A 110,816-nucleotide genomic window follows, 5' to 3' on the forward strand; every position below is an offset into this window, starting at 1 on the left:
TGCCAAGGGCGTGCGCTTTGCACCGGGCGGCATCCGCAAGGGCGCGGCGGGATTCGACATCTGCTTCCTGCATCCGAAGGCGAATGAGGAATTCCCGATTGCGGGAGAGGGCGTGTTGATCGAACTCGTCCAGGCGCCGGCGGAAGTGGTTGCAGCGTTCAGCGCGTTGCAATCAGCCCCAGCGGGCTAAACCCCTTCGTGGAACACCACGGAACCGGCTTCGCCCGGCCGTCGGTGTTGCCCCGGTGAGGGGGTGAGAGTCGCGCACGAAGTGCGCAGCGACCTGGGGGAGAGCGAAATCTCAGGCGTTCGTCACCTTCCGAATCGGCGGCTTCACATCCGAACGTTGCGGCGGCAGCATCGCCTGGTGCTCCCGCGCCGGGTTCAGGATGATCGAAGTCGCCGTCTCCGTCAGCAGGCAGAACTTCGTGACCACCGCATCGAGGTGCGCCACGTCGATCACAGCGATCTCCAGTACCCAACTGTCGTCGCCGGTGACGTTGTAGGCATTGATGCATTCGGGCGTCTGCTGCACCAGCTTGACGACGCGTGCGTACTCCGCACGCCCGACGCGAATGATCGCGCGGATGCCATAGCCCAGCTTCGACAGATCCACCGTCGCGCGATAGCCGCTGATCACGCCGCAGGCTTCGAGCTTGCGCACGCGCTCCGTCACGGCGGGCTGGCTCAGGTGCACGCGGCGGCCGAGTTCGGCCATGGTCAGGCGTGCATCGGCCTGGAGTTCGGCCAGGATGCGGGTGTCGTAGGCATCCAATGTGGGGTTCAAGGTCGTATCCATGAATCTCCTTTGAATCCACGGCATTCTGGCTGAAACACCGTCAATGGCACATGGTTTCGTGTGCTCGACCTTCATAGCATTGGAGGCATATCCTCCTCGCATTGGATCGAATCGGATGCCCGCCTTGAACTCACTCTCGCCCGTCGACAAGTTGGGGCCCACGGCCGCACGCGCCGGCCTGCCGCCCCTGCTGTTGCTGTGCCTCGCCGCCACCTGGCTGGTCTGGGGCTCGACCTACCTCGCGATCAAGTACGCGCTGCTGAGCTTTGCGCCCTTCCTGCAGATGGGCACGCGCTTCCTGGTTGCAGGTGCCTTGCTCGCCGCGTGGATGCGCTGGCGTGGTGTGGCCTGGCCGACGCGCCTGCAGTGGCGCAACGCACTGGTCATCGGCGGCCTCATGCTTGGTGGCGGCATGGGCGGAACGGCATTCGCCGAAGTCTCGGTGGGCTCCGGGCTGGTCGTGGCCTTCATTGCCGTCGTCCCGCTCATGATCGCGCTGCTCAACCTGTTCTGGGGCGTGGTCCCTCGCAAGCTCGAAGCCGTCGGGATCGCGTTGGGACTGGCCGGCGTACTGTTGCTAACCCAGGGCAACGGGTTCCAGGCCTCGCCGTCCGGCCTGTTGGCCATCGCCACGGCTTGCATTTGCTGGTCCGTCGGCAGCGTGCTGAGCCAGCGAACCTTGCCACTTGCAGATGGCGCCATGGGCTTTGCGAGCGAAATGATCTGCGGCGGCGTCGTGCTGATGTTGCTGTCGGCCTTGCATGGCGAATCCTTCGCCTGGCCGCCACAGCCGCTCGCAGTCGCGGCCTGGCTCTACCTCGTGGTGTTCGGCTCGCTGATCGCGTTCAACGCCTACATGGTCCTGCTGGCCCGTGCGCCGGCAGCGCTGGCCTCAAGCTATACCTTCGTCAATCCGGTCATCGCGATGCTGCTGGGCGTGCTGATCGCGGGCGAGACGGTCACACCTTACGAGTGGGGCGCCGTCACGGTGGTGCTGTCGGGCGTGCTCTTGCTGCTGTGGAAGCCTCGGGCTTGAACGCTCAGACGCTTGGCCGGCGCCAGAAGGCAAGCATCGCAGCCAATGCCCACATCCCCGCTGCACAGCCGCGATTGAGCCGTTGCAGGCTGCGCTTCGACAGCCAGCGCACAGCCTGCGTGCCGGCGGCCGCATAGGCCAACATCACGCAGGTGTCGAGCGCCACGAAGATCGCGCCGAGCACCATGTACTGGTGCGCCTGCGGCTGAGCGGTATCGATGAACTGCGGCAGGAAGGCCGCGAAGAACAGCACTGCCTTCGGGTTCGACAAGGCTACCGCCAGGCTGCGCAGCAGGGCGCGCCCGCCTTGTGGCGACTCGCCCTGCTCGGCCAGCGCTGCCTGCACGTCCGGCGGCGGCGTGCGCCACATCTTCACGCCGAGCCACACGAGGTAGAGCACCCCGGCCACCCGCAGCGCGTTGAACAGCAATTCCGACGCCGCCATCAGCGAGCCCAGCCCCAAGGCAACCGCGGAAATCACCGTGATGCTGCCCATCGAAGCCCCCGCGATGCCCCAGCCCGCGCGCCGCATGCCGCCCGAGATGCCGTTCGACAGCGCCAGCAGCATGGTTGGCCCTGGCGTGACCGCGAGCAGCAAGGAGGTGAGGATGAAGAGCAGCAGAGTGTCGGTGGTCATGGCTTTTTCGTGGTGGTGCGTGCGGCGGCGGCACGCGCACGTGCCAGGGCCGCTTCGACGATGGCGCGCTTGCGGTCTACGGGAGGCACAGGCACTTCGGCAGGTTCAGTCAGATCTTGCGGCCCACGCGCCGGGCGATGCGTGGCGTGGAGCGAATAGCGCTTCAGCGCCTCATCGGCCTGGCGTTGCGACCAGGCCTGCCAGCCGCTGCGCCCCGGCGTCACGTCCTCGAGCGAGATGCAGTCCACCGGGCACACCGGAATGCACAACTCGCAGCCTGTGCAATGCGGCTCGATGACAGTGTGCATGCGCTTGTGCATGCCGAGGATGGCATCGGTCGGGCAGGCGTCCAGGCACAGCGTGCAGCCGATGCACCAGGCCTCGTCGATCACCGCCATGCGCCGTGGCCCCTCGACGCCGAACTCCACCCCAAGCGGGCGCGGCGGTTTCCCCGTGATGGCGGCCAGCCGTTCGATGCCTTCGGCGCCGCCCGGCGGGCATTGGTGGATGCCGGCCTCGCCACTGGCGACCGCCTCGGCATAGCCCGCGCAATCGGGGTAGCCGCAACGCGTGCACTGCGTCTGCGGCAGTGCGGCGTGGATGCGCACTGCCAGCGGCGTCATGTCAACCCGAGGGACGGAAGAATCAGCGCGCGGCGCGCCGCGTCTTCGCAGGTGCCGCCGCGGCCTTGCGCACTGCCTTCGCGGGCGCTGCCGCCTTGCGCACAGACTTCGCGGCCGCTTGCGCCACGCGCTTCTTCGGCGCACGGATGGTGTCTTCGGCAGTGATGCGCGTCGTCGAACCCGCACGCTTCTGCGGCTCATCGTGCGCCGCAATGAACGCCGCGGCCTTCGGATACACGAGGTCGCGCCAGCGGCGACCGCTGAAGATGCCGTAGTGGCCCGCGCCCTTGACTTCGTAGTGCTCCTGGTGCGCCGCCGGAACGCCGGTGCAGAGCGCATGCGCCGCCTTGGTCTGGCCCGAGCCGGAGATGTCGTCCAGTTCGCCTTCCACGGTCAGCAGCGCGGTCTTGCGGATGTCCTGCGGCCGCACGCGCTCGATCTCGCCTTGCGGGTTCTTCACGTCCCAGGTGCCGTTGACCAGGCCGAACTCCTGGAACACCGTGCGGATGGTCTCGAGGTAGTAGTCCGCATCCATGTCCAGCACGGCGTTGTACTCGTCGTAGAACTTGCGGTGCGCCTCGGCGCTCGCATCGTCGCCCTTGATCAGGTCCTTGAAGTAGTCATAGTGGCTGCTGGCATGGCGGTCCGGGTTCATCGCGACGAATCCGGTGTGCTGCAGGAAGCCCGGATACACGCGCCGGCCTTCGCCAGGGAAGCCCTGCGGCACGCGGTAAATCACGTTGTTCTCGAACCATTCGAAGCTCTTGTTCGTCGCGAGGTTGTTGACCGCGGTTGGCGATTTGCGCGCGTCGATCGGGCCGCCCATCATGGTCATCGTGAGCGGCGTCTGTTCACCACGGCTCGCCATCAGCGAGACGGCCGCCAGCACGGGCACCGTCGGCTGGCACACGCTGACCACGTGGCAGTTGCCGTACTCGGACTGCAGCCGACGGATGAACTCCTGCACGTAGTTGACGTAGTCGTCCAGGTGGAACTCGCCTTCCGACAAGGGCACGGTGCGCGCGTTCTTCCAATCCGTGATGTAGACCTTGTGGCCCTGCAACAGGGTGCGCACGGTGTCGCGCAACAGGGTCGAGTAGTGGCCCGAGAGCGGCGCCACCACCAGCACCACCGGCTGTGCCTTCAACGTGTGCAAGGTGTGCGGGTCGTCGGTGAAGCGCTTGAAGCGGCGCAACTGGCAGAAGGGCTTGTCGAGCTCGATGACCTCCTGGATCACGACCTCGTCGCCCTCGACCATCACGCTCTTGATGTTGAACTCCGGCTTTTCGTAGTCCTTGCCCAGTCGATAGAGCAGGTCATAGCCGGCCGCCATGCGCTGCGCCATCGGGAGCTGGCCCCAGACGGCGCCCGGCGCATAGAGCTTGGAGGCGGCTTGCGCGAAGTCCGAAAACGGCTCCATCAAGGAGCGTTGAGCTTCGTAAAGCTGGTAGAGCATCATGGGCACCCTGTTATGTAAATGTTGCAGTGCAATGTATCAGCGCGCGCCACGATGCGTGTAGGGTGGAACCTACAAAATGTGACTGTTTAGATCACCTGCGCGACACATCTGCACACATATTCGATGTTCTTGCTGTTCAGCGCCGCCACGCACATGCGGCCGGTGTCCGTGCCATAGACGCCGAATTCATTGCGCAGGCGCACCATCTGGTCCTTGCTGAGGCCGGAGTAGCTGAACATGCCGATCTGCGTCGTGATGAAGCTCATGTCCTGCTTCACGCCGGCAGCCTTGAGTCCATCGACGAACTTCTGGCGCATCGCCTTGATGCGCACGCGCATTTCGGCCAGTTCAGCCTCCCAGACCGCGCGGCGGGCCGGGTCGTTCAGCACGGCAGCGACCACGGCGCCGCCGTGGATCGGCGGGTTGCTGTAGTTGGTGCGGATCGCGATCTTGAGTTGCGACAGCACGCGCGCCGCTTCTTCCTTGTTCTCGCACAGCACCGACAGGGCGCCGACGCGCTCGCCGTACAGGCTGAAGCTCTTGGAGAAGGAGGTCGACACGAAGAAGGTCAGGCCGGCCTCGACGAACTTGCCGATCACCGCGCCGTCCTCGGCAATGCCGTTGCCAAAGCCCTGGTAGGCCATGTCGAGGAAAGGCGTGAGGTTGCGGGCCTTCGCCGCGGCGATCACCTGGTCCCACTGTGCAGCGGTGATGTCGTAGCCGGTCGGGTTGTGGCAGCAGGCGTGCAGTACGACGATGGTGCCCGGGGCAGCAGCGTTCAGCGCGGCCAGCATGCCGTCGAAGTTGATGCCGCGCGTGGCCGCGTCGTAGTAGGGGTAGCTCTCGACCGGGAAGCCGGCGTTGGTGAACAGCGCGCGGTGGTTTTCCCAGCTCGGATCGCTGATCAACACGGTGGCGTTGGGGCTCAGCTTCTTCAGGAAGTCGGCGCCGACCTTGAGGCCGCCGGTGCCGCCGATGGCCTGGATGGTGGCCACGCGGCCAGATTTGACCGGCTCGCTGTCCGCGCCGAAGACCAGGCCCTTGACCGCGTTGTCATAGGCCACGATGCCGTCGATCGGCAGGTAGCCGCGCGCCGTCGGCGCCTTCATCATGTCGGCTTCCGCGTCTTTCACGCAGTTGAGCAGGGGAAGCTTGCCGTTGTCGTCGTAATAGACGCCGACGCCCAGGTTGACCTTGTTGGGATTGCTGTCGGCGGCGAATTGCTCGTTGAGGCCCAGGATCGGGTCGCGCGGCGCCATTTCGACGGCGGTGAACAGTGACATGGAGAAAAGTCCTTCGGATGAAATTCGATGCAACCCGGTGTCGCCCAGGTTTGCGCAGATGCTCGCGGCCCGCACGCCTGCACGAGGGCGGCGTACTCGGTTAGCCTAGCGAGTTCGCTTGAATTTTACCGACCGGACCGCATTTCTCCCGAACCCCATGCCTGAAATCTCCGAAGTCATCCCCGAACAGCAACATGCCGAGCCTGTCGGCCCCGTGAAAGCGGGCGAGTTCGTCAGGTTTCCAGGGTCGCCTTTCGAGCTGTTCCAGCCCTATCCGCCGGCGGGCGACCAGCCCACCGCCATCGAAGGCCTGGTGACGGGCGTGCAGGACGGCGAGGTGTTCCAGACGCTGCTCGGCGTCACCGGCTCGGGCAAGACATTCACCATGGCCAACGTGATCGCCCGGCTGGGCCGCCCGGCGATCGTGTTCGCGCCCAACAAGACGCTGGCCGCGCAGCTCTACAGCGAGTTCCGCGAGTTCTTCCCGCACAACGCGATCGAGTACTTCGTCAGCTACTACGACTACTACCAGCCCGAAGCCTACGTCCCACAGCGCGACCTGTTCATCGAGAAGGACTCGTCGATCAACGAGCACATCGAGCAGATGCGCCTGTCGGCCACGAAAAGCGTGCTGGAGCGGCGCGACACGGTGATCGTGGCCACGGTGAGCGCCATCTACGGCATCGGCACGCCGGAGGACTACACGCAGATGCGTTTCATCATGCGGGTGGGCGACAAGATCGGCCAGCGCGACGTGATCGGGCGGCTGATCCGCATGCAGTACACGCGCAACGAGCAGGACTTTGCGCGCGGCACCTTTCGCGTTCGCGGCGACACCATCGACATCTTCCCGGCCGAGCACAGCGAGCTCGCCATCCGCATCGAGCTCTTCGACGACGAGATCGAGACGCTGCAACTGTTCGACCCGCTCACCGGCCGCATTCGCCAGAAGATCCCGCGCTTCACGGTCTATCCGTCGAGCCACTACGTGACGCCGCGCGACAAGGTCATGACCGCGGTCGAGACGATCAAGATCGAGCTGGCCGGCCGGCTCAAGGAACTGGTCGGCGCCGGCAAGCTGGTCGAGGCGCAGCGCCTGGAGCAGCGCACGCGTTTCGACCTGGAAATGCTCGCCGAGATCGGCCACTGCAAGGGCATCGAGAACTATTCGCGCCATCTCTCGGGCGCGGCGCCCGGCGATCCGCCCGCGACGCTGACTGATTACCTGCCGAAGGACGCGCTGATGTTCCTCGACGAGAGCCACCAGATGATCGGCCAGCTCGGCGGCATGTACAACGGCGACCGCGCGCGCAAGACCACGCTGGTCGAGTACGGCTTCCGCCTGCCGTCGGCGCTGGACAACCGGCCGCTCAAGTTCGACGAATTCGAAACGCGCATGCGGCAGGCGATCTTCGTCTCGGCCACGCCCGCGCAGTACGAGAAGGACCATGCTGGCAACGTCGTCGAGCAACTGGTGCGCCCCACCGGCCTGATCGACCCGGAGGTCGAAGTCCGCCCCGCCACGCACCAGGTCGACGACGTGCTCGGCGAGATCCGCCTGCGCGTCGAGAAGAACGAACGCGTGCTGATCACCACGCTGACCAAGCGCATGGCCGAACAGCTCACCGACTACCTGAGCGACAACGGCGTCAAGGTGCGCTATCTGCACAGCGACATCGACACGGTGGAACGCGTTGAAATCCTGCGCGACCTGCGCCTGGGCAGCTTCGACGTGCTGGTCGGCATCAACCTGCTGCGGGAAGGCCTGGACATCCCGGAGGTCTCGCTGGTGGCCATCCTCGATGCCGACAAGGAAGGCTTCCTGCGCGCCGAGCGCTCGCTGATCCAGACCATCGGCCGGGCTGCCCGCAACCTGAACGGCAAGGCGATCCTCTACGCCGACAAGATGACCGACTCGATGAAGAAGGCCATCGACGAGACCGAGCGCCGCCGCGCCCGGCAGATCGCCCACAACGAGGCCAACGGCATCACGCCGCGCAGCATCGTCAAGCAGGTGCGCGACCTGATCGACGGCGTCTACAGCGAGAAGAGCGGCAAGGAAGCCGAGAAGCTCGAGCTGCAGCGCGCCAAGGTCGAGGACATGAGCGAGAAGGACGTTTCGCGCGAGATCAAGCGGCTGGAAAAGCTCATGCTGGAGCACGCCCGCAACCTCGAATTCGAGAAGGCTGCCCGCGTGCGCGACCAGTTGGCGCTGTTGCGCGAACAAGCTTTCGGCGCCCGCGGCAGCGACAACATCGCTGTGCTGACGCCAGGCGATTCGCGCGCCTGAAGAACCGTCACACCGGCGAATCGGGGTTTACCCGAGCGAGCCGGAGGGCTTTCTGGTATAGTTGACAGAAATAGTCAACAACAACGAACTCCAGATGAAGGGCCGGCTCCAACCAGATGGCAACACCAATGGTTTCGAGTCGGGCAGGGCGGAGACGATGTGGCCGAGCCTACCCGCACGGTGTCCATTCAACGGTAAGCACACAAGGAGCTTGCGATGCGCCTCACAACCAAAGGCCGTTTTGCGGTCACCGCGATGATCGACCTGGCCTTGCGCCAGAACACCGGTCCGGTCACGCTGGCTGCGATCAGCCAGCGCCAACAGATTTCGCTGTCCTACCTGGAACAGCTCTTCGGCAAGCTGCGTCGCCATGAACTCGTGGAATCCACGCGTGGCCCCGGCGGCGGCTACTCGCTGGGCCGCAAGGCCTCCGAGATCACGGTCGCCGACATCATCGTGTCGGTCGACGAACCCATCGACGCGACCCAGTGCGGCGGCAAGGAAAACTGCCTCGGCGAAGCCGGCCGCTGCATGACGCACGAGCTGTGGGCCTCGCTGAACCAGCGCATGGTCGAGTTCCTGGACTCTGTCACGCTGCAGAAGCTGGTCGACGACCAACTCGCCAAGGGCGTGCAGGTCGAGAACAAGCCGGTCGTGAAGCGCGCGATCTCGCCGCAGCCGGTGGTCAAGCCGATCCGCGTCAACGCACCGAATTCGGTGTTCGCCCTCGGCAACGTCTTCGCCAAATCCTGATGATCCGGCCGGCGCCCGCGGGTGCCGGCATCCTCGAATTCACCCCTCTTCCATCCTTCGCCAGCCCAAGCCAGCCATGGACGCTACGCCCCATTTCCCGATCTACCTTGACTACGGCGCCACCACGCCGGTGGACCCGCGCGTCGTCGACGCGATGATCCCCTGGCTGCGCGAACATTTCGGCAACCCCGCATCCCGCAGCCACGCCTGGGGCTGGGAAGCCGAGGAAGCGGTCGAGAAGGCCCGCGGCGAAGTCGCCGACCTGATCGGCGCCGACCCGCGCGAGATCGTCTGGACCTCCGGCGCCACCGAGTCCAATAACCTCGCGCTCAAGGGCGCGGCGCACTTCTACAAGGGCAAGGGCAAGCACCTGATCACGGTGAAGACCGAGCACAAGGCCGTGCTTGACACCATGCGCGAGTTGGAGCGCCAGGGCTTTGAAGTGACTTATCTCGACGTCGAGGACAACGGCCTGCTCGATCTGGACAAGTTCAAGGCGGCGATCCGCCCCGACACGATTCTGGCCAGCGTCATGTTCGTGAACAACGAGATCGGCGTCATCCAGGACCTGGTCGCGCTGGGCAATGCCTGCCGCGAAAAGGGCGTGATCTTTCACGTCGACGCCGCGCAGGCCACCGGCAAGGTCCACATCGACATGGCCAAGCTGCCGATCGACCTGATGAGCCTGGCCTCGCACAAGACCTACGGCCCCAAGGGCATCGGCGCGCTGTACGTGCGCCGCAAGCCGCGCGTGCGACTGGAAGCGCAGATGCACGGTGGCGGCCATGAGCGCGGCATGCGTTCGGGCACGCTGCCCACGCACCAGATCGTCGGCATGGGCGAGGCCTTCCGCCTTGCCAAGCTTGAGATGGACGAGGACATCGCCAAGGCGGCCAAGCTGCAAAAGCGCCTGCTGGACGGCCTGAAGGACGTGGAACAGGTGTTCATCAATGGCGACCTGGAACACCGCGTGCCGCACAACCTGAACATGAGCTTCAACTATGTCGAAGGCGAGTCGCTGATCATGGGCATCAAGGGCCTGGCGGTGTCGTCGGGCTCGGCCTGCACTTCGGCGAGCCTGGAGCCCAGCTACGTGTTGCGCGCCCTCGGCCGCAGCGACGAGCTGGCCCACAGCAGCCTGCGCATGACCATCGGCCGCTTCACGACCGAGGAAGAGATCGACTACGCGATCTCCACCATCAAGCACAACGTGGCGAAGCTGCGCGAACTCAGCCCCTTGTGGGAAATGTTCCAGGACGGCATCGACATCAGCACGATCCAGTGGGCTGCCCACTGAGACTGAAACTGACCGAACAAGACGCAAAGAGGTAACCCCATGGCATATTCATCCAAGGTCATCGACCACTATGAAAACCCGCGCAACGTCGGCTCCTTCGAAAAGGGTGACGACACGGTAGGCACCGGCATGGTCGGCGCGCCGGCTTGCGGCGACGTCATGAAGCTGCAGATCAAGGTCAACGCCGAGACCGGCGTGATCGAGGATGCACGCTTCAAGACCTACGGCTGCGGCTCGGCCATCGCCTCGTCCTCGCTCGTGACCGAATGGGTCAAGGGCAAGACGCTGGACGAGGCGGCGGCGCTGAAGAACGCCCAGATCGCCGAGGAACTGGCGCTGCCGCCGGTGAAGATCCACTGCTCGATCCTGGCGGAAGACGCGATCAAGGCAGCCGTCAACGACTACAAGGCAAAGCACGGCGCGGCCGTGGCCGCGACGGAAGCGACGCACTGAAATGGCCGTAACGCTCACTGAAGCAGCCGCGCGCCATGTCACCCGCTATCTCGGTAAACGGGGCAAGGGTGTGGGGGTTCGGCTGGGCGTCAAGACCACGGGCTGCTCGGGCTTGGCCTACAAGCTCGAGTACGTGGACGAACTGGCGCCGGAGGATGTCGTTTTCGAGGATCGCGGCGTGAAGGTGCTGGTGGATCCGAAGAGCCTGGCGTACATCGACGGCACGCAGCTCGACTTCGTGCGCGAAGGGTTGAATGAAGGTTTCAAGTTCCTGAATCCGAACGAACGCGACCGTTGCGGCTGCGGAGAGAGCTTCCGGATCTGATGTCCCGGCTCTCGGAGCCAACGGCCGCCAACATGTCATGTGCTGGCGGTTTTTTATTGCCATGAACCTCAACGACACCGATTTCCAACTGTTCGACGTGCCTGCCACGTTCGCGCAGGACCGTGCCAGGCTGGACGCGCGCTGGAAGGAACTCCAGCGCGAGGCGCACCCCGATCGCTTCGCCGCCCAGGGCGCCGCCGCGCAGCGCGTGGCGATGCAATGGTCGGTGCGCATCAACGAGGCCTACCAGCGGCTGAAGGACCCCATCAAGCGGGCGAGCTATCTTTGCTCCCTGAACGGCTCGCCGATCGATGCCGAAAAGAACACCGCCATGCCGCCGGACTTCCTGATGCAGCAGATGGAATGGCGCGAGGAACTCGACGAGGTCCACGACGAAGCCGGCGCCGACAAGTTGCGCGACGAGGTGGACGCCAGCCGGGTGCGCGCGCTGTCTTCGCTCGACTGGCTGATCGACGAGAAGGGCGACTATCCCGAAGCGGCCCGGCAGGTCAGAGCCCTCATGTTCATAGAGCGCTTCGCCGAGGACATCGATGCCAAGTCGGCACAGTGGGGACAATAGACACATGAACCGCGCCCACACCCACAATTTCACGCATTTGCTGCCCCGCAGGCGGGAGGCCTGATGGCACTGCTCCAGATTTCAGAACCGGGCCAGGCGCCGGACCCGCATCAACGCCGCATTGCGGTCGGCATCGACCTGGGTACGACGCATTCGCTCGTGGCCTCGATCCGCAACGGCGTGGCCGAATGCCTTCCTGATGCCGAGGGCCGCGTGCTGCTCCCGTCGGCCGTGCGCTACCTCGACCGCGAACGCCGCCAGATCGGCTTCGACGCACTGGCCGCGCGCTCCGACGACCCGGGCAACACGATCACCTCCGCCAAGCGCCTGATGGGCCGCGGCATGGCGGACATCGTCAACCGCCACGCAATGCCCTACACGCTGGTGGACGAGGGCGGCATGGTCAAGCTGGACACCGTCGCCGGCGTGAAGTCGCCGGTGGAGATCAGCGCCGAGATCCTGGCCACCTTGCGCTATCGCGCCGAGGACAGCTTCGACGACGACCTCTACGGCGTCGTCATCACCGTGCCGGCCTACTTCGACGAAGGCCAGCGACAGGCCACCAAGGATGCGGCCGAACTGGCCGGCTTGAACGTGCTGCGCCTCATCAGCGAGCCGACCGCCGCCGCGATCGCCTATGGCCTGGACAACGCCAGCGAAGGCGCCTACGCGGTTTACGACCTCGGTGGTGGCACCTTCGACATCTCTATCCTGCGGCTCACGCAGGGCGTGTTCGAGGTGATTGCCACGGGCGGCGACTCCGCGCTGGGTGGCGACGACTACGACCACGCGCTGGCCGATCACGTGCTTGCCTCGACTGGCCTGACGGTTGATACCGCCGCGGACAAGGCAGCCCTTTTGATCGCAGCGCGTGCGGCCAAGGAGGCGTTGACGAGCGCCGAATCGGTCAACTTCCACGCTGGCTTGTCGGTCGGGACCATCAACCAGCGCCTGACGCGCGAGCAGTTCGACGAAGCGACCAAGCCGCTCACCGACCGCACGGTGGCCGCCGTCCGCAAGACGCTGCGCGACGCCAAGCTCAAGCCGGACGACTTGAAGGGCGTCGTGCTGGTCGGCGGCGCCACGCGCATGCCGCAGATCCGCCGCGCGATGGCGACCTTCTTCGGTCGCGAGCCGCTCACCAACCTCAATCCGGACGAAGTCGTGGCACTCGGCGCCGCGATCCAGGCGAACCAGTTGGCTGGCAACGGCGGCTCCGGTGACCTGCTGCTGCTCGACGTGATCCCGCTGTCCCTCGGCATCGAGACGATGGGCGGCCTGGTCGAGCGCATCGTGCCGCGCAACCAGACCATCCCTACCGCGATGGCGCAGGACTTCACCACCTATCAGGACGGCCAGACCGCGCTGGCGCTGCATGTGGTGCAAGGCGAGCGCGACCTGGTGGCCGACTGCCGCAGCCTCGCGCGCTTCGAACTGCGCGGCATCCCGCCGATGGCCGCTGGCGCCGCCCGCATACGCGTGACCTTCACCGTCGATGCCGATGGCCTGCTCAGCGTGGGCGCGAAGGAGCAGGGCAGTGGCGTGGAAGCGCATGTCACGGTCAAGCCGTCGTATGGCCTGTCGGACGATCAGATCGCGAAGATGCTGCAAGAAAGCTTCACGACCGCCGCCGCCGACATGCAGGCCCGCGCGCTGGTCGAGGCCCGCGTCGATGCGGACCGCATGCTGCTCGCCACGCAAAGCGCACTCGACGCCGATGGCGACCTGCTCGACGCCGACGAACGCGCCGCCATCGAATCGCTGATGACTGCACTGCGCGAAGCACGCGGCGCCGAAGAAGCGGCCGTTGTCGAAGCCGCCACCAAGGCCCTCGCCGACGGCACCGAAGCCTTTGCCGCGCAGCGCATGAACCAGGGCATTGCGCGCGCGCTGTCGGGCCGCAAGCTCGAGTCTCTCTAGAAAAAACGAATGCCCACGATCAAGATCCTTCCCCACGCCGAGTACTGTCCGCAGGGCGCCGAAATCAGCGCGCCCACCGGCACCTCGATCTGCGAGGCTTTGCTCGACCACAAGATCAACATCGAGCATGCCTGCGACATGAGCTGCGCCTGCACCACCTGCCACGTGATCGTGCGACAGGGCCTCAACTCGCTCAACGAAGCCGACGAAGCCGAAGAAGACCTGCTCGATCGCGCCTGGGGCCTCGAGCCGCAATCGCGCCTGAGCTGCCAGGCCATCCTCGCGCAGCAGGACGTGACCATCGAGATTCCGAAGTACTCGATCAACCACGCCAAGGAAAACCACTGATGCGCCGCGGCAAGGATCCAGCATGACCCGCCAGATCGTCCTCGACACCGAAACCACCGGCCTGTCCGCCGAGAACGGCGACCGCGTGATCGAACTCGGCTGCGTCGAGCTGTACGCGCGCAAGCTCACCGGCAACGACCTGCACATCTACTTCAACCCCGAGCGCGAGAGCCATGAAGACGCGCTCAAGGTGCACGGCCTGACGACCGACTTCCTGCGCGACAAGCCCAAGTTCGGCACGCTCGCGAAGGACGTGGTCGAGTACCTGCGCGGCGCCGAGCTGATCATCCACAACGCGGCCTTCGACGTCGGCTTCCTCAACAAGGAACTCGAGCTGGCCGGCCTGCCGCCCCTGCACACCTTCGTCAGCGAAGTCACCGACACGCTGGCCATGGCCAAGCAGTTGTACCCCGGCAAGCGCAACTCGCTCGACGCGCTGTGCGATCGCTACGGCGTGGACCGCTCCAACCGCACGTTCCACGGCGCGAAGCTGGACGCGCAACTGCTCGCCGACGTCTACATCAACCTCACCCGCGGCCAGGATGCGCTGCTGATCGACGTGGGCCAGGACGAGCCCGAGATCGGCACGGTCGTCGCGATCGACCTGAGCCAGTTCACCTTGCCGGTGCTGATGGCGGGCGAGCAGGAACTCGCCGCGCACGAGGCCGCGTTGCTGCAACTCGACAAGGCCAGCAACGGGCGCACGCTGTTTCGCCAGGTCACTGAAAATTCTGTGGCATAATCTGAGGCTCCGCTGCAAACGGCGGAGCAAATCTGGCGGTGCCAACAACCCACGCGGTTGCACAGGTTCCGATCAGGGCGGTTAGCTCAGGGGTAGAGCACAGCATTCACACTGCTGGGGTCGGAGGTTCGAAGCCTCCACCGCCCACCAAATTCCTTCTTGCACAAGCACATGATGTCGGCCCAGGCCGACGTCTCGTTACGCCTGCTCGCCATGCGCGCCCGAATGGGTTCACACTACCGCGCATTGAAGGAGACGCGTCATGGTCCCATCCTCTCACCTGGCCACAGCCACCGCGCCGGACCCGCCCGACATGCCGGTCGAACCGGACGAAGGCCCCGTCGCACCCACACCCGATCCCTCCGAGCCCGACGCGCCGCAAAAGGTCTAGTTCCTCGCTTGCCCGCGTGGTTAAGCTCGGGCGATGGATGAATTTGATTGCGCCGTCATCGGCGCCGGAGTGGTCGGCTTGGCCGTGGCGCGTGAACTGGCGCTGGCGGGTCGCGAAGTCATCGTGCTGGAGAGCGAGGGTGCCGTCGGCACCGGCACCAGTTCGCGCAACAGCGAGGTGATCCACGCCGGCATCTACTACCCCAAGGGCTCCCTCAAGGCGCGGCTGTGCGTCGAGGGGAAGTGGCTGTTGTACGAATACCTCCAGGCGCGCGGCCTGCCGTTCAAGCGATGCGGCAAGCTCATCGTCGCAACCTCGAGAGCGCAGGTCGGTGAACTGGAGGCCATCCGCGCAAAGGCTGCCGCAAATGGTGTCGACGATCTCGAATGGCTCGATGCCGATGCCGTGCGCGAGATGGAGCCGAAGCTGCACTGCCTGGCCGCGCTCCATTCCCCGAGCACGGGCATCGTCGACAGCCACGCGCTGATGTTGAGCTTGCAGGGCGAACTCGAAAACGCGGGCGGCGTCGTGGCGCTCAAGTCGCCCGTGGACCGCGCCGATTGCCGCGATGGTGCGATCGTCCTCCAGGCCGCGGACGGCACGCAGTTGCGCTGCCGCAGCGTGGTCAATGCAGCGGGTCTCGGGGCCCCGGCGCTCGCGCGGCGCTTCGAAGGCCTGGACCCGGGCCTCGTGCCGACGCCGTATTTCGCCAAGGGTAACTACTTCACGCTCGCCGGCCGCGCACCCTTCAGCCGGCTCATCTACCCCGTGCCCGAAGCCGCCGGACTCGGCGTCCACCTGACACTCGACCTCGGCGGGCAGGCGAAGTTCGGACCCGACGTGCAGTGGGTCGAGTCTCCGGACGACCTCGTCGTCGACCCCGCGCGCGGCGATGCCTTCTACGCGGAAGTCCGGCGCTACTGGCCGGAACTGCCTGACGGCGCCTTGCTCCCGGGCTATGCCGGCATGCGCCCCAAGATCTCCGGCCCGGGCCAGCCCCCCGCCGATTTCATGATCCAAGGCCCCGAGGACCAAGGCGTGGCCGGCCTGGTCAACCTTTTCGGCATCGAATCGCCCGGCCTCACCAGCAGTTTGGCGATCGCGCGACACGTGGCCCGGCTGCTTGCGAAAGTATGAGTTTCAGCGCGCCAAAGGACATGCACGCATGTACCATGAGCCGGCACGCCACTTGCAGGCGTGAAGTGGCCGGCGCGGTGCCGGCCCACCATCTACTGGAGGGAAGATATACAAATGACTGCATCCACCCAAAATCTGGAAGCGGCAGCCAACGCTGTCGCTGAAGATCTGGCCAACGACGTGCGCGGCGTGCTGGCCAGCAAGGAACTCGATTCCGTTCCTCACATCAAGGCGCTGCGCCAGCGCGTCGACGCCAAGCTGGCGATTGCCCGCGAACTGGCCCAGGAAAAGACCAAGCTGGCCGCCAAGAAGGCGCGTGAAGCCGCCGGTTCGGCCAACGCCTACGCACATGACGAACCCTGGCAGATCGCCGGTGCCGCACTGGCGGTGGGCATCCTGGTGGGCCTGCTGCTTGGTCGCCGCGACTGATGCCGCCACGCTTCACACCCCGCAGCATCGACCCGTGCACTTGATTCGCAGACCTGGAGTCTGCCCATGAAACTGCTGTCCCTGTTCGGGCTCGACGCCCGGATACGCGGGCTGCGCATCGCGGCCAGCGAGGGCGCCCTGGCGGCGGAAGACCGCGTTCAACTCCTGCGCACGGCGTGGGAGGAGGAAAAGCAGCGCTACAAGCAGATGCTCCTGCTGGTGATCGCGGTGCTGGGACTGACGACGGTGGCCGTGGCCTTGCTCTCGGTTGCGATCGTCGTGCACTTCTGGGACACCCCCAATCGCATCGCCGCCGCCTGGTCGGTGGCCGCGTTGTGGATCGTGCTCTGGGTGATCGCCATGGTGAAGCTGATGCAGGCCATGAATGGCGCAAGGACCGTGGTCGCCGAGACGCGCCGCGAGTTCGAGCGGGACTGGGAATGGGCGCGACATCGCTTCGGCCTCGACCGCCACGATGGCGAGGAGCGGCCGGAACGACCGGCCACCCGCGAGGAATTGCTGGCGCGCATCGAGCGGCAACGCCTGCGCATCATGACGCTCGAAGCGCCGGACCCGGAGCCTGCTCCGGGCGCCTTGCCGGACGAGTCCGCCGGCGCCGCCGCGCTGCGCATCGCGCGGGAACATCCGGTGGCCACGGGCGTGGCAGCGGCGGCCGTCGTGGCTGTGCTGGGGCCGCGTCGGTTGATTCGCTGGGGTGCGGTTATAGCGCCAATCGTCTGGCGAATGCGCTGACCCTTCAGCCGCGCTTGAGCGCGCTGGCGGCCTCGCGCACGAGCCCTGGGCCGCGATAGATCAGGCCGGTGTAGATCTGCACCACGTCGGCACCGGCGGCGATCTTGGCCTTGGCGTCGGCCGCGCTCATGACACCGCCGACACCGATGATGGGGAATGCCTTGCCGAGCGCGCCGCGCAATTGGGCGATGACGCGATTGCTGGCTTCGCGCACCGGCGCGCCGGAGAGGCCGCCGGCTTCATTCGCATGCGGGAGACCCGCCACGGCTTCACGGGACAGCGTCGTGTTGGTGGCGATGACGCCATCCATGCCGTGACGTTTCAAGGTAGCAGCGATCACCGACACCTGCGATTCATCAAGGTCCGGCGCGATCTTCACGAACATCGGCACCTGCCGCCCCTGTTGTGCCGCCAGCGACTTGCGACGCTCCGCGAGCGTACCCAGCAGCGAATCGAGCGCCTCGTCGCTCTGCAGCGTGCGCAGGTTGGCCGTGTTTGGGCTGGAGATATTGATCGTCACGTAGTCGGCGTGCGGGTAGACGCCTTCGAGGCATTGCAGGTAGTCGTCGGTCGCGCGCTCGATGGGCGTGGCGGCGTTCTTGCCAATGTTGAGGCCCAGCAGCATCGGTGCCTTCCCGCCGGCGTTCTTGCGAAAGCGGGCGCGCTGCACATTGGCGAGGAAGGCATCGAGCCCGTCGTTGTTGAAGCCCAGGCGGTTGATCAGCGCGTCGCGCTGCGGCAAGCGGAACATGCGTGGCTTCGGATTGCCGGGCTGGGCCTTGGGCGTGACGGTGCCGACCTCGACGAAGCCGAAGCCCATGGAGGCGAATCCGTCGATGCAGCGGGCGTTCTTGTCGAGTCCCGCGGCCAGGCCGACCTTGTTGGGGAATTTCAGGCCCGCCAGCGTGACCGGATCCTCGACGCGCGACCCGCCATAGACGCAGGCCAGCGGCGTGTTCTGCGTGCGCTCCAGGCCGGCGATCGTGAGTTCATGGGCGTGTTCGGGATCGAGGCCGAACAGGAAGGGGCGCGCGAAGGCGTAGGGGAGCATCAGGGACATCGGATAATTCTCGGCTTCAGACACTCAGGATTTTCCCCGATGAATGCATCCACCCCGGCGCCTTTGACCCAGGACGAACTCAAGACCCTGGTTGGCCAGGCCGCGCTCCAGTATGTGGTGCCCGGCGAAATCGTCGGCGTGGGCACTGGGTCCACGGTGAACAAGTTCATCGATGCGCTCGGCACCATCAAGGATCGGATCCGTGGCGCGGTGTCAAGTTCGGTGGCCTCGACCGAGCGCCTGCGAGCCTTGGGCATCGAGGTGTTCGACAGCAACGAGGTGGACGAACTGTCGGTCTACATTGACGGCGCGGACGAGATCGACGGCCGCGGCTACATGGTCAAGGGCGGTGGCGCGGCGCTCACGCGCGAGAAGATCGTCGCGGCCCAGTCGCGCCGCTTCATCTGCATCGCGGACGTGTCGAAGCGCGTCGAGGTGCTGGGGGCGTTTCCGCTGCCGGTGGAAGTGATCCCGATGGCCGCGCGGCGCGTGATGCGGCAGTTCGAGAAGCTGGGCGGCATGGCGCAGGTGCGCGAGCGCGACGGCCTGCCACTGGTGACCGACAACGGGCAGCACATCGTCGACGTGACCGGCCTGAAGATCCGCGATCCGCTGGCGTTCGAGAGCGAGATCAGCCAGTGGCCCGGCGTGGTCACGGTGGGTGTGTTCGCGCACCAGAAGGCCGACGTGTGCCTGCTGGGCACGCCGACGGGCGTGGAGACGCTCAAGTTCGATTGAGTTCGAAGTCGAAGTGGCTTGCCGCTTCGACGGCATCCGCCGCGACGGAGGATGCCAGCCGCGAAGCCTAGAACTTGATGCCGGCAGGGTTGCCTGGATTGGGCCCTGAGATGGCGGCGGGCACCGGCGGTGGCGCAGCGGGGGCAGTGGCGGTCGCAGGGGCACGAGCTGCCGGCGCCGGCGCTTCCTTGACCGCGACCAGCGGCTGCGCGGGCGGCCTCGCGTAACCGGCACTCAACTGGTTGCTCTTGGGGTAGCCCGCCGCATCGAGGTACTGCGACCATTCGATGTCGGAGTAGCCCTTGAGTTGCTGCGTGCCAATGCTTACCACCGGCAGCGTGTTCTGGCCGCTCAGGCGCTGCAACGCCGCCACATCCTCGTTCGACTTGACCGTGCGTTCGCTGAAAGGCACACCGCGTGTTGTCAGCATCGCGCGCGCCGCATTGCAGGGCTGGCATTCATCGCCGGTGTAGAGCGTGACGGGGTAGCGCTGGACCACCTGGCGCAGCTCGTAGGGCAGGGCGCTGGCGCTCGGATCAGGCATCTCGTTCACCGTGCCACCGCGCGGCGTCGCGGGCTGCGCGGCCCGCGACGAGGGCTGGTCCGTATAGGTCACGACCCCATTCTTGTCGACCTGGCGATAGACCTGCGCCATCGTGCTGCCGGCCATCAAGAGTGACAGGAGCGCGAGGTAGCGGCCGTTGAGAGGTGAAGAAAAGCGCATCGGGAACTCCGGGTCATCGACTGTCAATGGGGCCGAGTATCCGTCAGGGTTCAGGCCGCGTGCGACTCGGCCATGCCCTGATGTCGCAACAGCGCATCAAGTTGCGGCTCGCGGCCGCGGAAGGCCTTGAAGGACTCCATCGCGCTGCGGCTGCCGCCGGCTTCGAGGATGGCTTGGCGGTACTTGCGGCCGGTCTCGATGCTGGGCTCGCCGTTGGCACCGGCCGTTTCCTCGAAGGCGGCATAGGCGTCGGCGCTCAGCACCTCGGCCCACTTGTAGCTGTAGTAGCCGGCCGCGTAGCCGCCCGAGAAGATGTGGCTGAAGGTGTTGGGTGTGCGGCTGAATTCCGGCGAGGGCATGACGGCCACTTCGGCGCGCACCTGGCCCAGCAGCGCGAGGACGTCGCCGGGTTGGGCGGTGGCAGCGTCGTAGCTGGTGTGGAGCAGCATGTCGAACAGCGAGAACTCGATCTGTCGCAGCGTCTGCAGGCCGCTCTGGTAGTTCTTGGCGGCGGTCATCTTGTCGAACAGGGCGCGCGGCAGCGGCTCGCCGGTGTCGACGTGGGCGGTCATATGCTTCAGCACGTCCCATTCCCAGCAGAAGTTCTCCATGAACTGGCTCGGCAACTCGACCGCATCCCATTCGACGCCGCTGATGCCGGACACATCGCGCTCGTTGATCTGCGTGAGCATGTGGTGCAGGCCGTGGCCGAACTCGTGGAACAGCGTGGTCACGTCATCATGGGTAAGCAGCGGCGGCTTGCCGTCGACGCCGTCGGCGAAATTGCAGACCAGTTGCGCGACCGGCGTCTGCAGGGCGCCGGTGTCGGGGCGCAGCCAGCGGGCGCGCACGTCGTCCATCCAGGCGCCGCCTCGCTTGCCGGCGCGCGCGGACGGGTCAAGGTAGAACTGGCCGACCTTCTGCGCGCCTTGCGGGGTCTGGCGCTCGATGCGATAGAACTCGACGCTCGGGTGCCACACCGGTGCGTCGTCGCGGCGGATGTTCACTTCGAACAAGGTCTCGACGATCTTGAACAGACCGGCCATGACCTTCGGCGCGGTGAAGTACTGCTTGACCTCCTGCTCGCTGAAGGAATAGCGCGCTTCCTTGAGCTTCTCGCCGATGTAGCTCCAGTCCCAGGGCTGTGGGTCGGCCAGGCCGAGCGATTCGGCGGCGAAGGCGCGCAGGTCGGCCAGATCGCGCTCGCCGTAGGGGCGGGCCTTGGCGGCGAGGTCGCGCAGGAACTGGATGACCTGCTCCGGGGATTCGGCCATCTTCGGCACCACCGAGAGCTCGCCGAAGTTCTTGTAGCCGAGCAGGCGGGCCTCCTCCTGGCGCAGTTCGAGGATCTCGCGGATCAGCGCGGTGTTGTCGAGTTCGGGCGGGCCGAATTCGCTGGCCCGCGTGACGTAAGCGCGGTAGAGCGTCTGGCGCAGCGCGCTGCTTTTGGCGAACTGCATCACCGGCAGGTAGCAGGGCATCTTCAGGGTGAGCCTGTAGCCGGGCTTGCCCTCGGCTTCCGCGGCTGCGCGAGCCGTGCTGATGACGTCCTCGGGCACACCTTCAAGCTCCGGCAATTCGGCGTAGTAGGAGAAGGCGTCGGTTGCGTCGAGTGCGTTCTCGCTGAACTTCTGGCTCAGCTCGGCCTGCCGTTCCTGGATCGCCGCGAAGCGCTCCTTGGCCGCTCCCTGCAATTCCGCACCGCCGAGGACGAAGTTGCGCACCGCGTACTTGTGGGCCTGGCGCTGCTCGGCATTGAGCGTGGCCACATCGACGGCCTTGTACTTGGCATACATGCGCTCGTCGGAGCCGAGTTGGGTCCAGAAGGCGGTGACGCGCGGCATGGCCTCGTTGTAGGCGGCGCGCAGCGTGGGCGTGTCGGCGACCGCGTTGAGATGGCCGACCGCGCCCCAGGCCCGGCTGAAGCGCTCGGTGGACACGTCCAGCACCTTGGCGATCGCCGTCCACTCCGCGGGGAATTCCGGTGCGGTCACGGTCTGCAGCGCGGTCTCGGCATCGGCCAGCAGCACGTCGACGGCGGGCGCCACATCCTCGGGTTTGATCTTGTCGAACAGGGGGAGGTCGGTGAAATCGAGGAGAGGATTGGTCATGGTCTGGTTGAGATGGCGGGCGGACTGGGCAAGTTCAAGTGTGCCGTTGTTTGGGCCGGAAGCTTCACCCCGCCGGCCTTATCGGGTTATTGCCGTGGGGGCTCTGGTCGCGGGCGCGCGGAACCTCACGCCGCGTTTTCGGCCGCTTCCAGCGTGTTGACCAGCAGCATTGCGCGCGTCATCGGTCCGACGCCACCCGGCACTGGCGTGATCCAGCTGGCCAACTCGCGCACGCCTTCGAAGTCGACGTCGCCGCAGAGCTTGCCTTCGTCGTTGCGGTTCATGCCGACGTCGATGACCACCGCGCCGGGCTTGACCATGTCAGCCGTGAGCACGTTGCGCTTGCCGACTGCCGCGACGATCACGTCTGCCTGCAAGGTCATGGCCCTGAGGTCGGCGGTCGCGCTGTGGCAGATGGTGACGGTGGCGCTCTGGGCAAGCAGCATCATCGCCATCGGCTTGCCGACGATGTTGCTGCGGCCGATGACCACCGCATGCTTGCCGCGAAGCGAGTAGCCGATGGATTCGAGCATCTTCATGCAGCCGTACGGCGTGCAGGGCCAGAAGCCGCGCGCGCCGGTCATCAGCGCACCGGCGCTCTGGATGTGGAAGCCGTCGACGTCCTTGGCCGGGGAGATCGTCTCGATGACCTTCTGGCTGTCCATGTGCTTCGGCAGCGGAAGTTGAACGAGGATGCCGTGCACCTTCGGGTCCTCGTTGAGGGCGCAGATGCGGGCCAGCAGCTCGGCCTCGGTCATCGTGGCCGGATAGCGCTCCAGCGTGGCCTCCAGGCCGGTCTCGGTGCTGTCGTTGACCTTGTGCTTCGTATAGACCTGGCTGGCCGGGTCTTCACCCACGAGGATGATGGAAAGCGCTGGCGTGATGCCGCGTGCGCGCAGGGCCTGGGTGCGGCCGGCGACTTCGGCGCGGATGGTCTTGGCAAGTGCGTTGCCGTCGATGAGTTGTGCAGTCATGGGCGGTGATTCTCCAAGTAAAAGCGCCCGTTCACGCGAAGCGTGACGGGCGCTGTGGATTTCAGTGAAAGATCGAATTCGTGATCAGTTCTTCGGGGCGTTCTGCCCCAGCGCGATCTTCAACAGGTCGGCGACCGTGTTGGCATTGAGCTTTTCCATGATGTTGGCGCGGTGCGCCTCCACCGTCTTGATGCTGATGCCGAGGTCGTCGGCGATCTGCTTGTTGAGGCGGCCGGCAACGATGCGCTCCAGCACCTGGGCTTCGCGGCCGGTCAGCTTGGACAGCAGCGCGTCGCGGCTGGCGGATTGCTGGTGCTGGGCGAAGGCGCCGCGAGCGTGTTCGAGCATGCGCTCGACCAGCGTGACGAGTTCCTCGTCGTTGAAGGGCTTCTGGATGAAGTCCATCGCGCCCTTCTTCATGGAGTCGACGGCCATGGGCACGTCGCCGTGGCCGGTGATGACCACGATCGGCAGGGGCGAGCGGCGCTCGATCAGCCGGTCCTGCAACTCCAGCCCGGTCATGCCGCCCATGCGGATGTCGACGATCAGGCACGCGACTTCGCGCGGGTCATAGCGGGAGAGGAAAGATTCAGCCGAATCGAAACAGCGAACCCGATAGTCCTTGCCTTCCAGCAGCCATTGCAGCGAATCTCGCACTGCTTCGTCGTCATCGACAACGTAGACCGTGCCCTTCTTGGGAATCAAACTCATGCCGTTACCTTTGTCTCATCACTTGCAATGGGGTCTATCGCGTCAAACACCGGAATCCAGAAGGAAAAACGGCAGCCAACCACTTGTGAGAGATTGTAAATGTTCTCTGCCTGCATCCGTCCACGGTGCGATTCCACAATGGTCCGGCACAAATTGAGCCCGATGCCCATTCCTTCCGGTTTGGTCGAAAAGAATGCTTCATAGAGCCGGTCCATGACTTCCGGCGCCAGGCCCATGCCGGTGTCCTGCACCGAAAACTCGACGGCGTTCTGACCGTCGACCACCCTCGGAACCACCCGCAACTCTACGCTGCGCCGCGCCAGCGGCCGATTGGCCACGTCGATGGACTCCGCCGCGTTCTTCAGCAGGTTGACCAGCACCTGTTCGATGAGGATCGGATCGACCCGCAGGATCGGCAGGCGCGCCGCGACGTAGTGGTTGAGCCGCACATTGCGTCGACGCAATTCGATGCCTGCAAGTTCCACCGCTTCGCTGACCATCGTGCTGGCCTCGGCCGGCGTGCGGTTGGGCTCGCTGCGCTTCACGAAGGAGCGGATGCGCTGGATGATCTGGCCGGCGCGCTGGGCCTGCTTGGAGGTCTTGTCCAGCGCGGCCAGCAGCGAGTCGGCATCGATGGCCTGGCCCTTGATGCGTGAGGCCATGCCGTTGCAATAGTTGTTGATGGCGGTGAGCGGCTGCGTCAGTTCGTGCGCGACGCTGGAAGCCATCTCGCCCATGGTGATCAGGCGGCTTGCCGCTTGGGCGCGGTCGGCTTGCGCCGCAGACAAATCTTCCGCATCCCGGCGTTGCGTGATGTCGGTCGCGATCACCATCTGTGCCAGCCGGCCATCGACCCAGGTCAGGTAGCGCGAGCGCACTTCCAGCCACTTGCCGAGGTCGGGCACGAAGATCTCGTTGTTGCCGGGCTGGGCGGCAGTGAGCGTGTCGATCGGCAGGCCGGCATAGGGGTCGACGTCGTCCAGGCCGTCATCGTGCGCCTGCGAGGCGGGCACGCCCGCCTGCGCCACCATGTCGAGATGGCCAATCGTGTTGGAGCCGAACCAGCTGCGGTACAGCTTGTTGGCGAACAGCAGTTCCTTGCTGCCGAGCGGCGCCACCGACACCGAGGCATCCAGCGCCTCCAGCACGATGGTGAAGCGCTCATGCGATGCCGACAACTGCTCGCGGATGCGGGTGGGCTCGGTGATGTCGGTCATCGAGGTCATCCAGCCGGTCTGGTGGCCGCGCGCGTCGATCAGCGGCGAGACGTACAGCCGAGCATCGAACACGCTGCCATTGCGGCGCTTGACCCGGACCTGGAAGCCGCCGGGCAAGGCGCGGCCGTGCAGTTCTTCTTCGAGCCGCTCGTTCATCACCTCGCGGTCGGATTCGAGCCAGTAGGGGAAAGGTGGCGTCTGGCCGACCAGTTCGGCTTCGCTCCAGCCGGTCATGGCGCAGAAGGCGGCGTTGACGTAGGTGATGCGGCCTTCCAGGTCCAGCACGCGCATGCCGGTGAGCATGGAGTTTTCCATCGCGCGGCGGAAGTTGGTTTCGGCAACCAATGCCTGCTGCGCCTGCAGGCGCCGGCGCGTGTGGCGCCAGGTGCCGATCAGCATCCAGCTCGTGAGCACGCTGAGCGCGCCGACCAGCCAGAACAGGCCGTTGCCGACGAAGCCCTGCGAGGTGCGATAGGCCTGCGCGCGCAGCAGCAGGCCATTGCCGACGGGCGACACCGGCACCTCGTATTCGTTGGTGTGTTCGTTCCACGGCAGCACGCGCGTGCCGGCCTCGCGCGGGTTGACGGTGTTGCCGGCGATGAGGCCGTTCTTGGCGTCGAGCAGCGACACCGCGTAGCGCGCGGCCACCTCGGGCGGGATGCCGTAGCGCAGCAGGCCGTCGATCGAGAACTCACCCATCAGCACGCCGGCGAACAGGCCCTGGTCGAACAGCGGAATGTGGAGCTGAAGCAGGCTGGGCGGGTCGTGGCCTGCGACGGGTTGCGAATACACCGGCTGGCGCAGTTCGCGGGAGAGGGCGTAGTTGGTTTCGATGTCGCCGGGCCGCAGCACTTCGCCAACGGGGTGTTGTTGCGAGGGATGCACGCTGGGCGCAGCGTACTCGGCCTTCACGCGGCGGCGGTCGTCGATCCAGGTGACGGCCTGCAACTCCGGGAACTGGCTCACGAGCGACTCGACGCGACTCGTGAACTCGGCGGAATCGATCTCGCGGTTGGAGGCGTCGCGCGCCACGCGCATCAGTTGCTCCTGCCGCTCGAGCAGTCGCAGGCGGAGGCGCTGCTGGGCGTATTCGACGTCGCGCTTGACGGACTCCTGTTCACGTTCGAGCTCTTCCGCGCGCAGGTACCAGAAGGCGGAAACGATGGCGGCCAGGAAGAGCAGCACCGCCGCAAGCGGGGCCAGCATGGCGACCGCGTCCTGCAGCACAGGCGTCTGGCGTCGCCACCACCGGCGCCACCATGAAAGGGGCGACGAACTGGCAACGTGGCGCGCTGCTTCGACGGAGGACGTGAATGGCATTGCCCCCGAGTGTATGGGAACCCCCTGTTTGGACCCTGGAACGAGCTTGACACTCGCGCATGGAATGTCACGCACCGAAACTTGAAATCTCATAATATAAAATCATCAAGCACCATTTGAAATTACACAAATGTTGTGCGAAACTTCCTGCCATCGCAAACACGGCGGTAAATTGGCTGCCATCCACCACCCAGGAGACAAAAATGTCGGCAAGTCCCGAGAATCTTTTTGGCTCGGCCGCGAATGACGCGGACGCGCAGGAAACACGTGAATGGATGGACGCCCTGTCCGCCGTCATCCAGAGTGAGGGCCCCGAGCGTGCTCACTTCCTCCTGGAGCAGCTCCTCGAGCATGCGCGCCAGAACAGCATCGACAAACCGTTCTCGGCCAACACCGCGTACGTCAACACCCTGGAGCCGGACCAGGAAGAACGTTCCCCCGGCAACCTCGAGATCGAGGAACGCCTGCGCTCCTACATGCGTTGGAACGCGATGGCCATGGTGGTCAAGGCCAACCGCCACCACCCGCCCGAAGGCGGCGACCTCGGCGGCCACATCGGCTCCTTCGCCTCGCTCGCCACCATGTTCGGCGCCGGCTTCAACCATTTCTGGCATGCCGAGAGCGAGAACCACGGCGGCGACTGCCTCTACATCCAGGGCCACGTGTCGCCCGGCGTCTATGCCCGCGCCTACCTCGAAGGCCGCCTGAGCGAAGAGCAACTGCTCAACTTCCGCCAGGAAGTCGATGGCAAGGGCCTCTCCAGCTATCCGCATCCGAAGCTGATGCCCGAGTTCTGGCAGTTCCCGACCGTGTCGATGGGCCTCGGCCCGCTGATGGCCATCTACCAGGCCCGCTTCCTCAAGTACCTGCATGCCCGCGGCATTGCCAACACCGAGAACCGCAAGGTCTGGGTGTTCTGCGGCGACGGTGAAATGGACGAGGTCGAGTCGCTCGGCGCCATCGGCTTGGCCGCTCGCGAGAAGCTCGACAACCTGGTCTTCGTCATCAACTGCAACCTGCAGCGCCTGGACGGTCCGGTGCGCGGCAATGGCAAGATCGTGCAGGAACTGGAAGGCGAATTCCGCGGCGCGGGCTGGAACGTCATCAAGCTGCTGTGGGGCAGCAACTGGGATCCGCTGCTGGCGCGCGACAAGGAAGGCGCGCTGCGCAAGCTCATGATGGACACGGTCGACGGCGACTATCAGTCCTTCAAGGCCAACGACGGCGCCTACGTCCGCAAGCACTTCTTCGGCCGCGACCCGCGCACCGCCGCGATGGTCGAGAAGATGAGCGACGACGACATCTGGCAACTGCGCCGCGGCGGCCACGATGCACAGAAGGTCTACGCGGCCTTCCATTCGGCCGTGAACCACAAGGGCCAGCCGACGGTGCTGCTGATCAAGACCGTCAAGGGCTTCGGCATGGGCAAGATCGGCGAAGGCAAGAACACGGTCCACCAGACCAAGAAGCTCAGCGAAGACGACATCAAGCTGTTCCGCGACCGCTTCAACATCCCGATCCCGGACAGCCAGATCGCCGACATCCCCTTCTACAAGCCGGCTGACGACACGCCGGAAATGAAGTACCTGCATGAGCGCCGCAAGGCACTCGGCGGCTACCTGCCGCATCGCCGCACCAAGGCCGACGAGAGCTTCACCGTGCCCGCGCTGGAAGTGTTCAAGGCCGTGACCGAGCCGACTGCCGAGGGCCGCGAGATCTCGACCACGCAAGCCTACGTTCGTTTCCTCACGCAACTGTTGCGTGACCAGGCGCTCGGCCCGCGCATCGTGCCGATCCTGGTCGACGAGGCGCGCACCTTCGGCATGGAAGGCCTGTTCCGCCAGGTGGGCATCTACAACCCCGATGGCCAGCAGTACACCCCGGTGGATAAGGACCAGGTCATGTACTACAAGGAAGACAAGGCCGGCCAGATCCTGCAGGAAGGCATCAACGAAGCGGGCGGCATGTCGAGCTGGATCGCGGCGGCCACGTCGTACTCGACGAACAACCGCATCATGGTGCCGTTCTACGTGTACTACTCGATGTTCGGCTTCCAGCGCATCGGCGACCTGGCCTGGGCGGCGGGCGACATGCAGGCGCGCGGCTTCCTGCTCGGCGGCACCTCGGGCCGCACCACGCTGAACGGTGAAGGCCTGCAGCACGAGGACGGTCACAGCCACATCCTGGCCAACACGATTCCGAACTGCGTGAGCTACGACCCGACCTTCGCGCACGAAGTCGGCGTGATCCTGCACCATGGCCTGAAGCGCATGGTCGAGCGCCAGGAGAACGTCTACTACTACATCACGCTGCTCAACGAGAACTACCCGATGCCCGGCCTGCAACCCGGCACCGAGGAGCAGATCATCAAGGGCATGTACCTGGCCAAGCAGGGCCCGGCGCTCAAGGCCAAGGCGCCGACCGTGCAACTGCTCGGCAGCGGCACCATCCTGCGCGAAAGCTTCTTTGCGCAGGAACTGCTGGAGAAGGACTGGGGCGTGAGCGCCAGCGTCTGGAGCTGCCCGAGCTTCAACGAGCTGACCCGCGACGGCCAGGAAGCCGACCGCTGGAACCTGCTGCATCCGACCGAGGAACAGCGCGTGCCCTTCGTGGCGCAGCAACTCGCGGCCAGCAGCGGCCCGGTGGTCGCCTCGACCGACTACATGAAGGCCTACGCCGAGCAGATCCGTCCGTTCGTCCCCAAGGGCCGCAACTACAAGGTGCTGGGCACCGACGGCTTCGGCCGCAGCGACTTCCGCGCCAAGCTGCGGGAGCATTTCGAGGTCAACCGCCACTTCATCGTGGTTGCCGCGCTCAAGGCGCTCAGCGAAGATGGCGCGCTGCCGGCAGCCAAGGTGGCCGAGGCGATCAAGAAGTACGGCATCAACGCCGAGAAGATCAGCCCGCTCTACGCGTAATCAACCAACAACCCGAACAACCGATTCGCCTCACGGGCGGGAGACAACGAGATGGCAACAGTGGAAGTCAAGGTGCCGGACATCGGCGATTTCGATGAAGTCGCGGTGATCGAGGTGCTGGTGAAGGTGGGTGACACGGTCAAGGCCGAGCAGTCGCTGATCACCGTGGAGTCGGACAAGGCGTCGATGGAGATTCCGTCGAGCCAGGCCGGCGTGGTCAAGGAACTGAAGGTCGCGGTGGGCGACAAGGTCAAGGAAGGTTCGGTCGTGCTGGTGCTGGAAGGCGAGGGTGGCGGTGCTGCCGCTGCTCCGGCTGCCGCGCCCGCCGCTGCTCCGGCTGCGACGCCGGCCGCCGCGCCGGTGGCTGCGCCGCCGCCTGCTGCAGCACCCGCTGCGGCGGCCGGCCCGATCGAGGTGAAGGTGCCGGACATCGGCGACTTCAAGGACGTCGCGGTGATCGAGGTGCTGGCCAAGCCTGGCGACACGATCAAGGTGGAGCAGTCGCTCATCACCGTGGAGTCGGACAAGGCGTCGATGGAGATTCCGTCGTCGGCGGCCGGTGTGCTGAAGGAACTGAAGGTCAAGGTCGGCGACACGGTCAACATCGGCGACCTGATTGCAATCATCGAAGGTTCGGGTGGTGGGGCTGCGGCTCCGGCGGCCGCACCGGCGCAGGCTGCCGCGGCACCTGCGGCAGCCACGGCTTCGGCGCCGGCGCCCGCCGCTGCACCGGCTTCCGCGCCTGCGACCGTACCGGCAGCGCATGACCCGACGGTCGCGCCCAAGGGCAACCTGCCACATGCCTCTCCCTCGGTGCGCAAGTTCGCCCGCGAACTCGGCGTGCCGCTGGAAGAGGTCAAGGGTTCCGGTCCCAAGGGCCGGATCACCGAGGAAGACGTCAAGGGCTTCACCAAGGCCGTGATGACCGGCCAGGCCAGCACCAAGGCATCGGCCGCCAAGGCACCGGCCGGTGGTGGCGACGGCGGCGCTGCGCTGGGCCTGATCCCATGGCCCAAGGTCGACTTCAGCAAGTTCGGCGAGTTCGAGCGCAAGGACCTGTCGCGCATCAAGAAGATCAGCGGCGCCAACCTGCACCGCAACTGGGTCATGATCCCGCACGTCACCAACCATGACGATGCCGACATCACCGACCTGGAAGCCTTCCGCGTCTCCACCAACAAGGAGAACGAGAAGTCGGGCGTGAAGGTCACGATGCTGGCCTTCCTGATCAAGGCCTCGGTCGCGGCGCTGAAGAAGTTCCCGGAGTTCAACAGCTCGCTGGACGGCGATGCGCTGGTGCTGAAGAAGTACTTCCACATCGGCTTTGCGGCCGACACGCCGAACGGCCTCGTGGTGCCGGTCATCAAGGACGCCGACAAGAAGGGCGTGATCCAGATCAGCCAGGAAATGGGCGAGCTGGCGAAGAAAGCGCGCGACGGCAAACTCGGCCCGGCCGACATGTCGGGTGCCTGCTTCACCATCAGTTCGCTGGGCGGCATCGGTGGGCGCTACTTCACGCCGATCATCAACGCGCCTGAAGTCGCCATCTTGGGTGTGTGCAAGAGCACGACGGAACCGGTGTGGGACGGCAAGGCCTTCCAGCCGCGCCTGATGCTGCCGCTGTCGCTGAGCTGGGATCATCGCGTGATCGACGGTGCCGCCGCTGCGCGCTTCAACGTGTACCTGGCGCAAATCCTCGGGGACTTCCGCCGCGTCCTGCTATGAGCCCCTTGACGCCTACGGCGTCGTCCCCCGGGGGGAGCAGACCTCTTGGGGCGGCCCGGCGAGGTCTCATATGACCACGGTCGTGGCCGTCCGCAAGGGCGGCCAGGTGGCCATGGTGTCGGACTCGCTCGTGACCTTCGGGGACACGCGCATGTCGCATCGCATGGAGGCCAACCGCAAGATGTTCAAGGTCGACGATGCCGTCGGCCAGAGCGTCATCGCGGTGGCTGGGTCCGCAGCGCACTTTCCGGCGCTGCGGCATGCCCTGGCGGCGACGGCGCGGGAGGAGCTTCGCTTCGGCAGCAAGGACGAGGTGTACCGCACCTTCACCCTGCTGCATCCGGTGCTGAAGGACACGTTCTTCATGCAGACCAAGGAAGACGAGCACGAGCCCTACGAGTCGAGCCAGTTCACCTTGCTGCTGGCCAACCCGAGCGGAATCTACGGCGTCTACAGCTACCGCGAAGTGTTCGAGTTCAAGGAGTTCTGGGGCATCGGCTCCGGCCGCAACTTCGCACTCGGCGCCATGCATGCGGCTTATGCCAGGGCGCGCACCGCACTGGAAGTCGCGCAGGCCGGCATCGATGCCGCCTGCGAATTCGATCGCAATTCGGCCGGACCGGTCGACGTTCTCACACTCAAACTCAAGGTGTCCAAATGAGCGAACAACAAATCAAGGTGCCCGACATTGGTGACTTCGACGAAGTCGCGGTGATCGAGGTGCTGGTCAAGGTGGGCGACACGATCAAGGCGGAGCAGTCGCTGATCACGGTCGAATCGGACAAGGCCTCGATGGAGATCCCGTCCTCGGCCGCGGGCGTCGTGAAGGCGCTGGCGGTGAAGGTGGGGGACAAGGTCAAGGAGGGCTCGGTTGTGGTGACGCTGGAGGTCAGCGGTGACACGGCTGCTGCACCGTCACCGGCTGCACCGGCGCCCGCACCGGCTGCCGCCGCACCGGCGCCGAAGCAGGCACCCGCGGTGTCGGCGCCAGCGCCTGCCGGCAGCTACAGCGGATCGGTCGATGTCGAATGCGACGTGGTCGTGCTCGGCGCCGGCCCCGGCGGCTATTCGGCGGCGTTCCGTGCGGCCGACCTGGGGTTGAAGGTCGTGCTGATCGAGCGCTATGCCACGCTCGGCGGCGTGTGCCTGAACGTGGGTTGCATCCCGTCCAAGGCGCTGCTGCACGTCGCGTCGGTGATGGACGAGGTCAAGCACTTCGAATCGCTGGGCGTGACCTTCGCCGCGCCGACGGTCGACCGCGCCAAGCTGCTCGCCCACAAGAACAAGGTGGTCGGCAAGCTCACCGGCGGCCTCAGCGCGATGGCCAAGATGCGCAAGGTGACGACGGTGCGTGGCGTCGGCAACTTCATCGATCCGTACCACATCGAGGTGGAAGAGACCTCCGGCACCAGTTGGGACACCACCGGCAAGAAGCAGGTCGTCAAGTTCCGCAACTGCATCATCGCGGCCGGCTCTCAGGCGGTGAGCCTGCCCTTCATGCCGAAGGACGACCCGCGCGTGGTCGACTCGACCGGCGCATTGCAGATGGGCACCGACCCCAAGCGCATGCTGATCCTCGGCGGCGGCATCATCGGACTGGAAATGGGAACGGTGTACTCGACGCTGGGGGCGCGGCTGGACGTGGTGGAAATGCTCGACGGCCTGATGCAGGGCGCCGACCGCGACCTGGTCAAGGTCTGGCAGAAGATGAATGCGCCGCGCTTCGACAACATCATGTTGAAGACCAAGACCGTCGGCGCCGAGGCGACCAAGGACGGCATCAAGGTCACCTTCGAAGGCGAGCAGGCGCCGAAGGAACCGCAGGTGTACGACCTGGTGCTGCAAGCCGTCGGCCGCAGCCCCAACGGCAAGAAGATCGGTGCCGAGAAGGCCGGCGTGGCCGTGACGGACCGCGGCTTCATCAACGTCGACATCCAGATGCGCACCAACGTGCCGCACATCTTCGCCATCGGCGACATCGTCGGCCAGCCGATGCTGGCGCACAAGGCGGTGCACGAGGCGCACGTGGCGGCCGAGGTGATCGCCGGCGAGCAGAAGGGCGACAAGGAACTCTCCAGCGCTGCCTTCAACGCCCGCGTGATCCCGAGCGTGGCCTACACCGACCCCGAGGTGGCGTGGGTCGGCATCACCGAGGACCAGGCCAAGGCCGAGGGCGTGAAGGTCAAGAAGGGCCTGTTCCCGTGGACGGCTTCCGGCCGCGCCATCGCCAACGGCCGCGACGAGGGCTACACCAAGCTGCTGTTCGACGCCGAGACGCATCGCATCATCGGCGGCGGTATCGTCGGCACGCATGCCGGCGACATGATCGGCGAGGTGGCGCTGGCCATCGAGATGGGCGCGGACGAGGTCGACATCGGCAAGACGATCCATCCGCATCCGACGCTGGGCGAAAGCATCGGCATGGCGGCGGAAGTGGCGCACGGGACCTGTACGGACCTGCCGCCGTCACGGAAGTAGGGCCCGGAAACGTCGTTGGGTTGCCGGCGGCGGTCTCGGGAATCCCAGCCGCCTCCGCAGCGGCCCCAAAAGAAAACCGCCTCGAGAGGCGGTTTTTTCATGGCGGCCGGAATGCGGCCAAAAGTCGGCGAATTACTCGCCAGCGCTCACCGGCCCCGGCCCTTGCGCGGCCTCGACGCGTCGTGCGCCATTGAAGCGGCGCGCCCAGTAGCTGCCGGTCATGTCCTCGACACGCACTTCGGCGCCGGTGCGGGGCGCATGGATGAATTTGCCTTCGCCGATGTAGATGCCGACATGGCTGAAGGCACGGCGCATGGTGTTGAAGAACACCAGGTCGCCAGGCTTCATGTCCGCGCGGGCGACCGGTTCGGTCGCGCGGGCTTGTTCCTCGGCGCGGCGCGGCAGCATCATGCCGACGGTCTGGTTGTACATGGCGCGGACGAAGCCGCTGCAATCGAATCCGGTTTCGACGGTGTTGCCGCCGCGGCGGTAGGGCACGCCCAGGAAACCGATGGCACTGACGACGAGTTCGGAGGTACGGTCGGTGACGGACTGGCGAACCTGATCGAGTTGGCCGATCAAGCCCTTGTTGTTGTCATTGAGCGCGCGGTCCGTGTCGTCTGTGCGGTCCTGATGGGGGGCGGCATGTGCGGCGGCGACCAACAGGACGGAAGCAAGAAGGACTAAAAAACGCATGACCGGTAGGATATTGATGACAAACGGTCATGTCAAATTAATCACACTTCGCGATTTGGATGCTAAGTGCTTGTCGCATAACGATATTTCTCTAAGATCGTTATGTGAAATGTAAAGCTTGGCAAGTTGCACGATCAGGCCGTCATCAATTTGTAGTCATAAAGTTCTTTAAACAGTGTCAATTTGCATCTAACTTCTGCCATCGAGTTGATGAAAAAGAGGCGAATGGATGAAAGACAAGCTGAAACCGCAGCCCTGGCATGTGTTGGTGGCTTGCTTGCTGGCAAGCGTGGCCTTTGCCGCCAATGCGGCGCCTCTTCCGGAAGTCGTGGCGAGCGGGCTGGAGCGTCCCTGGGCAGTCGCCTTCCTGCCGGACGGGCGCTTCCTGGTCACGGAGCGTCCCGGACGGATGCGCGTCATCGACGGCGGCAAGGTCGGTGCGCCGCTCGCGGGCGTGCCGGCGGTGGCGGCCGGGGGGCAGGGCGGCTTGCTGGACGTGGTGGCGGACTCCGCATTCGCGCGCAATCGCACGGTCTACTTCTGCTTCTCGGAGCCCGCGACTGGCGGCCTCACCAACAGTACCGCGCTGGCCAGCGCCCAGCTCTCGGAGGATGAGAGCCGCCTGGAAAACCTGAAGATTTTGTTCAGCCAGAAGCCGAAGGTCGCGAGCCGGTCCCACTTTGGCTGCCGCATCGTGGAGGCCCGGGACGGCACGCTCTTCCTCACGCTCGGTGATCGCTTCAGCCGCAAGGAAGACGCGCAGACGCTGGACAACCATCATGGCAAGGTCGTACGCATCGGCAAGGACGGCTCGGTGCCCAAGGACAACCCCTTTGTCGGCAAGCCGGGCGCACTGCCCGAGATCTGGAGCTACGGCCACCGCAACAGCCAGGGCGCGACGCTGGCGCCGGACGGCGTCTTGTGGATGACCGAGCACGGTCCGCAGGGCGGTGACGAGATCAACATCCCGCAGGCGGGCCGCAACTATGGCTGGCCGGTCATCACCTACGGCGAGAACTATGGCGGCGGAAAGATCGGCGACGGCATCACGGCCAAGGAAGGCATGGAGCAGCCGCTGCACTACTGGGTGCCGTCGATCGCGGCGTCGGGCATGGTGTTCCTCACCAGTGACCGCTATGGCGCGGCGTGGAAGGGCAACTTGTTCGTCGGCTCGCTGAAGTTCGGCTACCTGGACCGGATCGAACTCAAGGATGGCAAGGTGGTGGCCGAGCACAAGTTGCTGGATGCAGGCGGGCGCGTCCGCGATGTGAGGCAAGGCCCGGACGGGCTGCTGTATGTCCTGACCGACGAGTCGAATGGGCAATTGATTCGGCTGCTGCCCGAATAGCTTCAGATCTTCAGTTTGGACAGGCGGGCAATGGGAGGCGCGGCAGCAGGCTGCGCCAGACCCGCATCCATTCCGGCCAGTCGTGTCCGCCCTCGGTGGTTGCCACATGGTCCGCGGGTAGTGCGTTGGCGAGCAGGCGGTGGCTGAATGCGAAGCGGTCGTCCAGGCCGTAGCCGAGCCAGAGCGGCGGATGGTCGCTCGGTGGCGGGCGGTTCGAATAGGGCTGCAGCCAGCGCCACAGACGCAACTCGCGTCGTTCGAACGAGGGCATTTCTGGGAGCACAGGGGGCGCAGGCCAGCGGGCGAGGCCGCCCGCGTTGTCGACGCCGGTGGCGATCAGGCGCTCGCCGAGATAGGGGGCGAGCGCCACGATGCCGGCCAACGCACCCGGGCGCTCCTCGGCATAGATCATCCCGCCAAAGCCGCCGAGCGAGATGCCGACGATCCAGATCGAGCGATAGCCCTGGGCTTGCGCCGGGGCGATCACATCCGCCCGCAGGCGGTCGATGATGCTTTCGTTGCGGTAGTAGCCGAGGTGCGCGTCGACGCGCAGCACGTCGACCGCCAGGCGGCGTTGCTGGATCGCGCCGATGAAGCCTTCCCGCACGAATTCCTCGGTGTCGGAATAGGCGCCGGGGAGCAGCACCAGCAAGGTGTCGGTCTGTGCGGGGCAGGCGCTGGGTTCGCGTTGCATGGCCATCGGCACGACGAGCGCGCGCGACGCGCAGCCGCTGGCCAGCAGCGCGGTCGCGGTGAGTGCGGCCACCATCCACCAGCGCCGGCGGCGCGCAAGCCGGCGTGGCGTGGCGATGTCGCCTGGATCCCCTACGGCGGGGCGGCCTCGCGGCCTCAGTCGCATGTCCCCGGGCGCGTCGGCTTCGGCAGGTCGACCATGACAGGTTGCCCGGGCGTTGTGCAGCCGGTGTCACAGCATTTGCCCGGTTGACGGTTCTTCGTGATGGCGCGGGCGGGATCGTGCGCCACGCCGCGCTCCAGCAGGCGCTCGACCAACTCGACCTTGGAGCCGACCGGGTAGTTGCGCCAGATCTCCTGCTTCATCGCCGCGGGCGATCCGCCGCCGTGCAGGCTGATCACGCTGTACCAGCCGCCTTGGTAGCCCGCGGTCAGGTCCTCGATGAAGCGGGCCGTCTCGATGCGCTGCTCGTACGGCACGGAGGGGTTGGCGCGCAGGACCTCGGCCAGGCTGGCGGCGGTCTCGGGGTTGTGGTCCTCGTCGGGCCCGGGCAGGGTGACGATCAGGCCGCCGCTCACGTAGTGGGCGATGCGGTGCATGTCGTAGATCTTCGTGGCCAGCAACAACTTCCCGATGTTGCTGAACACCGGGTCGGGCATGAACACCTCGCAGTGTTCGTCGGCCTTGGCATAGACGCTGGCCGCGACGCCGCAGGCGAAGAAGCTCTCGGTGATGGTGATGAGCTCGACCATCTGTTCGCGCAGATGGGATTCCTTGCCGGGATCGAAGCCATTGGCCTCGCACATCAGCGCGCCGGCGCCGATCAGCAGATCGCCGAAGCCGGCGCGCGCACCGATGCAGCTTTGCCGGTGGTGCGTGGCATAGCTGTAGGTGAGGTGGCCGGAGTGCTCCCATTCGCCGGCGTAGAAGACGCTCTCCCACGGCACGAACACGCGGTCGAACATGCAGACGCCGGTGCTCTGGCCGTACTTGCGGCTGAACAGGGCCTCGCCATGCTCCAGCTTGTCGCCGGGCCGGCCGGCCGGCCGCGCGATGATCGTGAGTCCGGGCGCATCGAGCGGCACGGCGCAGCAGACGGCGAAGTCGGCATCCTCCCGGCCCATGTTGCGGCAGGGCATGACCAGCAACTCATGCACATAGGGCGCCGCGGTGACGATCGCCTTGGTGCCGGAGATGACGATGCCGCGGGCGTTGCGTTCGACCACGTGCACGTAACTGTCCACGCTGGCTTGCTCATGCGGGCGCCGGCTGCGGTCGCCCTTGGCATCGGTCATCGCGACGCCGAGCGTCAGGTCCTGGTCCTGGATGCGGTGCAGGTAGTTGTGGAAGCGGGCGGTGTGCTCCTTGCTGCCCTGCGCGTCGTCGATGCGGGCCGAGACCTGTGCGATGGCATTGACCGCATCGTGCGTCAGGTAGCGCTGCGCGCAACCGGTTTCCTGGCAGACCAGGCGCACCGCCTCCAGCTTGTTGAGCAGGTCGCCCGCGCTGGTGTCGATGTGCGAGAAGCGGTTGACGCGCTTGCCGCTGGTGTGCTGCACAGCCGTCATGAGGCGCTCGTACCCCGGCTTCAGCGCGTGGTCGTAGGTCAGCGCGATTGCGTTGATGCCGGGTTGGAAGGCCGGGTCGTCGGCCACGCTCTCCACCCTTCGCCCATCCACGAAGACCCTGGGCCTGTAGCGGCGCAACGACTCGCGGTAGTCCTGGCCGGTCATCAGCGTGGCATGCGGAAGCGGGGCGTTCATCGGTGTCTCCGGATCTTCGAATGGCGCGGGGCGTTGGCATTTGAACACTGCGCTCGAGTTGTTGCTGAGGCGCACCGACAGCCGGGGGCAGAGGTCGCAAAGCCTCCGCAAGGTTGCAAAAGGAAGACCAAAGCTTTCCTTTGAATTCATTTGCGACTTCTCCGTTCGGCTGTCCGCTCCCGAATTTCGACGGTCGGTCCCATGTTCAGTGGTACGTTCTATGCCCGCCTGTTCTTGAAGAGATATTCCGCCATGCTGCTCGATGCATCCCAATCCCAACTCGTGCTGGTCGACTACCAGGCGCGCCTGATGCCCGCGATTTTTGAATCGGAGGCGGTGGCCGCGAATGCCGTGCGGCTCGGGCAGTTCGCCAAATTGCTGGCGGTGCCCGTGTTCGGCACCGAGCAGAACCCTTCGAAGCTCGGCGAAAACCTGCCTGCCATTCGCGCGCTGTGCGACCGCACGCTGGCCAAGATGCATTTCAGCGGCGCCGAGGAAGGTCTCTGCGAATGGCTGCGGGCTCCGGCTCCCGCGCCGAAGGGCAATGCGCGCAGCCTGCCCAAGCACCTGCAAAAGCCGGCCGCACAGGCGGACGAGCGCAACACCATCGTCATCGCCGGTTGCGAGGCCCATGTGTGCCTGCTGCAGACGGCGCTGGACCTGCTGGAAGACGAATTCGAGGTCTGGGTCGTGGTGGATGCCTGCAGCTCCCGCACCGAGCGCAACCGCGATGCCGCCTTCGACCGACTGGCCGGCGCAGGTGCGGAACTCGTGACCACCGAGATGGTCGGTTTCGAATGGCTGGCCACGGCCGAGCATCCGAAGTTCAAGGAGTTCCAGGCGCTGATCCGTTGAGGATTGGCTCCGCGCTGCAGCGTGATTTCAGATTCCGCACCATCAGCGGAACGCATCCAGGAGACAAGTGAATGGGTTCGTACAGTGAGTTCTATCGTCGTTCGGTGGACGACGCCGAGGCCTTCTGGGCCGAGCAGGCCGGTCTGGTCGATTGGCAAACGCCGCCCAGGCAGATCCTGGACGCGAGCCATCCGCCTTTCGCCAAATGGTTCGTCGGCGGCACGACCAACCTGTGCCACAACGCGGTCGACCGCCACCTCGCGACACGTGGCGACCAGGCGGCATTGATCTTCGTCTCCACCGAAACCGGCGTCGAGCGCAGCTACTCCTTCAAGGAACTGCACGCCGAAGTGCAGCGCATGGCCGCGAGCCTGATCGAACTCGGCGTGGGGCAGGGCGACCGCGTGCTGATCTACATGCCCATGATTCCCGAGGCCGCCTTCGCCATGCTGGCCTGTGCGCGCATCGGCGCCATCCATTGCGTGGTGTTCGGCGGCTTCGCAAGCGTCTCCCTGGCCTCGCGCATCGAGGACGCGGAGCCCAAGGTCGTCGTGAGTGCCGACGCCGGTTCGCGCGGCGGCAAGGTGCAGGCGTACAAGCCGCTGCTCGACGAGGCGATCAAGCTGTCGAAGCACAAGCCCGATGCGGTGCTGCTGGCCGATCGCGGCCTGGCGCCGATGGAACTCGTGGCGGGCCGCGACCATTCGATGAGCGCACTGCGCGCCAAGCACATCGACACCCCAGTGCCATGTACATGGCTCGATGCAACCGCCATCAGCTACACCCTCTACACGAGTGGCACGACGGGCAAACCCAAGGGCGTGCAACGCGACACCGGCGGCTACGCGGTCGCGCTCGCCGCCAGCATGAAGCACATCTTCGATGGCCGCGCCGGCGAAACCTATTTCTCCACCAGCGACATCGGCTGGGTGGTCGGCCACAGCTACATCGTCTACGGCCCGCTGATCGCCGGCATGGCCACCATCATGTACGAGGGCCTGCCGACCCAGGGCCTGGACCAGCAACCGAACGGCGGCATCTGGTGGAGCCTGGTCGAGAAGTACAAGGTCACCGTGATGTTCAGCGCGCCCACCGCCGTGCGCGTGCTGAAGAAGCAGGACCCGGCCTTGCTCGCGAAGTACGACCTGTCCAGCTTGCGCGCCCTGTTCCTCGCCGGCGAGCCGCTGGACGAACCCACCGCGCGCTGGATCAGCGAAGGCCTGGGCGTGCCCATCATCGACAACTACTGGCAGACCGAAGCGGGCTGGCCGATTCTCACCATCGCCAACGGCGTCGAGAAGAAGCCCAGCAAGCTGGGCAGCCCCGGCGTGCCCATGTACGGCTGGCGCGTGAAGATCCTGGACGAGGAATCCGGCGAGGAACTCACCGCGGCCAACGCCAAGGGCGTGGTCGCCGTCGAGGGCCCGACGCCGCCCGGCTTCATGCAGACCGTCTGGCGCGACGACGCGCGCTTCATCAACACCTACTGGAGCAGCGTGCCCGGCAAGACCGTGTACTCGACCTTCGATTGGGGCATACGTGACGAGGACGGTTATTTCTACATCCTCGGCCGTACTGACGACGTCATCAACGTGGCCGGCCACCGCCTGGGCACGCGCGAGATCGAGGAAAGCATCTCCGGCCATGCAAACGTGGCCGAGGTGGCGGTGGTCGGCGTCGCCGACGCGCTCAAGGGCCAGGTCGCCATGGCCTTCGTCGTTCCCAAATCCGGCGATGCGGCCAGCGATGCGGAGGTGGCCCTGACGCTGGAAGGGGAAATCATGAAGCAGGTGTCAGACCAGCTCGGCGCGGTGGCGCGACCGGCCCGCGTGCGCTTCGTGAGCGCCTTGCCCAAGACCCGCAGCGGCAAGCTGCTGCGCCGCGCGATCCAGGCCGTTTGCGAGCAGCGCGACCCCGGCGACCTGACCACCATCGACGACCCTTCCTCCTTGCAGCAGATCAAACAACTGGTTGCACCTTGAAAGCTTGATGAAAGCTTTGCATGTTGTGCCGCGGCTCAACGTGGCACAATCGCCCCCGTACTCAGGCCCTTCCCCAGCCACAGTCGCATCCGCCAATCGGTTCAGCCGTGTCGCGGAAGGTTTTCTTAACCAGCTAGTGCTTCCCCAAGGGAAGCGAAGGTCAGCGGAACATGAGCGAATCCAACACGCCCTCGGCGTATCGCGCCTATCAAGGCAACACCTACCTCTTCGGCGGCAATGCGCCCTATGTCGAAGAGATGTACGAGAACTACCTCGCCAACCCCGGCAGCGTGCCCGACAACTGGCGCTCGTATTTCGACGCGCTCCAGAACGTCCCCGCCGGCGACGGCAGCAACACCCGCGACGTTCCTCACCTGCCGGTGATCAACGCTTTTGCCGAGCGCGCCAAGCAGGGCACCACGCGTGTGGTGCAGGCCAGCGGCGCCGACTCCGAACTCGGCCGCAAGCGCACCGCCGTCCAGCAGCTGATCGCCGCCTACCGCAACGTCGGCGCCCGCTGGGCCGACCTGGACCCGCTCAAGCGTACCGAGCGCCCCTCCATTCCTGAACTCGAACCCTCGTTCTACGGCTTCCACGATGCCGACCTCGAGACCGTGTTCAACACCAGCAACACCTTCTTCGGCCGCGACACCATGTCGCTGCGCGACCTGCTCAACGCCCTGCATGAAACGTACTGCGGCACCATCGGCGCCGAGTACATGTACACGACCGACCAGAACCAGAAGCGCTGGTGGCAGGAAAAGCTCGAACGCGCGCGCACCAACCCGCAGCTCTCGGTCGAGAAGAAGAAGCATGTGCTGAACCGCCTCACGGCCGCCGAAGGCCTGGAGCGCTTCCTGCACACCAAGTACGTCGGTCAGAAGCGCTTCTCGCTCGAAGGCGGCGAAAGCTTCATCGTCGCGATGGACGAGCTGATCAACCAGGCCGGTGTGGCCGGCGTGCAGGAAATCGTGATCGGCATGGCCCACCGCGGTCGCCTCAACGTGCTCGTCAACACGCTCGGCAAGATGCCGGCCGACCTGTTCGCCGAGTTCGAGCACACCGCGCCGGAAGACCTGCCGGCCGGCGACGTCAAGTACCACCAGGGCTTCAGCTCGGACGTGACCACGCCCGGCGGTCCGGTGCACCTGAGCCTCGCGTTCAACCCTTCGCACCTTGAAATCGTCAACCCGGTGGTCGAAGGTTCGGTGCGCGCCCGCATGGACCGCCGCGGCGATTCGGAAGGCGACTCGGTGCTGCCGATCATCGTCCACGGCGACGCGGCCTTCGCCGGCCAGGGCGTCGTCATGGAAACGCTGGCGCTGGCCCAGACCCGCGGCTACTACACCGGCGGCACGGTGCACATCGTCATCAACAACCAGATCGGCTTCACCACCAGCGACCCGCGCGACAGCCGCTCGACGCTGTACTGCTCGGACATCGTCAAGATGATCGAGGCGCCGGTGCTGCATGTGAACGGCGACGACCCCGAAGCCGTGGTGCTCTGCACGCAATGGGCGCTGGAATACCGCCAGGAATTCAACATGGACGTTGTCATCGACATCGTCTGCTTCCGCAAGCTGGGCCACAACGAGCAGGACACGCCTTCGCTCACCCAGCCGCTGATGTACAAGAAGATCGCGGCGCATCCCGGCACGCGCAAGCTGTACGCCGACAAGCTGGCGGCGCAAGGACTGGGCGACACGATCGGTGACGACATGGTCAAGGCGCAGCGCGCCGCCTTCGACGAAGGCCGCAACACCATCGACCCGGTGCTGACCAACTTCAAGAGCAAGTACGCGGTCGACTGGAGCCCCTTCCTCAACAAGAAGTGGACCGATGCCGGCGACACCGCGATTCCGACCTCCGAGTGGAAGCGCCTGGCCGAGAAGATCACCACGGTGCCGGCCAGCTTTGCAGTGCATCCGCTGGTGAAGAAGGTGCTGGACGATCGCGCTGCGATGGGTCGCGGCGAGATCAATGTCGACTGGGGCATGGGCGAGCACATGGCCTTTGCCTCGCTGGTGGCCAGCGGCTACCCGGTGCGCCTGTCGGGCGAGGACTGTGGCCGCGGCACCTTCACGCACCGTCATGCGGTGCTGCACGACCAGAATCGCGAGCGGTACAACGAAGGCACCTACACGCCGCTGGAAAACGTGGCCGATGGTCAGGGCCCCTTCGTCGTCATCGACTCGATCCTGTCTGAAGAAGCGGTGCTGGCCTTCGAATACGGCTATGCCTCGAACGACCCCAACACGCTGGTGATCTGGGAAGCGCAGTTCGGCGACTTCGTCAACGGCGCGCAGGTGGTCATCGACCAGTTCATCGCCTCGGGCGAAGTGAAGTGGGGCCGCGTCAACGGCATCACGCTGATGCTGCCGCACGGCTATGAAGGCCAGGGCCCGGAACACAGCTCGGCGCGCATCGAGCGCTTCATGCAACTGTCGGCCGACACCAACATGCAAGTGGTGCAACCGACCACGGCCAGCCAGATCTTCCACGTGCTGCGTCGCCAGATGGTGCGCAACCTGCGCAAGCCCTTGATCATCATGACGCCGAAGTCGCTGCTGCGGAACAAGGACGCGACCTCGCCGCTGTCCGAGTTCACCAAGGGCGGCTTCCAGACCGTGATCCCGGACAGCCGCGACCTCAAGGCCGAGAAGGTCAAGCGCGTCATCGCCTGCTCGGGCAAGGTGTACTACGACCTGGCCAAGAAGCGCGAAGAGCGTGGCAGCGACGACGTGGCGATCATCCGCGTCGAGCAGCTGTATCCGTTCCCGCACAAGGCGTTCGCGGCCGAGATCAAGAAGTACCCGAATCTCGTCGACGTCGTGTGGTGCCAGGACGAGCCGCAGAACCAGGGCGCCTGGTTCTTCGTGCAGCACTACATCCACGAGAACATGCAGGAAGGCCAGAAGCTCGGCTATGCCGGACGTGCCGCGTCGGCATCGCCGGCGGCGGGCTATTCGCACCTGCACCAGGAACAGCAAAAGGCGCTCGTCGATGCGGCCTTCGCCAAGCTCAAGGGCTTCGTGCTGACCAAGTAATCCGAATCACAAGAACTCAACAGAACGCGCACGAAGCGGAGCGAAATTCAAATGTCTATCGTAGAAGTCAAAGTCCCCCAGTTGTCCGAATCGGTGGCCGAGGCCACCATGCTCACCTGGAAGAAGAAAGCCGGCGAAGCCGTCGCCATCGATGAGATCCTGATCGAGATCGAGACCGACAAGGTGGTGCTGGAAGTGCCGGCCCCCGCGGCCGGCGTGCTGGCCGAGATCGTCGCCGGCGACGGCGCCACGGTGGTGGCCGACCAGTTGATCGCGAAGATCGACACCGCCGGCAAGGCAAGCGCAGCGGCACCCGCGGCCGCGCCTGCTGCCTCGGCACCGGCTGCTGCGCCCGTCGCGGCTGCCGCTGCCACCGGCGGCTCGAAGTCCGACGTGGCCATGCCGGCCGCCGCCAAGCTGCTGGCCGACAACAACCTGAAGATCGGCGACGTGGCCGGCTCGGGCAAGGATGGCCGCGTGACCAAGGGCGACGTGCTCGGCGCGGTTGCCGCTGGCGCCACGGCCAAGCCAGCACCGGCTGCGGTTGTGCCGGTGGCCGCTGCCCGCCCGGCGCTCGCGCAAGTCGCCGCACCGGTCAGCGCGCCCGACCTCGGCGACCGCCCGGAACAGCGCGTGCCGATGAGCCGCCTGCGCGCCCGCATCGCCGAGCGCCTGCTGCAATCGCAAGGCACGAACGCCATCCTGACCACCTTCAACGAAGTCAACATGGCCCCGGTCATGGAGATGCGCAAGAAGTTCCAGGACGCGTTCACCAAGGAGCATGGCGTCAAGATCGGCTTCATGAGCTTCTTCGTGAAGGCCGCGGTGCATGCGCTGAAGAAGTTCCCGGTGCTCAATGCCTCGGTCGACGGCAACGACATCCTGTACCACGGCTACTTCGACATCGGCATCGCCGTCGGTTCGCCGCGCGGCCTGGTCGTGCCGATCCTGCGCAACGCCGACCAGATGAGCTTTGCCGACATCGAGAAGAAGATCGCCGAGTACGGCAAGAAGGCACAGGAAGGCAAGCTGGGCATCGAGGAAATGACCGGCGGCACCTTCTCCATCAGCAACGGCGGCACCTTCGGCTCGATGCTGTCGACGCCGATCATCAACCCGCCGCAATCGGCCATCCTGGGCGTGCACGCGACCAAGGACCGCGCAGTGGTGGAGAACGGCCAGATCGTCGTTCGCCCGATGAACTACCTCGCCATGAGCTACGACCACCGCATCATCGACGGCCGCGAAGCCGTGCTGGGCTTGGTGGCCATGAAGGAAGCGCTGGAAGATCCGTCGCGCCTGTTATTTGATATTTGATTCGGGTATGTAGGCGTCCCTCAATTAAATGTCGAAAGAATAATCATGCAGAAGGTCGAGATCGACAGGCATTTCTTGCTTGAGATTTGGTTTGTTGCGCTCGTTTCCGTTGTTCTTGGTATTGGTTTGATTGTAGGGGCGCATCAGCTGACGCCCCCGCAGATTTCAGTCATCGTACATGACGTTGTGCTGAGTCAGCCGCAACCCGATCCATTTTTGAAAGTATTCTTGAAGGAGTTGGGGTTTGCATTAATAATTGCAGGCCTTTTGGCGGTCACGTTTGAGTATTTGACTAAAAGCAAGCACCAAGAGGCTGCCGATCGTCTGGTAGCAAAGATAAACGTAGATTTGTTTCATGCGGTACTTGGACGTGACATCCCTCCTTCGCTTTATGCGCATTTAAAAAAATGCGCTTTGAGTGCGGATATATTTAGAACTGGATTTCGGGTCTTTTTTACTCTGGGTACTGCCGGACCAGATCGCGATAATCCCGATGAAAGTAAATACATTCGGCTTTCTGAGGAAACTCAATACAGGATTAGAAACATATCTAATGTTGTGCAGAATTTCCGTCTGACGATGTATCTGGATCCTGTGAAATTCCCTGCCAAAGATAATGTTCCTCAGCCTGAGTTTCGGTTTATTAAAGTTGATGGAGTAGACATCCCGTTTGAGGGCGGCAAGGTCATCGCAAGCGACTTGGAGGTCAATGCTTATTACGCGGTTGAGCTGAGTCCAGGCGAAGAAAAAACTATCGATTCGAGCAGCTATTGTTACCTGCGTTTGACGGATGAGCAGGTTTTTACAATGCGGGATCCCACCGAAACTCTGTCGGTTACACTTATTTCGCACTCGCCTGTTTTGAACTTGGATTGCATTGCGTTGCATTCGAGTGACCTTGTTGAGATTAGGAAAGAGCCTACATCTAAAGAGTGGTTGTTGAATGACGCGCTGGTCGGAGGACAGGGCGTCATTGTCAAGTGGTCAAAAATTGAAGATTTGAACTAAATACACAATGCAAAGCAAACAATTCGACGTCGTCGTCATCGGCGGCGGCCCCGGCGGCTACATCGCGGCGATCCGCGCGGCGCAACTCGGCTTCAACGTCGCCTGCGTCGACGAGTGGAAGAACGGCAAGGGCGGCCCGGCACCGGGTGGCACCTGCACCAACGTCGGATGCATTCCGTCGAAGGCGCTGCTGCAATCGTCCGAGCATTACGAGCATGCCGGCAAGCACTTTGCCGACCATGGCATCAAGGTCGAAGGCCTGGGCCTGGACGTTGCGAAGATGCTGGCCCGCAAGGACACCGTCGTGAAGCAGAACAACGACGGCATCCTGTACCTGTTCAAGAAGAACAAGGTCACCTTCTTCCATGGCCGTGCGTCGTTCTCGAAGACGGACGAAACGGGCTACGAACTGAAGGTTGCCGGCGCCGCCGAGGAATCGATCAGCGCGAAGCACGTGATCATCGCCACGGGCTCCAACGCCCGCGCCTTGCCCGGGGCACCGTTCGATGAAGAGAACATCCTCTCGAACGACGGCGCGCTGCGCATCGGCGGCGTGCCGAAGAAGCTGGCGCTGGTCGGCTCCGGCGTGATTGGCCTGGAAATGGGCTCGGTGTGGCGTCGCCTCGGCGCTGAGGTGACGGTGCTCGAAGCGCTTCCGACCTTCCTCGGCGCGGTGGACGAGCAGATCGCCAAGGAAGCCAAGAAGGCCTTCGACAAGCAGGGCCTGAAGATCGAGCTCGGCGTGAAGGTCGGCGAGGTCAAGTCCGGCAAGAAGGGCGTGAGCATCGCCTGGACCAATGCCAAGGGCGAAGACCAGAAGCTGGACGTCGACAAGCTGATCGTCTCGATCGGCCGCGTGCCGAACACCATCGGCCTGAACGGCGAAGCGGTGGGCCTCAAGCTCGACGAGCGCGGCGCGATCGTGGTCGACGACGACTGCAAGACCAACCTGCCGAACGTCTGGGCGGTGGGCGACGTGGTGCGCGGACCGATGCTGGCGCACAAGGCGGAAGAAGAGGGCGTGGCCGTGGCCGAGCGCATTGCCGGCCAGCACGGGCACGTCAACTTCAACACCGTCCCGTGGGTCATCTACACCTCGCCGGAGATCGCGTGGGTCGGCCAGACCGAGCAGCAGCTCAAGGCCGAAGGCCGCGCCTACAAGGCCGGCACCTTCCCGTTCCTGGCCAACGGCCGCGCACGCGCGCTGGGCGACACGACCGGCATGGTCAAGTTCATCGCCGATGCGGCGACGGACGAGATCCTCGGCGTGCACATGGTCGGCCCGCAGGTCAGCGAGCTGATCTCGGAAGCCGTGGTGGCGATGGAGTTCAAGGCGAGCGCGGAAGACATCGCGCGCATCTGCCATGCCCACCCGTCGCTGTCGGAAGCGACCAAGGAAGCCGCTCTCGCAGTGGACAAGCGCACGCTGAATTTCTGATCTCTTGAGCGTCCTCCAGGCCTACAAGTCGGAACTCGCCAAGCGCGGGTTCCAGAGCGACCCCGCGCAACTTCGCGCGGTGGAGGCGCTCGACCGCTGCGCGAGGGAGTGGGCCGACTACAAGGCCCAGCGCTCCAACGCCTTCAAGAAGCTCATCAACCGGCCCGACATCCCGCGCGGCGTGTACATGTACGGCGGCGTGGGCCGGGGCAAGAGCTTCCTGATGGACCTGTTCTTCAATGCGGTGCCGCTGCGTCGCAAGACGCGGCTGCACTTCCACGAGTTCATGCGCGAGGTCCATCGCGAACTGGCCGACCTGCAAGGCACGGTCAATCCGCTCGACGAACTGGGCCTGCGCATCTCCAGGCGCTACAAGCTCATCTGCTTCGACGAGTTCCATGTCGCCGACATCACCGACGCGATGATCCTGCATCGCCTGCTGAAGTCGCTGTTCGACAACGGGGTGGGCTTCGTCACCACCTCCAATTTCAAGCCGGACGATCTCTATCCGAACGGCCTGCATCGCGACCGCATCCTGCCGGCCATCGCGCTGCTCAACGAGAAGCTTGAAGTGCTCAGCGTCGACAACGGCACCGACTACCGGCGCCGCACGCTCGAGCAACTTCGCATGTACCTCACGCCCAACGGCGCGGACGCCGACAAGGAAATGCGCGAGGCTTTCGAGCGCCTGGCCGAGTCGGTGGACGAGAAGCCCATCCTGCACATCGAGGCGCGCGAGATCCACGCCCGGCGCCTGGCTGGCGGCGTGGTCTGGTTCGACTTCAAGACCTTGTGCGGCGGCCCACGCTCGCAGAACGACTACCTGGAAATCGCCTCGCAATTCCATACCGTGTTGCTGTCCGACGTGCCGCAGATGGGTGTCAATCGCGCCTCGGAAGCGCGCCGTTTCACCTGGCTGGTCGACGTGTTCTACGATCGCCGCGTGAAGCTCATCATGTCGGCCCAGGTTCCGCCCGAGGCGTTGTACACCGAAGGCCCGCTGGCCCATGAGTTCCCGCGGACCGTCTCCCGCCTCAACGAAATGCAATCGGCCGAATTCCTCGCCCTCGAGCGTCGCACGGTCGACACCCGCCTCACATGAAGAAACTTGCGCTTTCGCTGTTGTTGGCCGTACTGGCCGGGTCTGCCGGGGCCCAGGACAGTGGTGGCGCCTCGGGCAGGCTCGATCCGGCGGCCGAGCACGCGCGCATCGCGTCGGAGCGCCAGGCACTGCAACAGCGCGTCAACACCGAGCGCGCCGCCTGCTACCAGAAGTTCGCCGTCGAGGATTGCCTGAGCGACAGCCGCAAGCGGGCACGGGTGGTCAGCGACGACCTCAAGCGGCAGGAGGCGGCGCTCAACGACATCGAGCGCAAGCGCCGCGCCGCGATCGAAACGCAGAAGCTCCAGGACAACGCCGCCGAGAAGCGGGCGAAAGACCAGGCCGCCGAACGCGAGCGTGCCGTCGAAGCGCAAAAGGAACGCGAGCAACGTGCGGCGGATCATGCCGCCAGCCGCGAAGCTGCGACCGCCCAGGAAGCACAGAACCAGCGCTCCTTCACCGACAAGCAGCAGCGCAATGCCAGGGAGCAAGCCAGTCGCCAGCGCGAGCAGGCCCAGGCGCCGGCCAACGTGAAGGCCAACCAGGAGCGGCTGGACAAGGCGGCAAAGCATCGCGCCGACGTCGAAAGGCGCAACGCCGAGCGCGACAAGCCGCGCGGGGCACCCTTGCCGCCCTGACGCGGAATCAGTGCTGGCTCGGTTCGCCCGCGTTCTTCGGTTCGCGCGGCAGGGATTCGAACTTGAGCACCGCGATCGAGATGTTGTCGCCCGTGCCTATCGCCCGCGTGCGTGCTTCCTCGACCAGCAGTTCCACCGCGGATCGCGGCGATTGCTCGTGCAGCACGGCCCCCATTTCCTCCGGGCTGAAGTAATGCCAGAGCCCGTCGCTGCAAGCCATCAACAGATCGCCTGGCTTGAGCCTGGCGATATGGTGCGTGTCGATCGGCGGTGGCGAAGTCGTCATGCCCAGGCAGCCGATCAGGATGTTGCCTTGCGGGTGGATGTTGGCTTCGTCGTCGGTCAGTTCGCCCCGGTCGACCAGCGCCTGCACATAGGAATGATCGCGCGTCCGCAGCACCATGCGGCCGCGCTGGAAATGGTAGATGCGCGAGTCGCCCGCGTGGATCCAGACACACTCGCCATTTGGGTTGACCAGGAACGCGGCCACCGTGCTGTGCGGCTCGCTCTCGCTCGACAAGGCGGTCAGCTTGATGACAGTGTGCGAATCGTTGACGATGCGGCGCAGCAGGTCGTGCATGTCGTCGATGGCCGGCGAGAAGCGGGTGAACAGCTGCTTCGCCGTCATCAGCACCTGGTCGGAGGCCTTGCGCCCGCCGCTGCGTCCGCCCATGCCATCGGCCACGAGGCCCAGCACGCAGCCCTTGACGCGGGGATGTTCGATCAGGAGGACCTGATCCTGTTGGTAGGGGCGGTCTCCCTTGTGGAGACCCGTGGCAGCTGCTATCCGAAAGCCTCGACTCATGCGCGCGTTGTGCGCCTGAGGCGCGGTCCATGTGTTGTTCGTCTGACGAAGACTCGACGTATTATCAAGTGAACAAGTGTGTCGCCCGTATGCGGTCGAACCCCATCCCGTTGGACTCCAATCTTCACTCCCTCTCGCGCCAGTTGATCGAGCTGCGCATCGAACACGCCGACCTCGACGCCTCCATCGACCGGCTGGCGGAAGCGTCGCCGCAAGACGAATTGCTGCTGCGCCGCCTCAAGAAGCGCCGCCTCGCCCTGCGTGACCAGATCGAGCGGCTGGTGCGGCAGATCGACCCGGCCGAGCCCGCTTGATGTCGAGCGAGGGGGATCTCGTCGCGCGGACGCGCGAAGCCTTCGCGCAGGAGGGCGCGTTGTCGCAGGCCGCCGACCAGTTCTGCGAGCGCGGTGGCCAGACCGACATGGCGTTGGCCGTGGCGCGGACCATCGAGGACGGCGGCCAACTGGTGGTCGAGGCCGGCACCGGTGTCGGCAAGACCTTCTCGTACCTCGTGCCCGCGCTGCTGAGTGGCGAGCGGGTGCTGCTGTCGACGGCGACCAAGACGCTGCAGGACCAACTCTTCGGCCGCGACCTTCCACGCCTCGTCGAGGCATTGGGCCTTCCGGTACGCACCGCGCTTCTGAAGGGCCGTGCCAGCTACCTCTGCCTGCACCGGCTTGAACTGGCGCGCCATGACTCGGGGCCGGACCGTGCCTCGGCACGTACGCTGGCCAAGATCGAGCAATGGTCCAAGGCCACCCGCACCGGCGACCTCGCCGAACTGCCAGGCCTCGATGAACGCTCGCCCCTGATCCCGCTCGTCACCTCGACCCGCGAGAACTGCCTCGGGGCGCAATGCCCGCAGTTCCGGCCCTGTCATGTCAACGCGGCCCGGCGCGAGGCGCTGGCGGCGGACGTGGTGGTGATCAACCACCATTTGTTCTTCGCCGACCTGGCCGTACGCGAGTCGGGCATGGCCGAGTTGCTGCCGACGGTGCGCGTCGTGGTGTTCGACGAGGCGCACCAGCTCAACGAGACCGGCGTGCAGTTCCTCGGCGTGCAGATCGGCACGGCGCAGGCGCTCGACTTCGCACGCGACGTGCTGGCCGCGGGGCTGCAGCATGCGCGCGGCCTGGTCGATTGGACCCTGGTCGCAGCCACGGTCGAACGCGCAGCGCGCGAGCTTCGGCTGGTCGTCGGCAAGCAGTGGCCCGGCGCCAAGCTGCGCTGGCTGGACGCGGCCCCCGAAGGCATCGAGCCCGAGGGCTGGCAGCGCGCGCTCGAGGCGCTGCAGGAATGCTTCGAGCAGGCCGCCGAGGCCATCGACACGGTCAGCGAGATGGCGCCCGACTTCATTCGCTTGCACGAACGCGCCACCCAGCTTGCCCAGCGCGCTGCCCGCTTCGCCCTGGCATGTCCGCCGGAGTCCGTGCGCTGGGTCGACGTGGGCCAGCAATTGCGCCTGATCGAGTCGCCGCTGGACATTGCCGAAGCGGTACAGACGCGCGTGCTGAAGGCGGACAAGGCCGATCCCGAAGCCATCGGGCGAGCCTGGGTCTTCACTTCCGCCACGCTCGGCGACGATGCCCGGCTGCGCTGGTTCACCGAGCCCTGCGGCCTGGGCGAGGCGGAGGTGCTTCGCGTTGCCAGCCCGTTCGACTATGCGGCGCAGGCGGCGTTGTACGTGCCGCGCCAGTTTCCCAAGCCCAACGATCCCGGCCATAGCGCCGCGGTCGCGCAACTGGCTGCGCGGGGCGCCACGGTGCTGGGCGGGCGCACGCTGGTGCTCACCACCACGCTGCGGGCGCTGCGCACCATCGGTGAGGCCATGCGCCAGCACTTTGAGCACACCGAAGCCGAGCTGCGGCCTGAGGTGCTGGTGCAAGGCGAACTGCCCAAGCGCGTGCTCATGGACCGCTTCCGCGAGGGTGCGGATGGCGGTCGGGCCGGCTGCGTGCTGGTCGCGTCCGCGTCGTTCTGGGAAGGCTTCGATGCGCCGGGTGACGTCCTGCAACTGGTGGTGATCGACAAGCTGCCGTTCCCGCCACCGAACGACCCGCTGGTGGAGGCACGCTCGCGCCGCCTGGAAGGGCAGGGTCGCAGTTCCTTCAACGATTACTTCCTGCCCGAGGCTGGCGTGGCCCTCAAGCAGGGCGCAGGCCGACTGATCCGCCGCGAGACGGATCGCGGCCTGCTGGTGATCTGCGACACCCGCCTGGTGGCGATGGGCTACGGCAAGCGCCTGCTGGCCGCCTTGCCGCCCATGCGGCGGGTGGAAGACGAGGTTGCCTTCGATTCAGCGCTTGCCGAACTGGTGTAGCGAGGCGATTACCAGAGCTTCCACCAGGGATCGTCCTTGCCCCGGAAGCCCTTGGCCACGAACTGGCTGTTCGGGTAGTTCTGCGTCAGCACGCGTTGCGTGTCGTCACGCAACTGGGTCAGGCCCAATTGGTCATACGACCGCACCATGATGTACAGCGCTTCTTCCAGCGCCGGCACTTCGCGGTAATCGGCCAGCGCGATCTGCGCCCGGTTGATGGCGGCGAGGTAGGCGCCGCGCGAGTAGTAGTAGCGCGCCACGTGAACTTCATACTGCGCGAGCGAGTTCACGATGTAGTTCATGCGCGCCCGGGCGTCGGGCGCGTAGCGGGAATCCGGAAAGCGGGTGACCAGTTCCTTGAAGGCCTCGAACGACTCCTTGGCCGCGCGCTGGTCGCGCTCGGACAGGTCCTGCCGCGTCATCCACGAGAACATGCCCAGGTCGTCGTTGAAGTTGACCACGCCCTTCATGTAGAGCGCATAGTCCATGGCCGGGCTGGCCGGATGCAGCTTCATGAAGCGGTCGAGCGTGGCGATGGCATTGGGCTTTTCGCCGGCCTTGTACTGGGCGTAGGCCTTGTCGAGCTGAGCCTGCTGGGCCAGCGGCGTGCCGGCGGCGCGGCCTTCGAGCTTCTCGAACAGCGGCACGGCCTTTTCGTAGGCGCCGGAATCGGCCTCGTCCTTGGCTTCCGCGTAGATCTTGTTGGGGCTCCAGTTCGCCGTCTTGTCTTCCTCAGTCGTCGAGCAGCCGGCGATCAGCCCTGCCGCGGCAAGAGCCACCATCCAACCGGGGACCGCCGATAATTTGGCGCGAAACATCACATGAAGCTTTCGTGAAACAGGAGCCTTCAATTATATCGACCGACCCTTTGTACATGACCCTGACGGCAGGAGAGTCGGACGAGGCCGCCGACCTTGCCGACGCCAGCGAAACCCGCGCCTTCACCATTGGCGTGGCCCAGCACGGCCAGCGGCTCGACCGGGCCCTGGCCGTCCTGGTGCCAGAGTTCTCGCGCAGCTACCTGCAACAGTTGATCGAGGCCGGCGCGGTTCGCCTGCAGGGTGGGCGGGCGGCGACCAAGCCGTCCATGACCGTGCATGCGGGCGAGGTCGGCGAGATCGAACTCAAGCCCACGCCCCAGAGCCAGGCCTTCCGGCCCGAGCCGATGGACCTGCGCGTGGTGCATGAGGACGACCAACTGCGCGTGATCGACAAGCCCGCCGGGCTGGTGGTCCATCCCGCGCCGGGACATTGGAGCGGCACGCTGCTGAATGGCCTGCTCGCCCTTGACCCGAAGGCGGTCTTGCTGCCGCGCGCCGGCATCGTCCACCGGCTCGACCGCGACACCAGCGGCCTCATGGTGGTCGCGCGCACCCGCGCCACGATGGACGCCCTGGTGGCCCTGATCGCCGCCCGCGAAGTCACCCGGCAATACATCGCCATGGCCCACCGGCCCTGGGAAGGCGCCGCGGCGCGCCATGTGGACGCGCCGATCGGGCGCGATCCGCGCAACCGCCTGCGCATGGCCGTGGTCGACCTGGAGCGCCATGCCGGCAAGACGGCGCGCACGCTGATCGAGCGGCTCGACAGCGGCGACAAGGGTTGTATCGTCCGTTGCACGCTGGAAACCGGGCGCACGCACCAGATCCGCGTGCACATGGCCTCGATCGGCCATCCGCTGGTGGGCGATGCCACCTACGGCGGCTTGCCGGCCGCCGGCGTCACGCGGCAGGCGCTGCACGCGTATCGGCTCGCCTTCGAGCATCCGGTGACGAAGGCCGCCATGACCTTTCACTCGCCATTGCCGCCCGATCTGGCGGCCGGCGCGCAGGAATGGGGGCTGGACTACAATCGCGCCTGACGGCCTGCGGGCCGCGCCAGCCACCCGGAGCCGGCCCTGCGTTGCACCTGCCCATGTGCCTGCGACGCCCCACCTGACCCAGATCCCACTGAACGCGCGCCCACGGGGCGCCTTGTCCCGGACACAACGCGAACCATGAACACGGCGGATGCCAAGCGCATTCTGGAAACGGCCTTGATCTGTTCAGCCCAGCCGCTGCAGGTCCGCGAGCTTCGCGTCCTCTTCGACGACGAACTCGGTGCCGACACCATCAAGTCCCTGCTGCACGACCTGCAACTGGACTGGGCGCAGCGTGGGCTCGAACTGGTGAGCGTCGGCAGCGGCTGGCGCTTCCAGAGCCGCCCCGAACTGCGCGACCACCTGGACCGCCTGCACCCTGAAAAGCCGCCGCGCTACACCCGCGCCGCGCTCGAGACGCTGGCCATCATTGCCTACCGCCAGCCCGTCACGCGCGGCGACATGGAAGACATCCGCGGCGTGACCATCAATTCGCAGATCCTCAAGCAGCTTGAGGATCGCAGTTGGGTGGAGGTCATCGGCCACCGCGAGACCGTCGGGCGTCCTGCCCTCTACGCGACCACGCGCCAGTTCCTGGATGACCTCGGCATCGCTTCGTTGGATCAGTTGCCGTTGATCGAATCGCCGGCCCAGCAGGGCGCGCTTGTCGATGCGCTGGCCACCGTGGCCGCGGCGGATGCCGTGCAGCCCGACCTGCCGATGGACGGCCCGGCGACGGATCCCAATGGCGTCGATGAACTCGCGCCTGCGATCGTCGAAGCCGACAGCGCGGTCGAGTCGCCGGCCGCGCCAGTCGCCAAGGCCGAAGCCGAAGCCGAAGCCAATGGTGCGACCGATCCGGACATGCCGCCGCTCTCCGAGGCCGACGACCTGGCCAGCACTCCCCTCGACCCCACCCCGTCCGACCCCGATACCGATCGCAACCCGGCCGACCTGACGCCTGCCCCTTCCGGAACCCCATCATGAGCCCCACTGATCCCGACGCGTTGATCTTGCCGGTCGAGCCTGTTGCTGAAGACAAGGCGGCTGCGGCGCCCGTCGCCCCCGTGCAGGATGCCGATGCTCCCGAGGGCAGCCCCGCCGCGCCCCGCAAGCGCCGCCCGCGCACCCGCAAGGCTGCCGTGCAGGAGGTGCAAGACGCACCGGCGGAGGCGAACCAATCAACTGATCCAGTGACCCCCGAGGCGCCCCCCGAATTGGCTCCACAGGCCGCGCCTGTCGCGCAGGACGCGCCGGCCCCAGTGGCCGAGCAGGCTTCAGGAGCCCTGGCGGTTGCCGAGGCCCAACCGGTTGTCCAAGCCGAGGCCGTCAGGCCGGCCGAACCCGTTGCGCAAGCCGAACCTGTCGCGCAGGCCGAACCGGCTCCGCAAGCCGAGGTCGCCCAGTCCGACGAGTCGGATGACGACTACGACGACGAGGAAGACGAACCCGACGAGGAAGAAGACGACCTCGACCGCGCCCGCCGTGCCGCAGAGCGCGAGCAGCGCAATGCGCCGCCGCCCCAGCCGATCCGCTTTGCCGACGTGGTTTCCGGCCAGTTCGATGCCGACGAAGAGAGCCCGGAAGTGCCCGCCCTCAAGCGCGTGCTGCTCCCCGAAGCCGATTCGCCCAAGCTGCACAAGGTGCTGGCCCAGGCCGGCCTCGGCTCCCGCCTGGAGATGGAAGCCTTGATCCTTCAAGGCCGCATTTCCGTCAACAACGAGCCCGCCCACATCGGCCAGCGCATCCAGTACGGCGACCAGGTCAAGGTCAACGGCAAGCCGATCCGCTACCGCATCGCACCGCCGCCGGCCCGCGTCATCGCGTACCACAAGCCCGTCGGCGAAGTGGTCACGCATGACGATCCGCAGAACCGTCCCACCGTGTTCCGCAAGCTGCCGCGCCTGCAACAAGGCAAGTGGCAATCGGTCGGCCGGCTCGACCTCAACACCGAAGGCCTGCTGCTCTTCACGAGCTCCGGCGAACTGGCCAACAACCTGATGCATCCACGCTTCGGCCTGGAGCGCGAATATGCCGTGCGTGTGCTCGGCGCCATCAGCAAGGAAGAGCGCCAGAAGCTGCTCGACGGCGTGCGCCTCGACGACGGGATGGCCCAGTTCGGCAGCATCGAGGATGGTGGCGGCGAAGGCTCCAACTGCTGGTATCGCGTGACCATTTCCGAAGGCCGCAACCGCGAGGTGCGCCGGCTGTTCGAATCGGTCGGCCATGCGGTCAGCCGGCTCATCCGGATCCGCTACGGCGCGATGGTGCTGCCGCGCGGCCTCAAGCGTGGCGCCTGGATGGAACTCGACGAGCGCGACATCCGCGGCCTGTTCCAGGCGGCCGGCGGTGTCGCAGAGCGCGGCCCGCGTCCGCAGCAGGCACGTGGCCCGGGTGGTGGGCCCGGTGGCGAAGGTGGCGGCCGCAACAAGCGCCGTCGCGGCAAGGGCGGCAAGGGTCCGGCAGGTCCGCGCGACGACATGCGCGGGCAACCCAACAACATTCCGAACCCGCTCGGCGATGGCCGCGGACCCCGGGGCAATCGCGGCAACGCGGGCGGCCCGGGCCAAGGCCAAGGGCAGGGCGGGCAGCGTCGTGGTGGTGGTGGTGGCGGCGCCCCGCGTGGACGCGGCGACGGCCCGCCGACCGGCGCCAACCAGCCGGATCCGATGAAGACCTCGCTCGGCTACATCGGCGCGGACAGTTTCTCCCGCCAACGCAAGGAACAACGCCAGGGCCCCCGTCGCGGTGGCCCGGGCGGCGGTTCCGGCGGTGGCGGCCAGCGTCGTCGCGGACGCTGATTTCAGCCGACCGGCGGCGGTCTTTGATCGGTCCGTCACAGGACCCCTGGTTCGCCCCGGTTAAAATCAAAAGCTTTGTCAAGCCAGTGCAACCCTTTGCTGCACGCTTGATCGAACATTTCAAAAATCCTAATCTCAGGAAGCATCTCAATGGCCATCGAACGCACCCTCTCCATCATCAAGCCCGACGCCGTCGCCAAGAACGTCATCGGCAAGATCGTCTCCCGCTTTGAAGCCGCCGGCCTCAAGATGGTCGCCGGCAAGCTGGTGCACCTGTCGCGCAGCGAAGCCGAGCAGTTCTATGCTGTGCACAGCGCACGTCCCTTCTTCAAGGACCTCGTCGAGTTCATGATCTCGGGCCCGGTGTTCGTGCAAGTGCTCGAAGGCGAGGACGCCATCGTCAAGAACCGCGACCTGATGGGCGCGACCGACCCCAAGAAGGCAGCCGCCGGCACCATCCGCGCCGACTTCGCCGACAGCATCGACGCCAACGCCGTGCACGGCTCCGACGCACCCGAAACCGCGAAGGGCGAAATCGCCTTCTTCTTCGCGGGTCTCAACGTCTACCAGCGCTGATCCATGACCACGGCCAACCTGCTCGAATTCGACCTCGAGGGGCTGGCCGCGTTCTGCGAAAAGCTCGGCGAGAAGAAATTCCGCGCCACGCAGCTGTTCCGCTGGATCCACCAGCGCGGCGCGAGCGAGTTCGGCCAGATGACCGACCTGGCCAAGTCGCTGCGCGAGAAGCTCGCCGGCACCGCGCGTGTCGAGGCGCTCAAGGTGCTCTCGCAGCATGAATCCGCCGACGGCACCATCAAGTGGCTGTTCGACGTCGGCGATGGCAACGCGGTCGAGGCCGTGTTCATTCCCGAGGACGATCGTGGCACGCTCTGCGTGTCCTCGCAGGCCGGCTGCGCCGTGGGCTGCCGCTTCTGCTCGACGGGCCACCAGGGCTTCAGCCGCAACCTGACGACCGGCGAGATCATTGCCCAGCTCTGGTTTGCCGAGCACTTCCTGCGCAAGCACCTGAAGCGCAGCGAACGCGTCATCTCCAACGTGGTGATGATGGGCATGGGCGAGCCCTTGCAGAACTATTCCGCGCTGGTCCCGGCCTTGCGCACGATGCTCGACGACAACGCCTATGGCCTGTCGCGCCGTCGCGTGACGGTGTCGACCTCCGGCGTGGTGCCGATGATGGACCGGCTCGGCCAGGATTGCCCGGTCGCCTTGGCCGTGTCGCTGCATGCGCCCAACGATCCGTTGCGCGACGACCTGGTGCCGCTCAACAAGAAATACCCGATCGAAGAACTGCTCGACGCCTGCCGCCGCTACCTGGCACACGCGCCGCGCGACTTCATCACCTTCGAATACTGCATGCTGGATGGCGTCAATGACCAGCCCGAGCATGCGAAGCAACTCATCGAGCTTGTGAAGGGCGCGCACGGCGTCTCCTGCAAGTTCAACCTGATCCCGTTCAATCCGTTCCCGGCCTCGGGCCTGCTGCGTTCGCCGCAGCCGCGCGTGCTGGCGTTTGCGAAGCTGTTGAGCGAGGCCGGCATCGTCACCACCGTGCGCAAGACGCGCGGGGACGACATCGATGCGGCCTGCGGGCAACTGGCCGGCGATGTGAAGGACCGCACGCGCGCCGCCGAGCGGATGGCGCAGCGTCGTCTTGCGGAGCATCCCGTGACGGTGCATCGGGCATCACGCGTCGCAGCCAAGCCGGGCGTCCAGGAGCTTGAGCCTTGAAACAACACCTGACAGCGCATCTCGAGTCGATGTGGCTTTGCCGTCACGACTTGATGCCCCGCGAGGAGCGGGGCCAGATCGTCAACGACAATCCCCGGCCATCCGATCACGGCGCCATCGGGCGCATCCATCTGTCGTTTCAAGGTTGAATTCATGAGCAAAGTCTTTCCGGGCCGGTGGGTACTAGCCCCGTTGTTCGCGGCCGCCGTGGTGACGCTGGCCGGCTGTGCGAACAAGGGCATGCCGGGCATGCCGGCGGCTTCCACGACGACGGCCGCCAGCGGCGCCGAACTCACAACCGAATCCGACGAGGGCAAGGCTCGCAAGCGTGCGCGCACCCGCCTCGAACTGGCCGTCAGCTATTTCGAGGCCGGCCAGACGACGACGGCGCTGGATGAGATCAAGCAATCGCTGGCGGCGGACCCGAACTACGCCGAGGCCTACAACCTGCGCGGCCTGGTCTACATGCGCCTGGACGATCCCGGCCTGGCCGAGGACAGCTTCCGGCGCGCCATCGCGATCAATCCGCGCGACGCCAACACCATGCATAACTACGGTTGGCTGCTGTGCCAGCAGAATCGGTACAAGGATGCGATGACGCAGTTCAACGCTGCGCTGGCGGTCCCCGGCTACGCCGACGCGTCCAAGACGCTGATGACGGAAGGCCTGTGCCAGATTCGCGCCGGCCAGAACGCCGATGCCGAGAAGACCTTGATGAAGGCCTACGAATTCGATGCGGCCAATCCCGTCATCGGCTACAACCTCGCGGCGCTGCTGGCCAAGCGCGAGGACTGGACCCGCGCGCAGTTCTATGTGCGTCGCGTCAACAACGGTCCGGCGGCCAATGCTGAAACGCTGTGGCTGGGCGTGAAGGTGGAGCGCAAGCTGAACAATCGCGAAGCCGTGAGCCAGTTGGGCGGCCAGTTGCAGAGTCGGTTCCCGCAGTCGCGGGAAGCCATTGCGTATGAGCGCGGAAATTTCAATGATTGAACGGGCGAGTCAGTTTGGTACCACGGCCGCCGTGCCGCTGGCAGGAGGAGACAGTGCGTTGATGACCGCCGGCGCGATGCTGCGGCAGGCGCGCGAGGCGCATGGCCTGGACATTGCCGTGGTCGCGGCTGCGCTCAAGGTGCCGGTGCAAAAGCTGGAGGCCCTGGAAGACGACAACATCGACGCATTGCCCGACCCGGTGTTCGCGCGCGCGCTGGCCGCGAGCGTCTGTCGCGCTCTCAAGGTCGATCCTGCGCCGGTACTGGCCAAGATACCCGGCGCCAAGCGGCCGGGCCTGGCCGATGCCGACCGCACCATGAGTTCGAACATCCGCTCCGGCGCGCCGCGCCAGGGCGGCGTGGGTGGCATGTCGATGCCCTCGCGCGCCTTGATGGTGGTGGTGGGCTTGCTGCTGGTGGGCGCCGCCCTGATGTTCTGGATTCCGCAATCGGCATTCGACAAGCTGAGCGCGGCAGTTTCGAACATGACCGGGCGGTCTGAAACGGCGGTGGTCGAAGCCCCGGCTGCGCCCGCTGGCACGGTGGTCGAATCCGTTGCGCCCAGTGCGCCTGCAGCGGAACCGACGCCGCCGGTGCCTGCGGTGGTTGCCCCCGTTCCCGCACCGACGCCGGCGCCGCCTGCGGACTTGGTGGTTTTCACGGCCAAGGGCGATTCGTGGATCACCGTGACGGAAGCCGGGGGCAAGGATTTGCTGCGCCGTACCGTCAAGGCCGGTGAAACGGTGGGCGTGTCGGGCACTCCGCCCTTGAAGGTGATCGTCGGGCGCGCTTCGCAGGTCGACGTGCAGGTGCGCGGCAAGCCCTTCGACACCACGCCGCTGGCCAAGGCGGGCGGCGTTGCAAGATTCGAGGTCAAGCCGTGAATGATCTGATCGTCCCTCCCTGCCTGCCGATCGAACCGGCATCGCCCAGGGCGCGCCGCACGCGCCAGGCCAGCGTGGTGTGGGGGCCGCGCACTGTCACCGTGGGCGGCGACGCGCCGGTGCGCGTGCAGTCGATGACCAACACCGACACGGTCGATGCCATCGGCACCGCGATCCAGGTCAAGGAACTGGCGCTGGCCGGCTCCGAGATGGTGCGCATCACCGTCAACACGCCCGAGGCCGCGGAGCAGGTGCCCTACATCCGCGAGCAACTCGACCGCATGGGCATCGACGTGCCGCTGATCGGCGACTTCCACTACAACGGCCATCGCCTGCTGACCGACTATCCGGCCTGTGCCGAGGCGCTCAGCAAGTACCGCATCAACCCCGGCAACGTGGGCAAGGGCGACAAGAAGGACAAGCAGTTCGGCCAGATGATCGAGGCCGCGATGCGCTGGAACAAGCCGGTGCGCATCGGCGTGAACTGGGGCAGCCTGGACCAGGAACTGCTCGCCAGCCTGATGGACACCAACAGCCAGCGCGCCGAGCCCTGGGATGCGAAGTCGGTGATGTACGAGGCGCTGGTCACCTCGGCCATCGATTCGGCGAAGCTGGCCGAGTCGATGGGCATGAACGGCAACCAGATCATCCTGAGCTGCAAGGTGAGTGGCGTGCAGGACCTGATCTCGGTCTACCGCGAACTCGCGAAGCGCTGCGACTACACGCTGCACCTCGGCCTGACCGAAGCCGGCATGGGCACCAAGGGCACAGTGGCTTCGGCCACGGCGCTGTCGATCCTCTTGCAGGAAGGCATCGGCGACACCATCCGCGTGTCGCTCACACCGCAGCCGGGCGAGGCGCGCACGCAAGAGGTGCTGATCGCCAACGAGATCCTGCAGGCCCTCGGCCTGCGCGTCTTCGTGCCCAGCGTCACGGCCTGCCCCGGCTGCGGCCGCACCACCAGCACCACCTTCCAGGAACTGGCCAAGCAGATCGACGACTACCTGCGCCAGCAGATGCCGGTCTGGCGCAACAAGTACCCCGGCGTCGAGAACATGAAGGTGGCCGTCATGGGCTGCATCGTGAACGGCCCCGGCGAGAGCAAGCATGCCGACATCGGCATCAGCCTGCCCGGCACCGGCGAGTCGCCCGCAGCGCCCGTCTTCATCGATGGCCAGAAGGCGCTCACGCTGCGCGGCGACAACATCGCGAACGAGTTCCACCAGCTCGTCGAAAACTACATCGAAAAGCGCTTCGGCCAGCCGGCCGTCGCCGCCTGATTTTCCAGGGACCCATGGCTGAAAAATTGAGTGCCGTCAAAGGCATGAACGACATATTGCCGGGCAGCGTGACCCGCAAGGACAAGCTGCCCGATTCCCAGCTCTGGCTGTGGTTCGAGAACACGCTGCGCTCGGTGCTGGGCCGCTACGGCTACCAGTACATGCTGACGCCCATCGTCGAACCCACGGCGCTGTTCGTGCGCGGTCTCGGCGAAGTGACGGACATCGTGGAGAAGGAGATGTATTCCTTCACCGATTCAATGAACGGCGACAAGCTCACGCTGCGCCCGGAAGCCACCGCCGGCATCGTGCGTGCGATGGTCGAGCACAACGCGCTCTACAACGGCCCGCTACGGTTGTGGACGATTGGGCCCATGTTCCGCCATGAACGCCCGCAGAAGGGCCGCTACCGCCAGTTCAACCAGCTCGACGTCGAGGCGCTCGGCTTTGCCGGACCGGATGTCGATGCAGAACTGATCCTGCTGGTGCGCCGCCTCTGGAAGGAGCTGGGGCTCATCGAAGGCGAGCACGTCCGCCTGGAACTGAACAGCCTGGGCCAGCCGGCCGAGCGCGCGGCCCATCGCGCCGCGCTGGTGGCCTACTTCGAGGCGAATGCTGACCAGCTCGACGAAGACTCGAAGCGTCGCCTGCTGACCAACCCGCTGCGCATCCTCGACAGCAAGAACCCTGCAATGCAGGCGCTGATCGAAGCCGCGCCGGTGCTGATGAGCTTCCTCGGCGAAGAGAGCCTGGCGCACTTCAACGCCGTGCGCGCGGTGCTCGACGAAGCCGGCCTGGCCTATCGCGTCAATACGCGCCTGGTGCGCGGCATGGACTACTACAACCTCACCGTGTTCGAGTGGGTGACGGACCAGCTCGGCTCGCAAGGCACGGTCTGCGGCGGCGGGCGCTACGACGGCCTGTTCGAGCAGCTGGGCGGCAAGCCGACACCGGCCGTGGGCTTCGGCCTCGGCGTCGAGCGCTTGCTGTTGCTCATCGATGCGCTGGGCTTGCCGGTGCCTTCGGCCGCGCCGCAGGTCTATGCGGTGGTGCCCGACCTGGCGCTGAGCCCCAAGGTTCAAGTGACCCTGGAAGCCCTGCGCTCCGCTGGCGTCAGCGTGCAGATGCATGCGGGCGGCGGCAGCCTCAAGTCGCAACTCAAGAAGGCGGACGCCAGCGGCGCACAGCACGCACTGATCTTCGGCGGCGATGAACTGGCCCGCGGCGAAGTCGCGGTCAAGTCGCTGCGCGACGGCGATGGCGCCCAGGTGGCGCGCAAGCTCTCCGAGGTGGCCCAGTGGGCCGCCACCCTACAATCCCCGGCTTCCTCACATTGATCCGCATGGCACAACCTCTAGACCTCCAGGAACAGGAACAACTCGACCAGATCAAGCATTTCTGGAAGACCTGGGGCAACCTCATCACTTCCGTGCTGCTCGTGGCCGCGCTCGCATTTGCCGGCTGGAACGGCTGGCAGTACTACCAGCGCAACCAGGCGGCACAGGCCGCCGCGTTGTACGACACGCTCGAGCGCAATGTCGAGGCGGGCGACCCGGCCCTCATCGAGCGCACGCTCGGCGAGATGAAGGACCGCTTCGGTTCCACGCCCTATGCCCAGCAAGCCGGCTTGCTCGCCGCCAAGGCCTTGCACGACAAGGGCAATGCCGAGGCCTCGCGCGCCGCGCTGGCCTGGGTGGCCGAGAAGGCCGCCGACCCCGGCTACCAGGCCGTGGCACGCTTGCGCCTCGCCGCCGAACTGCTCGACAGCAAGTCCTATGACGATGCACTGAAGCAACTCGGCGGCACCTTCCCCAAGGAATACGAGCCGCTCGTTGCGGACCGCAAGGGCGACATCTACATGGCCCAGGGCAAGCGCGACGAGGCCCGTGCCGAATACCAGAAGGCATGGACCGCGCTGGAGCCGCGCAACGACTACCGGCGCATGGTCGAGATCAAGCTCAATGCGGTCGGTGTCGACACGCAATCCCTGAAGCCTGCAGCCCCCAAACAATCCTGATCGCAACATGAATCTCAAGCGTCTCCTGCCTGCAGCACCCGTTCTTCGCACCGGTTTGGTGATGGTCCTGGTCGCGGCTTTGGCGGCATGCTCCAGCACGAGCAAGCCCAAGCCGCCGGAACTGCCTGCCAACGTGGTGGTGCTCGGCGTGCGCCAGGCTTGGAACGTGAAGATCCCGCAGGTCGCCTTCCCGTTGCAGACCAACGTCAGCGGCGACATGGTCACGGTGGCCGGCACCGATGGCACGGTGGTAGGCATCGATGCGCGCACCGGTACCGAGGCCTGGCGCGGCAGCGCAGGCGCACCGCTGACGGCCGGCGTCGGCAGCGACGGTTCGATGGCGGCCGTGGTGACCAACAAGAATGAACTTGTCGTGCTGGAACGCGGCAAGGTCCTCTGGCGCGAGACACTCGCGGCGGAGACGTTCACCGCGCCGTTGGTGGCAGGGCGACGCGTCTTCGTGCAGACGGCCGACCGTGCCACCAGCGCCTATGACGGTGCCAGCGGCCGCCGCCTCTGGATCCAGCAACGCACGCCGGAAGCCCTGGTGCTGAAGAAGCCCGGCGTGCTGCTCGCGGTCGGTGACACGCTGGTGAGCGGGGTGGGCGGTCGCCTGGTCGGCATGAATCCCGCCAATGGATCCTCGCGCTGGGAAGCCCCCATCGCAGCGCCTCGCGGCACCAACGACGTCGAGCGATTGGTCGACCTGACCGGCAGCGTCAGCCGCGTGGGCGACAGCATCTGCGCGCGGGCCTACTACGTCAACATCGGCTGCGTCGATGCGGCACGCGGCGGCTTGCTGTGGAGCAAGCCCGCGGTCAGCGCTGAAGGTGTCAGCGGCGACGCGCAGTTCGTCGTCGGCACCGAGTCCGACGGCAACCTGGTCGCATGGCGCCGCGCCGATGGCGAACGCGCCTGGCAGTCGGACCGCCTCAAGTACCGTGACCTCACCGCACCGCTGGTCGTCGGCCGCTCGATCGTGATCGGTGACCGCGCAGGCCTGCTGCACTTCGTCTCGCGCGAAGATGGCGCGCCGCTCAATCGCCTCACGCCGGATGGTTCGGCCATCGCCGCCACGCCGGTGGTCGCCGCCAACACGGTGGTCGTCGTCACGCGCAACGGTGGCGTGTTTGGCTACCGTCCTGAATAACCAATCCATTTTGAAAGACCGACCTTGAAGCCAGCAGTGATGAGGGCCCGGCCATGAAGCCGGTACTGGCGCTGGTCGGACGGCCCAACGTCGGCAAGTCGACGCTGTTCAACCGCTTGACCCAGACCCGCGACGCGATCGTTGCCGATTTCGCCGGGCTCACGCGCGACCGCCACTACGGCAACGGTCGCCTGGGCAAGCACGAGTTCATCGTGATCGACACCGGCGGTTTCGAGCCCGACGCGGGCAGCGGCATCTTCAAGGAGATGGCCAAGCAGACGCGGCAGGCCGTGGCCGAGGCCGATGTGGTCATCTTCGTGGTCGATGCGCGCGAAGGCCTCTCGGCGCAGGACCATGACATCGCCCGCGAACTGCGCCGCCTCGGCAAGCCGACCGTGCTCGTGGCCAACAAGGCCGAAGGCATGCACGACGGCACCAAGCTGGTCGACTTCTACGAACTCGGCCTCGGTGACGTGCATGGCGTCTCCGCGGCGCACGGACAGGGCATGCGTGACCTGGTCGAGCTGGCGCTGGAGCCTCTGAACCTGGCCGAGCCGGAAGATGAGGAAGATGACGGCGAGGCCAAGCCCATCAAGCTGGCGGTGGCCGGGCGCCCGAACGTCGGGAAGTCGACGCTGATCAACACCTGGCTCGGGGAAGAACGCCTCGTGGCATTCGACATGCCCGGCACCACGCGCGATGCCATCTCGGTGCCCTTCGAGCGCAATGGCCAGCGTTTCGAGCTGATCGACACGGCCGGGCTGCGGCGCAAGGGCAAGGTGTTCCAGGCGATCGAGAAGTTCTCGGTGGTCAAGACGCTGCAAGCCATCGAGTCATCGAACGTCGTGCTGCTGCTGCTGGATGCGACGCAGGGCGTGACGGACCAGGACGCGCACATCGCCGGGTACATCCTCGAATCGGGCCGCGCCGTGGTCATCGCCATCAACAAATGGGACGCGGTCGACAGCTACCAGCGCGAACAGATCCAGCGGCAGATCGAAACCCGACTGCCGTTCCTGAAGTTCGCTGCGCTGCACTTCATCTCGGCGATCAAGCGGCAGGGCCTGGGCCCGGTCTGGCAGTCGATCGCGCAGGCGCACAAGTCGGCCACGCGCAAGATGTCCACGCCGGTGCTGACGCGCCTGCTGCTGGAGGCGGTGCAGTTTCAGGCACCGCAGCGTGCGGGTATGTTCAGGCCCAAGATGCGTTATGCCCACCAGGGCGGCATGAACCCGCCGGTGATCGTGATCCATGGCAACTCGCTGGAGCACGTCACGGACGCGTACAAACGTTTCCTGGAAGCCAGGTTTCGCAAGGAGTTTGACTTGGTCGGGACACCCATGCGAATCGAGTTCAAGACCTCGACCAATCCGTACGCTGACAAGCCCGGGCAGTGAATCTCCGTATTGGTGCGTTTTTGACTGCTAAAGACAACAGTTCGGTTGTCCTGAGGCAAAAGTTCGGTCGGATAGAAGAAGTTATTTTTTCAGGGCATTGGCAACCGTCGCTGCGACGCGGAAACGCTGTGTTAAGGTCGTTGCTTCTATAACTCTTCCTTGAACACGGAGAATATCGTGAGCAACAAAGGGCAACTTTTGCAAGACCCGTTCCTGAATACTTTGCGTCGGGAGCATGTGCCGGTTTCCATCTATCTGGTGAATGGCATCAAGCTGCAGGGTCAGATCGAGTCTTTCGATCAGTACGTCGTTCTGCTGCGCAACACTGTTACTCAAATGGTGTACAAGCATGCGATTTCCACGATCGTTCCGGGCCGCGCGGTGAACTTCTCGGCCGCCGAGAGCGACGACTCGGGTTCTTGAGCGTTACCTCCGGCGCGGCGGCCCGCTCGTCGCGCCTTTCCCCTGATTGGTACGGTTCCGTTTGTCTGAACTGAATTCAACCCAGGAAGGCGCCGCCGTTCTCGTCGGCGTCGACTTCGGTTTGCCTCATTTCGACAGCGGACTGGAGGAACTCGGCTTGCTCGCGCAAACAGCGGGCCTCCAGCCTGTGGCGCGCGTGGTGTGCAAACGCAAGGCGCCCGACGCCGCCCTGTTCGTGGGCAGCGGCAAGGCGGCCGAAATCAAGGAACTGGCCTTGATGCATCGCGCGAGCGAGGTCATCTTCGACCAGGCCCTGAGTCCGGCGCAGCAGCGCAACCTCGAGCGAACGCTCGATCTCGCGGTATACGACCGGACTTTCCTGATTCTGGAAATCTTCGCACAGCGCGCCCGCTCGCACGAAGGCAAGTTGCAGGTCGAGCTCGCGCGCCTGCAATACCTCAGTACACGACTCGTTCGCCGCTGGTCCCACCTGGAGCGCCAGACCGGTGGTGCAGGGGTGCGCGGCGGTCCGGGTGAAAAGCAGATCGAACTTGACCGCCGCATGATCAGCGAGTCGATCAAGCGCACGCGCGAGCGTCTGGCCAAGGTGCAGAAGCAGCGCGGCACGCAGCGCCGGCAGCGCGAGCGGCGCGAGACCTTCAACATTTCGCTGGTCGGCTACACCAATGCCGGCAAGTCCTCGCTCTTCAATGCGCTGGTCAAGGCGCGCGCCTACGCGGCCGACCAGTTGTTCGCAACGCTCGACACCACCACCCGCAATCTGTACCTCGGCGATGCGCGGCGGCAGGTTTCCATTTCCGACACGGTGGGCTTCATCCGTGCACTGCCGCACGGGTTGGTCGATGCCTTCAAGGCGACCTTGCAGGAAGCCGTCGATGCGGACCTGCTGCTGCACGTCGTCGATGCGTCGAATCCGCATCATCCGGAGCAGATGGCCGAGGTGCAAAGCGTGCTCGCGGAAATCGGTGCGGGCCACATTCCGCAGCTTCTGGTGTTCAACAAGCTCGATGCCCTTGAAAGTGGGCAACTGCCGCTGCATCTGCAGGACGAAATCGAGGTCGACGGGGTCCAGGTCTCACGCATCTTCGTCAGCGCCCATTCAGGACAGGGGCTGCCGGCGCTGCGGGCTGAACTGGCCTTGCGTTCCGGCTCCGCGAGCGCGGTGGCCATGACCTTAGACGCCGGCGCTGAATTGCACGATGCAGCAAGCTGATTGGGCACAATCCCGCCTCTGACGAGATAACAAGCAAAACGAATGAATGCAAAGCCAGTGTGGAGTCGACTTCAGGGCATGTTCAACCTGAACGACGGTCGATGGGGACGGGGCGATGAGCCCTCGTCCAATGGGGAGCAGCGACCGTCCGGCAACCGGCCCGACAGCGAACCACCCGCAACGCCACCCCCGCCACCGCCGCCGCGGCCCAATCCGCCGCGCGGGCAGGGTCCGAACCAGGGACCGCCCGACCTCGACGAACTGTGGCGCGATTTCAACCGCAAGCTCGGCGGCCTGTTTGGCGGTGGTCGCGGCGGCAACATGCAGCGTCCCAACGGCGGCGGCAATGGGGGCGGCAACGGCGGCGGTTTCAAGCCCGACATGAAGAACGCGGGCTTCGGCCTGGGTCTGGTCGCCGCAGTGGCGGTGCTGATCTGGCTCGGCACCGGCTTCTTCATCGTGAACGAAGGCCAGCAGGCCGTGATCACCCAGTTCGGCAGCTACAAGAGCACCGTGGGTGCGGGCTTCAACTGGCGTCTTCCTTATCCGATCCAGCGCCACGAGATCGTGGTCGTGACGCAGATCCGCTCCGCCGACGTGGGGCGCGACAGCATCGTGCGTTCCACGGGCCTGCGCGAGTCGGCGATGCTGACCGAGGACGAGAACATCGTCGAGATCAAGTTCGCCGTGCAGTACCGCCTGAGCGACGCGCGGCAGTACCTGTTCGAGAGCAAGTCGCCGGTTGAGACCGTGGTGCAGGTGGCCGAGACCGCGGTGCGTGAAGTCGTCGGCAAGATGAAGATGGACAAGGCCCTCGCCGAGGAGCGCGACCAGATCGCGCCCCGCGTGCGCACGCTGATGCAAACCATCCTCGACCGCTACAAGGTCGGCGTGGAAGTCGTCGGCATCAACCTGCAGCAGGGCGGCGTCCGTCCGCCGGAGCAGGTGCAGGCTGCGTTCGACGATGTGCTGAAGGCCGGCCAGGAGCGCGAGCGCGCCAAGAACGAGGCGCAGGCCTATGCCAACGACGTGATCCCCAAGGCGACCGGTACCGCGTCCCGCCTGAAGGAAGAATCCGAGGCGTACAAGGCGCGCATCGTGGCGCAGGCCCAGGGTGATGCCGGGCGCTTCAGCCAGGTGCTGGCCGAATACCAGAAGGCGCCGCAAGTCACGCGCGACCGCATGTACATCGACGCCATGCAGCAGATCTACGCGAGCACCACCAAGGTGCTGATCGATTCCAGGCAGGGCTCCAATTTGCTCTACCTGCCGCTCGACAAGCTCATGCAGATGAGTGCACAAGCCGGCGCCGCCGTGGCGACGCCCTCCGACGCGGCCAGCCCCAATGTGGCCGGTACCGCGCCGTCCCAGTCCTCGGTGATTCCGGTGGCACCGATAACGGGGCCCGAATCGCGCGCCCGTGAAGGCCGTTCGCGCGATCGCGACGCCCGCTGAGGAAACGTTGAAATGAACAGAATCGGATTTATCGCAACGTCGATCCTGGTGGCGCTCGCGCTGCTGAGTTCCACGCTCTTCGTCGTCGACCAACGCCAGTTCGGCGTGGTCTACCAGCTCGGCCAGATCAAGAACGTGATCACCGAGCCCGGCCTCAACTTCAAGATGCCGCCACCGTTCCAGAACGTGTCGTACATCGACAAGCGCCTGCTGATGCTGTCGAGCGTGGACACCGAGCCGATGCTCACGGCCGAGAAGCAGCGCGTGGTGATCGACTGGTATGTGCGCTGGCGCATTTCCAACCCGTCGGAGTACATCCGCAACGTGGGCCTGGACGAGAACGCCGGTGCGATGCAGTTGAATCGCGTGGTGCGCAATGCGTTCCAGGAGAACATCAACAAGTACACCGTGCGCCAGTTGATCTCCTCCAACCGCGAAGAGCTCATGACCAATGTGCAGCGCGAGGTGCTGGGCGTGGTGAAGGGCGCGAAGCCCTGGGGCGTGGACGTGGTCGACGTGCGCATCACGCGCGTGGACTATGTGGAGGCCATCACCGAGTCGGTCTACCGTCGAATGGAAGCCGAGCGCAAGCGCGTCGCCAACGAGTTGCGTTCCACTGGTTTTGCCGAGGGCGAGAAGATCCGCGCCGATGCCGACCGCCAGCGCGAAGTGACGGTGGCCAATGCCTACCGCGACGCGCAGAAGATCAAGGGCGATGGCGACGCGCAGGCTGCCGGCATCTATGCCGATGCCTTCGGCCGCGATCCGCAGTTCGCGCAGTTCTACCGCAGCCTCGATGCCTACAAGCAGAGCTTCAACAAGAAGAACGACGTGATGGTGGTGGACCCGGCATCGAGCGACTTCTTCCGCGCGATGCGTGGTGCTGGCGCCGGCGCGGGTTCTGCTGCGGCCGCCGTGCCGCCGGCCGCGCGCCGCTAGCAAGGAAACGGCGCGGTGAGCTCCGACGTCTTCTGGAGCGCCCTGGCCCTGGTGCTGGTGATCGAGGGCGCGATGCCCTTCCTGTCGCCGGGCACCTGGCGCAAGGGCTTCATCCAGTTGCTGCAATTGCGCGACGGGCAGCTCCGGTTCTTCGGGCTTTGCAGCATCCTGCTCGGCGTACTGCTGCTTTGGGTTGCAAACTGAACCCGTGAAGGCGCTCGGCGGGCGCCTGCCGCGGGGCCGGTAGAATTCACGTTTAACCCCCGCCTCACTTTCCCATGTCCGCCTGGGTCCTCCCGGATCACATTGCCGATGTGCTGCCTTCCGAAGCGCGCCACATCGAAGAACTTCGTCGCCAGTTGCTCGACACGGCCCGTGGCTATGGCTACGAGCTGGTCATGCCGCCGATGCTCGAGCACCTCGAATCCCTGCTCTCGGGCACGGGCGAGGCGCTCGGCCTCCAGACCTTCAAGCTGGTCGACCAGCTCTCCGGTCGCAGCATGGGCCTGCGTGCCGACACCACGCCGCAGGTCGCGCGCATCGACGCGCACCTGCTCAACCGCCAGGGCGTTGCACGCCTCTGCTACTGCGGCCCGGTCGTCCATGTGCGGCCGGATCGCCCGCATGCCACGCGCGAACCGTTGCAGTTCGGCGCGGAGATCTATGGGCATGCCGGCCTGGAAGCCGACACCGAAGTCCTCGTGCTCGCCCTCGATTGCCTGCACGCGGCCGGCATCCAGGGCAAGGTGCTGGTCGACATGGCCGATGCACGCATCGTGCGCGCGCTGTTCGCCGGCGTGCCGGTCGATGGGGGCGTGCTGGCCCGCGTGCATGCGGCGCTGGCCACCAAGGACGCCAGCGAACTGCGCAGCCTGACGCGGGACTTCTCTGCGGCCTCACGCGATGGCCTGCTGGCGCTGGTGCAGTTGTACGGCGACGCGAAGGTGCTCGACGAGGCCGAGCGCGCCTTGCCCGCCACGCCCGCCGTGCGGCAGGCGCTGGCCGACCTGCGCCAGCTTGGCCGCCAGCTCGGCAGCGGCGCCAACGTGAGCTTCGACTTGTCCGACCTGCGCGGCTACGCCTACTACAGCGGCATGCGCTTCGGCATTTACGTCAATGGCGCGGCCGATGCGCTGGTGCGCGGCGGGCGGTACGACGAAGTCGGCGCGGTGTTCGGGCGCAACCGTCCGGCCGTCGGCTTCAGCCTTGACCTGCGCGAGCTGGTCGAGGTGCTGCCCGCGCGTCCGTTGCGCGCGGCAGTGCGTGCGCCGTGGAGCGATGCCTCAGGCCTGCGCGATGCCATTGCCGCGCTGCGCCGCAGCGGCGAAACCGTGGTCTGCGTGCTGCCGGGCCACGAGAGCGAAATCGACGAATTCCACTGTGACCGCGAGCTCGTCGAGCAGGGCGGGCAGTGGACAGTGCAAACCATCTGAATCTGTTTTTGAGAAGCGAGTAGACATGAGCGTTACCACCGGAAGAAACGTGGTCGTCGTCGGCACCCAGTGGGGCGACGAGGGCAAGGGCAAGCTGGTCGACTGGTTGACCGAGAGCGCCCAGGGCGTGGTTCGCTTCCAGGGCGGCCACAACGCGGGCCACACGCTGGTCATCAACGGCGTGAAGACCGCGCTGCACTTGATCCCGAGCGGCATCATGCGCCCCGGCGTCAAGTGCTACATCGGCAACGGCGTGGTGCTGTCCGCGGCCAAGCTGTTCGAGGAAATCGAAGGGCTGGAGAAGGTCGGCGTCGAGGTGCGTTCGCGCCTGCGCATCAGCGAGGCCTGCCCGCTGATCCTGCCGTTCCATTCCGCGCTCGACATCGCGCGCGAGGCCTATCGCGAGAAGGGCGGCATCGAGAAGATCGGCACCACCGGCCGCGGCATCGGCCCGGCCTATGAAGACAAGATCGCGCGCCGCGCGCTGCGCGTGCAGGACCTGAAGCATCCCGAGCGTTTCGCGGCCAAGCTGCGCGTGTGCCTGGACCTGCACAACCATGTGCTGGTGGAAGTGCTGGGCGCGCCGGCGGTCGACTTCGACACGGTGTTCAACGAGGCGATGAAGCATGCCGAACTGCTCAAGCCCATGATGGCCGACGTGTCGCGCGAACTGAACGATGCCAACAAGAACGGCGCCAACCTGCTGTTCGAAGGCGCGCAGGGCACGCTGCTCGACGTGGACCATGGCACCTACCCGTACGTCACTTCCAGCAACTGCGTCGCCGGCAACGCGGCCGCGGGCTCGGGCGTGGGTCCGGGCATGCTGCACTACATCTTGGGCATCACCAAGGCCTATTGCACGCGCGTCGGCGGCGGTCCGTTCCCGACCGAGCTCGACTGGGCCACGCCCGGCACGCCCGGCTACCACATGAGCACCGTGGGCGCGGAGAAGGGCGTCACCACCGGCCGCAGCCGTCGTTGCGGCTGGTTCGACGCGGCGCTGCTGAAGCGCTCGGCGCAGGTCAACGGACTGTCGGGCCTGTGCATCACCAAGCTCGACGTGCTCGACGGCCTCGAGAAATTGGAGCTCTGCACCGGTTACACGCTCGACGGCGAAGTGACGGACATCCTGCCGATGGGCGCCGACGAGATCGAGCGCTGCACACCGATCTACGAAACGCTGGAAGGCTGGAGCGACAGCACCGTCGGCGTGACGCAGTACGACAAGCTGCCGGTGAACGCGCGCCTCTATCTGCAGCGCATCGAGCAAGTGACCGGCGTGCCGATCCATATGGTGTCGACCAGCCCGGACCGCGACCACACGATCATGATGCGGCACCCGTACCTGGCCGACTGATCATCCCTTTTTTCCCCACGACCTCAAAACATCCCAAATCAGGAGCCAACCCATGTTGACGGAAGACGGCAAGCATCTCTACGTGAGCTATGACGAGTACCACAATCTGATCGAGAAGCTCGCGATCAAGGTGCATCAGTCGGGATGGGAGTTCGACACTATCCTGTGCCTGGCGCGTGGCGGCATGCGCCCCGGCGACGTGCTTTCGCGCATCTTCGACAAGCCGCTGGCCATCATGTCGACCAGTTCCTACCGCGCCGACGCTGGCACGGTGCAGGGCCACCTCGACATCGCCCGCTACATCACCACGCCCAAGGGCGAGATCGCCGGCAAGGTGCTGCTGGTGGACGACCTGGCCGACTCGGGCCACACGCTGCATGCGGTGGTCGACATGCTTCGCAACCGCTATGCGCCGATCACCGAACTGCGCAGTGCGGTGATCTGGACCAAGGCATTGTCGACTTTCGAGCCGGATTACTCCGTTGAATTCCTCGCGACCAATCCCTGGATTCATCAGCCCTTCGAAGGCTATGACGGCATGGGTGCGGACAAGCTGATCGAGAAGTGGTCGGTCTGATTCATATCAGTTTTCCACCACGCGACCCGCGAAGCCTGAAACAGGTCGAGTAATGCCTGTTCGTGGGCACCCGCGGAACCGGCTTTGCCGGGCCGCCGGGTGCGCCCCCTTGAGGGGGAGCGCCGCAGGCGCATTCGGGGGTGGGTCAATTCAGGTAGCCATCATGGCGGTGTAGCGCCGCTGCATTTCCTCGGGCGTCACGTCTTCGATGTTGTGCCCGATGCTCCATCGGTGGCCAAACGGGTCGTCGAAGCTGCCGGAGCGCTCCCCGTAGAAATGGTCCTGCGGCGCCATCACCAGCGTGGCGCCCGCGGCGATCGCGCGGTCGATCAGCGCGTCCGCGTTGTCCACGTGGAGGTGCATGGCGACGGGGCTCGCGCCGATGGCCTGTGCGCTGTCCATGCCGTATTCGGGATACGCGTCGGACAGCATCAAGGTGGCGCCGTGGCCGAAGTCGATCTCGGCATGGCCGATGCGACCACTGGGCTCGGTGAGCCTGAACTTCTCCTTCACGCCGAAGAGGGCGCAATAGAAGGCGATGGCCGCTGCCGCGTCGTGCACGCGGAGGTAGGGGAAGAGTTCGTGGATGGCCATGACAATGCTCCTTGGGGCGCGTCTGCGCGCGTTGAGTCATTCTGCGCCCTTGCGGGGCCGGGTACGCATCCACAACTGCCGTGAGTCAGGTGCGCCGCTGCAAACCCGCGGTGTCCCGGCCTGTGGATCGATCTAACATCGATCGCAAGACCAGGACCAACAACCAGCGGGGAGGAACGGTGAATGTCGTTCGCCCGGCGCCAGACTCAAGCCCTCATGAACGGCGACACCACCACGCATCTCAGCTTCGGCGCACCCGCGCGCTACATCCAGGGTCCGGGAACCCTGTCCCAACTCCCGCTGTTGCTCGACGAGTTCAAGTCAACGCGCGCCCTGGTCGTGGCCGACGATTTCGTTCGCCAACTCCTGAGTGAGGCGGTGCCGGCGTTGCAGGGCTTGCGTTGGCATGTGTTCGCCGGCGAATGCACCGCGGCCGAGGTGGAGCGCGTGGCGCAAAGCTTCCGCAACGGCGACTGCGACCTCATCGTGGGAGCCGGTGGCGGCAAGTCCATCGACGCTGCAAAGGGTGCGCAGATCGCACTGGACTGCCCGGTGTTCATCGTGCCGACCGTGGCCTCGACCGACGCGCCGACCAGCCGCGTCGCCGTCCTCTACACCGTAGACCATCGCCTCGCCGAAGTGCGCGCCATGCGCGCCAATCCGGATGTGGTGCTGGTCGATACGGCCGTGCTGGCCAGGGCGCCGCGGCGTTTCTTCGTCTCGGGGCTGGGCGATGCGCTGTCGAAGAAGTTCGAGATGGGCCAATGCATGGAAGCCGGCGGGGTCAACTTCTACAAGGGCCGCCAAGGCCAACTGACGAAGCTGATCGGCGAAACCTGCTTCAGCACGCTGATGGCCGATACCGCGGATGCGCTCGCAGCGGTGGAGGCGAAGGCGCCCAATGCTGCTTTCGAGCGGGTGCTGGAGGCCACGATCCTGTTGTCGGGGCTGGCCTTCGAGAACGGAGGGCTGTCGGTGGCGCATTCGCTGACGCGGGGCCTGTCGGCCATTCCCGCGATCCATGGGAGCCTGCATGGCGAAGAAGTGGCCTTCGGGCTGCTGGTGCAATTGCAGCTCGAACGGGACGTGCAGCAGGCCATGCTCGACCAGTTGCGGCCGTACTACCGTATGACCGGCCTGCCGGCCTCGTTGCAGGCCTTGGGCGTGCCGGCGAACGAGCTCGCTGAAGCGGCCATGAAGATCGCAGAGGTCACCGTCGCAACCTCCCCGCACCTGAAGCACTTTTCAAGAACGCTCGGTGCACGTGAATTGGCGGACGCGATCCTTGCCACGTCGCAGGCCTGACCGGGCTAGCATCACGCCATGGCTCACGAACCGATCACCGACCTCATCCACCATCCCTACAAGCCGCCCGCGAAGTTCGCGGCGCCGCAGCCGGGCATCTACAAGGCCTCAACCGTCTTCTTCGCCGATGTCGCTGCGATGCGGGCGCGCGACTGGAAGACCAAGGTGGGCTACACCTACGGCCTGCATGGCACGCCGAGCACCTTCACGCTGGAGGAGCGCCTGGCCACGCTGGAGGGTGGCACGCATTGCCTGCTGGTGTCCAGCGGCCTTGCGGCCATCGCGCTGGTGGCCTTTGCCTTCCTCAAGACCGGCGACGAGGTGCTGCTGCCCGACAACGCCTATGGCCCGAACAAGGCGCTGGCCAACGGCGAACTGGCCAACTTCGGCATCACGCACCGTACCTACGACGCGATGAATCCGGCCGACCTGGCGGCCAAGCTGTCGGACCGCACGAAGCTGGTCTGGGTCGAGGCCGCGGGGTCGGTGACGATGGAGTTCCCGGACCTGCCGGCGCTGGTGGCCCTGTGCCGCGCGCGCGGCGTGATCACCGCACTCGACAACACCTGGGGCGCCGGCCTGGCCTTCGACCCTTTCGACTTCAACGGCACGGGGCAGGGCGTCGACGTGTCGGTGCATGCGCTGACCAAATACCCGAGCGGCGGCGGCGATGTGCTGATGGGCAGCGTGGTCACGCGCGACGACGGTCGACTGCACCAGGCATTGAAGCTCACGCACATGCGCATGGGTTGGGGAGTGGGCGTCGGCGATGTCGAGACGCTGTTGCGCTCGCTGCCGAGCATCGCGATCCGCTACGCCGCCCATGACAAGGCCGCGCGTGCCCTGGCGCACTGGCTGGGTTCGCGCGACGAGATCGCGCAGGTGCTGCATCCGGCCATCGAAGGCTCGCCCGGGCATGACAACTGGCGCGCGCTGTGCGGCGACAGCGACCTGGCCGCCGGCATCTTCTCGGTGGTGTTCGACGAGCGTTTCAGCAGCGAGCAGGTCGATCGTTTTTGTGACGGCTTGAAACTCTTTCGACTGGGCTATTCATGGGGCGGCCCCATCAGCCTGGTCGTGCCCTACGACATCGGCCTGATGCGCGATGCCAGCGTGGCGCGCTGGCCCTACAAGGGCACGCTGGTGCGCTTCTCCGTCGGGCTGGAGGCACTGTCGGACTTGCGGGACGATCTGTCGCAAGCCCTGGAAGGCATGGGTAACTGACCGCCTTTTCGAAGCGTTTTCGCCGGATGAGTTATCGCTTACAGTGGGTGCAGGTATGCCCCGCTTCCGGGGCGCGACATCAGGAGCAACATGGCCGCACCCAACTACGGATACGAGAAGCGCCAGAAGGAACTGGCCAAGAAGAAAAAGAAGGAAGAAAAGCTTCGAGAAAAGGCCATCCGAAAGCTGAGCCCGAGCAGCGAAGGCTTGATGCCCGGTGATCCGGAAACCGACGTGGCCTCGCTCGAGAACGAAGCCCCGACGGTGCCCACGACCCCGACGAAGAACAGCTGAACGGGCCCATCCACCCGGCAAGGAAAAAGCCGCCACCTGCGTCATGCAGGCGGCGGCTTTCTTGTTGGTGGGCAGGGGCGTCTACAGCAGCTTCTTCAACTCCGGCCAGATGTTGTCCAGGATGCGCGGATGCGCCGCGGCGACGGGGTGGATACGGTCGGGCTGGAACATCGTCGCCGCATCCGGGCCATCCGCCACACCCTTGAGCATGAAGGGCACCACCGGCGCCTTGCCTGCCGCGCTGACGTTGGTGAAGACCTTGTTGAAGTTGTTGAGGTACTGCATCCCGTAGTTCGGCGGCACCTGGATGCCGATGATCAGCACCTTGGCGCCCGCCGCCTTCGACGCATCGACCATCGCAGAAAGATTGGCTTGGGTCTGGGTGTAGGGCAGGCCGCGCAGCGCGTCGTTGCCGCCGAGTTCGATGACCACGACGTTCGGCTTGTGCGTCTTGAGAAGGGCGTCGAGGCGCGACTTGCCACCGGCGGTCGTCTCGCCACTGATGCTGGCATTGACGACGTGCGCCGGGATCTTCTCGCTGGCCAGGCGCTTCTCCAGCAAGGCGACCCAGCCTTCGCCGCGCTTGAGTCCGTACTCGGCGCTCAGCGAATCGCCCATGATCAGGATGGTGGGGCCGGCCTGCTGGGCCCATGCGCCCGGCCCCGGAAGGCCCATTGCGAGGGCCAACGTGGCGGCCGGGATAAAGTGTCTGCGATTCAAAACGAGAGCCCTTCCAAATGTCTGTACCCCAATCCGATCCCATCGTGGCGGTCGAGCATGTGTTCAAGTCCGTCACCGACTCGGCCGGCACGCTGGACATTCTGCAGGACATCGACTTCACCCTGGGCGCGAAGGAGACGGCGGCCATCGTCGGCGCCTCGGGCTCGGGCAAGAGCACGCTGCTGTCGATCATCGCCGGCCTCGACACGCCGACGCGCGGCACGGTGAAGCTGGCGGGTGCCGACATCTTCGCCATCGACGAGGACGACCGCGCCGCGCTGCGTGCCCAGAAGGTCGGCTTCGTGTTCCAGAGCTTCCAGTTGCTGGCCAACCTCAGCGCGCTGGAAAACGTGATGCTGCCGCTGGAACTGGCCGACCGCAAGGATGCGCGCAAGGCGGCCACCGAGATGCTCGGCCGTGTCGGCCTGGGACAGCGGCTCGGCCACTATCCCAAGGTGCTGTCCGGCGGGGAGCAGCAGCGCGTGGCGCTGGCCCGCGCCTTTGTCGTGCAGCCGGCGCTGTTGCTGGCCGACGAGCCGACCGGCAGCCTGGACTTCGCGACCGGCGAGCAGGTCATGCAGCTGATGTTCGACCTGAACCGCGAACGCGGCACCACGCTGGTCCTGGTGACGCATGACCGCGGCATCGCGGCCCAGTGCGAGCGGCGCATCACCATCGAGGCCGGGCGCGTCGCGGCCGATTCATAGCAAGGGGTGTCCCCATGTCGAACCTGAACCTGCCGCCTGATGCGATTGCCGCGATCGATCGCGGCGAGTGGATCGATGCCATCAAGCTGGTGCGGGAGCACACCGGTCTGGGGCTCAAGGAGGCGAAGGATGCGGTCGAGCGCTACCGCAACGGCGACCGTTCGCCGCTGGGCGTGGCGGCGGGCACGACGGAGGACTTCGACGAGACCTTTGCGCCGCCGGTCCATCATGTGCCTGTCGAACGCGGCATGCGCAACGTGATGGCGGACCCGATGGCCGAGCCGGGCCGGGTGCGCAGCACCTTCCTCTCGTCGCCGGTGTTCTGGCTGGTGCTGCTGGCCATCGCGGTGATCGCATGGCGGTTTTTCAAGGACGCTGTTTAGCAGCCTGATTTCAAGCGCCGAAGAGCTTGTGCACCCGCCCGCGCAGCCAGATGTTGGCCGCGTCCTTGTGGAAGCGCCGGTGCCAGAACTGATGCACCTCGACCACCGGCGCCTTGAAGGGCGGATCGACGATGCGTATGTCGGCGTGCCGCGCGCAGGCGTTCGCAAGGTCGCGCGGCACTGTCGCGACCAGGTCTGAAGTCTCGATGATGGGCAGCAGGCTCATGAAGTGCGACAGCCCGACCAGCACGCGCCGCTTCAGGCCGCGCCGCTGCAGGAACTGGTCGAGCAGGTGCTCGCGGCCGTCGGGGCTCACCACGGCGTGCGAGGCGGCCAGGTAGGTCTTGAGCGTGAGGCGCTCGCCGATGGCGGGATGTTTTCCGCGCACGATGCACACGTAGTCGTTGCGGAACAGCTTCTGCAGGAAGAAGCCGGCCTTCTGCAGGTCGGGCAGGTAGCCGATGGCGAGTTGTGCCGCGCCGGTTTCCAGCGCCTCCGCCGCGGCCTGGCGCGGCATGGAGAGCGTGCGCAGGTCGCAATGCGGCGCCTCCTGCGCGAAGCAGGCGAGGATCTTCGGCAGGAAGTGCACCTCAGCGATGTCCGGCGTGACCAGGGTGAAGAGCTTGCTGTCGCGCAGCGGGTCGAAGTCCGGCGCGGGCAGGATCTCGGCCTTGACCGTGTCGATCACGCGCCTCACCGCGCCCTCGAGTTCGGCCGCGCGCGGGGTGGGCTGCATGCCGGCGCCGGTCTTCACGAACAGGGCGTCGTTGAACAGCAGGCGCAGGCGCGCGACGGCGGCGCTCATCGCCGGCTGGCTCAGCCCGATGGACTCCGCGGCGCGGGTCACGCTGCGGTGTTCCGACATGGCGTGGAAGGCCACGAGCAGGTTGAGGTCGACTTGCCGGATATCCATGGCGTGGATTTTATGTATATGTCCAATCCACTTCATCAATGCACGGTGCCTGCCTAGACTCCAGCCCCACAAGCCCGCCGGCCGGATCGCCGGGCGCCAGGAGACAACATGGACCGAAGGACTTCACGGGATGCGCCGCATGGTTGAGGACGCGCCGCAGCGGCTGCGCTGCGCCTGTGGCATCGACGTGCATGCGCACATGGTGCCGGCGGAATTCCCGGCCTACCTCGGCCGCAAGATGCCGGCGCAATGGCCTTCGACCGTCGCTGCGCCGGATGCCGGCGGCCTCTGCCACCGGCACGTGATGATCGCCGGCAAGAACTACCGGACCGTCTCGGAGAAGTGCTGGAGCGTGACGCGCCGCCTGGCCGACCTGCCGGAGATGGGCCTGGCGCACCAGGCGATCTCGCCCATGCCCGAGTTGCTGTCGTACTGGATGGAGGCGGCCGATGCGCAACAGTTGCTGCGCTACCTCAACGAGCAGATCGCGTCGATGGTTACCGAGAGCGGTGGCACCCTGATCGGCATGGGCGCGGTGCCGCTGCAGGACATCGATGCGGCGATCGTGGAGCTTCGCTACGTCATCGAGACTCTGGGTTTCGCGGGCGTGGAGATCGGCAGCAACGTGAACGGCGTGCCGATCGGTGACCCGCGCTTCGATCCCTTCTTCGAAGCCTGCGAGGCGCTCGATGCGGCGGTGTTCGTGCATGCGCTCAAGCCGACCGGCATGGACCGGCTGGTCGGGCCGGCGCCGCTGGAGCAGGTGCTGGGCTATCCGACCGATGTCGGCCTGGCTGCCGCATCGGTGATCACCGGCAACCTGATGCTTCGGCGGTCGCGGCTGCGCATCGCCTTCAGCCACGGCGGCGGCACGCTGGCGATGCTTCTGCCGCGCCTGCAGCAGGGATGGGGCGTGTTCCCGGCGTTGAAGGAGCAGGTGCAGGCCTCGCCGATCGAGCAGGCACGGCAACTGTTCTTCGACACCCTGGTGTTCGATGCGCCGACGCTGGCGCACCTGGTCGCCACGTTCGGCCCGACGCAGTTGATGGTCGGCACCGACTACCCGTTCAACTTCCACGAGCGCGCGCCGCTCGCGCGCATCGAGGCGGCCGGACTGGGCGCCGACGCGGCGGCACTGTTGACCGACGGCAACGCACGCCGCTTCCTGGCACGCGCCTTCGCGGCATCGACCCCATCATCGAAGGAGAGGGCATGAGTTCACCCTGGATCAGCGGCCTGCGCAGCGTGGCCCTCAACGTGGCCGACCTGGCGCGCGCCGAGGCGTTCTACACCGAGGTGTGGCACCTCGACGTGGCCGAGCGCCATGATGATGCGTTGTATCTGCGCGGCACCGGCGCCGACCATCATCTGTTGTCCTTGCACCGTGACGAAGGACCCTGCGCGATCCGCCATGTGACCTTGCGCGCACGCAGCGCCGAGGCATTGCAATCCGTGGCCGAAGCGGCGGTGCGCGCTGGCGGCCGGGCCGTGCAAGCGATTGCACCGCTTGGAGCGCCTGGCGGTGGCACTGGGCTGATGATCCGCGACCCGCATGGCCGGCTGCTGCAAATCGTGCATGGCGATGCGCAACATGCGGACGCGCATGAGGCAAAGGACAGGCCATCACGCCTCGCCCACGTCGTGCTCAACACCCATGACGTCCCTGCCACGCAAGCCTTCTTCGAACAGGCGCTGGGCTTCCGGCTCGCCGACCGCACGCGCATCATGGCCTTCCTCAACTGCAACAGCGATCACCACAGCGTGGCGCTCGGCGACACCGACAACGATGCGCTGAACCACATCGCATTCGTCATGCCCGACCTCGAGTCGGTGATGCGCGGCGGCGGGCGCATGAAGGACGCGGGCCATGCCATCGAATGGGGCCCGGGTCGCCATGGTCCCGGCGACAACGCCTTCAACTATTTCATCGGCCCCTTCGGCGAGGTCATCGAGTACACGGCCGAGGTCGAGCAGATCGACGACAGCTACGTGGCCGGCGGCCCCGCCGACTGGACCTGGCCGCCCGGCCGGGTCGACCAGTGGGGCATCTCCCAGCCGCCCTCGGCGCGCCTCAAGGAAGCGCAGCGACAGGTTTTCTTCATCCCGACACCGGAGCATTCATGAGATTCACCACCTTCCTGAAAGACGATCACGCGCGCCTTGGCGTGGTCGACGGCGACCAGGTCATCGACCTGAATGCGGCGCAGCCGCAGGTGCCGGACAGCCTTCGCGCGGCGCTCGCTGCGGGTGTCGACCTGGCCGCCGCCGCGAAGGCGGCCATCGCTTCCGATGCACCACGCCAGCCGCTCGCATCAACGAAGCTCGCACCGCTGGTCCCGGAGCCCGGCAAGATCATCTGCCTCGGCCTCAACTACTTCGACCATGCGAAGGAAGGCGGTCGCGAGAAGCCCGAGTACCCGTGGTTCTTCTTCCGCGGCGCCACCTCTCTGGTCGCGCACGGCGCGCCGGGCATCCTGCCGAAGGTCTCGGGCAAGTTCGACTACGAGGCGGAGCTGGCGCTGGTGATCGGCCAGCGCGTGCCGCGCCATGTGTCGCAGGACGACGCGCCGGGCTACGTCTTTGGCTACACCTGCTTCAATGACATGTCGGTGCGCGACTACCAGAAGCGCACGCCGCAGTGGACGATCGGCAAGAACTTCGACGGCACCGGCGGCTTCGGCCCGGTGCTGGTCACGGCCGATGAACTGCCGCCCGCGGCGACCGGCCTGAAGATCCAGGGCCGCCTCAACGGCGAGGTCATGCAGGACGCCAACACCACCGACATGATCTGGGGCGTGGCGGAGACCATCTCGCTGCTCAGCGACGTGCTGACGCTGGAGCCCGGAGACGTGATCGTGATGGGCACGCCGGCCGGCGTCGGCCAGGCGCGCACGCCGCCGGTGTGGATGAAGGCGGGCGACACCTACGAGGTGGACATCGAGCGCATCGGCACGCTGGTGAACAAGATCGTCGCCGAGGGCTGAGCCCATGGATGCAGCAGTGCAACGCGATGCCGTCTTCGACGTCGCGGTGGTCGGCTTCGGCCCGTCGGGCGCGGTGGCTGCGGGCCTGCTCGCGGGCATGGGCCTTCGCGTGTGGGTGTGCGACCGGTCGCGCGAGGTGTACGACAAGCCGCGCGCGGTGGCCATCGACCACGAGATCCTGCGGGTGTTCCAGCAACTGGGCGTCGTGGATGCGGTGATGCCGCATGTCGAGCCCTTCACGCCGTCGGAGTACTTCGGTGTGGACGGCCAACTCATCAAGCGGCTCACGATGGTCGAGCCGCCGTATCCACTGGGCTACACGCCCTCGAACGTGTTCACACAGCCGCCGGTCGAGGCGGCGTTGCGGGCGCATGTGCAGTCGCTGGCGCTGGCAACTGTTGCGCTCGGCACGGAGGTGACCGGGCTCTCGCAGGACGCCGATGCCGTGACCTTGCAGTGGCGGCGTGATGACGGTGATGTGGGCCGCACGCGCGCCCGCTACGTCGTGGCATGCGACGGCGCTTCGAGCTTCGTGCGCGAGCAGGTGGGCATTGCGCTGGAGGACCTGAGCTTCGATGAACCTTGGCTGGTGGTCGATGTGCTGGCCAACGACCGCGGGATGGCGAAGCTGCCAACGACCAGCGTGCAGTATTGCGAGCCCGAGCGGCCCTGCACGATGGTGATAGGCCCGGGAAATCATCGGCGCTGGGAAATCTCGCTGAAGCCCGGCGAAGACCCGCAGAAGGTCATCGAGCCCGCCGAGACCTGGAAGCTGCTGTCGCGCTGGCTCACGCCGGACGAGGGCACGCTGTGGCGACAGGCCAGCTACCGCTTCCATGCGCTGGTGGCGGACACGTGGCGCAAGGGCCGCGTGTTTGTCGCGGGCGATGCGGCGCACCAGCAGCCACCGTTCCTCGGTCAGGGCATGTGCCAGGGCGTGCGCGACGTGGCCAATCTCGCCTGGAAGCTGAAGGCAGTGTGCGACGGTGAAGTGACCGGTGCCGCGGCGGGATCGCTGCTCGACAGCTACGGCGTCGAGCGCAAGCGGCATGTGGAGCAGCTCACGACGCGCATCAAAGGCATCGGTGCGGTGATCTGCGAACGTGACGTGGCAAAGGCGCGTGAACGTGACGCGCGCATGCTCGCCGAATGTGGCGGCGTGGTGCGTGACATGCCGCGCCAGGATGTGATTCCGGGGCTCGAAGGCGGCCTGGTCTCGCCGGTGGCGCATCCGGCCAATGGCACCCTCTTTCCGCAGCCGTGGATTGCGAAGGGCAGCGACCGCGTGCGACTCGATGCGCTGGGCGGCAACGGCTGGTGGCTGGTGCTGGATGAAGGCTTCGATGGGGTCGACCTGGAACACGCCTTGCCACGCATGACGACCCTGCGCCTGGGCGAGGCATTGCCTGAGATCGAAGGCATCGCCGCAGCATGGTTCCATCGACACAACTGCAGCGCCGCCATCGTCCGGCCCGACCGCTATGTCTATGGCGTGGCCTCGACCGCATCCGAGCTCGCCGCGCAACTCGATGCGCTCGCCGCCCGATTCACCGATCACTCACCCATTCAAACCACGGAGACAACGTGATGATGAACAGAAGAAGCTTCCACCTGACGCTGGCCGCGGCGGCCTGCAGCTCATGGGGCGTGGCGAGCGCGCAGGACCCGTGGCCCTCCAGGCCGATCAAGCTCGTGCTGTCGCAGCCCGCGGGCTCGGGGCCGGACGCCATCGCACGCATGCTGAGCGACGGCCTCGCACAGTCGGTCGGCCAGCCCTTCGTCATCGACAACAAGCCGGGCGGACAGAACGTGATCGGCGCGCAGGCGGTCAAGCAGTCGCCGCCGGATGGCTACACCTTCTACTTTGCGACCACGGCGGCGCTGGTCACCAACAGCTACCTGTTCAAGACCCTGCCCTATGACCCGTTGAAGGATTTCGCGCCCGTAGCGTTCGTCGCGAACAGCCCGTTCGCCTTGCTGGTGGGCGCGGAGTCGCCGATCAAGACGGTGCAGGACCTGGTCGCGCGCAGCAAGGCCGAGCCCGGCAAGCTCTCGCTGGCCAACGAGGGACCGCGCACTTTCGGCGGGATGATCGCGAGGTTGTTCAACGCGCGAGCCAAGGCCGGCGCCAATCTCGTGGCCTACAGTTCCATCGCCACCGGGGTGCAGGACCTGATCGGCGGGCAGGTGGATGCGTTGGTGGCCGACGTGGCATCGACCGGGCAGCTCGTTAAGCAGGGCCGCATGCGCATGCTGGCCGTGACCTCGCCGAAGCGCATCGCGGGGTGGGACAACGTGCCCGCATTGGCCGAGACCTTGCCGGGCTTCGACATGGTCGGCTGGCTGGCCGTGGTTGCGCCAGCCGGCACGCCCGCGCCCATCGTCGCGCGCATGAACGGGGGCATCAACGGCATGCTGGAGAAGCCGGCATTCACCGAGAAGATGCTGGGCATCGGACCGATCGCTGCGCCGCCGCAGACGCCGCAGCAGTTCGATGCCTTCCTGCGCGCGGAGCATCAGCGGCTTGGACAGATTGCGGTCGAGATCGGCTTGTTGCCGGAGTGAGGGTCGCCAATCTCCAGCGGTGATCGAGCGGCCGGCGTGCCGCCCGACCCGTGAAGGAAGTGTCAGCCTGGTACCAGGCCGGCCGCCTTCACGCCCGCAATGCAGATCGCCTCGTCCTCGTCCCCGCTGCCACCGCTCGCGCCCACGGCGCCAAGCACAGCACCGTTAGCATCCTTGATCAGCACCGCGCCTGTCTGCGGCAGGAAGCGGCCGTTCGACGTGGCTGCGAGCGACACGAAGAAGTTCGGGTTGCCCTTGGCGCGCTCGCCGAGTGTGCGGCTCGACACGCCCATGCCGACCGCACCCCAGGCCTTCGCCTGCGCGACGTCGAAGCGGAACATGCTGGCGCCGTCCTCGCGCGCGTAGGCCTTCAGGTTGCCGGATTCGTCGAGCACGGCGACGCCCATGGGCGCATAGCCGGCCTCCTTCGAGGCAGCAAGGGCGCCGCTGATGATCTGGTGAGCCTGGAAGAGGGTGAGTGCGGTCATGGCTTGTGAGGAGGAGTGGAGGCGGTGATTGTCGGCCGAGTGAGCGCTTCGAAGCCGAAGCGGTTCATGGCGCCGAAGGCCGGGCCGGCGGGATGCGGAACGAAGCGAGTGTGGCAGTCCAGCACCGCGGGCAGGCCCGAGGCCAGCGCACGCGCCATTGCCGGCGCCACGTCCTCTGCACGTTTCACGGTTTCGCCGAAGCAGCCGAAGCCGCGCGCGATGGCGGCGTAGTCTGTGTCCGAGAGGCTGGTGCCCAGCTCGAAGTCGAGTTGCATCTTCTGGCCCTGCCGAATGATTCCCCATGCCGCGTTGTTGTGCACGATGGTGAGCACCGGCAGCTTGTTGCGCCGCGCGCTGTCGAGTTCGTTGAGAGTGAAGCCGAAGGAACCGTCGCCGGTGATGTGGACGACGGGGCGGCCGGGGTGCTGCAACTGCAAGGACATGGCGCAGGGCAGGCCGAAGCCCAGGTGGCTCATGCCGGGCTCATGGAAGCGCGTTCGCACGTCGCGAACCGGTGTGAAGTCGTTGCTCCAGAAGGTCGTGTGGCCGCCGTCGTAGATCGCGAGCGCGTTCGCGGGAAGGGCATCGGCGATGGCCTTGGCCAGCGCGGCGGGGTGCATGACCTCGGTCGTTTCGGCGGCCATCGCCGCGAGCCTGGCTTCGTAGCTGGCCCGCACCTCGCGGATGCTGTGCAGCCAGCTGGCATCGGTTGCAGTGGGCGTGTCGAGCGTAGCCAGCAGGTCGTCCAGTGCCTGCCTGGCATCCGCCTGCATCGCCACTTCGTGCAGTGCCGGATGACCGAGCGCAGACGGGTCGATGTTGATGTTGATGCTGCGGTGATGCCGGCGCGCGAAGGGGCCGCGGTCGTCCCACATCCAGGACGAGTAGCGGCAACCGACGCTCAGGATCACGTCGGCTCCGTCGAAGGCCGCGCGCACCGCATCGCCCGCGATCAGCCCGCCGTGGCCGATGAAATTCGGGCTGTCGCTCGCCACCGCGCCGAGCGCCATCTGCGTCGGCACCACGGGTGCGCCAAGGCGGCGCGCGATCTCGCGCAAGGGCCCTGCCGCACCGCTTGTGATGACCCCGCCACCCGCGACGACCAGCGGGCGCTTGGCCTCGCGCAGCAGTTGCACCGCTGCATCGACCGTCGCCGCAGCCGGTCGTGGCCCGACCGTGAGCCGATACCGCGATGGGGGGAGATCGAACTCGTCATCGGCGAATTCCGCAACCGCCGACAGAACGTCCTGCGGCACATCCAGATGCACCGGCCCCGGCCGGCCCGACAGCGCCTCGCGAAACGCCCGCCGCGCCAGTTCCGGCATGCGGCGCGGGTCGTGCACGACGGCGTTCCATTTGGTGATTGGCGCGAGCACGGCGCGCGTTTCCAGGTCCATGAACATGCCGCTGTGCGGATAGGCCGCGGCGCGATGCTGGTTGGTGGTGACGGCCAGCAGCGGCAGGTTGTTGTTGAAGGCGCCGCCCATGCCGGCGGCCAGGTTCAATCCGCCCGGGCCCATCTCGCCGAGGGCCACCGCCATGCGGCCGGAGCCGGCATGCATCGCCGCGGCCATCATCGGCGCGGTCGATTCATGCCGCACGCCGACGAAGCGCACCGCCTCCTGCTGCGACAACGCATGCATCAGCGGCGCCAGCTTGCCGCCGACGATGCCGAAGGCGAAGGGCACCTGCTCGGCCTGCAACACGCGCACCAGGGCCTGGGCGCCAGTCAGTCGGATCACTTGGGTCAATCCTCCGCGGTGAAGCCGGTGGCGCGCACGATCGGGCCCCAGCGCTCGTAGTCGGCTTTCACGCGTCGCGCGAACTCCTCGGGTGACTGGTGCACCGGCTCCAGTCCGTAGGTGGCAAGTTGCGCGACGAATGCGGGGTCCTGCAACGCCTCCCGCACCAACGTGTTGAGTTGCTGCACCGTGGCCGCGGGCGTCTTCGCGGGCAGGAACCAGCCCAGCCATTCCTGCACCGCAATGTCCTTGTAGCCCTGCTCCATCAGCGTAGGAACCTCGGGCAGGAAGATCGAGCGCTGGGCGCTGGTGATGCCCAGCGAGCGCAGCTTGCCCGCCTTGATGTGCGGCATGACCTCGCCGATCACGTTGAAGCTGACCGGCACCTGGCCGCCCATCACGTCGTTGAGCAGCGGTGCGCCACCGCGATAGGCCACCGCGGTCATCTCGATGCCGGCCGCCTTCTGCAGCATCATCCCGGCGAAGTGCAGCGCGGAGCCGGAGGCCGGCACACCGTAGTTGGCGAGCTTGGGGTTGGCCTTGGCCCATGCCACGTACTCGGCCACGGTCTTGATCTCCGCCGGCAGGCCGGGTCCGGCGGTGAAGGAGAAGGCATAGGTCACGGTCGAACACACCGGCGCGAAGTCGGCCAGCGGGTCGTAGCTGAGCTTCTTGTAGGTGTGCGGATAGAGCACCATCGGCGAACTCGGTATCTGCAGGATCGTCAAGCCGTCGGGTGCGGCCCGCTTGACGTACTCGACCGCGATGCGCCCGCCGGCGCCGGTGCGGCTTTCCACGACGAGGGTGTTGGCGTAATGGCCGCGCAGTTTCTCGGCGACCGGCCGCGCCACGTTGTCGCCCATGCCGCCCGCCGGAAAGCCCGAGACGATGGCGGCGGTGCCGTTGAGTTGCGCCTGTGCCAGCCGCTGCAGCCCGAGGCTTGCCAGCGCCGACAGCCCGGCGCTGCGCAACATGAGTTCGCGTCGATTCCACATGGTCTTGACTCCTGTCCTTGGTCTGCGTCGATTCTGCGGAGGCATGGGCACAAGCGCCATGGACGAAGGGGTCGGCGGCATGTAGATTTCCGGCATCCTGATCGACCCACGATGCGCGCCGCACCCCTTCTCGTCGTTCCGTTCCGCGAGGTCCGCCACTTCAAGCCGGAAGACAGCCTGCACTTCGAGGCCATCCGCGTACGGGCCAGCCAGCATGGATGGACGATTCCGGCACATCGTCATGAAGGACTGCACCAGTTCCAGCTGCTGACCGAAGGCGCGATGGTGGGCATGCTCGATGGCGAGCGGCACGTGCTGAAGGCACCGGCCGCGGTCATGGTGGCGCCGGGCGTGGTGCACAGCTTCGTCTACGACCCCGACAGCGTGGGGTCGCAGGTCACGGTGCCGAGCGAGGCGCTCGCGGCGCTGAGTGCGCATTCCCCTGCGATGGCGCAGCGCCTTGCAAGAAAGCTCGTGCTCGATGCCGCCGCGCTGGCCTCCGGCCTTGACGACTGCATGCAGCGCTTCGCCATGCTCGGCGACGAGTTCCTGGCGCAACGTGCCGGCCGGGCGGAGGCCTTGCAATCGCACGTCACCTTGCTGGCGCTGTGGTTCCTGCGCCACCAGGATGCGACCACGGGCACGGGCCGCCTGCGCGCCTTGCGGGACACACTGGTCCAGCGCTATCGCGGCCTGGCCGAGATCCACTTTGCCGAACACCGGCCTCTGGGTTTCTATGCTGCGGCACTGGGCGTGACGCCCGACCACCTGAGCCGCGTGTGCCGGGCGACGACCAGTTCCAGCGCGCTCGAACTGCTGCATGAACGCATCGCACTCGAGGCCAAGCGGATGCTCGCGCATGCGGATGTGAGCGTGGCCGACGTGGCGGCGCGGCTTGGCTTTGACGACGTGGGCTACTTCAGCCGCTTCTTCAAGGGGGCCACGGGGAGCGCACCTTCGGTGTATCGCGAGGCACTGGCCGCCGGGATCGCCGCGGCACCACGCAATTCCGTGCAAACCCAGGCGGACGCATCCGATGGGCGGGCGAGCAGAGCAACAACAGGGAGCTTCAACGGATGATCATTCCGGCATATTGGGCAGAAGGGCGCATCCAGCAGCAGGTCGACGGCAAGCAGGTTACGGTGAGGCGCTTCGGCTGGTCCGATGACAGCGCCGCAGCGGCGCAGGCGCATGCCGACGCGCGCACGCTGGCCGCATTCGAGCGCATTGCCTCGGGCGAGAAGCTGGCGCGGCGCGAGCGCAAGGTGGCCTACAACGGCGCCGACGGCATGCCGATCCGCGAGGAGATCGTGCAGCGCGCCGGCGACGCGGTGATCACGCGCAACAGCTATGGCGCGCTGTGCCTCAATACGCCCGACGTGTTGTTCCTCGACATCGACTTCGAGTCGCAGAAGGTCGACAGCGGGGCGATCGAGTTCGCGCTGGGGCCGGCGTTGGTCGGGGGCCTGCTGGCCGGCTGGTCCGCCGGGTCATGGATTGCCGGCGTGATCGCGGCGGTGGTGGTGTTTGCGGTGGCGCTGCGCATCGGCAAGCAGCGAAAGCAGGGCGATGCCAGTGCCATCAACCCCGGACCCGAAAAGCGGGCCAAGGCGCGCATCGCGCGCTTCATGCAGCAGCATGCCGACTGGCACTTGCGCATCTACCGAACGCCAGCGGGATTCCGTCTGCTGGCGATGCATGCCGTCTTCGATCCGGCGAGCGCGGCGGTGTCGGATTGCTTCAAGCAATTGGGCGTCGACAAGGTCTATGCGCGCATGTGCCAGAACCAGGGGTGCTTTCGGGCGCGCCTGTCGGCGAAGCCCTGGCGCATCGGCATCGCGGATCACTTGCGGCCGCGGCCGGGCGTTTGGCCGGTGGCTGCGGAGCGCTTGCCAATGCGCGAAGCCTGGGTCGCGCGCTACGACGCCATTGCGCGCGACCACGCGGCTTGCCGCTTCCTCGAGGCCGTCGGCAGCGCCACGGTGCACCCCGCCGCGCAGCGTGTACAGGAAGTCCACGATGACCTGAGCCGAGCCGCGAGCGGCCTGCCCATCGCCTGAAGGATGGCGGATGGAGGGCACTGCGGATCTGGCATCGATAATCCCCGCATGTCTTCCCCCAAAGTAATTTTCGGCTTCCATGCCGTGGGCGTGCGTATCAAGACCGCGCCGGCATCGGTGCTGGAGGTGCTGTTCGATGCCAGCCGTCGCGATGCGCGCATGAAAACCTTCATCGCGCGGGCTCAGGAATCCGGCGTCCGGCTGGTCGAGGCGGATGCGCTGCGCATTGCCAAGCTGGCCGGCAGCCATGGGCACCAGGGCGTTGCCGCACGCGTCTCGCCGATGCAGCAGAGCCATTCGATCGACGAACTGCTGGAAGGCCTCGAAGCCGCCGGCACCGTGCCCTTGCTGCTGGTGCTCGATGGCGTGACCGACCCTCACAACCTCGGCGCCTGCCTGCGGGTGGCGGACGGTGCGGGGGCCCATGCGGTGATCGCGCCCAAGGACCATGCGGCCGGCATCAATGCCACCGTGGCCAAGGTGGCGAGCGGCGCGGCCGACACGGTGCCGTACTTCATGGTCACCAACCTGGCGCGCACGTTGAACGAACTGAAGGAGCGCAACATCTGGTGCGTGGGCACCAGCGACGATGCCTCGGGTACGCTCTACCAGTGCGACCTGAAGCGTCCGCTGGCGCTGGTGCTGGGGGCCGAGGGCGAAGGTATGCGACAGTTGACGCGCAAGACCTGCGACGAGTTGATCAGCATCCCGATGGCGGGTGCGGTAGAAAGCTTGAATGTGTCCGTGGCCAGCGGCGTGTGCCTCTACGAGGCCATGCGGCAGCGCCAACCCACCTGAACCTGGAAAGAGGAGCAAGCCATGGAGAACAGGCACGAAGATCTCGATGTTTCCGCGAAGCTGGTCTTCGACGTCAATCTCGCGCTTTACCTGGACCTCGTGGCGGTGCTCGAAAGATCGGGCGTGGTCACCTACCGCCAGATGGCAGCGCGCGTGCTCAACATCAGCATGGACGCACGCGACGACGGCGACAACAACCTCGCGAGCGCGCTCGAAGGCATCGCCAAGGGCTTTGCGAACCAGGAAGAGGGCTTGTCGATCGGCCTGCTCAAGGCGGCACATGGCGTGCGCAACGACGAGGCCATGGGCGATATTCCATTGGCGCCCGACCAAGGCTGAAATCCTGCATCAATTCGGAATTCAACCGCGATTTCCGGCGCAGTCTCAATTCAATTCGAACGAAATAGCGCACTTCAACGTGGCGTTGGATGTTTCGTGCCTGCGCCGATTCGCCCATCGGCCATTGGATTGGCGCGTTCTTGATACAGGCGTGCGCCGGCTATCGACTTTCAGGTCGGCGAACTGACGAACGGGGGAGTCGAGCAGGCCGGACGGACGGGCCAAAGGTCCAGCGCAAGGTCTTTTTTGGCGATTGCCACTACCGTGAACTGCGCAGAATGTGAATTAACAGTCACTCTGCGCCGAATTGTTGGCAAAACCCCAACTTTGCATTTGCGTACCTTCGATCTAAGTCGATTGACCGCACGGAAAAATAGGACTTTCTGTTTAACATCCCAGCCAATTCACCCGATCAGGTGAATTGGATTGGCAGGGGGATGCGAGAACAACATGGCGACGCACGATTGAAGGGCGATCGCCGGAGACCGTCAGCTCGGGCGACCTGCGTGGTTGCGCGCGGGCGGGCCCGTGGCCGCGGTGCACATGTCCCCTTACTTGTCCCGAATGCCGGCGCGTGAGCCGGTCGAAGCTTGGCTTCGATCGTGCGCATGCGGTGGTTCCGTAATCTTTGACAAGGATCGCTCGACATGGCAACCGCCTACTTTCAATCACCCATCGTCATTACCAAGCCGGCCCTCCCCGGGAATGACAGCTACTACGATGTACTGTTCAATGCCGCCTCGCCGCTGGGCCCGGCGGGCACCGTGGCCGACGCCTGGTGCATCCAGCCCTTTGTGCCGCTGGACTACGACAACGGCTACGTCTATTCGGGCTTCGGCTATCCGGGCTTCGAAGTGGCAGCCGACAACGGCTTCACGCAGCAAGGCGCCATCAACTGGCTGCTCAACTACTACCGCAGCGGCACCTCGGGCTACTCGGCCCAGTCGGTGCAGGAGACCATCTGGCAACTGGTGACCGGGGACTACACGATCCCCAACGGCCTGGCCGATCTTGCCAAGAGCCACAATGACTTCGTGGCCGATGTCGGCCAGATCATCGCCGTGGTCATCGACCCGGTGAAAACCGACCAGGTCCACGACCAGAACCTCATCGTCGAGACCAAGGCCGCCAAGCTGGGTGACCGCGTCTGGGTCGACAGCAACGCCAACGGCATCCAGGACGCGGGCGAGGCGGGCATCTCGGGCGTCACCGTGCAACTCGTGCGCGACGTCAATGGCGACGGCCAGTTCATCGGCTCCAGCGAGATCCTGAACACCACCACCACCGATGCCAACGGCAACTACAGCTTCAAGGGACTGACACCGGGCCTGGGCTACCAGGTTCGCTTCATGACGCCGACGGGCTACGACGCGACCAGCCCGCGCCAGGTGGATGGCAATGCCGCCTCGGGCAACAACAGCGATGGCCTGGTATCCGACGTCATCAAGCTCACGGCCGGCGAGTACAACGCGACGGTGGACTCGGGCTTCTACAAGTACGCCAGCATCGGTGATCGTGTCTGGACCGACACCAACGGCAATGGCATCCAGGATGCTGGTGAAGCGGGCAAGGCGGGTGTGACTGTTCAGGTTTACACGGCTGTCAACGGTGCTCCCGGCACGCTCGTCGGAACGCAGACGACGGATGCCAACGGTGGCTACAACTTCACGGGCCTGAAGCCGGGCGACTACATCGTCAAGTTCACGAGCGCGGACGGCACCACGCTGACCACGGCCAACGTAGGCAACGATGCGACGGACTCCGATGCGGCTGCCAACGGCCTGACCGGTGTCTACACGCTGACGTCCGGTGAAGTCAACACGACGGTGGACGCCGGCTTCAAGCCGCTGGCCACCGCCGCTATCGGCGATCGCGTCTGGATCGACGCCAACGCCAACGGCTTGCAGGACGCAGGCGAGGCCGGCCTGGGCGGCGTGACCGTCACTCTCTACAGGTGGAATGGAACCGCCAACGTCGTGATCGGCACCCAGACCACCGACGCCAATGGCAACTACCTGTTCGACAACCTGCCCGCGGGCAACGACTACTGGGTCAAGTTCAACAATCCCGCGGGCTACGTGGTCACCGCGCCCTACGCCGGTCCGGCCAACATCGACAGCAACATCGACCAATGGGGCTACACCGCCGGCGCGTTCAACCTGGCCACGGGTGAGAAGAACCTGACGATCGACGCGGGCTACTACAAGACGGCCAGCATTGGCGATCGTGTGTGGACCGACACCAACGGCAACGGCATCCAGGACGCGGGCGAAGCGGGCAAGGCGGGCGTGACCGTTCAGGTCTACACGGCTGTCAATGGCGCCCCCGGCACGCTGGTCGGCACGCAGACGACCGACGCCAACGGTGGCTACAACTTCACGGGCCTGAAGCCGGGCGACTACATCGTCAAGTTCACGAGCGCGGACGGCACCGCGCTGACCACGGCCAACGTGGGCAACGATGCGACGGACTCCGATGCCGGCGCCAACGGCCTCACGGGTGTCTACACGCTGACGTCCGGTGAGGTCAACACGACGGTGGACGCCGGCTTCAAGCCACTGGCCACCGCTGCGGTGGGTGACCGCGTCTGGATCGATGCCAAAGCCAACGGCTTGCAGGATGCAGGTGAAGCGGGCCTGGGTGGCGTGACGGTCAAGCTGTACCAGTGGGATGGGGCGAACACCAATACCCTGATCGCCACGCAGACCACCGACGCCAACGGCAACTACCTGTTCGACAACCTGCCCGCTGGCAGCAACTACTTCGTCACGTTCACCACGCCCGCCGGCTATGTGATCACCACGCAGTACGCGGGCCCCGCCAACATCGACAGCAGCATCGACTCGTGGGGCTACACGCCCGGGTTCAATCTGGCCACGGGCGAGAAGAACCTGACGGTCGACGCGGGCTACTACAAGACGGCCAGCATCGGTGACCGGGTCTGGACCGACGCCAACGGCAATGGCGTCCAGGACGCTGGCGAGGCTGGCAAGGCCGGTGTCACCGTCCAGTTGTACACGGCCGTCAATGGCGCGCCGGGCACGCTGGTCGGCACGCAGACCACGGATGCGAATGGCAACTACGGTTTCGCAGGCCTGAAGCCGGGCGACTACATGGTCAAGTTCATCTCGAGCGACGGCACCGTGCTCAGCACGGCCAACGTCGGCACCAACGATGCGCTGGACTCCGACGCAGCCACCAACGGCTTCACTGGCGTCTACACGCTGACTTCCGGCCAGGCCAACACGACGGTGGATGCGGGCTTCCACAAGACCGCCAGCCTGGGTGATCGTGTGTGGAACGACACCAATCGCAACGGCCTCCAGGACGCAGGCGAAACCGGCAAGGCCGGCGTCGGCCTGAAGCTCTACACGGTCGGCGCCGATGGCTTCGCGGGCACAGCCGATGACGTCTACACCGGCAAGTCGACCGTCACCGATGCCAATGGCAACTACAAGTTCACGGGCCTGGAAGCGGGAACGTACACGGTCATGGTCACGGGCGAGGGCATCAACCCGGCAACGGAGGACTTCTCGCGTCCCGATGCCGGCGTGCCTGTCAACAGCAACGACACGATCGACTCCGACCTGATCCGCAACACGACCGCGCGCAACACCGGCTTCACCAATGCGGTCACGCTGGCCACTGGCGAGGACAACACCTCGGTGGACATCGGCGTGATCGCACGCCAGGGCAGCATCGGCGACCGCGTTTGGCTCGATGCCAACGGCAACGGCATCCAGGATGCGGGTGAGGGCGGCGTTGCGGGCATCACGGTGATGCTCAAGACCGCTGGTCCGGATGGTGTCTTTGGCACCGGCGACGAGTGGGAATTGCGTCAAGTCACGGGCGCCGATGGCAAGTACCTGTTCACCGGCCTGGAAGCTGGCAACTATCGGGTCTGGTTCAGCAACCCGGGTGGCGACTACGTGTTCACGAAGGCCGACCAGGGCGGCAACGACGCGCTCGACAGCGATGTGTCTTCCAACGGACGCGCGATTGCGGCAACCCGCCTGGCCGCAGGCCAGGACATCACCGATGTGGATGCGGGCCTGACCCTCAGGGCCGCGCCGAACAGCGGCACCGCCAGCCTGGGTGATCGTGTCTGGCTCGACACCAACAACAACGGCATCCAGGACGCCGGTGAAGTTGGCAAGGCCGGGGTGGTCGTCAAGCTGATCGACGCTGCGCGCTACAACGGGGCGTTGAACACGCTCGACGGCAACGACCCCTTCGAGACCGCAGTCATCGCCACCACGACGACCGATGCCAACGGCAATTACAAGTTCACCGGCCTTGCGGCAGGCCAGTACATGGTTCGCTTCATGGCGGTTGATGGCTACGAATGGTCGGGTCAGGACAAGGGCGCCAACGACGCCGTGGATTCGGATGCCAACATCTACACCGGCATCACCAACGTCATCACCCTGGGCACGGGAGAAAACAACTCGACCATCGATGCGGGCCTGCATGCCTCCGTCAAGGGTGCGGTCGGTGACAAGGTGTTCTGGGACTACAACCACGACAACCTGCAGGAAGCCGGTGGCCCGGGCTACGGCAACGTGCGCGTGTCGCTGCAGGACGCCAGCGGGCAGACCGTGGCTTCGATGATCACGGACATCGATGGCCTGTATCGCTTCAACAACCTGGACGCCGGCACCTACCGCGTCATGTTCGAAAAGGATTACTGGTTCTTCTCGCAGCAGGACGTCGGCAACAACGATGCGATCGACTCGGATGCCTACAGCACGACCGACGTGGCGTACACCACGTACTTCACGCTGAACCAGGGCGAAGTCAACCTGACCTGGGACGAAGGCATCACGCCGATCGTGCTGGACCTGGACGGCAATGGCATCCACACCGTCAGCCGCGTCGACGCGCAAGGCACCTTCGACCTGTTCGGCAACGGCACGGCTGTGAAGTCGGGCTGGATCTCGGCGGGCGATGCATTCCTGACGGTGGACAGCAACCACAACGGCAAGATCGACAGCGTGTCGGAAATGTTCGGCGGCACGGCCAAGGGTGCAGGCTTCGCCAAGCTGGCCAGCTACGACAGCAATGGCGACGGCGTGGTGGATGCGAAGGACGCGCACTTCAACGACCTGACCGTCTGGCGCGACGCCAACGGCAACCACGTGACCGATGCGGGCGAGTTGATGACGCTGGCGCAGGCCGGTGTCGAAAGCCTCAAGGTCGCGCATACCGAGGTGCCGGAGATCGATGCGCAGGGCAACCTGCACCTGGAGCGCAGCAGCGCGACGCTGGCGGGCGGCCACGAAGTCGACATGACCGACGTGTACTTCGCGGTGTCGGGCGCCGATGCCAAGGCGGCCGGTGTGTCGGGCCTGAGCATGGCCGACCTGCTGGGTGACGGATCGCTGGACGGCGTGGTCGGCAACGTGGGTTCGACCCGCGATGTCGCAGCCAATCATGCGGAGGCCGCGACGGACGTCAGCGATGCGGCCGAGTTGTTGCGCAAGCTGGTCGCAGCCACGCAGCAAGGTGCGGACGGGCATGTCGCATCGGCTTGAGTGAACCCATGACCGGCGGGGCCGCGAGCCCCTGACCCTGTCACCACGGAAAAAGCCGCGCAGCAAAGAGCTGCGCGGCTTTTTCATTGGCGCGGCGGACTGGCGTCCTATGGCATGCGGCAACTGAAGTTCGCCGCGTCCTCGATGCTGCCGCTGCCGTTGTAGCGGGGCTGCATCGGCCAGGCGCACAGCGGGCGGGTGCGGCCGGGCGTGGTCACGTCGCGGTTCTCGGGGCGGGCGCGGGCCACGATGCGGCTGGGCGCCTCGCCTTTTTCGACCCAGTTCACCAATGCCGTGAGACCGTCGTACTGGTCGGTGGCCGGACCCCCGGAACAGTGCGCCATGTTCGGCACGGAGAAGAAGCGCGCGATATCGTCGGTGCGCGTGCCGTAGCGCTGGCGCAGACCGCCGACGTAGCGCACGGTGTCCGTGACCGAGAACACCGGGTCGCTCTGGCCGTGGAAGAACAGCAGCTTGCCGCCGTGCTTCACGTAGGCATCGACGTCGGTCGAATCGGCGGCCACGGAGCGCATGGACGATTCGCGGAAGGTGGCGTTGGTGGCGTAGACCTTGGGTGCGTCGCGATCAAAATCGAAGCCCATGGCATAGGCCCAGAAGTCGTTGGTGACCGTGGGAGGTGTGGTGAAGAACATCGCCAGGCCGCCGGTCATCAGGATGATGTTGCGGGCGTTCGATGTGGCGGTGGTCGAATCGCCGAGCCGCCAACGCGTCCATTCGGGCGAATGCAGGCCGGCGTCGAAGGTCCAGTCCGAATACAGCAGCTTGCCGCTGGAGTCCTTGACGCCGGCGAAGGACTTGGTGATTGCATCGACCTGCGTGCCCGTGAGGCACTGGTCGGTCTTGGCGCCGGTGCATTTCAGCGCCTCGGGCTTGAACTTGCACGCGGGCCAGTTGGCGACGATGCCGTCCTTCAGGCCGTCGAGTGCGTCGCACTGGTTCAGCACTTCGTTGGTCAGCAGCTTCATGTCGGCGGTCGAGAAGGCCTTCGACAGCACGGGACGGCCATCGACGAGCGGCGCGTTCTCTGCGGCGGCCTTGGCGAAAAGCTGCGTGTCGTAGACCGCCTGCACCGAGGCCAGTGGCACGCGGTAGGCCGGCGCGGAGGCGATGACGCCATCGAACATGTCGGGATAGCGCTGCGTCATCATCATCGCCTGCCGGCCGCCGTTGGAGCAGCCGACGAAGTAGGAGCGCTGCGGCGCGCGACCGTAGTGCGTGCCGATCAGCAGCTTGGCCACGCGGCCGGTCTCGGCCATCGAGTTGTAGCCGTTGTCGATGCGCGCCTGCGGGTCCAGGCCGAACTGGTAGGGGCCGTTGGGGCCGGGTTCGTCGCGGTGGCCGGTGTCGGTGAAGACGACGGCATAGCCCTGTGACAGCGCGTTGTTGGTGTTGCCGCCGCCGGTCAGCACGCCGACCGCGTCGCGCAGCGTGCCGTCGGTACCGCCGCCGCCCTGGAAGAAGAAGCGACCGTTCCATTGCGCGGGCATGCGCAGGTCGAAGCCGATGGCGTAGCGCTTGCCGTCGATGCCGGTGCGCTCGTTGATGTTGCCTTGCACGTGGCAATGGGCCGGCACGGGGGCCTGCGATCCGGGCGCGCCGGGCTGCACGCCGGTGAGCTGGATGGTGCCGGCGGCGACGGATTCGGTGAGCGTGATGCGGGTGCCTGGGATGGTGGTACCGGCGAGCTGGGCGCAGGCTGTCGGCGCGGCGCCTGCGATCGGCTTCGAGTCTCCGCCGGGGCTGGTGCAGGCCGACAGCAGCGCGACGGTGGCGGCCAGCGCGACAGGTGTGAGGGTGCGCATGCTCAGTCCGCCTTGAATCCGGTGGCCACGACGGCCTTGCCCCAGGTGGCCGTGTCGGCCGCGATGATGCGGGCGAATTCGGTGCCGGTGGTGCCCGTCACGCGAAAGCCTGCGTCCTCGATCTTCTGCTTGCCTTCGGGCGAATTGACGGCCTTCTGGATGTCGGCGCTGAGCTTGGCGACGATCTCCGGCGGCGTCTTCGCCGGCGCGACGATGCCGAACCAGGAATTGAATTCGAGCGTGGGGTAGCCCTGTTCCTTGATGGTCGGTACGTCGGGCAGCGAGGGGCTGCGCGTGGCGCCGGTGCTGCCCAGCGCGGCCAGCTTGCCGGACTTCACGTTGGGCGCGGCGAGCGCGACGCTGGCGAACACGGCCTGCACGTCGCCGCTGAAGAGGCCGCCCAGTGCGTCGGAAGTGGTCTTGTAGTGCACCGGTTCGGGCTTCTGCTTGACCGCCTCGCCGTACATGAAAGCGCCGAAGTGGCCCGGCGTGCCCGCGCCGAAGGTGGCCAGGAACAGGCCCTTCTGCTGCTGCGTCCAGGCCGCGAATTCCTTGACGTTCTTCGCGGGCACTTTCTGCGGATTGACCAGCAGCACGAAGTCGGAGGTCACGACCTGGCTTACCGGGATGAAGTCCTTCTGCGGGTCGTAGGGCAGCTTGTTGTAGCTGCTGGGCGCGATGGCGAGCTGGCCGGTCTCGCCGAGCATCAAGGTGTAGCCGTCGGGCTGTGCGCGGGCCGCCTCGCTGGCCGCGATGAGGCCGCCCGCGCCGGGCTTGTTGTCGACGATGACGCCCTGGTTGCCCCAGGCTTCGGAGAGCTTCTGCGCGAGCAGGCGCGCGACGATGTCGGGGCCGGTGCTGGCGGGGAAGCCGACGATGATGCGCACGGGGCGGGTGGGATAGGTGGGCGTTTGTGCGAAGGCGTGTGGAGCCAGGGCGATGGCGGCGAGGGCGGTGGCGAGAGCGCGACGGTTGAATCGGGGCATGGCTTTCTTGTCTCCGGGGATGTCGGGATAGGGTCAGTTGAGTGCGAAGAAGCGCATCACCACTTGCGCCGGGTGTCGCACACCGACACCGACGAACAGGCGTTCGTTGATCCAGCGCAGCGAGGGCGCGTCGGTCTCGAAGCTCGGGCTGCACCGGAAGTAGATCTGCGCCGGGTCGACCGGCTCGCCGCGCAGCAGGGCAGCCATCACTTCGGGCGGCGCTGCGCGCACGGCATGGTTCTGCACGTAGATCAATTCGCCGGCCTCGGTCTCGAGGCCGTAGCGCGCGTCGAGGATGGACAGCGTGTCGCTGACGATCAACTGGAAGTCGCTGCCGCCTGGCAGCACTCGGGCGCGCCAGCCGGCACCGGTGGCCGTGCCGCCGAGGATGGGGACGACACGGCGCAAACCGCCGGGGCCACGCCCCAGCACCTGCGGCGTGCCGACATCGACATGCAGGTCGGCAAAGTGGTCGAGGGTGGGCGGGGCGAGCGGGTCGATGGGCATGCGGCGAGCGTAAGGCGCGTCACAATGCGAGCCTGTCATCCGCGAAGATGACGGGACAACCCTCATGCGCACCTGGAAGCCCGATACAGCCACCACCGCCGGCAACGTGCTGGCGGACTCGGTGCTGGCGCTCGGCGAAGGCCGCTTCGGCGCCACGCTGCTGGGCAATCTGCGCGAGACCTTGCCGGTGAATTCGGTGTCGGTGTATCGCACCGGTGCGCGGCCGATGATCTATTTCAGCGCCAGCCTGGGCGTGCCGGACACCACGCGCGATTGCTGGCGCGCCTATTTGTCCGGCCCCATCGCGAACGATCGCACCTTGCGGTCGAACCATGCAGTGCCATCGCCCGACGCGGGCTTGCGGCTTTGCCACATCACCGCGAAGGAGGTGCCCGCGGAACATCGCGTCAAGGTTTATGAGGCGCATGGCATGGCGGAGCGCGTGTCCGTGGTGCAGGAGGATGCGGATCGCTCGCTGTTCGCGCTCAACTTCTATCGGCACCAGCATCAGCGGCCCTTGAGCGACACGCAGATCGCGGAGTTTGGCCGCGTGGGCGGCTTGCTGCTGGCACTGGCGCGCAAGCACATTGCATTGGCCCAGCCGGAGCCGCCGGTGCAGATGGCCGAGCGGCTGCGATCGTTGCAGCCGGACCTGACGGCGCGCGAAATCGAGGTCTGCGTGCGCCTGTTGCAAGGCATGACGCAGGAAGGCATCGCCGTCGACCTCGGGCTCAGCGTGCCGACGGTGAAGACCTATCGCAACCGCGCGTTTGCACGGCTCGGCATCCACTTCCGCAATGAACTGTTCGCATTGATGCTGGACAAACCCACTTGATGCGGGCTTTGACGGGGCACTCGACTACGAAGGATCCTTGCTGCGCGTGCGGCTCACGGCACTGAAGATCCCGATGCCCAGGATGATCAGCGCGCCGATGCCGATGTAGAGCGTCGGCACGCCTGCGACGGAGGCACCCCAGATGATGCCGCCCATGAAAATCAGGAATCCGATCATGTAAAGCGCGAAAGACATGCTTCTTCTCCGTAACTGTGATGACACGGAGTATTCGCGTACGGGCCGCTCGGCCGGACCCGGCTTTCGCCGCCAGTCGCTGTGGGAGCGAGCCTACCCGGCGGTGACAGAGGTCTCTGCGCTGGCCGCGTCGAGCTTCGCGATGGCCTCGGGCGGCAGCTTCAGTTGCGCCGCCTTCACCAGTTCGTCCAGTTGCTGCATCGACGTGGCGCTGGCGATCGGCGCGGTAATGGCCGGCCGCGCGATCTGCCAGGCGATGGCGACCGGGCCCGGCGTCGCATTGACGGAGGCCGCCACCTCATCGAGCGCATCGAGGATGCGCAGGCCGCGCGCGTTGAGGTACTTCTTCGTCGTGCCGCCACCGCGCTGGCTCTTGCTCGCATCGGCTTCGCTGCGGTACTTGCCGGTGAGGAAGCCGGCCGCCAGCGCGTAGAAGTTGATGACGCCGACGCCACGCGCCAGGCACAGCGGCTCCAGCGCATCCTCGAACACGGCCCGGTCGTAGAGGTTGTAGAGCGGCTGCAGGCTTTCGTAGCGCGGCAGGCCGTTGCGCTCGGCGATGTCGAGGGCTTCTTCCATGCGTGGCGCGGTGTAGTTGGATGCCCCGATCACGCGCACCTTGCCGGCCTTGATGAGTTCGCCGAAGGCACCGAGCGAGTCGGCGATCGGCGTGTTGGCATCGTCGTCGTGCGACTGGTAGAGGTCGATGTGGTCCGTCTGCAATCGACGCAGCGACGCATCGACCGCCTCGCGGATGTAGGCCGGTGCCAGTCCGACCTTGCCTTCGCCCATCGGCTTGCCGACCTTGGTGGCCAGCACCACGCGGTTGCGCTTGCCGGTCTGCTTGAGCCACTTGCCGATGATGGTCTCCGACTCGCCGCCGGTGTGGCCCGGCACCCAGGTCGAGTACATGTCGGCGGTGTCGATGAAGTTGAAGCCGGCGTCGAGCCAGGCATCGAGCAGGCGGAACGAGAGCGTCTCGTCGATGGTCCAGCCGAACACGTTGCCGCCGAAGGCGAGCGGGGAGACTTTCAGGTCGGAGCGGCCGAGGGATCGCAGTTGCATGTCAGGTTTCCTTGAGGTGGGTCATACGAAGCCGAAGGCGCCCAGCAGCGCGCCCGCGCCGAGCAGCCAGAGCAGGTGCACGCGCGTGCGCCAGACGATGAAGGTGGCGATGCCGCCGATGAGCCACACGTGCCATGTGGGCGTGTCGACGGCATGGTTGCTGTTGACCAGAACCCAACCGGTGGCGATCAGCAGGCCGATGACGATGGGCGCCATGCCCTGCTTGAAGGCGCGCACGCCGCGCTTCTCGCGGTTGCGGTGGCCCCAGCGTGTGGCCAGGTAGGTGAGGGTGGTGCTGGGCAGCATGATGCCGAGCATCGTCACCATCAGGCCGAACAGGCCCAGCGGCCAGGCATGCCAGCCGGCGGCAAGGCCACCGCCCGCGTTGATGCCGACGTTCCAGCCCATCAGTGCGACGAAGAGCACGTTCGGCCCCGGCGCCGCTTGCGCGATGGCGACCGAGGAGGTGAACTGCGCATCACTGAGCCAGCCGTGTTCGCTGACGAGGTAGCGGTGCATGTCGGGCACCGTGGTGATGGCGCCGCTGATGGACAGCAGCGACAGCAGCATGTATTGCGCGAACAGGCCGAGCCAGTCGTGCCATTGCAGTGAAATGCTCATGCCGGCAACTTCCGCCAGGTCCACAGGCAAGCCAGCCCGCCGAAGCCGGCCAGCACCCACAGCAGCGGCCAGCGCAGGGCAGCGACGGCGATCATGACCACGACGACGAAGCCCATGCACACGGCGAAGCCCATCGGGTTGCGCCTGAGTTGCGGCACCAGCTTGATGCCGGTCGCCGCGATCAGCCCGCCCGACACCGCGCCCATGCCGCGCAGCGCGCCGGCCACTTGCGGATGACCCGCGTACTGCGCATAGAGAATGGCCAGCGCCAGGATCACGATGAGCGGCACGGTCAGCATGCCGGCGACCGCCGCGATGGCGCCGCGCAGGCCGAAGTAGCGGTCGCCAATCATCAGGGCCAGGTTGATCACGTTCGGGCCGGGCAGAACCTGCGCCACGGCCCAGTCCTCCAGGAACTGGTCGGCGCTGATCCAGCGCTTCTTCTCGACCATCTCGCGCTGCACTACGGCCAGCACGCCGCCGAAGCCTTGCAGTGCCAGCCAGGTGAATGAAACAAACAGGTCGCGGGCGGAGTCGGGTCGGGCGAGTTCGGCTGCGGGGGCCGTGCCGGCAGGGGCTGAAAGCATGCGCCCGATTATGGGTCGGACCCGCGCGGCGCGTGCGGGCGGGGAAGTCGCGCCAATGGCCGACACGGGGTCTCTGCCGCACGGGTCTATGCTGTGCCGGTTCAACATGAAGGAGTCGACACCATGAACCGATACGGTACTTTTCTGCGCGCAACTCTCCTGGCCGGCGTGGCCACCGTGGCGCTGGCAGGCTGCGGAATGATGGGAGGGTCCAAGACCGCGAACTTCAGCGGTGCGATGAACGCGTCGAGCGAGGTGCCGCCCAACATGACGCGCGGCAGCGGCATGGCCGAAGCCTGGCTCAACAAGGACACCAACGTGCTCAAGTACAAGATCACCTACGAAGGCCTGAGCGGCCCGGCCACGGCGGCGCATTTCCACGGCCCTGCGGCGGCAGGTTCCAATGCCGGCGTGGTGCTGCCCTTTGCCAATGCCGCGAGTCCGATCGAGGGCCAGGCCACGCTCACGCCCGCGCAGGCGGCCGACCTCATGGCCGGCAAGTGGTATGCCAACGTGCACACGGCCGCCAATCCGGGCGGGGAAATCCGCGGGCAGATGCTGCCGAAGTAAAGGCGACCGTTTGAGCCGCGTCAGGCCAGCCTAAGCGCTGCGGGTGTCCAATGAGGGCATGAGCACACCCGCAGCCAAGAAGACCCGAGCCACCCAGCGCCCATCCACTCCGGCCCACGAAGACCGCCAAGGCGGTCAAGGCCATCCGGGCCGCAGCCGCGCCGGCCCCCGCGGTTAAGCTCCCCGATATGTCGATCGCCCGCAAGGTGATGGTCCTGCAGGGCGGCGGCGCGCTGGGCTCCTACCAGGCTGGTGTGTACGAGGCGTTGAGCCGGCATGGGCATGAACCGCAGTGGATCGCCGGTGTTTCCATCGGCGCGATCAATGCCGCATTGATCGCCGGCAACGCGCCGGAGAAGCGTTCGGAGCGCCTGCGCGAGTTCTGGGCGCTGGTGTCTTCCGGTCCGTCGCAGCGGCTGCCGAACTGGGCCGGCGACCGTGCCCTGCTGAACCAGTGGAGCGCCAATGCGGCATCGATCTTCGGCATACCCGGCTTCTTCCGGCCGCGCGTCACGCCCGCGCTGCTGCTCGGTGGCGCCGCGCCGCTCCTGAGTTACTACGACACCTCGCCGCTGAAGGCCACGCTGGAGCGCCTGGTCGACTTCGACCGCATCAACGACCGGGCGAAGCAGATGCGCCTGAGCGTCGGCGCGGTCCATGTGCTGAGCGGCAACTCGGTCTACTTCGACAACACCACGCAGAAGATCGGACCCGAGCACATCATGGCCAGCGGCGCGCTGCCGCCCGGCTTTGCGCCGGTGGAGGTCGATGGCCAGCCCTACTGGGACGGCGGCATCGTCTCCAACACGCCGCTGCAATACGTGCTGGATAACCATCCGAGCAGCCAGCCCCTGGTCGTGTTGCAGGTGGACCTGTTCAATGCCAAAGGCCCGATGCCGACGAACATCTCCGAAGTGCTGGAGCGGCAGAAGGACATCACCTATTCCAGCCGCACCCGCATGAACACCGATGCGCTGGCGGCCAACGTCAACCTGCAGCAGGCGATCGCCGACCTGATCGGCAAGCTACCGCCCGCGCTGCGCAACGACGCGAGCGTGCAGGCGGTGCAGGCCCAGCTTTCGCATCAACCCATCGACATCTTCCACCTGATCTACCGCGACAAGCCCTATGAGCGCGACTCGAAGGACTACGAGTTCTCGCGCATCACGGTGGAGGAGCATTGGAAGGCCGGCGTGCGCGACATGATCAGCACCCTGCGGCACCCCGAGGCGCTGCGCAGCGACGTGCAGACCAATGGCGTCACGACCTTCGACCTGGCCGAGGAGGGCCACGTGCAGATCAAGCGGCCCATGTAGGCGAAGGCCGCGACCTCCGCGCAGATCAGGTTGGTCTAAGCCAGCGCGCCGAGAGTGGCTTCCTGTTCAACGAAAGACCGACCCATGAAGATCGACGACGTGCGCAAGGCCTTCGCCATGCCGGCCACCAGCCCCGCGTTCCCGCCCGGGCCCTACCGTTTCATGCAACGCGAGTTCGTGGTCATCACTTACCGCACCGACATGGACGCGTTGCGCGCCGTGGTGCCGGAGCCGCTGGAGGTGACCGAGCCGCTGGTCAAGTACGAGTTCATCCGCATGCCCGACTCCACCGGCTTCGGCGACTACACCGAATCCGGCCAGGTCATTCCGGTGCAGCTGCGCACCGCCAAGGGGCTGGAGCAGGGCAACTACACGCATGCGATGTACCTCAACGACCATCCGCCGATCGCGGGTGGGCGCGAGTTGTGGGGCTTCCCGAAGAAGCTGGCGAATCCGACACTCGACTACGAGACCGACACCATCGTCGGCACGCTCGACTACGGCAAGGTGCGCGTGGCCTCGGCCACGATGGGCTTCAAGCACCGCGCGGTGGAGTCCGGTCCGCTTCTTGCGGCGCTGGCGCAACCCAACTTCCTGCTCAAGATCATTCCGCATGTGGACGGCACGCCGCGCATCTGCGAACTGGTGCGCTATCACATGGTCGACATCGACCTCAAGGGCGCCTGGACCGGCCCCGCCGCGCTCGAACTGCACCCGCACGCGCTGGCCCCCGTTGCGGCGCTGCCGGTGCTGGAGGTGGTGTCGGCCACGCACTACATCGCCGACATGACATTGCAACTCGGCACTGTTGAATTCGATTACCTGAAGTAGCCAACCACCCAAAGGACTCACCATGCAACTCAAGGACAAGGTCGCCTACATCACCGGCTCGGCCAGCGGCATCGGCAAGGAGATCGCCATCGTCTTCGCGAAGGAAGGGGCGAAGATCATCATTGCCGACCTCAACAAGGACGCCGCGGTCGCGACCGCGGAAGAGCTCAAGGCCACCGGCGCGCAGGCCATCGGCGTGGGCGTGGACGTGACGAACGAGGACCAGGTCAATGCATCCGTGGAAGAGGGCGCGGCGGCCTTCGGCGGCATCGACATCCTCATCAGCAATGCCGGCATCCAGATCGTGCATCCGGTCGAGGAGTTCAGCTTCGCCGACTGGAAGAAGATGCTCGCGATCCACCTCGACGGCGCTTTCCTCACGACCCGGGCCTGCCTCAAGCACATGTATGCGCAGGGGCGCGGCGGCAGCGTGATCTACATGGGGTCTGTGCATTCGAAGGAGGCGTCGCTGCTGAAGGCGCCCTACGTGACGGCCAAGCACGGGCTGATCGGGCTGTGCAAGACGGTGGCGAAGGAGGGCGCCAAACACGGCGTGCGCGCCAACGTGATCTGCCCCGGCTTCGTGCGCACGCCGCTGGTGGAGAAGCAGATCCCGGAGCAGGCCAAGACGCTGGGCATCACCGAGCAGCAGGTCATCAAGGACGTGATGCTCAAGGAAACCGTGGATGGCGAATTCACCACCACCGACGACGTGGCGCAGGTCGCGCTGATGTTCGCGGGCTTCCCGACCAACGCGCTCACCGGCCAGTCGCTGGTGGTGAGCCACGGGTGGTTCATGCAATAACGCAATCAGTGCTGCAATAGTTTTTGACAAACCTGAGCACAACCTGACCAACGCGGCAAGCGGTGCTTCGCCTAGTGTCCTGGCGGTTCGAACGTGCGAAAACGTACGTCGCCGAGTCTTTCGTCATACCAATGACCCTAGCCAGGAGACAAATGAGATGCGCGTTCGCTCACGTCGATCCTTCGTGTCAGGCATTTCCGGTGCGCTCGCCGGCCTGGCGATGCTTGCATTCGCCGGCCCCGCTGCCGCGCAGGGCTACCCGAGCCGGCCGATCACGCTGATCGTGCCCTGGGGCGCGGGCGGCGGCACCGACGCCACCGCGCGGATCATTGCCAGCCTGCTGGAGAAGGAAGTCGGCCAGCCGGTCACGGTGGTGAACCGGACGGGCGGCAGCGGCGTGGTGGGCCATGCGGCCATCGCCTCGGCCGCGGCTGACGGCTACACCATCGGCCTGGCCACGGTCGAGATCGGCATGATGCATTGGCAGGGGCTGACCGAACTCACGGGCGCTTCGTACACGCCGATCGGCCTGGTCAATGCCGACCCGGCCGGCATCCAGGTGCGGGCCGATGCGCCCTACAAGACGGTGAGCGAACTGCTCGCCGCCATCAAGGCCAACCCCGGCAAGCTCAAGGCCTCGGGCACCGGGCAGGGCGGTATCTGGCACCTGGCCATCGCCGGCCTGCTGCGCGACCAGAAGATCGATCCGGCCTCGGTGCCATGGGTGCCCAGCAACGGGGCGGCGCCGGGCCTGCAGGACATGGTGGCCGGCGGCATCGAGATCGCACCGGTGTCGCTGCCCGAGGCGCGTTCACTCATCGACGCCGGCAAGGTGAAGAGCCTCGCGGTCATGAACGACAAGCCGGCTGCGCTGTATCCGAACGTGCCGACCCTCAAGGCAGCCATCGGCAGCGACTGGACCATGGCCGCCTGGCGCGGCATCGTGGCGCCCAAGGGCATTCCCAACGACGTGCGCGACAAGCTGAGCGCGACCATCCAGAAGGTCGCGGGCAGCAAGGAATACACCGACTTCATGGCCTCGCGCGGCTTCGGCGTGGTCTATGCGGGACCGGAGGACTTCGGCAAGTTCATGGCCAAGTCGGACGCCGAGCTCGGCGCCACGATGAAGGCCGTCGGCATCGCCAAGTAGGCGGGCGATGAAGATCAACGACGCAGTCTTCGGGCTGCTGTTGCTGCTGCTCGGCTGCGCTGTGCTGTGGGTGGTGCAGGGCTATCCGAAGATTCCGGGGCAGCAGGTGGGGCCGGCGATCTTTCCGGGGTTGATCGCTGTCGGCCTTTGCGTGTGCGGGCTGTTGTTGATGGTGCGTGGCTGGCGCGATCGCGCGGCCATGCCGTGGTTGCATTTCGATGAGTGGGTGCGCTCGCCACGGCACGTCGCTGCCGTGGTGCTGGTGATCGCGGGCATCGCGTTCTATATCCTTGCCGCCGAGAAGTTGGGCTTCTTCATCACGTCGACGCTGGTACTGGCCGCATCGATGTGGTCGCTGGCGGTGCCGCCGTTGCGCTCGCTGCTCATCGCGGTGATCGCGACCTTCGTCATCCACTTCGCGTTCTACAAGCTGCTGCGCGTGCCGCTGCCGTGGGGCGTGTTCACTCCCTACGCCTGGTAGCGCCATGTCCACTGCATTGGCGCAAGCCTTCTCGATGGTGCTCGACCCGTACACCATCGCGGTGATGGTGGCGGCTTCGCTCTATGGCTTGTTCGTGGGCGCGGTGCCGGGGCTGTCGGCCACGATGGCGGTGGCGCTGCTGGTGCCCATCACCTTCTTCATGCCGCCGATCCCGGCGATCGCGGCGATGGTCACGTCGACCGCGATGGCGATCTTCTCGGGCGACATTCCGGGTTGCCTGCTGCGCATACCGGGCACGCCGGCCTCGGCCGCGTACACGGACGAGGCCTTTGCGATGACGCGCAAGGGCATGGCGGAGCAGGCGCTGGGCGCGGGGCTGGTGTTCTCGGCCATCGGCGGCTTGTTCGGCACGGTGGTGCTGATCGTGGCGGCGCCGGCGCTGGCGGACTTTGCGCTGAACTTCAGTTCCTTCGAGTACTTCTGGCTGGTGCTGCTGGGCCTGACCTGCGCGGTGTTCATCACGTCTGATCGTCCGCTCAAGGGGCTCGTGACGCTGCTGCTGGGGCTGCTCGTGGCCTGCGTGGGGCTGGGCAATCCGGCAGGCTTCCCGCGCTTCACCTTCGGCAATGCGGACATGACGGGTGGCATCGGCATGATCCCGATGATGATCGGCATGTTCGCGATCTCGGAGGTGATCCGTTATGCGGTCGATACGCTGCCGCCTGCGGAACTCGTCGTGTCGAAAGTGGGCAGCGTACTCAAAGGGCAGTGGGCCCTGGCGAAGAAGTATCCGGTGCAAATATTGCGCGGCAGCGTGCTCGGCACGGCGGTTGGTGCGCTGCCGGGCGCGGGCGCCGACATCGCGGCATGGATGTCGTACGCGATGAGCAAGAAGTTCTCGAAGGAACCGGAGAAGTTCGGCACCGGCCATGTGGAAGGCATTGTCGAATCGGGCTCGGCCAACAACAGCGCGCTGGCGGGTGCGTGGATTCCGGCGCTGGTGTTCGGCATTCCGGGCGACTCCATCACGGCCATCGTGATCGGCGTGCTCTACATGAAGAACCTGAACCCCGGGCCGACGCTGTTCACCACCGACCCGCAGAACATCTACGCAGTGTTCATGCTGTTCATCATCGCCAACATCATCATGATCCCGCTGGGCATCCTGTGCATCAAGGCGTCCAAGCGCATCCTGCTGGTGCCGCGCAATGTGCTGATGCCGCTGATCCTGATGTTCTGCATTGTCGGCGCCTTTGCCATCAACAACTCGCTGTTTGACATCGGCGTGATGCTGGTCGCGGGCGTGATCGCCTATGTGCTGGAAGAGAACAAGTTCCCGATCGCGCCGGCCATCCTCGGCGTGGTGCTGGGCGGCATGCTGGAGGAGAACTTCATCACCTCGATGATCAAGTCCGACGGCAACCTGATGGGCTTTGTCTCGCGGCCGATCGCGGCGACGCTGGCGGTGGTGTCGGTGCTGGTGTGGACTGCGCCCGTGATCCGGCGCCTGTTGCGAGGGGCGCCGCAGCCGGCTTAGAACTTATCCGTAAATTATGTTGACGTCGGCAGGTACCTTGCGGAAGGCAATGATGGCAGCGGCAAGGTGGTTGAGGGCGACAAAGCTGCGCTCGAGTTTCTCGTAGCGCACGAG

The 110,816-nt window shown here is 65.9% G+C and carries 103 protein-coding genes, 1 tRNA gene and 2 pseudogenes; 76 read left to right on the forward strand and 30 right to left on the reverse strand.

Features of this window, described 5'->3' with window-relative positions; all coding sequences use genetic code 11:
- A pseudogene (locus WKW79_RS29085) lies at window positions 1–190 on the forward strand (VOC family protein); the annotation flags it as partial.
- 111 nt (window positions 191–301) lie between these two features.
- On the opposite strand, the gene WKW79_RS29090 reads toward WKW79_RS29085, so the two are convergent.
- Window positions 302–799 (reverse strand): Lrp/AsnC family transcriptional regulator, encoded by a 498-nt coding sequence (locus tag WKW79_RS29090; protein WP_340338721.1) that lies wholly within the window; start codon window positions 797–799, stop codon window positions 302–304.
- Between the two features lie 115 nt (window positions 800–914).
- Here WKW79_RS29090 and yedA point away from each other — a divergent pair, with 115 nt between their 5' ends.
- Entirely contained in the window at window positions 915–1,835 is a 921-nt protein-coding gene (yedA, locus tag WKW79_RS29095) for a drug/metabolite exporter YedA (protein WP_340338722.1), read from the forward strand.
- A gap of 4 nt (window positions 1,836–1,839) precedes the next feature.
- Here the strand turns inward: yedA and WKW79_RS29100 are convergent, their stop codons facing one another.
- From WKW79_RS29100 to WKW79_RS29115, 4 genes are all read right to left on the reverse strand, one after another.
- Entirely contained in the window at window positions 1,840–2,472 is a 633-nt protein-coding gene (locus WKW79_RS29100; protein ID WP_340338723.1) for a LysE family translocator, read from the reverse strand.
- Window positions 2,469–3,095, reverse strand: a complete 627-nt coding sequence (locus WKW79_RS29105) for an RnfABCDGE type electron transport complex subunit B (protein WP_340338724.1) — start codon at window positions 3,093–3,095, stop codon at window positions 2,469–2,471. The genes WKW79_RS29100 and WKW79_RS29105 overlap by 4 nt, the downstream gene beginning before the upstream one ends.
- A gap of 22 nt (window positions 3,096–3,117) precedes the next feature.
- The gene (locus WKW79_RS29110; protein WP_340338816.1) at window positions 3,118–4,551 is read right to left on the reverse strand and encodes a polyhydroxyalkanoate depolymerase; all 1,434 of its coding nucleotides are present in this window, start codon (window positions 4,549–4,551) and stop codon (window positions 3,118–3,120) included.
- A gap of 89 nt (window positions 4,552–4,640) precedes the next feature.
- Complete coding sequence (locus WKW79_RS29115) at window positions 4,641–5,837, reverse strand: amino acid aminotransferase (protein WP_340338725.1); 1,197 nt, start codon at window positions 5,835–5,837, stop codon at window positions 4,641–4,643.
- Window positions 5,838–5,994: 157 nt separating this feature from the next.
- On the opposite strand from WKW79_RS29115, the gene uvrB reads away from it, so the two are divergent.
- The 14 genes from uvrB to WKW79_RS29185 all read left to right on the forward strand — a co-directional run bounded on the left by uvrB (window position 5,995) and on the right by WKW79_RS29185 (window position 17,255).
- Entirely contained in the window at window positions 5,995–8,127 is a 2,133-nt protein-coding gene (uvrB, locus tag WKW79_RS29120; protein ID WP_340338726.1) for an excinuclease ABC subunit UvrB, read from the forward strand.
- A 216-nt stretch (window positions 8,128–8,343) separates the two neighbouring features.
- Window positions 8,344–8,880 carry a Fe-S cluster assembly transcriptional regulator IscR gene (gene iscR, locus WKW79_RS29125; protein ID WP_213953907.1) on the forward strand — a complete coding sequence of 179 codons (537 nt, stop codon included), beginning with the start codon at window positions 8,344–8,346 and terminating at the stop codon, window positions 8,878–8,880.
- A 76-nt stretch (window positions 8,881–8,956) separates the two neighbouring features.
- The gene (locus WKW79_RS29130; protein WP_340338727.1) at window positions 8,957–10,177 is read left to right on the forward strand and encodes an IscS subfamily cysteine desulfurase; all 1,221 of its coding nucleotides are present in this window, start codon (window positions 8,957–8,959) and stop codon (window positions 10,175–10,177) included.
- 39 nt (window positions 10,178–10,216) lie between these two features.
- Window positions 10,217–10,630 (forward strand): Fe-S cluster assembly scaffold IscU, encoded by a 414-nt coding sequence (iscU, locus tag WKW79_RS29135; protein WP_340338728.1) that lies wholly within the window; start codon window positions 10,217–10,219, stop codon window positions 10,628–10,630.
- Window position 10,631: 1 nt separating this feature from the next.
- The gene (gene iscA / locus WKW79_RS29140) at window positions 10,632–10,955 is read left to right on the forward strand and encodes an iron-sulfur cluster assembly protein IscA (RefSeq protein WP_218511567.1); all 324 of its coding nucleotides are present in this window, start codon (window positions 10,632–10,634) and stop codon (window positions 10,953–10,955) included.
- A gap of 61 nt (window positions 10,956–11,016) precedes the next feature.
- Window positions 11,017–11,535 carry a Fe-S protein assembly co-chaperone HscB gene (gene hscB, locus WKW79_RS29145; protein WP_340338729.1) on the forward strand — a complete coding sequence of 173 codons (519 nt, stop codon included), beginning with the start codon at window positions 11,017–11,019 and terminating at the stop codon, window positions 11,533–11,535.
- Window positions 11,536–11,598: 63 nt separating this feature from the next.
- Complete coding sequence (gene hscA, locus WKW79_RS29150; protein ID WP_340338730.1) at window positions 11,599–13,455, forward strand: Fe-S protein assembly chaperone HscA; 1,857 nt, start codon at window positions 11,599–11,601, stop codon at window positions 13,453–13,455.
- A gap of 9 nt (window positions 13,456–13,464) precedes the next feature.
- Window positions 13,465–13,803, forward strand: coding sequence for an ISC system 2Fe-2S type ferredoxin (gene fdx, locus WKW79_RS29155; protein WP_340338731.1), 339 nt, complete (start codon window positions 13,465–13,467; stop codon window positions 13,801–13,803).
- Window positions 13,804–13,825: 22 nt separating this feature from the next.
- On the forward strand, window positions 13,826–14,545 hold the full coding sequence (gene dnaQ / locus WKW79_RS29160) for a DNA polymerase III subunit epsilon (protein WP_340338732.1): 720 nt from the start codon (window positions 13,826–13,828) through the stop codon (window positions 14,543–14,545).
- A gap of 75 nt (window positions 14,546–14,620) precedes the next feature.
- Window positions 14,621–14,695 (forward strand) — tRNA-Val (locus WKW79_RS29165).
- Window positions 14,696–14,807: 112 nt separating this feature from the next.
- Complete coding sequence (locus WKW79_RS29170; protein ID WP_340338733.1) at window positions 14,808–14,936, forward strand: stereocilin; 129 nt, start codon at window positions 14,808–14,810, stop codon at window positions 14,934–14,936.
- Between the two features lie 33 nt (window positions 14,937–14,969).
- Window positions 14,970–16,073: an NAD(P)/FAD-dependent oxidoreductase gene (locus tag WKW79_RS29175; protein WP_340338734.1), complete on the forward strand. Its 1,104-nt coding sequence runs from the start codon at window positions 14,970–14,972 to the stop codon at window positions 16,071–16,073.
- Between the two features lie 114 nt (window positions 16,074–16,187).
- Window positions 16,188–16,502, forward strand: coding sequence for an ElaB/YgaM/YqjD family protein (locus WKW79_RS29180; protein WP_213953950.1), 315 nt, complete (start codon window positions 16,188–16,190; stop codon window positions 16,500–16,502).
- Between the two features lie 66 nt (window positions 16,503–16,568).
- Window positions 16,569–17,255: a phage holin family protein gene (locus WKW79_RS29185; RefSeq protein WP_340338735.1), complete on the forward strand. Its 687-nt coding sequence runs from the start codon at window positions 16,569–16,571 to the stop codon at window positions 17,253–17,255.
- 4 nt (window positions 17,256–17,259) lie between these two features.
- Here WKW79_RS29185 and WKW79_RS29190 read toward each other — a convergent pair whose 3' ends face one another.
- The gene (locus WKW79_RS29190; RefSeq protein WP_340338736.1) at window positions 17,260–18,315 is read right to left on the reverse strand and encodes a quinone-dependent dihydroorotate dehydrogenase; all 1,056 of its coding nucleotides are present in this window, start codon (window positions 18,313–18,315) and stop codon (window positions 17,260–17,262) included.
- A gap of 39 nt (window positions 18,316–18,354) precedes the next feature.
- Between WKW79_RS29190 and rpiA the strand changes: the two genes are divergently transcribed.
- Complete coding sequence (gene rpiA, locus WKW79_RS29195) at window positions 18,355–19,053, forward strand: ribose-5-phosphate isomerase RpiA (RefSeq protein WP_340338737.1); 699 nt, start codon at window positions 18,355–18,357, stop codon at window positions 19,051–19,053.
- A gap of 67 nt (window positions 19,054–19,120) precedes the next feature.
- Here the strand turns inward: rpiA and WKW79_RS29200 are convergent, their stop codons facing one another.
- The 5 genes from WKW79_RS29200 to WKW79_RS29220 form a co-directional block, all read right to left on the reverse strand.
- Entirely contained in the window at window positions 19,121–19,777 is a 657-nt protein-coding gene (locus WKW79_RS29200; RefSeq protein ID WP_340338738.1) for a glutaredoxin family protein, read from the reverse strand.
- Between the two features lie 50 nt (window positions 19,778–19,827).
- On the reverse strand, window positions 19,828–21,888 hold the full coding sequence (locus WKW79_RS29205) for a M3 family metallopeptidase (RefSeq protein ID WP_340338739.1): 2,061 nt from the start codon (window positions 21,886–21,888) through the stop codon (window positions 19,828–19,830).
- A gap of 125 nt (window positions 21,889–22,013) precedes the next feature.
- Entirely contained in the window at window positions 22,014–22,862 is an 849-nt protein-coding gene (gene folD, locus WKW79_RS29210; protein ID WP_340338740.1) for a bifunctional methylenetetrahydrofolate dehydrogenase/methenyltetrahydrofolate cyclohydrolase FolD, read from the reverse strand.
- Between the two features lie 84 nt (window positions 22,863–22,946).
- The gene (locus WKW79_RS29215) at window positions 22,947–23,573 is read right to left on the reverse strand and encodes a response regulator transcription factor (RefSeq protein ID WP_340338741.1); all 627 of its coding nucleotides are present in this window, start codon (window positions 23,571–23,573) and stop codon (window positions 22,947–22,949) included.
- Window positions 23,570–26,110 (reverse strand): PAS domain-containing sensor histidine kinase, encoded by a 2,541-nt coding sequence (locus WKW79_RS29220; RefSeq protein ID WP_340338742.1) that lies wholly within the window; start codon window positions 26,108–26,110, stop codon window positions 23,570–23,572. Before WKW79_RS29220 ends, WKW79_RS29215 begins: the two co-directional genes overlap by 4 nt.
- Window positions 26,111–26,313: 203 nt before the next feature.
- Between WKW79_RS29220 and aceE the strand changes: the two genes are divergently transcribed.
- The 4 genes from aceE (at window position 26,314) to lpdA (WKW79_RS29240) (ending at window position 33,231) form a co-directional block, all read left to right on the forward strand.
- Complete coding sequence (gene aceE / locus WKW79_RS29225; protein WP_340338743.1) at window positions 26,314–29,028, forward strand: pyruvate dehydrogenase (acetyl-transferring), homodimeric type; 2,715 nt, start codon at window positions 26,314–26,316, stop codon at window positions 29,026–29,028.
- A gap of 51 nt (window positions 29,029–29,079) precedes the next feature.
- Entirely contained in the window at window positions 29,080–30,753 is a 1,674-nt protein-coding gene (aceF, locus tag WKW79_RS29230; protein WP_340338744.1) for a dihydrolipoyllysine-residue acetyltransferase, read from the forward strand.
- Window positions 30,754–30,823: 70 nt separating this feature from the next.
- Window positions 30,824–31,414, forward strand: a complete 591-nt coding sequence (locus WKW79_RS29235) for an Ntn hydrolase family protein (protein WP_340338745.1) — start codon at window positions 30,824–30,826, stop codon at window positions 31,412–31,414.
- Window positions 31,411–33,231, forward strand: a complete 1,821-nt coding sequence (gene lpdA / locus WKW79_RS29240; RefSeq protein WP_340338746.1) for a dihydrolipoyl dehydrogenase — start codon at window positions 31,411–31,413, stop codon at window positions 33,229–33,231. Before WKW79_RS29235 ends, lpdA (WKW79_RS29240) begins: the two co-directional genes overlap by 4 nt.
- 132 nt (window positions 33,232–33,363) lie before the next feature.
- Here lpdA (WKW79_RS29240) and WKW79_RS29245 read toward each other — a convergent pair whose 3' ends face one another.
- Window positions 33,364–33,927, reverse strand: a complete 564-nt coding sequence (locus WKW79_RS29245; RefSeq protein ID WP_340338747.1) for a C40 family peptidase — start codon at window positions 33,925–33,927, stop codon at window positions 33,364–33,366.
- A 229-nt stretch (window positions 33,928–34,156) separates the two neighbouring features.
- Here WKW79_RS29245 and WKW79_RS29250 point away from each other — a divergent pair, with 229 nt between their 5' ends.
- Window positions 34,157–35,275, forward strand: a complete 1,119-nt coding sequence (locus WKW79_RS29250; protein WP_340338748.1) for a PQQ-dependent sugar dehydrogenase — start codon at window positions 34,157–34,159, stop codon at window positions 35,273–35,275.
- A gap of 10 nt (window positions 35,276–35,285) precedes the next feature.
- Here the strand turns inward: WKW79_RS29250 and WKW79_RS29255 are convergent, their stop codons facing one another.
- Together WKW79_RS29255 and WKW79_RS29260 are read right to left on the reverse strand one after the other, a co-directional pair.
- A complete protein-coding gene (locus WKW79_RS29255; protein ID WP_340338749.1) occupies window positions 35,286–36,044 on the reverse strand; it encodes an alpha/beta hydrolase in 759 nt (252 codons plus the stop codon).
- 80 nt (window positions 36,045–36,124) lie between these two features.
- A complete protein-coding gene (locus WKW79_RS29260) occupies window positions 36,125–37,732 on the reverse strand; it encodes a 4-hydroxyphenylacetate 3-hydroxylase family protein (protein WP_340338750.1) in 1,608 nt (535 codons plus the stop codon).
- 252 nt (window positions 37,733–37,984) lie between these two features.
- Between WKW79_RS29260 and WKW79_RS29265 the strand changes: the two genes are divergently transcribed.
- From WKW79_RS29265 to WKW79_RS29300, 8 genes are all read left to right on the forward strand, one after another.
- Window positions 37,985–38,587, forward strand: coding sequence for an isochorismatase family protein (locus WKW79_RS29265; protein ID WP_340338751.1), 603 nt, complete (start codon window positions 37,985–37,987; stop codon window positions 38,585–38,587).
- Between the two features lie 71 nt (window positions 38,588–38,658).
- Entirely contained in the window at window positions 38,659–40,569 is a 1,911-nt protein-coding gene (locus WKW79_RS29270; RefSeq protein WP_340338752.1) for a propionate--CoA ligase, read from the forward strand.
- Between the two features lie 170 nt (window positions 40,570–40,739).
- Window positions 40,740–43,616 (forward strand): 2-oxoglutarate dehydrogenase E1 component, encoded by a 2,877-nt coding sequence (locus tag WKW79_RS29275; RefSeq protein WP_340338753.1) that lies wholly within the window; start codon window positions 40,740–40,742, stop codon window positions 43,614–43,616.
- Between the two features lie 51 nt (window positions 43,617–43,667).
- Window positions 43,668–44,933 (forward strand): 2-oxoglutarate dehydrogenase complex dihydrolipoyllysine-residue succinyltransferase, encoded by a 1,266-nt coding sequence (odhB, locus tag WKW79_RS29280; protein ID WP_340338754.1) that lies wholly within the window; start codon window positions 43,668–43,670, stop codon window positions 44,931–44,933.
- A gap of 45 nt (window positions 44,934–44,978) precedes the next feature.
- Window positions 44,979–45,941: a hypothetical protein gene (locus WKW79_RS29285; RefSeq protein WP_340338755.1), complete on the forward strand. Its 963-nt coding sequence runs from the start codon at window positions 44,979–44,981 to the stop codon at window positions 45,939–45,941.
- A gap of 7 nt (window positions 45,942–45,948) precedes the next feature.
- Window positions 45,949–47,379 (forward strand): dihydrolipoyl dehydrogenase, encoded by a 1,431-nt coding sequence (lpdA, locus tag WKW79_RS29290; protein WP_340338756.1) that lies wholly within the window; start codon window positions 45,949–45,951, stop codon window positions 47,377–47,379.
- Between the two features lie 4 nt (window positions 47,380–47,383).
- Entirely contained in the window at window positions 47,384–48,481 is a 1,098-nt protein-coding gene (gene zapE, locus WKW79_RS29295) for a cell division protein ZapE (protein ID WP_340338757.1), read from the forward strand.
- Complete coding sequence (locus WKW79_RS29300; protein ID WP_340338758.1) at window positions 48,478–49,119, forward strand: hypothetical protein; 642 nt, start codon at window positions 48,478–48,480, stop codon at window positions 49,117–49,119. The genes zapE and WKW79_RS29300 overlap by 4 nt, the downstream gene beginning before the upstream one ends.
- 7 nt (window positions 49,120–49,126) lie before the next feature.
- On the opposite strand, the gene WKW79_RS29305 is transcribed toward WKW79_RS29300, so the two are convergent.
- On the reverse strand, window positions 49,127–49,924 hold the full coding sequence (locus WKW79_RS29305) for a PP2C family protein-serine/threonine phosphatase (RefSeq protein WP_340338759.1): 798 nt from the start codon (window positions 49,922–49,924) through the stop codon (window positions 49,127–49,129).
- Window positions 49,925–50,034: 110 nt separating this feature from the next.
- Between WKW79_RS29305 and WKW79_RS29310 the strand changes: the two genes are divergently transcribed.
- On the forward strand, window positions 50,035–50,238 hold the full coding sequence (locus tag WKW79_RS29310) for a DUF465 domain-containing protein (protein WP_213953974.1): 204 nt from the start codon (window positions 50,035–50,037) through the stop codon (window positions 50,236–50,238).
- Window positions 50,238–52,244 carry a DNA repair helicase YoaA gene (locus WKW79_RS29315; protein WP_340338760.1) on the forward strand — a complete coding sequence of 669 codons (2,007 nt, stop codon included), beginning with the start codon at window positions 50,238–50,240 and terminating at the stop codon, window positions 52,242–52,244. The genes WKW79_RS29310 and WKW79_RS29315 overlap by 1 nt, the downstream gene beginning before the upstream one ends.
- An 8-nt stretch (window positions 52,245–52,252) precedes the next feature.
- Here WKW79_RS29315 and WKW79_RS29320 read toward each other — a convergent pair whose 3' ends face one another.
- Window positions 52,253–53,062, reverse strand: a complete 810-nt coding sequence (locus tag WKW79_RS29320; protein WP_340338761.1) for an outer membrane protein assembly factor BamD — start codon at window positions 53,060–53,062, stop codon at window positions 52,253–52,255.
- Window positions 53,063–53,118: 56 nt separating this feature from the next.
- Here WKW79_RS29320 and WKW79_RS29325 point away from each other — a divergent pair, with 56 nt between their 5' ends.
- The 21 genes from WKW79_RS29325 to WKW79_RS29425 all read left to right on the forward strand — a co-directional run bounded on the left by WKW79_RS29325 (window position 53,119) and on the right by WKW79_RS29425 (window position 73,787).
- Window positions 53,119–54,105 (forward strand): RluA family pseudouridine synthase, encoded by a 987-nt coding sequence (locus WKW79_RS29325; protein WP_340338762.1) that lies wholly within the window; start codon window positions 53,119–53,121, stop codon window positions 54,103–54,105.
- A 135-nt stretch (window positions 54,106–54,240) separates the two neighbouring features.
- Window positions 54,241–55,089: an SMC-Scp complex subunit ScpB gene (gene scpB / locus WKW79_RS29330; protein ID WP_340338763.1), complete on the forward strand. Its 849-nt coding sequence runs from the start codon at window positions 54,241–54,243 to the stop codon at window positions 55,087–55,089.
- A complete protein-coding gene (locus WKW79_RS29335) occupies window positions 55,086–56,903 on the forward strand; it encodes a pseudouridine synthase (protein ID WP_340338764.1) in 1,818 nt (605 codons plus the stop codon). Before scpB ends, WKW79_RS29335 begins: the two co-directional genes overlap by 4 nt.
- Window positions 56,904–57,053: 150 nt before the next feature.
- Entirely contained in the window at window positions 57,054–57,479 is a 426-nt protein-coding gene (gene ndk / locus WKW79_RS29340; protein WP_340338765.1) for a nucleoside-diphosphate kinase, read from the forward strand.
- A 3-nt stretch (window positions 57,480–57,482) separates the two neighbouring features.
- Window positions 57,483–58,652 (forward strand): dual-specificity RNA methyltransferase RlmN, encoded by a 1,170-nt coding sequence (gene rlmN, locus WKW79_RS29345; protein WP_340338766.1) that lies wholly within the window; start codon window positions 57,483–57,485, stop codon window positions 58,650–58,652.
- Complete coding sequence (locus WKW79_RS29350; protein ID WP_340338767.1) at window positions 58,649–58,801, forward strand: hypothetical protein; 153 nt, start codon at window positions 58,649–58,651, stop codon at window positions 58,799–58,801. Before rlmN ends, WKW79_RS29350 begins: the two co-directional genes overlap by 4 nt.
- Before the next feature lie 4 nt (window positions 58,802–58,805).
- Window positions 58,806–59,642 carry a type IV pilus biogenesis/stability protein PilW gene (pilW, locus tag WKW79_RS29355; RefSeq protein ID WP_340338768.1) on the forward strand — a complete coding sequence of 279 codons (837 nt, stop codon included), beginning with the start codon at window positions 58,806–58,808 and terminating at the stop codon, window positions 59,640–59,642.
- 61 nt (window positions 59,643–59,703) lie between these two features.
- The gene (locus WKW79_RS29360) at window positions 59,704–60,525 is read left to right on the forward strand and encodes a helix-turn-helix domain-containing protein (protein WP_340338769.1); all 822 of its coding nucleotides are present in this window, start codon (window positions 59,704–59,706) and stop codon (window positions 60,523–60,525) included.
- Between the two features lie 5 nt (window positions 60,526–60,530).
- Window positions 60,531–61,805, forward strand: a complete 1,275-nt coding sequence (gene ispG / locus WKW79_RS29365; protein WP_340338817.1) for a flavodoxin-dependent (E)-4-hydroxy-3-methylbut-2-enyl-diphosphate synthase — start codon at window positions 60,531–60,533, stop codon at window positions 61,803–61,805.
- A 14-nt stretch (window positions 61,806–61,819) separates the two neighbouring features.
- On the forward strand, window positions 61,820–63,142 hold the full coding sequence (gene hisS / locus WKW79_RS29370; protein ID WP_340338770.1) for a histidine--tRNA ligase: 1,323 nt from the start codon (window positions 61,820–61,822) through the stop codon (window positions 63,140–63,142).
- A gap of 5 nt (window positions 63,143–63,147) precedes the next feature.
- Window positions 63,148–63,822, forward strand: a complete 675-nt coding sequence (locus tag WKW79_RS29375; RefSeq protein WP_340338771.1) for a YfgM family protein — start codon at window positions 63,148–63,150, stop codon at window positions 63,820–63,822.
- A gap of 7 nt (window positions 63,823–63,829) precedes the next feature.
- Entirely contained in the window at window positions 63,830–64,972 is a 1,143-nt protein-coding gene (gene bamB, locus WKW79_RS29380; RefSeq protein WP_340338772.1) for an outer membrane protein assembly factor BamB, read from the forward strand.
- A 53-nt stretch (window positions 64,973–65,025) separates the two neighbouring features.
- Entirely contained in the window at window positions 65,026–66,369 is a 1,344-nt protein-coding gene (der, locus tag WKW79_RS29385) for a ribosome biogenesis GTPase Der (RefSeq protein WP_340338773.1), read from the forward strand.
- A gap of 177 nt (window positions 66,370–66,546) precedes the next feature.
- On the forward strand, window positions 66,547–66,792 hold the full coding sequence (hfq, locus tag WKW79_RS29390; protein ID WP_340338774.1) for an RNA chaperone Hfq: 246 nt from the start codon (window positions 66,547–66,549) through the stop codon (window positions 66,790–66,792).
- Window positions 66,793–66,853: 61 nt separating this feature from the next.
- Window positions 66,854–68,026, forward strand: coding sequence for a GTPase HflX (gene hflX, locus WKW79_RS29395; RefSeq protein ID WP_340338775.1), 1,173 nt, complete (start codon window positions 66,854–66,856; stop codon window positions 68,024–68,026).
- A 78-nt stretch (window positions 68,027–68,104) separates the two neighbouring features.
- Entirely contained in the window at window positions 68,105–69,481 is a 1,377-nt protein-coding gene (hflK, locus tag WKW79_RS29400; protein ID WP_340338818.1) for an FtsH protease activity modulator HflK, read from the forward strand.
- A gap of 12 nt (window positions 69,482–69,493) precedes the next feature.
- Complete coding sequence (gene hflC, locus WKW79_RS29405) at window positions 69,494–70,420, forward strand: protease modulator HflC (protein WP_340338776.1); 927 nt, start codon at window positions 69,494–69,496, stop codon at window positions 70,418–70,420.
- Window positions 70,421–70,435: 15 nt separating this feature from the next.
- Complete coding sequence (locus tag WKW79_RS29410) at window positions 70,436–70,624, forward strand: DUF2065 domain-containing protein (protein ID WP_340338777.1); 189 nt, start codon at window positions 70,436–70,438, stop codon at window positions 70,622–70,624.
- 74 nt (window positions 70,625–70,698) lie between these two features.
- Window positions 70,699–71,853, forward strand: coding sequence for an ATP phosphoribosyltransferase regulatory subunit (locus WKW79_RS29415; protein ID WP_340338778.1), 1,155 nt, complete (start codon window positions 70,699–70,701; stop codon window positions 71,851–71,853).
- Window positions 71,854–71,878: 25 nt separating this feature from the next.
- Window positions 71,879–73,210 carry an adenylosuccinate synthase gene (locus tag WKW79_RS29420; protein WP_340338779.1) on the forward strand — a complete coding sequence of 444 codons (1,332 nt, stop codon included), beginning with the start codon at window positions 71,879–71,881 and terminating at the stop codon, window positions 73,208–73,210.
- 52 nt (window positions 73,211–73,262) lie between these two features.
- Complete coding sequence (locus WKW79_RS29425) at window positions 73,263–73,787, forward strand: phosphoribosyltransferase (RefSeq protein ID WP_340338780.1); 525 nt, start codon at window positions 73,263–73,265, stop codon at window positions 73,785–73,787.
- A gap of 150 nt (window positions 73,788–73,937) precedes the next feature.
- On the opposite strand, the gene WKW79_RS29430 is transcribed toward WKW79_RS29425, so the two are convergent.
- Window positions 73,938–74,381 (reverse strand): VOC family protein, encoded by a 444-nt coding sequence (locus WKW79_RS29430; RefSeq protein WP_340338781.1) that lies wholly within the window; start codon window positions 74,379–74,381, stop codon window positions 73,938–73,940.
- Window positions 74,382–74,564: 183 nt separating this feature from the next.
- Here WKW79_RS29430 and WKW79_RS29435 point away from each other — a divergent pair, with 183 nt between their 5' ends.
- From WKW79_RS29435 to WKW79_RS29445, 3 genes are all read left to right on the forward strand, one after another.
- The gene (locus tag WKW79_RS29435) at window positions 74,565–75,686 is read left to right on the forward strand and encodes a glycerol dehydrogenase (RefSeq protein WP_340338782.1); all 1,122 of its coding nucleotides are present in this window, start codon (window positions 74,565–74,567) and stop codon (window positions 75,684–75,686) included.
- Between the two features lie 18 nt (window positions 75,687–75,704).
- Window positions 75,705–76,910: a PLP-dependent transferase gene (locus WKW79_RS29440; protein WP_340338783.1), complete on the forward strand. Its 1,206-nt coding sequence runs from the start codon at window positions 75,705–75,707 to the stop codon at window positions 76,908–76,910.
- A 90-nt stretch (window positions 76,911–77,000) separates the two neighbouring features.
- Entirely contained in the window at window positions 77,001–77,204 is a 204-nt protein-coding gene (locus tag WKW79_RS29445; RefSeq protein WP_340338784.1) for a hypothetical protein, read from the forward strand.
- An 81-nt stretch (window positions 77,205–77,285) separates the two neighbouring features.
- Here the strand turns inward: WKW79_RS29445 and WKW79_RS29450 are convergent, their stop codons facing one another.
- Entirely contained in the window at window positions 77,286–77,879 is a 594-nt protein-coding gene (locus WKW79_RS29450; protein ID WP_340338819.1) for an arylesterase, read from the reverse strand.
- A gap of 62 nt (window positions 77,880–77,941) precedes the next feature.
- On the opposite strand from WKW79_RS29450, the gene WKW79_RS29455 reads away from it, so the two are divergent.
- Both WKW79_RS29455 and WKW79_RS29460 read left to right on the forward strand, forming a co-directional pair.
- The gene (locus WKW79_RS29455; protein ID WP_340338785.1) at window positions 77,942–78,631 is read left to right on the forward strand and encodes an ABC transporter ATP-binding protein; all 690 of its coding nucleotides are present in this window, start codon (window positions 77,942–77,944) and stop codon (window positions 78,629–78,631) included.
- 14 nt (window positions 78,632–78,645) lie between these two features.
- Window positions 78,646–79,014, forward strand: coding sequence for a ribosomal protein L7/L12 (locus WKW79_RS29460; RefSeq protein WP_340338786.1), 369 nt, complete (start codon window positions 78,646–78,648; stop codon window positions 79,012–79,014).
- A gap of 10 nt (window positions 79,015–79,024) precedes the next feature.
- Here WKW79_RS29460 and WKW79_RS29465 read toward each other — a convergent pair whose 3' ends face one another.
- Entirely contained in the window at window positions 79,025–79,927 is a 903-nt protein-coding gene (locus tag WKW79_RS29465; protein ID WP_340338787.1) for a LysR family transcriptional regulator, read from the reverse strand.
- Between the two features lie 130 nt (window positions 79,928–80,057).
- Between WKW79_RS29465 and WKW79_RS29470 the strand changes: the two genes are divergently transcribed.
- From WKW79_RS29470 to WKW79_RS29490, 5 genes are read left to right on the forward strand one after another with little or no spacing between them, the layout of a single operon-like run.
- Window positions 80,058–81,143, forward strand: coding sequence for an amidohydrolase family protein (locus WKW79_RS29470; protein WP_340338788.1), 1,086 nt, complete (start codon window positions 80,058–80,060; stop codon window positions 81,141–81,143).
- A complete protein-coding gene (locus WKW79_RS29475) occupies window positions 81,140–82,051 on the forward strand; it encodes a VOC family protein (RefSeq protein ID WP_340338789.1) in 912 nt (303 codons plus the stop codon). The genes WKW79_RS29470 and WKW79_RS29475 overlap by 4 nt, the downstream gene beginning before the upstream one ends.
- Window positions 82,048–82,911, forward strand: coding sequence for a fumarylacetoacetate hydrolase family protein (locus WKW79_RS29480; RefSeq protein ID WP_340338790.1), 864 nt, complete (start codon window positions 82,048–82,050; stop codon window positions 82,909–82,911). Before WKW79_RS29475 ends, WKW79_RS29480 begins: the two co-directional genes overlap by 4 nt.
- Before the next feature lie 4 nt (window positions 82,912–82,915).
- Window positions 82,916–84,499 carry a bifunctional 3-(3-hydroxy-phenyl)propionate/3-hydroxycinnamic acid hydroxylase gene (locus WKW79_RS29485; protein WP_340338791.1) on the forward strand — a complete coding sequence of 528 codons (1,584 nt, stop codon included), beginning with the start codon at window positions 82,916–82,918 and terminating at the stop codon, window positions 84,497–84,499.
- Window positions 84,499–85,476, forward strand: a complete 978-nt coding sequence (locus WKW79_RS29490) for a Bug family tripartite tricarboxylate transporter substrate binding protein (RefSeq protein ID WP_340338792.1) — start codon at window positions 84,499–84,501, stop codon at window positions 85,474–85,476. The genes WKW79_RS29485 and WKW79_RS29490 overlap by 1 nt, the downstream gene beginning before the upstream one ends.
- 62 nt (window positions 85,477–85,538) lie before the next feature.
- Here the strand turns inward: WKW79_RS29490 and WKW79_RS29495 are convergent, their stop codons facing one another.
- Genes WKW79_RS29495 through WKW79_RS29505 form a run of 3 tightly spaced genes read right to left on the reverse strand, consistent with a single transcriptional unit; the run spans window position 85,539 to window position 88,701 of the window.
- A complete protein-coding gene (locus WKW79_RS29495; protein ID WP_340338793.1) occupies window positions 85,539–85,964 on the reverse strand; it encodes a GlcG/HbpS family heme-binding protein in 426 nt (141 codons plus the stop codon).
- Window positions 85,961–87,706 carry a thiamine pyrophosphate-binding protein gene (locus WKW79_RS29500; protein ID WP_340338794.1) on the reverse strand — a complete coding sequence of 582 codons (1,746 nt, stop codon included), beginning with the start codon at window positions 87,704–87,706 and terminating at the stop codon, window positions 85,961–85,963. The genes WKW79_RS29495 and WKW79_RS29500 overlap by 4 nt, the downstream gene beginning before the upstream one ends.
- A 5-nt stretch (window positions 87,707–87,711) precedes the next feature.
- On the reverse strand, window positions 87,712–88,701 hold the full coding sequence (locus tag WKW79_RS29505; protein WP_340338795.1) for a Bug family tripartite tricarboxylate transporter substrate binding protein: 990 nt from the start codon (window positions 88,699–88,701) through the stop codon (window positions 87,712–87,714).
- A gap of 111 nt (window positions 88,702–88,812) precedes the next feature.
- On the opposite strand from WKW79_RS29505, the gene WKW79_RS29510 reads away from it, so the two are divergent.
- The 5 genes from WKW79_RS29510 (at window position 88,813) to WKW79_RS29530 (ending at window position 97,432) form a co-directional block, all read left to right on the forward strand.
- The gene (locus WKW79_RS29510) at window positions 88,813–89,781 is read left to right on the forward strand and encodes a helix-turn-helix domain-containing protein (RefSeq protein ID WP_340338796.1); all 969 of its coding nucleotides are present in this window, start codon (window positions 88,813–88,815) and stop codon (window positions 89,779–89,781) included.
- Window positions 89,778–90,761 carry a hypothetical protein gene (locus WKW79_RS29515; protein ID WP_340338797.1) on the forward strand — a complete coding sequence of 328 codons (984 nt, stop codon included), beginning with the start codon at window positions 89,778–89,780 and terminating at the stop codon, window positions 90,759–90,761. Before WKW79_RS29510 ends, WKW79_RS29515 begins: the two co-directional genes overlap by 4 nt.
- Before the next feature lie 48 nt (window positions 90,762–90,809).
- Window positions 90,810–91,559 (forward strand): 23S rRNA (guanosine(2251)-2'-O)-methyltransferase RlmB, encoded by a 750-nt coding sequence (gene rlmB / locus WKW79_RS29520; RefSeq protein WP_340338798.1) that lies wholly within the window; start codon window positions 90,810–90,812, stop codon window positions 91,557–91,559.
- Between the two features lie 21 nt (window positions 91,560–91,580).
- Complete coding sequence (locus WKW79_RS29525) at window positions 91,581–91,898, forward strand: hypothetical protein (RefSeq protein ID WP_340338799.1); 318 nt, start codon at window positions 91,581–91,583, stop codon at window positions 91,896–91,898.
- A gap of 647 nt (window positions 91,899–92,545) precedes the next feature.
- Entirely contained in the window at window positions 92,546–97,432 is a 4,887-nt protein-coding gene (locus WKW79_RS29530) for an SdrD B-like domain-containing protein (RefSeq protein WP_340338800.1), read from the forward strand.
- Between the two features lie 107 nt (window positions 97,433–97,539).
- Here WKW79_RS29530 and WKW79_RS29535 read toward each other — a convergent pair whose 3' ends face one another.
- Genes WKW79_RS29535 through WKW79_RS29545 form a run of 3 tightly spaced genes read right to left on the reverse strand, consistent with a single transcriptional unit; the run spans window position 97,540 to window position 100,748 of the window.
- Complete coding sequence (locus WKW79_RS29535) at window positions 97,540–99,255, reverse strand: tannase/feruloyl esterase family alpha/beta hydrolase (protein ID WP_340338801.1); 1,716 nt, start codon at window positions 99,253–99,255, stop codon at window positions 97,540–97,542.
- Between the two features lie 2 nt (window positions 99,256–99,257).
- Entirely contained in the window at window positions 99,258–100,241 is a 984-nt protein-coding gene (locus tag WKW79_RS29540) for a Bug family tripartite tricarboxylate transporter substrate binding protein (protein WP_340338802.1), read from the reverse strand.
- Window positions 100,242–100,274: 33 nt separating this feature from the next.
- Complete coding sequence (locus WKW79_RS29545; protein WP_340338803.1) at window positions 100,275–100,748, reverse strand: DUF3237 domain-containing protein; 474 nt, start codon at window positions 100,746–100,748, stop codon at window positions 100,275–100,277.
- A gap of 64 nt (window positions 100,749–100,812) precedes the next feature.
- Between WKW79_RS29545 and WKW79_RS29550 the strand changes: the two genes are divergently transcribed.
- A complete protein-coding gene (locus tag WKW79_RS29550) occupies window positions 100,813–101,583 on the forward strand; it encodes a helix-turn-helix transcriptional regulator (RefSeq protein ID WP_340338804.1) in 771 nt (256 codons plus the stop codon).
- A gap of 24 nt (window positions 101,584–101,607) precedes the next feature.
- On the opposite strand, the gene WKW79_RS29555 is transcribed toward WKW79_RS29550, so the two are convergent.
- From WKW79_RS29555 to WKW79_RS29570, 4 genes are all read right to left on the reverse strand, one after another.
- On the reverse strand, window positions 101,608–101,778 hold the full coding sequence (locus WKW79_RS29555; protein WP_340338805.1) for a hypothetical protein: 171 nt from the start codon (window positions 101,776–101,778) through the stop codon (window positions 101,608–101,610).
- 93 nt (window positions 101,779–101,871) lie between these two features.
- Entirely contained in the window at window positions 101,872–102,843 is a 972-nt protein-coding gene (locus tag WKW79_RS29560) for an aldo/keto reductase (RefSeq protein ID WP_340338806.1), read from the reverse strand.
- 21 nt (window positions 102,844–102,864) lie between these two features.
- Window positions 102,865–103,464 carry a chromate transporter gene (locus tag WKW79_RS29565; protein WP_340338807.1) on the reverse strand — a complete coding sequence of 200 codons (600 nt, stop codon included), beginning with the start codon at window positions 103,462–103,464 and terminating at the stop codon, window positions 102,865–102,867.
- Window positions 103,461–104,051: a chromate transporter gene (locus WKW79_RS29570; protein ID WP_340338808.1), complete on the reverse strand. Its 591-nt coding sequence runs from the start codon at window positions 104,049–104,051 to the stop codon at window positions 103,461–103,463. The genes WKW79_RS29565 and WKW79_RS29570 overlap by 4 nt, the downstream gene beginning before the upstream one ends.
- A 123-nt stretch (window positions 104,052–104,174) precedes the next feature.
- Between WKW79_RS29570 and WKW79_RS29575 the strand changes: the two genes are divergently transcribed.
- The 7 genes from WKW79_RS29575 to WKW79_RS29605 all read left to right on the forward strand — a co-directional run bounded on the left by WKW79_RS29575 (window position 104,175) and on the right by WKW79_RS29605 (window position 110,702).
- Entirely contained in the window at window positions 104,175–104,621 is a 447-nt protein-coding gene (locus tag WKW79_RS29575; protein ID WP_340338809.1) for a CHRD domain-containing protein, read from the forward strand.
- A gap of 188 nt (window positions 104,622–104,809) precedes the next feature.
- Window positions 104,810–105,937: a patatin-like phospholipase family protein gene (locus WKW79_RS29580; RefSeq protein ID WP_340338810.1), complete on the forward strand. Its 1,128-nt coding sequence runs from the start codon at window positions 104,810–104,812 to the stop codon at window positions 105,935–105,937.
- Window positions 105,938–106,021: 84 nt separating this feature from the next.
- Window positions 106,022–106,768 (forward strand): acetoacetate decarboxylase, encoded by a 747-nt coding sequence (locus WKW79_RS29585; RefSeq protein ID WP_340338811.1) that lies wholly within the window; start codon window positions 106,022–106,024, stop codon window positions 106,766–106,768.
- A gap of 22 nt (window positions 106,769–106,790) precedes the next feature.
- Window positions 106,791–107,573, forward strand: a complete 783-nt coding sequence (locus WKW79_RS29590; RefSeq protein ID WP_340338812.1) for a 3-hydroxybutyrate dehydrogenase — start codon at window positions 106,791–106,793, stop codon at window positions 107,571–107,573.
- A gap of 157 nt (window positions 107,574–107,730) precedes the next feature.
- Window positions 107,731–108,723 carry a tripartite tricarboxylate transporter substrate binding protein gene (locus WKW79_RS29595; RefSeq protein ID WP_340338813.1) on the forward strand — a complete coding sequence of 331 codons (993 nt, stop codon included), beginning with the start codon at window positions 107,731–107,733 and terminating at the stop codon, window positions 108,721–108,723.
- Window positions 108,724–108,730: 7 nt separating this feature from the next.
- Window positions 108,731–109,204, forward strand: coding sequence for a tripartite tricarboxylate transporter TctB family protein (locus WKW79_RS29600; RefSeq protein ID WP_340338814.1), 474 nt, complete (start codon window positions 108,731–108,733; stop codon window positions 109,202–109,204).
- Window positions 109,205–109,208: 4 nt separating this feature from the next.
- Window positions 109,209–110,702: a tripartite tricarboxylate transporter permease gene (locus WKW79_RS29605; protein ID WP_340338815.1), complete on the forward strand. Its 1,494-nt coding sequence runs from the start codon at window positions 109,209–109,211 to the stop codon at window positions 110,700–110,702.
- A 3-nt stretch (window positions 110,703–110,705) separates the two neighbouring features.
- Here WKW79_RS29605 and WKW79_RS29610 read toward each other — a convergent pair.
- Window positions 110,706–110,816, reverse strand: a pseudogene (locus WKW79_RS29610) (IS5/IS1182 family transposase); the annotation flags it as partial.

Origin of the sequence: Variovorax robiniae (genome assembly GCF_037889955.1) — a bacterium.
Taxonomy (GTDB): domain Bacteria; phylum Pseudomonadota; class Gammaproteobacteria; order Burkholderiales; family Burkholderiaceae_C; genus Variovorax; species Variovorax robiniae.

Bases quoted from the DNA above. Each gene is read 5' to 3' on its own strand.
- WKW79_RS29090 (WP_340338721.1), bottom strand. From the start codon at position 799: ATGGATACGACCTTGAACCCCACATTGGATGCCTACGACACCCGCATC.
- yedA (WP_340338722.1), top strand. From the start codon at position 915: ATGCCCGCCTTGAACTCACTCTCGCCCGTCGACAAGTTGGGGCCCACG.
- WKW79_RS29100 (WP_340338723.1), bottom strand. From the start codon at position 2,472: ATGACCACCGACACTCTGCTGCTCTTCATCCTCACCTCCTTGCTGCTC.
- WKW79_RS29105 (WP_340338724.1), bottom strand. From the start codon at position 3,095: ATGACGCCGCTGGCAGTGCGCATCCACGCCGCACTGCCGCAGACGCAG.
- WKW79_RS29110 (WP_340338816.1), bottom strand. From the start codon at position 4,551: ATGCTCTACCAGCTTTACGAAGCTCAACGCTCCTTGATGGAGCCGTTT.
- WKW79_RS29115 (WP_340338725.1), bottom strand. From the start codon at position 5,837: ATGTCACTGTTCACCGCCGTCGAAATGGCGCCGCGCGACCCGATCCTG.
- uvrB (WP_340338726.1), top strand. From the start codon at position 5,995: ATGCCTGAAATCTCCGAAGTCATCCCCGAACAGCAACATGCCGAGCCT.
- iscR (WP_213953907.1), top strand. From the start codon at position 8,344: ATGCGCCTCACAACCAAAGGCCGTTTTGCGGTCACCGCGATGATCGAC.
- WKW79_RS29130 (WP_340338727.1), top strand. From the start codon at position 8,957: ATGGACGCTACGCCCCATTTCCCGATCTACCTTGACTACGGCGCCACC.
- iscU (WP_340338728.1), top strand. From the start codon at position 10,217: ATGGCATATTCATCCAAGGTCATCGACCACTATGAAAACCCGCGCAAC.
- iscA (WP_218511567.1), top strand. From the start codon at position 10,632: ATGGCCGTAACGCTCACTGAAGCAGCCGCGCGCCATGTCACCCGCTAT.
- hscB (WP_340338729.1), top strand. From the start codon at position 11,017: ATGAACCTCAACGACACCGATTTCCAACTGTTCGACGTGCCTGCCACG.
- hscA (WP_340338730.1), top strand. From the start codon at position 11,599: ATGGCACTGCTCCAGATTTCAGAACCGGGCCAGGCGCCGGACCCGCAT.
- fdx (WP_340338731.1), top strand. From the start codon at position 13,465: ATGCCCACGATCAAGATCCTTCCCCACGCCGAGTACTGTCCGCAGGGC.
- dnaQ (WP_340338732.1), top strand. From the start codon at position 13,826: ATGACCCGCCAGATCGTCCTCGACACCGAAACCACCGGCCTGTCCGCC.
- WKW79_RS29170 (WP_340338733.1), top strand. From the start codon at position 14,808: ATGGTCCCATCCTCTCACCTGGCCACAGCCACCGCGCCGGACCCGCCC.
- WKW79_RS29175 (WP_340338734.1), top strand. From the start codon at position 14,970: ATGGATGAATTTGATTGCGCCGTCATCGGCGCCGGAGTGGTCGGCTTG.
- WKW79_RS29180 (WP_213953950.1), top strand. From the start codon at position 16,188: ATGACTGCATCCACCCAAAATCTGGAAGCGGCAGCCAACGCTGTCGCT.
- WKW79_RS29185 (WP_340338735.1), top strand. From the start codon at position 16,569: ATGAAACTGCTGTCCCTGTTCGGGCTCGACGCCCGGATACGCGGGCTG.
- WKW79_RS29190 (WP_340338736.1), bottom strand. From the start codon at position 18,315: ATGTCCCTGATGCTCCCCTACGCCTTCGCGCGCCCCTTCCTGTTCGGC.
- rpiA (WP_340338737.1), top strand. From the start codon at position 18,355: ATGAATGCATCCACCCCGGCGCCTTTGACCCAGGACGAACTCAAGACC.
- WKW79_RS29200 (WP_340338738.1), bottom strand. From the start codon at position 19,777: ATGCGCTTTTCTTCACCTCTCAACGGCCGCTACCTCGCGCTCCTGTCA.
- WKW79_RS29205 (WP_340338739.1), bottom strand. From the start codon at position 21,888: ATGACCAATCCTCTCCTCGATTTCACCGACCTCCCCCTGTTCGACAAG.
- folD (WP_340338740.1), bottom strand. From the start codon at position 22,862: ATGACTGCACAACTCATCGACGGCAACGCACTTGCCAAGACCATCCGC.
- WKW79_RS29215 (WP_340338741.1), bottom strand. From the start codon at position 23,573: ATGAGTTTGATTCCCAAGAAGGGCACGGTCTACGTTGTCGATGACGAC.
- WKW79_RS29220 (WP_340338742.1), bottom strand. From the start codon at position 26,110: ATGCCATTCACGTCCTCCGTCGAAGCAGCGCGCCACGTTGCCAGTTCG.
- aceE (WP_340338743.1), top strand. From the start codon at position 26,314: ATGTCGGCAAGTCCCGAGAATCTTTTTGGCTCGGCCGCGAATGACGCG.
- aceF (WP_340338744.1), top strand. From the start codon at position 29,080: ATGGCAACAGTGGAAGTCAAGGTGCCGGACATCGGCGATTTCGATGAA.
- WKW79_RS29235 (WP_340338745.1), top strand. From the start codon at position 30,824: ATGACCACGGTCGTGGCCGTCCGCAAGGGCGGCCAGGTGGCCATGGTG.
- lpdA (WP_340338746.1), top strand. From the start codon at position 31,411: ATGAGCGAACAACAAATCAAGGTGCCCGACATTGGTGACTTCGACGAA.
- WKW79_RS29245 (WP_340338747.1), bottom strand. From the start codon at position 33,927: ATGCGTTTTTTAGTCCTTCTTGCTTCCGTCCTGTTGGTCGCCGCCGCA.
- WKW79_RS29250 (WP_340338748.1), top strand. From the start codon at position 34,157: ATGAAAGACAAGCTGAAACCGCAGCCCTGGCATGTGTTGGTGGCTTGC.
- WKW79_RS29255 (WP_340338749.1), bottom strand. From the start codon at position 36,044: ATGGTGGCCGCACTCACCGCGACCGCGCTGCTGGCCAGCGGCTGCGCG.
- WKW79_RS29260 (WP_340338750.1), bottom strand. From the start codon at position 37,732: ATGAACGCCCCGCTTCCGCATGCCACGCTGATGACCGGCCAGGACTAC.
- WKW79_RS29265 (WP_340338751.1), top strand. From the start codon at position 37,985: ATGCTGCTCGATGCATCCCAATCCCAACTCGTGCTGGTCGACTACCAG.
- WKW79_RS29270 (WP_340338752.1), top strand. From the start codon at position 38,659: ATGGGTTCGTACAGTGAGTTCTATCGTCGTTCGGTGGACGACGCCGAG.
- WKW79_RS29275 (WP_340338753.1), top strand. From the start codon at position 40,740: ATGAGCGAATCCAACACGCCCTCGGCGTATCGCGCCTATCAAGGCAAC.
- odhB (WP_340338754.1), top strand. From the start codon at position 43,668: ATGTCTATCGTAGAAGTCAAAGTCCCCCAGTTGTCCGAATCGGTGGCC.
- WKW79_RS29285 (WP_340338755.1), top strand. From the start codon at position 44,979: ATGCAGAAGGTCGAGATCGACAGGCATTTCTTGCTTGAGATTTGGTTT.
- lpdA (WP_340338756.1), top strand. From the start codon at position 45,949: ATGCAAAGCAAACAATTCGACGTCGTCGTCATCGGCGGCGGCCCCGGC.
- WKW79_RS29300 (WP_340338758.1), top strand. From the start codon at position 48,478: ATGAAGAAACTTGCGCTTTCGCTGTTGTTGGCCGTACTGGCCGGGTCT.
- WKW79_RS29305 (WP_340338759.1), bottom strand. From the start codon at position 49,924: ATGAGTCGAGGCTTTCGGATAGCAGCTGCCACGGGTCTCCACAAGGGA.
- WKW79_RS29315 (WP_340338760.1), top strand. From the start codon at position 50,238: ATGTCGAGCGAGGGGGATCTCGTCGCGCGGACGCGCGAAGCCTTCGCG.
- WKW79_RS29320 (WP_340338761.1), bottom strand. From the start codon at position 53,062: ATGTTTCGCGCCAAATTATCGGCGGTCCCCGGTTGGATGGTGGCTCTT.
- WKW79_RS29325 (WP_340338762.1), top strand. From the start codon at position 53,119: ATGACCCTGACGGCAGGAGAGTCGGACGAGGCCGCCGACCTTGCCGAC.
- scpB (WP_340338763.1), top strand. From the start codon at position 54,241: ATGAACACGGCGGATGCCAAGCGCATTCTGGAAACGGCCTTGATCTGT.
- WKW79_RS29335 (WP_340338764.1), top strand. From the start codon at position 55,086: ATGAGCCCCACTGATCCCGACGCGTTGATCTTGCCGGTCGAGCCTGTT.
- ndk (WP_340338765.1), top strand. From the start codon at position 57,054: ATGGCCATCGAACGCACCCTCTCCATCATCAAGCCCGACGCCGTCGCC.
- rlmN (WP_340338766.1), top strand. From the start codon at position 57,483: ATGACCACGGCCAACCTGCTCGAATTCGACCTCGAGGGGCTGGCCGCG.
- pilW (WP_340338768.1), top strand. From the start codon at position 58,806: ATGAGCAAAGTCTTTCCGGGCCGGTGGGTACTAGCCCCGTTGTTCGCG.
- WKW79_RS29360 (WP_340338769.1), top strand. From the start codon at position 59,704: ATGACCGCCGGCGCGATGCTGCGGCAGGCGCGCGAGGCGCATGGCCTG.
- hisS (WP_340338770.1), top strand. From the start codon at position 61,820: ATGGCTGAAAAATTGAGTGCCGTCAAAGGCATGAACGACATATTGCCG.
- WKW79_RS29375 (WP_340338771.1), top strand. From the start codon at position 63,148: ATGGCACAACCTCTAGACCTCCAGGAACAGGAACAACTCGACCAGATC.
- bamB (WP_340338772.1), top strand. From the start codon at position 63,830: ATGAATCTCAAGCGTCTCCTGCCTGCAGCACCCGTTCTTCGCACCGGT.
- der (WP_340338773.1), top strand. From the start codon at position 65,026: ATGAAGCCGGTACTGGCGCTGGTCGGACGGCCCAACGTCGGCAAGTCG.
- hflK (WP_340338818.1), top strand. From the start codon at position 68,105: ATGTTCAACCTGAACGACGGTCGATGGGGACGGGGCGATGAGCCCTCG.
- hflC (WP_340338776.1), top strand. From the start codon at position 69,494: ATGAACAGAATCGGATTTATCGCAACGTCGATCCTGGTGGCGCTCGCG.
- WKW79_RS29415 (WP_340338778.1), top strand. From the start codon at position 70,699: ATGTCCGCCTGGGTCCTCCCGGATCACATTGCCGATGTGCTGCCTTCC.
- WKW79_RS29420 (WP_340338779.1), top strand. From the start codon at position 71,879: ATGAGCGTTACCACCGGAAGAAACGTGGTCGTCGTCGGCACCCAGTGG.
- WKW79_RS29425 (WP_340338780.1), top strand. From the start codon at position 73,263: ATGTTGACGGAAGACGGCAAGCATCTCTACGTGAGCTATGACGAGTAC.
- WKW79_RS29430 (WP_340338781.1), bottom strand. From the start codon at position 74,381: ATGGCCATCCACGAACTCTTCCCCTACCTCCGCGTGCACGACGCGGCA.
- WKW79_RS29435 (WP_340338782.1), top strand. From the start codon at position 74,565: ATGTCGTTCGCCCGGCGCCAGACTCAAGCCCTCATGAACGGCGACACC.
- WKW79_RS29440 (WP_340338783.1), top strand. From the start codon at position 75,705: ATGGCTCACGAACCGATCACCGACCTCATCCACCATCCCTACAAGCCG.
- WKW79_RS29445 (WP_340338784.1), top strand. From the start codon at position 77,001: ATGGCCGCACCCAACTACGGATACGAGAAGCGCCAGAAGGAACTGGCC.
- WKW79_RS29450 (WP_340338819.1), bottom strand. From the start codon at position 77,879: ATGGGCCTTCCGGGGCCGGGCGCATGGGCCCAGCAGGCCGGCCCCACC.
- WKW79_RS29455 (WP_340338785.1), top strand. From the start codon at position 77,942: ATGTCTGTACCCCAATCCGATCCCATCGTGGCGGTCGAGCATGTGTTC.
- WKW79_RS29460 (WP_340338786.1), top strand. From the start codon at position 78,646: ATGTCGAACCTGAACCTGCCGCCTGATGCGATTGCCGCGATCGATCGC.
- WKW79_RS29465 (WP_340338787.1), bottom strand. From the start codon at position 79,927: ATGGATATCCGGCAAGTCGACCTCAACCTGCTCGTGGCCTTCCACGCC.
- WKW79_RS29470 (WP_340338788.1), top strand. From the start codon at position 80,058: ATGCGCCGCATGGTTGAGGACGCGCCGCAGCGGCTGCGCTGCGCCTGT.
- WKW79_RS29475 (WP_340338789.1), top strand. From the start codon at position 81,140: ATGAGTTCACCCTGGATCAGCGGCCTGCGCAGCGTGGCCCTCAACGTG.
- WKW79_RS29480 (WP_340338790.1), top strand. From the start codon at position 82,048: ATGAGATTCACCACCTTCCTGAAAGACGATCACGCGCGCCTTGGCGTG.
- WKW79_RS29485 (WP_340338791.1), top strand. From the start codon at position 82,916: ATGGATGCAGCAGTGCAACGCGATGCCGTCTTCGACGTCGCGGTGGTC.
- WKW79_RS29490 (WP_340338792.1), top strand. From the start codon at position 84,499: ATGATGAACAGAAGAAGCTTCCACCTGACGCTGGCCGCGGCGGCCTGC.
- WKW79_RS29495 (WP_340338793.1), bottom strand. From the start codon at position 85,964: ATGACCGCACTCACCCTCTTCCAGGCTCACCAGATCATCAGCGGCGCC.
- WKW79_RS29505 (WP_340338795.1), bottom strand. From the start codon at position 88,701: ATGTGGAATCGACGCGAACTCATGTTGCGCAGCGCCGGGCTGTCGGCG.
- WKW79_RS29510 (WP_340338796.1), top strand. From the start codon at position 88,813: ATGCGCGCCGCACCCCTTCTCGTCGTTCCGTTCCGCGAGGTCCGCCAC.
- WKW79_RS29515 (WP_340338797.1), top strand. From the start codon at position 89,778: ATGATCATTCCGGCATATTGGGCAGAAGGGCGCATCCAGCAGCAGGTC.
- rlmB (WP_340338798.1), top strand. From the start codon at position 90,810: ATGTCTTCCCCCAAAGTAATTTTCGGCTTCCATGCCGTGGGCGTGCGT.
- WKW79_RS29525 (WP_340338799.1), top strand. From the start codon at position 91,581: ATGGAGAACAGGCACGAAGATCTCGATGTTTCCGCGAAGCTGGTCTTC.
- WKW79_RS29530 (WP_340338800.1), top strand. From the start codon at position 92,546: ATGGCAACCGCCTACTTTCAATCACCCATCGTCATTACCAAGCCGGCC.
- WKW79_RS29535 (WP_340338801.1), bottom strand. From the start codon at position 99,255: ATGCGCACCCTCACACCTGTCGCGCTGGCCGCCACCGTCGCGCTGCTG.
- WKW79_RS29540 (WP_340338802.1), bottom strand. From the start codon at position 100,241: ATGCCCCGATTCAACCGTCGCGCTCTCGCCACCGCCCTCGCCGCCATC.
- WKW79_RS29545 (WP_340338803.1), bottom strand. From the start codon at position 100,748: ATGCCCATCGACCCGCTCGCCCCGCCCACCCTCGACCACTTTGCCGAC.
- WKW79_RS29550 (WP_340338804.1), top strand. From the start codon at position 100,813: ATGCGCACCTGGAAGCCCGATACAGCCACCACCGCCGGCAACGTGCTG.
- WKW79_RS29555 (WP_340338805.1), bottom strand. From the start codon at position 101,778: ATGTCTTTCGCGCTTTACATGATCGGATTCCTGATTTTCATGGGCGGC.
- WKW79_RS29560 (WP_340338806.1), bottom strand. From the start codon at position 102,843: ATGCAACTGCGATCCCTCGGCCGCTCCGACCTGAAAGTCTCCCCGCTC.
- WKW79_RS29565 (WP_340338807.1), bottom strand. From the start codon at position 103,464: ATGAGCATTTCACTGCAATGGCACGACTGGCTCGGCCTGTTCGCGCAA.
- WKW79_RS29570 (WP_340338808.1), bottom strand. From the start codon at position 104,051: ATGCTTTCAGCCCCTGCCGGCACGGCCCCCGCAGCCGAACTCGCCCGA.
- WKW79_RS29575 (WP_340338809.1), top strand. From the start codon at position 104,175: ATGAACCGATACGGTACTTTTCTGCGCGCAACTCTCCTGGCCGGCGTG.
- WKW79_RS29580 (WP_340338810.1), top strand. From the start codon at position 104,810: ATGTCGATCGCCCGCAAGGTGATGGTCCTGCAGGGCGGCGGCGCGCTG.
- WKW79_RS29585 (WP_340338811.1), top strand. From the start codon at position 106,022: ATGAAGATCGACGACGTGCGCAAGGCCTTCGCCATGCCGGCCACCAGC.
- WKW79_RS29590 (WP_340338812.1), top strand. From the start codon at position 106,791: ATGCAACTCAAGGACAAGGTCGCCTACATCACCGGCTCGGCCAGCGGC.
- WKW79_RS29595 (WP_340338813.1), top strand. From the start codon at position 107,731: ATGCGCGTTCGCTCACGTCGATCCTTCGTGTCAGGCATTTCCGGTGCG.
- WKW79_RS29600 (WP_340338814.1), top strand. From the start codon at position 108,731: ATGAAGATCAACGACGCAGTCTTCGGGCTGCTGTTGCTGCTGCTCGGC.
- WKW79_RS29605 (WP_340338815.1), top strand. From the start codon at position 109,209: ATGTCCACTGCATTGGCGCAAGCCTTCTCGATGGTGCTCGACCCGTAC.